The sequence below is a fragment of the Pseudovibrio sp. W64 genome, from assembly GCF_001623145.1.
GTDB lineage: Bacteria > Pseudomonadota > Alphaproteobacteria > Rhizobiales > Stappiaceae > Pseudovibrio.
This window is the reverse complement of record NZ_LMCI01000002.1, coordinates 115,892-231,234: the sequence shown is the minus strand read 5'-3', so window position 1 is coordinate 231,234 and position 115,343 is coordinate 115,892. Positions and strand designations below refer to the sequence as shown.

The 115,343-nt window shown below is 51.0% G+C and carries 101 protein-coding genes and 1 riboswitch (1 of these 102 cut by a window edge); of the genes, 48 read left to right on the top strand and 53 right to left on the bottom strand.

The window, feature by feature from the left end; all coding sequences use genetic code 11:
• Positions 1-77 carry the 3' end of a thiamine pyrophosphate-binding protein gene (locus PsW64_RS01870; protein WP_063302501.1) on the top strand. It extends 1,597 nt beyond the left edge of the window, so the window shows 77 of its 1,674 coding nt (coding positions 1,598-1,674); the start codon falls outside the window, past its left edge; its stop codon occupies positions 75-77.
• A 24-nt stretch (positions 78-101) separates the two neighbouring features.
• Here PsW64_RS01870 and PsW64_RS01865 read toward each other — a convergent pair whose 3' ends face one another.
• Positions 102-2,819, bottom strand: a complete 2,718-nt coding sequence (locus PsW64_RS01865; protein ID WP_063293671.1) for a bifunctional acetate--CoA ligase family protein/GNAT family N-acetyltransferase — start codon at positions 2,817-2,819, stop codon at positions 102-104.
• 197 nt (positions 2,820-3,016) lie between these two features.
• The gene (locus PsW64_RS01860) at positions 3,017-3,847 is read right to left on the bottom strand and encodes a universal stress protein (protein WP_063302500.1); all 831 of its coding nucleotides are present in this window, start codon (positions 3,845-3,847) and stop codon (positions 3,017-3,019) included.
• Positions 3,848-4,297: 450 nt separating this feature from the next.
• Between PsW64_RS01860 and PsW64_RS01855 the strand changes: the two genes are divergently transcribed.
• From PsW64_RS01855 to PsW64_RS01840, 4 genes are all read left to right on the top strand, one after another.
• Positions 4,298-5,317: a C4-dicarboxylate TRAP transporter substrate-binding protein gene (locus tag PsW64_RS01855; RefSeq protein WP_063302499.1), complete on the top strand. Its 1,020-nt coding sequence runs from the start codon at positions 4,298-4,300 to the stop codon at positions 5,315-5,317.
• Positions 5,318-5,458: 141 nt separating this feature from the next.
• The gene (locus PsW64_RS01850) at positions 5,459-6,130 is read left to right on the top strand and encodes a TRAP transporter small permease subunit (protein WP_063302498.1); all 672 of its coding nucleotides are present in this window, start codon (positions 5,459-5,461) and stop codon (positions 6,128-6,130) included.
• Positions 6,127-7,494, top strand: a complete 1,368-nt coding sequence (locus PsW64_RS01845; RefSeq protein WP_057463773.1) for a TRAP transporter large permease — start codon at positions 6,127-6,129, stop codon at positions 7,492-7,494. Before PsW64_RS01850 ends, PsW64_RS01845 begins: the two co-directional genes overlap by 4 nt.
• 95 nt (positions 7,495-7,589) lie before the next feature.
• The gene (locus PsW64_RS01840; RefSeq protein ID WP_063302556.1) at positions 7,590-8,477 is read left to right on the top strand and encodes a GNAT family N-acetyltransferase; all 888 of its coding nucleotides are present in this window, start codon (positions 7,590-7,592) and stop codon (positions 8,475-8,477) included.
• A 367-nt stretch (positions 8,478-8,844) separates the two neighbouring features.
• On the opposite strand, the gene xseA is transcribed toward PsW64_RS01840, so the two are convergent.
• A complete protein-coding gene (gene xseA / locus PsW64_RS01835; RefSeq protein ID WP_063302497.1) occupies positions 8,845-10,380 on the bottom strand; it encodes an exodeoxyribonuclease VII large subunit in 1,536 nt (511 codons plus the stop codon).
• 196 nt (positions 10,381-10,576) lie between these two features.
• Here xseA and PsW64_RS01830 point away from each other — a divergent pair, with 196 nt between their 5' ends.
• The 4 genes from PsW64_RS01830 (at position 10,577) to PsW64_RS01815 (ending at position 15,437) form a co-directional block, all read left to right on the top strand.
• Positions 10,577-11,305 carry a 16S rRNA (uracil(1498)-N(3))-methyltransferase gene (locus PsW64_RS01830; RefSeq protein ID WP_082830985.1) on the top strand — a complete coding sequence of 243 codons (729 nt, stop codon included), beginning with the start codon at positions 10,577-10,579 and terminating at the stop codon, positions 11,303-11,305.
• 23 nt (positions 11,306-11,328) lie between these two features.
• Positions 11,329-13,164, top strand: coding sequence for an adenylate/guanylate cyclase domain-containing protein (locus PsW64_RS01825; RefSeq protein ID WP_063302496.1), 1,836 nt, complete (start codon positions 11,329-11,331; stop codon positions 13,162-13,164).
• Between the two features lie 146 nt (positions 13,165-13,310).
• Entirely contained in the window at positions 13,311-14,129 is an 819-nt protein-coding gene (locus PsW64_RS01820) for a hypothetical protein (protein ID WP_208980509.1), read from the top strand.
• 429 nt (positions 14,130-14,558) lie between these two features.
• Complete coding sequence (locus tag PsW64_RS01815; RefSeq protein WP_063287123.1) at positions 14,559-15,437, top strand: LysR family transcriptional regulator; 879 nt, start codon at positions 14,559-14,561, stop codon at positions 15,435-15,437.
• A gap of 136 nt (positions 15,438-15,573) precedes the next feature.
• Here the strand turns inward: PsW64_RS01815 and PsW64_RS01810 are convergent, their stop codons facing one another.
• On the bottom strand, positions 15,574-15,897 hold the full coding sequence (locus PsW64_RS01810; protein ID WP_057463768.1) for a DUF1127 domain-containing protein: 324 nt from the start codon (positions 15,895-15,897) through the stop codon (positions 15,574-15,576).
• A gap of 194 nt (positions 15,898-16,091) precedes the next feature.
• On the opposite strand from PsW64_RS01810, the gene PsW64_RS01805 reads away from it, so the two are divergent.
• Positions 16,092-16,991, top strand: coding sequence for a LysR substrate-binding domain-containing protein (locus PsW64_RS01805; protein WP_057463767.1), 900 nt, complete (start codon positions 16,092-16,094; stop codon positions 16,989-16,991).
• 50 nt (positions 16,992-17,041) lie between these two features.
• Here the strand turns inward: PsW64_RS01805 and PsW64_RS01800 are convergent, their stop codons facing one another.
• The 3 genes from PsW64_RS01800 to PsW64_RS01790 form a co-directional block, all read right to left on the bottom strand.
• Entirely contained in the window at positions 17,042-17,980 is a 939-nt protein-coding gene (locus PsW64_RS01800) for a DMT family transporter (RefSeq protein WP_063302494.1), read from the bottom strand.
• Positions 17,981-18,105: 125 nt separating this feature from the next.
• Positions 18,106-18,729, bottom strand: a complete 624-nt coding sequence (locus tag PsW64_RS01795) for a hypothetical protein (RefSeq protein ID WP_063302554.1) — start codon at positions 18,727-18,729, stop codon at positions 18,106-18,108.
• An 85-nt stretch (positions 18,730-18,814) separates the two neighbouring features.
• Positions 18,815-19,999: a Na/Pi symporter gene (locus tag PsW64_RS01790; RefSeq protein WP_193757737.1), complete on the bottom strand. Its 1,185-nt coding sequence runs from the start codon at positions 19,997-19,999 to the stop codon at positions 18,815-18,817.
• 258 nt (positions 20,000-20,257) lie between these two features.
• On the opposite strand from PsW64_RS01790, the gene PsW64_RS01785 reads away from it, so the two are divergent.
• The 3 genes from PsW64_RS01785 (at position 20,258) to PsW64_RS01775 (ending at position 22,862) form a co-directional block, all read left to right on the top strand.
• Positions 20,258-21,055: a transporter substrate-binding domain-containing protein gene (locus tag PsW64_RS01785; protein ID WP_208980525.1), complete on the top strand. Its 798-nt coding sequence runs from the start codon at positions 20,258-20,260 to the stop codon at positions 21,053-21,055.
• A 173-nt stretch (positions 21,056-21,228) separates the two neighbouring features.
• A complete protein-coding gene (locus PsW64_RS01780; RefSeq protein ID WP_063302493.1) occupies positions 21,229-22,053 on the top strand; it encodes an amino acid ABC transporter permease in 825 nt (274 codons plus the stop codon).
• Positions 22,054-22,163: 110 nt separating this feature from the next.
• Complete coding sequence (locus PsW64_RS01775) at positions 22,164-22,862, top strand: type 1 glutamine amidotransferase (protein WP_063302492.1); 699 nt, start codon at positions 22,164-22,166, stop codon at positions 22,860-22,862.
• A gap of 101 nt (positions 22,863-22,963) precedes the next feature.
• Here the strand turns inward: PsW64_RS01775 and PsW64_RS01770 are convergent, their stop codons facing one another.
• The gene (locus PsW64_RS01770) at positions 22,964-23,866 is read right to left on the bottom strand and encodes an MBL fold metallo-hydrolase (RefSeq protein ID WP_063302491.1); all 903 of its coding nucleotides are present in this window, start codon (positions 23,864-23,866) and stop codon (positions 22,964-22,966) included.
• Positions 23,867-23,881: 15 nt separating this feature from the next.
• A complete protein-coding gene (locus PsW64_RS01765) occupies positions 23,882-24,547 on the bottom strand; it encodes a DsbA family protein (protein WP_063302490.1) in 666 nt (221 codons plus the stop codon).
• A 95-nt stretch (positions 24,548-24,642) separates the two neighbouring features.
• Here PsW64_RS01765 and PsW64_RS01760 point away from each other — a divergent pair, with 95 nt between their 5' ends.
• Positions 24,643-25,548: a LysR family transcriptional regulator gene (locus tag PsW64_RS01760; RefSeq protein ID WP_063302489.1), complete on the top strand. Its 906-nt coding sequence runs from the start codon at positions 24,643-24,645 to the stop codon at positions 25,546-25,548.
• 14 nt (positions 25,549-25,562) lie between these two features.
• Here the strand turns inward: PsW64_RS01760 and PsW64_RS01755 are convergent, their stop codons facing one another.
• On the bottom strand, positions 25,563-26,456 hold the full coding sequence (locus PsW64_RS01755) for a LysR family transcriptional regulator (protein WP_057463758.1): 894 nt from the start codon (positions 26,454-26,456) through the stop codon (positions 25,563-25,565).
• Positions 26,457-26,557: 101 nt separating this feature from the next.
• Between PsW64_RS01755 and PsW64_RS01750 the strand changes: the two genes are divergently transcribed.
• The 3 genes from PsW64_RS01750 to PsW64_RS01740 all read left to right on the top strand — a co-directional run bounded on the left by PsW64_RS01750 (position 26,558) and on the right by PsW64_RS01740 (position 30,334).
• Positions 26,558-27,487, top strand: coding sequence for a tyrosine-protein phosphatase (locus PsW64_RS01750; RefSeq protein WP_208980507.1), 930 nt, complete (start codon positions 26,558-26,560; stop codon positions 27,485-27,487).
• Between the two features lie 135 nt (positions 27,488-27,622).
• A complete protein-coding gene (locus tag PsW64_RS01745) occupies positions 27,623-28,603 on the top strand; it encodes a DUF2332 domain-containing protein (RefSeq protein WP_063302487.1) in 981 nt (326 codons plus the stop codon).
• A 183-nt stretch (positions 28,604-28,786) separates the two neighbouring features.
• Positions 28,787-30,334 carry a hypothetical protein gene (locus tag PsW64_RS01740; protein WP_063302486.1) on the top strand — a complete coding sequence of 516 codons (1,548 nt, stop codon included), beginning with the start codon at positions 28,787-28,789 and terminating at the stop codon, positions 30,332-30,334.
• Between the two features lie 168 nt (positions 30,335-30,502).
• Here PsW64_RS01740 and fbaA read toward each other — a convergent pair whose 3' ends face one another.
• Together fbaA and PsW64_RS01730 are read right to left on the bottom strand one after the other, a co-directional pair.
• Positions 30,503-31,573, bottom strand: a complete 1,071-nt coding sequence (gene fbaA / locus PsW64_RS01735; protein ID WP_063302485.1) for a class II fructose-bisphosphate aldolase — start codon at positions 31,571-31,573, stop codon at positions 30,503-30,505.
• Between the two features lie 279 nt (positions 31,574-31,852).
• Positions 31,853-32,668, bottom strand: coding sequence for a (Fe-S)-binding protein (locus tag PsW64_RS01730; protein ID WP_063302484.1), 816 nt, complete (start codon positions 32,666-32,668; stop codon positions 31,853-31,855).
• A 214-nt stretch (positions 32,669-32,882) separates the two neighbouring features.
• Between PsW64_RS01730 and PsW64_RS01725 the strand changes: the two genes are divergently transcribed.
• The 3 genes from PsW64_RS01725 (at position 32,883) to PsW64_RS01715 (ending at position 35,135) form a co-directional block, all read left to right on the top strand.
• On the top strand, positions 32,883-33,659 hold the full coding sequence (locus PsW64_RS01725) for a glycoside hydrolase family 16 protein (RefSeq protein ID WP_063302483.1): 777 nt from the start codon (positions 32,883-32,885) through the stop codon (positions 33,657-33,659).
• Between the two features lie 193 nt (positions 33,660-33,852).
• Positions 33,853-34,509 (top strand): oxygen-insensitive NAD(P)H-dependent nitroreductase NfsB, encoded by a 657-nt coding sequence (locus PsW64_RS01720; protein ID WP_057463849.1) that lies wholly within the window; start codon positions 33,853-33,855, stop codon positions 34,507-34,509.
• A 185-nt stretch (positions 34,510-34,694) separates the two neighbouring features.
• Positions 34,695-35,135, top strand: coding sequence for a GNAT family N-acetyltransferase (locus tag PsW64_RS01715; RefSeq protein WP_057463751.1), 441 nt, complete (start codon positions 34,695-34,697; stop codon positions 35,133-35,135).
• A 77-nt stretch (positions 35,136-35,212) separates the two neighbouring features.
• On the opposite strand, the gene PsW64_RS01710 is transcribed toward PsW64_RS01715, so the two are convergent.
• A complete protein-coding gene (locus PsW64_RS01710; RefSeq protein ID WP_057463750.1) occupies positions 35,213-35,611 on the bottom strand; it encodes a c-type cytochrome in 399 nt (132 codons plus the stop codon).
• 340 nt (positions 35,612-35,951) lie between these two features.
• Between PsW64_RS01710 and PsW64_RS01705 the strand changes: the two genes are divergently transcribed.
• The 3 genes from PsW64_RS01705 to glcF are packed head-to-tail and all read left to right on the top strand — an operon-like array spanning position 35,952 to position 39,997.
• Positions 35,952-37,448 carry an FAD-linked oxidase C-terminal domain-containing protein gene (locus PsW64_RS01705; RefSeq protein ID WP_063302482.1) on the top strand — a complete coding sequence of 499 codons (1,497 nt, stop codon included), beginning with the start codon at positions 35,952-35,954 and terminating at the stop codon, positions 37,446-37,448.
• 35 nt (positions 37,449-37,483) lie between these two features.
• Entirely contained in the window at positions 37,484-38,683 is a 1,200-nt protein-coding gene (gene glcE / locus PsW64_RS01700; RefSeq protein WP_063302481.1) for a glycolate oxidase subunit GlcE, read from the top strand.
• Between the two features lie 3 nt (positions 38,684-38,686).
• A complete protein-coding gene (glcF, locus tag PsW64_RS01695; protein ID WP_063302480.1) occupies positions 38,687-39,997 on the top strand; it encodes a glycolate oxidase subunit GlcF in 1,311 nt (436 codons plus the stop codon).
• A 53-nt stretch (positions 39,998-40,050) separates the two neighbouring features.
• Here glcF and PsW64_RS01690 read toward each other — a convergent pair whose 3' ends face one another.
• From PsW64_RS01690 to PsW64_RS01680, 3 genes are all read right to left on the bottom strand, one after another.
• Positions 40,051-40,551 carry a PEGA domain-containing protein gene (locus PsW64_RS01690; RefSeq protein ID WP_057463746.1) on the bottom strand — a complete coding sequence of 167 codons (501 nt, stop codon included), beginning with the start codon at positions 40,549-40,551 and terminating at the stop codon, positions 40,051-40,053.
• 362 nt (positions 40,552-40,913) lie between these two features.
• Positions 40,914-41,684, bottom strand: coding sequence for a hypothetical protein (locus PsW64_RS01685; protein ID WP_063302479.1), 771 nt, complete (start codon positions 41,682-41,684; stop codon positions 40,914-40,916).
• 207 nt (positions 41,685-41,891) lie between these two features.
• Positions 41,892-42,602 (bottom strand): L,D-transpeptidase, encoded by a 711-nt coding sequence (locus PsW64_RS01680; RefSeq protein ID WP_063302478.1) that lies wholly within the window; start codon positions 42,600-42,602, stop codon positions 41,892-41,894.
• Between the two features lie 448 nt (positions 42,603-43,050).
• On the opposite strand from PsW64_RS01680, the gene PsW64_RS01675 reads away from it, so the two are divergent.
• Entirely contained in the window at positions 43,051-43,800 is a 750-nt protein-coding gene (locus PsW64_RS01675; protein WP_063287144.1) for a protein phosphatase CheZ, read from the top strand.
• A 155-nt stretch (positions 43,801-43,955) separates the two neighbouring features.
• A complete protein-coding gene (locus PsW64_RS01670) occupies positions 43,956-44,612 on the top strand; it encodes a DNA-3-methyladenine glycosylase I (RefSeq protein ID WP_082830984.1) in 657 nt (218 codons plus the stop codon).
• Between the two features lie 82 nt (positions 44,613-44,694).
• Here PsW64_RS01670 and PsW64_RS01665 read toward each other — a convergent pair whose 3' ends face one another.
• The 6 genes from PsW64_RS01665 to hisS all read right to left on the bottom strand — a co-directional run bounded on the left by PsW64_RS01665 (position 44,695) and on the right by hisS (position 54,481).
• Positions 44,695-45,528, bottom strand: coding sequence for a GNAT family N-acetyltransferase (locus PsW64_RS01665; protein ID WP_208980506.1), 834 nt, complete (start codon positions 45,526-45,528; stop codon positions 44,695-44,697).
• 210 nt (positions 45,529-45,738) lie between these two features.
• Positions 45,739-47,136, bottom strand: coding sequence for a calcium-binding protein (locus PsW64_RS01660; RefSeq protein ID WP_063302477.1), 1,398 nt, complete (start codon positions 47,134-47,136; stop codon positions 45,739-45,741).
• A 314-nt stretch (positions 47,137-47,450) separates the two neighbouring features.
• Complete coding sequence (locus PsW64_RS01655; RefSeq protein ID WP_063302476.1) at positions 47,451-50,615, bottom strand: calcium-binding protein; 3,165 nt, start codon at positions 50,613-50,615, stop codon at positions 47,451-47,453.
• Between the two features lie 257 nt (positions 50,616-50,872).
• On the bottom strand, positions 50,873-51,838 hold the full coding sequence (gene hisG / locus PsW64_RS01650; RefSeq protein ID WP_063295452.1) for an ATP phosphoribosyltransferase: 966 nt from the start codon (positions 51,836-51,838) through the stop codon (positions 50,873-50,875).
• On the bottom strand, positions 51,838-52,959 hold the full coding sequence (locus tag PsW64_RS01645; protein ID WP_082830979.1) for an ATP phosphoribosyltransferase regulatory subunit: 1,122 nt from the start codon (positions 52,957-52,959) through the stop codon (positions 51,838-51,840). Before PsW64_RS01645 ends, hisG begins: the two co-directional genes overlap by 1 nt.
• 1 nt (position 52,960) lies before the next feature.
• Complete coding sequence (gene hisS, locus PsW64_RS01640; RefSeq protein WP_063302475.1) at positions 52,961-54,481, bottom strand: histidine--tRNA ligase; 1,521 nt, start codon at positions 54,479-54,481, stop codon at positions 52,961-52,963.
• A gap of 260 nt (positions 54,482-54,741) precedes the next feature.
• On the opposite strand from hisS, the gene PsW64_RS01635 reads away from it, so the two are divergent.
• From PsW64_RS01635 to PsW64_RS01605, 7 genes are all read left to right on the top strand, one after another.
• Positions 54,742-55,890 (top strand): glycosyltransferase, encoded by a 1,149-nt coding sequence (locus PsW64_RS01635; RefSeq protein ID WP_063302474.1) that lies wholly within the window; start codon positions 54,742-54,744, stop codon positions 55,888-55,890.
• Positions 55,891-55,975: 85 nt separating this feature from the next.
• Positions 55,976-57,481, top strand: a complete 1,506-nt coding sequence (locus tag PsW64_RS01630; protein ID WP_063302473.1) for an ArnT family glycosyltransferase — start codon at positions 55,976-55,978, stop codon at positions 57,479-57,481.
• 81 nt (positions 57,482-57,562) lie between these two features.
• A complete protein-coding gene (locus PsW64_RS01625) occupies positions 57,563-58,360 on the top strand; it encodes a ChbG/HpnK family deacetylase (protein WP_208980505.1) in 798 nt (265 codons plus the stop codon).
• A 219-nt stretch (positions 58,361-58,579) separates the two neighbouring features.
• Positions 58,580-59,269, top strand: coding sequence for a Crp/Fnr family transcriptional regulator (locus PsW64_RS01620; protein WP_008552228.1), 690 nt, complete (start codon positions 58,580-58,582; stop codon positions 59,267-59,269).
• A gap of 80 nt (positions 59,270-59,349) precedes the next feature.
• Entirely contained in the window at positions 59,350-59,763 is a 414-nt protein-coding gene (locus PsW64_RS01615; protein WP_063293700.1) for a group III truncated hemoglobin, read from the top strand.
• Positions 59,764-59,822: 59 nt separating this feature from the next.
• The gene (locus PsW64_RS01610) at positions 59,823-60,251 is read left to right on the top strand and encodes an acyl-CoA thioesterase (RefSeq protein ID WP_057463735.1); all 429 of its coding nucleotides are present in this window, start codon (positions 59,823-59,825) and stop codon (positions 60,249-60,251) included.
• Between the two features lie 32 nt (positions 60,252-60,283).
• Positions 60,284-60,733 (top strand): group III truncated hemoglobin, encoded by a 450-nt coding sequence (locus tag PsW64_RS01605; protein WP_244272112.1) that lies wholly within the window; start codon positions 60,284-60,286, stop codon positions 60,731-60,733.
• 29 nt (positions 60,734-60,762) lie between these two features.
• On the opposite strand, the gene PsW64_RS01600 is transcribed toward PsW64_RS01605, so the two are convergent.
• Positions 60,763-61,143 (bottom strand): hypothetical protein, encoded by a 381-nt coding sequence (locus PsW64_RS01600; RefSeq protein WP_208980504.1) that lies wholly within the window; start codon positions 61,141-61,143, stop codon positions 60,763-60,765.
• 47 nt (positions 61,144-61,190) lie between these two features.
• Positions 61,191-61,321: riboswitch (SAM-I-IV-variant riboswitch) on the bottom strand.
• 287 nt (positions 61,322-61,608) lie between these two features.
• Between PsW64_RS01600 and PsW64_RS01595 the strand changes: the two genes are divergently transcribed.
• The gene (locus PsW64_RS01595) at positions 61,609-62,850 is read left to right on the top strand and encodes a PQQ-dependent sugar dehydrogenase (protein ID WP_063302472.1); all 1,242 of its coding nucleotides are present in this window, start codon (positions 61,609-61,611) and stop codon (positions 62,848-62,850) included.
• A gap of 85 nt (positions 62,851-62,935) precedes the next feature.
• Here PsW64_RS01595 and msrA read toward each other — a convergent pair whose 3' ends face one another.
• Entirely contained in the window at positions 62,936-63,565 is a 630-nt protein-coding gene (gene msrA / locus PsW64_RS01590; protein WP_057463732.1) for a peptide-methionine (S)-S-oxide reductase MsrA, read from the bottom strand.
• A gap of 118 nt (positions 63,566-63,683) precedes the next feature.
• A complete protein-coding gene (locus tag PsW64_RS01585; protein WP_063302471.1) occupies positions 63,684-64,151 on the bottom strand; it encodes a GNAT family N-acetyltransferase in 468 nt (155 codons plus the stop codon).
• Positions 64,152-64,447: 296 nt separating this feature from the next.
• On the opposite strand from PsW64_RS01585, the gene PsW64_RS01580 reads away from it, so the two are divergent.
• Positions 64,448-65,836, top strand: a complete 1,389-nt coding sequence (locus PsW64_RS01580) for a sugar porter family MFS transporter (protein WP_057463844.1) — start codon at positions 64,448-64,450, stop codon at positions 65,834-65,836.
• A gap of 519 nt (positions 65,837-66,355) precedes the next feature.
• Here the strand turns inward: PsW64_RS01580 and PsW64_RS01575 are convergent.
• The 6 genes from PsW64_RS01575 to PsW64_RS01550 form a co-directional block, all read right to left on the bottom strand.
• The gene (locus PsW64_RS01575) at positions 66,356-67,018 is read right to left on the bottom strand and encodes an NAD(P)H-binding protein (RefSeq protein WP_063287157.1); all 663 of its coding nucleotides are present in this window, start codon (positions 67,016-67,018) and stop codon (positions 66,356-66,358) included.
• A 124-nt stretch (positions 67,019-67,142) separates the two neighbouring features.
• Positions 67,143-67,589, bottom strand: coding sequence for a DUF4268 domain-containing protein (locus tag PsW64_RS01570; RefSeq protein ID WP_063302470.1), 447 nt, complete (start codon positions 67,587-67,589; stop codon positions 67,143-67,145).
• A gap of 94 nt (positions 67,590-67,683) precedes the next feature.
• Positions 67,684-69,336, bottom strand: a complete 1,653-nt coding sequence (gene groL, locus PsW64_RS01565; protein ID WP_063302469.1) for a chaperonin GroEL — start codon at positions 69,334-69,336, stop codon at positions 67,684-67,686.
• 65 nt (positions 69,337-69,401) lie between these two features.
• Positions 69,402-69,689 (bottom strand): co-chaperone GroES, encoded by a 288-nt coding sequence (gene groES, locus PsW64_RS01560; protein WP_057464068.1) that lies wholly within the window; start codon positions 69,687-69,689, stop codon positions 69,402-69,404.
• 481 nt (positions 69,690-70,170) lie between these two features.
• Positions 70,171-70,746 (bottom strand): hypothetical protein, encoded by a 576-nt coding sequence (locus PsW64_RS01555; RefSeq protein ID WP_063302468.1) that lies wholly within the window; start codon positions 70,744-70,746, stop codon positions 70,171-70,173.
• A 174-nt stretch (positions 70,747-70,920) separates the two neighbouring features.
• On the bottom strand, positions 70,921-72,372 hold the full coding sequence (locus PsW64_RS01550) for a sigma-54-dependent transcriptional regulator (RefSeq protein ID WP_063302467.1): 1,452 nt from the start codon (positions 72,370-72,372) through the stop codon (positions 70,921-70,923).
• A 380-nt stretch (positions 72,373-72,752) separates the two neighbouring features.
• Between PsW64_RS01550 and PsW64_RS01545 the strand changes: the two genes are divergently transcribed.
• Positions 72,753-74,195 carry an EAL domain-containing protein gene (locus PsW64_RS01545; protein WP_063293708.1) on the top strand — a complete coding sequence of 481 codons (1,443 nt, stop codon included), beginning with the start codon at positions 72,753-72,755 and terminating at the stop codon, positions 74,193-74,195.
• 43 nt (positions 74,196-74,238) lie between these two features.
• Here the strand turns inward: PsW64_RS01545 and PsW64_RS01540 are convergent, their stop codons facing one another.
• From PsW64_RS01540 to PsW64_RS01500, 9 genes are all read right to left on the bottom strand, one after another.
• Positions 74,239-75,594, bottom strand: a complete 1,356-nt coding sequence (locus PsW64_RS01540) for a M16 family metallopeptidase (RefSeq protein ID WP_063302466.1) — start codon at positions 75,592-75,594, stop codon at positions 74,239-74,241.
• Between the two features lie 13 nt (positions 75,595-75,607).
• Positions 75,608-77,017 carry a M16 family metallopeptidase gene (locus PsW64_RS01535; protein WP_063287163.1) on the bottom strand — a complete coding sequence of 470 codons (1,410 nt, stop codon included), beginning with the start codon at positions 77,015-77,017 and terminating at the stop codon, positions 75,608-75,610.
• A gap of 186 nt (positions 77,018-77,203) precedes the next feature.
• Positions 77,204-77,941: a hypothetical protein gene (locus PsW64_RS01530; protein ID WP_208980502.1), complete on the bottom strand. Its 738-nt coding sequence runs from the start codon at positions 77,939-77,941 to the stop codon at positions 77,204-77,206.
• Between the two features lie 198 nt (positions 77,942-78,139).
• Positions 78,140-78,646: a signal peptidase II gene (lspA, locus tag PsW64_RS01525; RefSeq protein ID WP_063302464.1), complete on the bottom strand. Its 507-nt coding sequence runs from the start codon at positions 78,644-78,646 to the stop codon at positions 78,140-78,142.
• Positions 78,647-78,673: 27 nt separating this feature from the next.
• A complete protein-coding gene (ileS, locus tag PsW64_RS01520; protein ID WP_063302463.1) occupies positions 78,674-81,607 on the bottom strand; it encodes an isoleucine--tRNA ligase in 2,934 nt (977 codons plus the stop codon).
• Positions 81,608-81,946: 339 nt separating this feature from the next.
• On the bottom strand, positions 81,947-82,921 hold the full coding sequence (locus PsW64_RS01515; RefSeq protein WP_063302462.1) for a DMT family transporter: 975 nt from the start codon (positions 82,919-82,921) through the stop codon (positions 81,947-81,949).
• A 162-nt stretch (positions 82,922-83,083) separates the two neighbouring features.
• Positions 83,084-84,022, bottom strand: a complete 939-nt coding sequence (locus PsW64_RS01510) for a DMT family transporter (RefSeq protein WP_063302461.1) — start codon at positions 84,020-84,022, stop codon at positions 83,084-83,086.
• Positions 84,023-84,046: 24 nt separating this feature from the next.
• Entirely contained in the window at positions 84,047-85,048 is a 1,002-nt protein-coding gene (locus PsW64_RS01505; protein WP_063302460.1) for a bifunctional riboflavin kinase/FAD synthetase, read from the bottom strand.
• 234 nt (positions 85,049-85,282) lie between these two features.
• On the bottom strand, positions 85,283-85,729 hold the full coding sequence (locus PsW64_RS01500; protein ID WP_057464057.1) for a MaoC family dehydratase: 447 nt from the start codon (positions 85,727-85,729) through the stop codon (positions 85,283-85,285).
• Positions 85,730-86,009: 280 nt separating this feature from the next.
• On the opposite strand from PsW64_RS01500, the gene PsW64_RS01495 reads away from it, so the two are divergent.
• Together PsW64_RS01495 and PsW64_RS01490 are read left to right on the top strand one after the other, a co-directional pair.
• Positions 86,010-86,393 (top strand): response regulator, encoded by a 384-nt coding sequence (locus PsW64_RS01495; protein WP_057464072.1) that lies wholly within the window; start codon positions 86,010-86,012, stop codon positions 86,391-86,393.
• A gap of 172 nt (positions 86,394-86,565) precedes the next feature.
• Positions 86,566-87,240 (top strand): protein phosphatase CheZ, encoded by a 675-nt coding sequence (locus PsW64_RS01490; RefSeq protein ID WP_063302459.1) that lies wholly within the window; start codon positions 86,566-86,568, stop codon positions 87,238-87,240.
• A 94-nt stretch (positions 87,241-87,334) separates the two neighbouring features.
• Here PsW64_RS01490 and PsW64_RS01485 read toward each other — a convergent pair whose 3' ends face one another.
• Positions 87,335-88,189: a TIGR01459 family HAD-type hydrolase gene (locus tag PsW64_RS01485; protein WP_063302458.1), complete on the bottom strand. Its 855-nt coding sequence runs from the start codon at positions 88,187-88,189 to the stop codon at positions 87,335-87,337.
• 202 nt (positions 88,190-88,391) lie between these two features.
• On the opposite strand from PsW64_RS01485, the gene mutL reads away from it, so the two are divergent.
• Positions 88,392-90,353: a DNA mismatch repair endonuclease MutL gene (mutL, locus tag PsW64_RS01480; protein WP_063302457.1), complete on the top strand. Its 1,962-nt coding sequence runs from the start codon at positions 88,392-88,394 to the stop codon at positions 90,351-90,353.
• Positions 90,354-90,452: 99 nt separating this feature from the next.
• On the opposite strand, the gene PsW64_RS01475 is transcribed toward mutL, so the two are convergent.
• The 3 genes from PsW64_RS01475 to PsW64_RS01465 form a co-directional block, all read right to left on the bottom strand.
• Positions 90,453-91,754: a porin gene (locus PsW64_RS01475; RefSeq protein WP_063287172.1), complete on the bottom strand. Its 1,302-nt coding sequence runs from the start codon at positions 91,752-91,754 to the stop codon at positions 90,453-90,455.
• Between the two features lie 834 nt (positions 91,755-92,588).
• Positions 92,589-93,149: a 16S rRNA (guanine(966)-N(2))-methyltransferase RsmD gene (rsmD, locus tag PsW64_RS01470; protein WP_063287173.1), complete on the bottom strand. Its 561-nt coding sequence runs from the start codon at positions 93,147-93,149 to the stop codon at positions 92,589-92,591.
• Positions 93,146-95,326 (bottom strand): pseudouridine synthase, encoded by a 2,181-nt coding sequence (locus PsW64_RS01465; RefSeq protein WP_063302456.1) that lies wholly within the window; start codon positions 95,324-95,326, stop codon positions 93,146-93,148. The genes rsmD and PsW64_RS01465 overlap by 4 nt, the downstream gene beginning before the upstream one ends.
• A gap of 510 nt (positions 95,327-95,836) precedes the next feature.
• Here PsW64_RS01465 and PsW64_RS01460 point away from each other — a divergent pair.
• Together PsW64_RS01460 and PsW64_RS01455 are read left to right on the top strand one after the other, a co-directional pair.
• Positions 95,837-96,268, top strand: a complete 432-nt coding sequence (locus PsW64_RS01460) for a nucleoside deaminase (RefSeq protein ID WP_063302455.1) — start codon at positions 95,837-95,839, stop codon at positions 96,266-96,268.
• Positions 96,269-96,333: 65 nt separating this feature from the next.
• A complete protein-coding gene (locus PsW64_RS01455; RefSeq protein ID WP_063302454.1) occupies positions 96,334-97,755 on the top strand; it encodes an SEL1-like repeat protein in 1,422 nt (473 codons plus the stop codon).
• A gap of 22 nt (positions 97,756-97,777) precedes the next feature.
• Here PsW64_RS01455 and yddG read toward each other — a convergent pair whose 3' ends face one another.
• Positions 97,778-98,668 carry an aromatic amino acid exporter YddG gene (gene yddG / locus PsW64_RS01450; RefSeq protein ID WP_063302453.1) on the bottom strand — a complete coding sequence of 297 codons (891 nt, stop codon included), beginning with the start codon at positions 98,666-98,668 and terminating at the stop codon, positions 97,778-97,780.
• A gap of 208 nt (positions 98,669-98,876) precedes the next feature.
• On the opposite strand from yddG, the gene PsW64_RS01445 reads away from it, so the two are divergent.
• From PsW64_RS01445 to PsW64_RS01435, 3 genes are all read left to right on the top strand, one after another.
• The gene (locus tag PsW64_RS01445; RefSeq protein ID WP_153042324.1) at positions 98,877-99,626 is read left to right on the top strand and encodes a helix-turn-helix domain-containing protein; all 750 of its coding nucleotides are present in this window, start codon (positions 98,877-98,879) and stop codon (positions 99,624-99,626) included.
• A gap of 128 nt (positions 99,627-99,754) precedes the next feature.
• Positions 99,755-100,384: a MarC family protein gene (locus PsW64_RS01440; protein WP_063293716.1), complete on the top strand. Its 630-nt coding sequence runs from the start codon at positions 99,755-99,757 to the stop codon at positions 100,382-100,384.
• A 211-nt stretch (positions 100,385-100,595) separates the two neighbouring features.
• Entirely contained in the window at positions 100,596-101,705 is a 1,110-nt protein-coding gene (locus PsW64_RS01435) for a PLP-dependent cysteine synthase family protein (protein ID WP_082830977.1), read from the top strand.
• 59 nt (positions 101,706-101,764) lie between these two features.
• On the opposite strand, the gene PsW64_RS01430 is transcribed toward PsW64_RS01435, so the two are convergent.
• The 3 genes from PsW64_RS01430 to PsW64_RS01420 all read right to left on the bottom strand — a co-directional run bounded on the left by PsW64_RS01430 (position 101,765) and on the right by PsW64_RS01420 (position 104,043).
• On the bottom strand, positions 101,765-102,208 hold the full coding sequence (locus PsW64_RS01430) for a VOC family protein (protein WP_063302451.1): 444 nt from the start codon (positions 102,206-102,208) through the stop codon (positions 101,765-101,767).
• Between the two features lie 504 nt (positions 102,209-102,712).
• Complete coding sequence (locus tag PsW64_RS01425; protein ID WP_063302450.1) at positions 102,713-103,366, bottom strand: TetR family transcriptional regulator; 654 nt, start codon at positions 103,364-103,366, stop codon at positions 102,713-102,715.
• Between the two features lie 92 nt (positions 103,367-103,458).
• The gene (locus PsW64_RS01420) at positions 103,459-104,043 is read right to left on the bottom strand and encodes a class I SAM-dependent methyltransferase (RefSeq protein ID WP_063302449.1); all 585 of its coding nucleotides are present in this window, start codon (positions 104,041-104,043) and stop codon (positions 103,459-103,461) included.
• A gap of 144 nt (positions 104,044-104,187) precedes the next feature.
• On the opposite strand from PsW64_RS01420, the gene PsW64_RS01415 reads away from it, so the two are divergent.
• Together PsW64_RS01415 and PsW64_RS01410 are read left to right on the top strand one after the other, a co-directional pair.
• Positions 104,188-105,627: an aldehyde dehydrogenase family protein gene (locus tag PsW64_RS01415; protein WP_063302448.1), complete on the top strand. Its 1,440-nt coding sequence runs from the start codon at positions 104,188-104,190 to the stop codon at positions 105,625-105,627.
• A 137-nt stretch (positions 105,628-105,764) separates the two neighbouring features.
• Positions 105,765-106,157, top strand: coding sequence for a DUF2147 domain-containing protein (locus PsW64_RS01410; protein WP_063302447.1), 393 nt, complete (start codon positions 105,765-105,767; stop codon positions 106,155-106,157).
• A 201-nt stretch (positions 106,158-106,358) separates the two neighbouring features.
• Here the strand turns inward: PsW64_RS01410 and PsW64_RS01405 are convergent, their stop codons facing one another.
• From PsW64_RS01405 to PsW64_RS01395, 3 genes are read right to left on the bottom strand one after another with little or no spacing between them, the layout of a single operon-like run.
• Positions 106,359-108,653, bottom strand: a complete 2,295-nt coding sequence (locus PsW64_RS01405) for an FdhF/YdeP family oxidoreductase (RefSeq protein WP_063302446.1) — start codon at positions 108,651-108,653, stop codon at positions 106,359-106,361.
• Positions 108,654-108,699: 46 nt separating this feature from the next.
• Positions 108,700-109,452: a formate dehydrogenase accessory sulfurtransferase FdhD gene (gene fdhD / locus PsW64_RS01400; protein ID WP_063302550.1), complete on the bottom strand. Its 753-nt coding sequence runs from the start codon at positions 109,450-109,452 to the stop codon at positions 108,700-108,702.
• A gap of 30 nt (positions 109,453-109,482) precedes the next feature.
• Entirely contained in the window at positions 109,483-110,328 is an 846-nt protein-coding gene (locus tag PsW64_RS01395; protein ID WP_063302445.1) for a patatin-like phospholipase family protein, read from the bottom strand.
• Positions 110,329-110,546: 218 nt separating this feature from the next.
• On the opposite strand from PsW64_RS01395, the gene PsW64_RS01390 reads away from it, so the two are divergent.
• Complete coding sequence (locus tag PsW64_RS01390; protein WP_063302549.1) at positions 110,547-111,311, top strand: helix-turn-helix transcriptional regulator; 765 nt, start codon at positions 110,547-110,549, stop codon at positions 111,309-111,311.
• Positions 111,312-111,632: 321 nt separating this feature from the next.
• Here PsW64_RS01390 and purD read toward each other — a convergent pair whose 3' ends face one another.
• Entirely contained in the window at positions 111,633-112,913 is a 1,281-nt protein-coding gene (gene purD / locus PsW64_RS01385) for a phosphoribosylamine--glycine ligase (RefSeq protein WP_063302444.1), read from the bottom strand.
• 120 nt (positions 112,914-113,033) lie between these two features.
• On the opposite strand from purD, the gene PsW64_RS01380 reads away from it, so the two are divergent.
• Positions 113,034-113,522, top strand: coding sequence for a hypothetical protein (locus PsW64_RS01380; protein ID WP_063302443.1), 489 nt, complete (start codon positions 113,034-113,036; stop codon positions 113,520-113,522).
• A gap of 71 nt (positions 113,523-113,593) precedes the next feature.
• Positions 113,594-114,538, top strand: coding sequence for a 4-hydroxybenzoate octaprenyltransferase (gene ubiA, locus PsW64_RS01375; protein ID WP_063293725.1), 945 nt, complete (start codon positions 113,594-113,596; stop codon positions 114,536-114,538).
• 5 nt (positions 114,539-114,543) lie between these two features.
• Here ubiA and PsW64_RS01370 read toward each other — a convergent pair whose 3' ends face one another.
• A complete protein-coding gene (locus tag PsW64_RS01370; protein WP_057462260.1) occupies positions 114,544-115,143 on the bottom strand; it encodes a DUF6101 family protein in 600 nt (199 codons plus the stop codon).
• Between the last annotated feature and the right edge of the window lie 200 nt (positions 115,144-115,343).

The window sequence follows — 115,343 nt, the reverse complement described above, 5'->3', positions numbered from 1 at the left end:
TGCATCTGGACCCAGAAGCGATCACGCCAATCCGTTCGCTGTCACAGATCCGCGAAGCCTCTATGGCGACGAGTTAAGCGAAATATTGCGGAGGCGATGGCTTAGCTCATCGTCTCCCGATCAAGGGTTGTGACGTCCAGAACAACATCAGCAAGCGCATCGTCATCAGGAGAGCGCTTCACGCGGAACCCCAGGCTACGGCACATATCCAGCATGGTGGTGTTCTCGCGTAAAACTTCACCTTTGACGGTCTGGATGCCGTCCACCTTCGCATAACGAATAATCAACTTCATCAGAACCCAACCAAGACCCATGCCTTTAAGGTTGGACTGAACCATCACCGCATACTCACCCTCAGTATGGTCCGGGTTTGCATGCAGTCGAACCACTCCCAGAATATCGCCCGTTTCAGGATCAATAGCTGAAAATGCCATGGCCCGCGCGTAGTCCAGCTGCACGAGCCGAGCTAGAAACGTATGCGAAAACTCTTTGACGGGAGCAAAGAACCTTAGCCGCAAGTCTTCAACCGAAACCTTCTCAAAGAAGTTTTTCAACTTGCCTTGGTCTTCAGGTCGTATTGGCCGGATCAGGATCGTCTTACCGTCCTTCAGCTTATGTGTGTGTTCCCATTCAACAGGGTAGGGCACGATAGACAGGCGAGATGCGCCTTGCCGTCCAGGCCGTTTATCTGGAGCACTGATTGCGACACGCGCATCAAGCACCACGATGCCATTTTCATCCACCACTACCGGATTCAGATCCAGCTCTCGCACTTCCGGGAAATCAACGGCAATCTGGGAGAGCTTCACCAGCAGATGTTCCACCTCTGCAACATTAGCAGATGGTCGATTACGGAACCCCTTCAACAATTTGGCTGTGCTGGTGCGGGAAATCATTGCCTTGGCGAGGTTAAGGTCAATAGGCACCAGATCAATCGCCCGGTCACCAACCACCTCAACGGAGGTGCCGCCTTTGCCAAATACGACCACAGGGCCAAACATCGGATCATCCGCGAGGCCAGCATAGGTCTCTAGCCCAAACCTGCGCGTCACCATTGGCTGGATCTCAACACCGGTAATATCAGCATGTGGGTAGGAGTGTTTCACATTGCCAAGGATCTTCTCAAAAGTTGCTTTCACACCAGCAACGCTGTCAACGCCAAGATGCACGCCGCCAACATCAGACTTGAAGGTCAAATCAGGGCTGCTGACTTTAAGAACAAGCTGATCATGTTTATCGAACAAAACCTCAGCAACCTTGGCAGCTTCCTCAACGGTTTTGACCAGATGCAACTCTACTTGATTGACTGAATAAGCCCGCAAGAGTTCTCGCGTTTGCAAAGGTGTAAGCCACTTCTGGCCGTTCTCCAGCGCAACTCGGATTGTTTCTTTCGCCAGTCGCAGATTGGGCTTGTAATCGCTGGGCAGGCTGTCCGGCACAGCGGAAAGATGATCCTTCGCTTCCTTGTATCGAACCAGATGCATAAAGGAGCGGATTGCACCAGACGGGCTTGGATAGCAAGGCACACGCGCTTCATCCAGAACCTTTCGCGGAATATTGGCCCCGCCAGCCAGTGTGGTCACAAAGGCTTGATGTTTGCCAAGCCGTTTGCGGTCTTCCTTACCGGCCTCAGCAAATGCTTTAGCGACCTCAGAAAAGTCTTCAAAAGCGGTTGGCGCAGCAATGGCCAATACACCGTCGGAATTCGGATCTTTCAAGAGAGCACTGATACCCTCTTTGAACTCCTCAGGGCTAGCGGCTTCAGGCAAGACCATCGGATTGTCCGCCCGCGCGTCAGTCCGGACCAAAGAGCAGAGCTTCTCTTTGGTCTCATCACTGATTGGCGCCAGCTTGCCGCCAACCTTCGCAAGACGGTCAGCAGCCAGCGTTGCCAGACTACGACCATTCGCGATGATAGAAAGGCGACGCCCTGCCGATGGTGCAACGCGAGTGACGGTTTCCGCAGCCTCAAACATCTCATCAAGGTCGTAAACACGAAGCACACCAGCACGTTGCAATGCAGCATCATAAACAGAGTCGCGGGTTGCCAGGCGGCTGGAATGAGCCGTACCGGAAATATGCTGGTCACGACTAGCACCACTGCGGATAACGATCACTGGTTTGGACCGGGCTGCGGCACGGGCTGCTGACATGAACTTGCGCGGGTTTGCAATGGTCTCAAGGTGAACAAGGATCGCTTTGGTCCGATAATCCTGCGCGTACCAGTCCAGCAAGTCGGAGACATCCACATCCAAACGGCGACCAAGAGAAACAACACCAGAGAACCCGATGGAGTTGGCTTTGGCCCAAGACAATGTAGTGTTGAAGATGGTGCCGGAACGGGAAATTAGTGCCAGTTCCCCCTTCAAAGCTTGCTCACTCGTCAGGAGTGTCGAGAGCTTGGAATGCGGGGAAGCGATCCCCAGACTACCCGGGCCGAGAATTCGAATATTGTACGGATGTGCTGCTTTCAAAAGAGCATCAAGGTGCTCATCGCGCCAGCTGTCAAAACCACTCGCGGGAATAACCACTGCGCGCGTGCCTTGCTCTCCAAGAAGCTTGATGTCATCTGCTGCTGTGGTGTGGTCCCCCAGCAAAATGGCAAGATCTGCTTTGCCCTCCACTTCTGGAATAGAAGCGACGCTCCTAAATCCGTCCGCCGAAGTGTTGGGCAAACCAACAAACGCCCTGGGACCAGAAAAACCGCAACCGACAAGGCTGTCTATGAGACGCTGCAGGACCACCTCCTGCTTGCTGTTCGGGCCAACAATGGCAATGGAACGTGGAGAGGTCAAACCTTCTAGATTGCAGATCGTCATAGTGCATTTCCCGTCAAACTCTGTTGAGTTTTAGGCGCTGTTACAGAGGTATTCAATTTAAACCAATGCCCTTCACGATGGAATTGATGGGCGCTTGATCTTCAAAATAGAAGAGAGGTGCGACAGCAAAGCGACACCTCTCTCCCTCTTAAAATGGGCAAGGATCGGGAGACAAAATGGGGCATCTCCCGACTAAGTTAGTGAGCCATCAGAACTGGAATAGTCATGGAATGCAGAATGTCACGGGTCGCTCCACCAATGAGGTACTCACGCATGCGGCTGTGACCGTAACCACCCATAACAAGCAGATCTGTTCCATTTTCTGAGACATAGTTGAGAAGCGCATCACCAACAGCGATTGGTGGGTTGTTGATCACATCAACATTGATCTCCAGATCGTGGCGGGCAAGGTACGTTGCAATGTCGGAACCTGGCTCACCTTCGAGAGGCAGACCTTTATTCACGATCACGATTGTAACATGCTCTGCCATTTCCAGAATTGGAAGCGCTGCGTGCACTGCACGTGCTGCTGTTGCGCTGCCATCCCATGCCAAAACAACTTTCTTCGTCTGGAAGTCACCTTTGGAGATGAATGGAACGATCAGTGTTGGCACTCCAGATTCAAACAGCAGACCTTCGATCAGCATTTCGCGCATTGGCTCTGGTGCTTCAGGATTGTCCTGACCAACCACAACCATGTCGCTCAAGCGGCAATGACCCATGATGGATTCAAGGCTGCCGCCAGTGACGATCTCTTCCACACGGGTTTCAGTAGAGATGCCAGCGAGTTCTGCATAGCCTTTGAACTTCTCGGTAGAAGTCTTTGCAGCATCGATGGCCTGATTTTTAGCAACCTGCAAATAATCGGTTGGCATTGGTGCAGCCAGGAAACCTGGTACGATTGGCTCAAATGCCAGCGCAAGCCCCGTTGCATGTGCGCCTGCCTGACGGGCAAATTCAACAGCAACCTTAGATGCTGTTTGATCGCCATTCAGGTCTGTAATGGTGAGAATGTCCTTGATTGCCATAAGCCTTGTCTCCTTGCCCTCTATTTCTTAGCGGTACGGGAGGTTGTCCCTCACCTGAAATATTAGGTCAGCATTGCAATAGCTGCTTTGATCCTTGTCAACCTTAATCATTGGGATAAGGTTTTGAAAAATAATGCAGTTTCACTATTATTATAAGTAAGGGAGAGTAAGGTAGCCCAGTTTCGCCCCAAATAGGTATACTTAAAGTCTTTATACTTTAGGCAAAGAAGAACTGATTGGCTGAATAAAAGCAGAGTTTTTATACACTTGCACCCTGCAAAGATATTTTGAACGAATGAACCTAGGGGCATGTGAATAGTCATTAAATCTTCGAATTACTAAGGTTTATTACTGAGAAAATTGTGATATTTCTATATCTGACGGAATTCAGGGAGGGGCTGAATTTGCGCCTATTGCAAGGACGGCCATTTTATTTTCGGGAGTTTATAAATGAAAAATCTTAAGGTTGCGACCGCTGCACTCGCAGCAACAATGGGCTCTGCGTTTGTGGGCGAAGCTTTGGCTGCAGATGTGACCTGGAATGTCTCGTTGTGGGGCAAACGCCGTGCATTTACTGAGCACGTTGAAAAGCTGTCTGAAGAAGTGGCTGCACGTACCAACGGCAAATTTGAAATCAAGCTGCATTACGGTGGAGCACTGTCCAAATCTCGCGAAAACCTTGATGGCATCTCCATCGGTGCGTTCGAGATGGCACAGTTCTGTGCATCTTACCATGCAGATAAAAACCCGACTCTGACCACGACCGATCTGCCATTCCTCGGCGTGCCCGATCTGGAAACTCAGGTTAAGGTGGATTTTGCGCTCTACAATCACCCTGCAGTTCAAAAAGATCTGGGCCGTTGGAATGCAAAGCTGCTGATGCCATCACCAATGCCTCAGTATAACTTGTTGGGTAAAGGCGATGCACCTGCAAAGCTAGCTGACTTTGAAGGCATGCGTGTGCGTGCTCTTGGCGGCGTTGGTAATGCGATGAAGACCATCGGCGCTGTTCCAACAACTGTGACAGCTTCTGAAGCGTATCAGGCGATTGATTCTGGGACCGTGCAGGCCGTTGCTTTCGCGCCTCACGCTCATCTGTCATTCAAAACGGTTGAAGCTGGCAGCTGGTGGACCAACAACCTGAACCCAGGCACTGTGAGTTGTCCGGTTGTCGTCAGCACAGACGCCTACGATATGCTGTCACCTGAATTCCAAAAGGCACTGGATGAAAGCGTAGCTCCTGCAGTTCAGCACTACCTGGACACCTACGCAAAGGTCTACGACAAGTTCTATCCAGCTCTGGAAGCAAACGGTGTAAAGCAAATCTCCTTTACCGAAGAAGAGCTTGAAGGTTTCAAGGCTGTTGCCGGCAAGCCTATCTGGGACAAGTGGGTTGAAGACATGTCTGCAAAGGGTCTTCCAGCAGCAGAACTTCTCACGCTCGTACAAAACACAATTGCAGGTAAGTAATTACCTATAAAAAGGCGCACCCTGTTTGGTGCGCCTTTTTTATTCCGATGGCGCTGCACATCGGAGGATTATTTAAGGGCCTGCTCGAATGTACTCGCTCAGAGCAGGGCACAACATTTCTCTTAAAATCGGGCTGATAACATGTCCAAATCAAACGGCCCCGCATATCCCAAGTCGGATATGGCCTATCTCCGCTTTAACGGCGTGTTGGGGAAAATCGAAAACCTGTTCAACCTCATTGCAGCAACATCCATCCTCGTCTTGATGTTGCTGGCTGTCGTGCAGGTCGCTGGACGCAACTTGTTCAACCAGCCCGTACCCGGTTTTATTGATATTACAGAGCAAGCCATGGCTGTGTTTGCGTTCATGGGCATCGCTTATTGTCAGCGTGTTGGCGGCCATATCCGTATGGAGTTGGTAATCGGCGTCTTCAGAGGTCGTACTCAGTGGATTGCAGAGTTCCTCGGTGTGCTGGCAATCCTCCTCGTTGTATCGGTGTTGATGTATGGCTCCTTCCTGCACTTTGATCGTGCATGGACGTTTGGGGACAGCACGATGGATATTTCCATCCCGACCTGGCCGTCCAAGTTTATTGTTCCACTTGCATTGTCTTTGTTGTGGCTTCGCCTCGTTCTTCAGCTGTTTGGCTACTCCCGCCTGATCATCAATCCGTCAGCCTCAGTTCTGGATTTGCCACACGTGATGGATGCTGCTCAGCATGCAAAAGCTGAGATTGAGGAGACATTCCATTCCGCCGAAAACGGAGAAGAGGGGCCTGAAATGAGAACACCTGCCCATGGAGGTGCATCATGACCCCGTTTGATATCGGTCTCATCATGACCGGGATGCTCTTGCTCCTCGTCATCATTGGTGTACGCGTTGCCTTCGCGGCAGCATTCGTTGGCATTATGGGCATGGTTGCAATCTTTTCCATGCGCCTCGGTTTTGAACGCGGGGTGATGACTGCTGCAAAAATGGCTGGCACGATCCCGCATTCCAAATCTGTAACCTATGCACTGTCCGTTTTGCCCACCTTCATCCTGATCGGCTTTCTGGCCTATTACGCTGGCCTTACAAAGCAGCTGTTTGAAGCCTCAAAACGCTGGCTAGGTTGGCTTCCAGGTGGCTTGGCAATCGGCACCGTTTTCGCCACAGCAGGTTTTGCAGCTGTATCAGGTGCATCGACAGCAACCTCTGCCGTGTTCGCCCGTGTCGCTATCCCGGAAATGTTGGAAGCAGGCTACTCCAAACGCCTTTCTGCCGCAGTGGTTGCGGCTGGTGGAACACTGGCCTCGCTTATCCCGCCAAGTGCGATCCTCGTGATCTACGCCATTTTGGTGGAAGAGAGCGTTGGTAAACTCCTCATGGCAGGTTTCTTGCCCGGTGTTGTTTCCGTTCTCATATATGCAGCCATCATTTATGTCATCGCCGCATGGCAGGGCGGAGCACCTGCAATCGGTGGCTACAGCTGGAAAGAGCGCTTTGAATCTGTACCCGGCACGTTCCCTATCATTGGCGTGATCTTGATCATCTTCAGCAGCCTCTATTTCGGCTTTGCAACACCAACAGAAGCGGGTGCATGTGGCGCGTTCGTGGTGCTACTGGCTGCGTTTTACAAAGGCATGCGTACCAAGCAGCTTTTCCTGGCTCTTCACGAAACGGCGAAGCTGACAGTGATGATCTTCACGCTCATCTGGGGCGTACTCGTCTATGTCCGTTTCCTCGGCTTTGCAGGCCTTCCGGATGCATTCCGTGAGTTCATTGTTGCACTCGATTATCCACCAATGATGATCATTGTTTGCATTCTGCTTGGGTATGCTGTGCTTGGCATGTTCATGGATGCAATCGGTATGCTGGTTCTCACTCTTCCAGTGGTCTTCCCAGCGATCATGGCACTGAATGGTGGTCTCGATGTCAGCGCGGCAGAAAGTACACTCGGCATGTCCGGTGCAGCCTGTGCAATCTGGTTTGGCATCATTGTTGTGAAGATGGCCGAGCTCTGCCTGATTACACCGCCCATTGGCTTGAACTGTTTCGTGGTCTCCGGTGTGCGTCCAGACATTCCGGTTCAGGAAGTCTTCCGCGGTGCGACACCGTTCTTTGTAGCGGATGTGGTGACCGTAGCTGTCTTGGTGGCCTTCCCGGCAATCATCACCTTCTTGCCATCCTTGATGTAAAATAGATGATCAATTGAGATAATGAGAAACCCCGGTCGGTGGACCGGGGTTTTTTATTGCGCCATACTCTGTGGTTTCCAACAAAGAGCATTGCCATGAAAATCAAAAAATTATCCAATCAACATCAAGAGGTAGTCTGGTCGTTCTTGATGAAACACGTCTACAGCTCAATGTTCCTGCTCAACAACATCGAACAAACTGGCCTTGAATATACGGGCGAGCTCTATTCGGGAGAGTATTGGGGGGCTTACGATGAAGTTGACGAGTTAAAGGGTGTTTTGGCACAGTTCTGGAACGGTAACTTGATGTCTCAGGCACCTGACTTGAACGCTCTGGAAACTCTCAGTTCGCACTTCCGTGAAGTTGTTAATCGCCCGGTTGCCGGAATGGTTGGTGATGGTGAGCAAGCCAGTTTTGTGTTGAACAAACTGAACTTTCCTGCAAATGCCTACAATACCAACCGCAGTGAAGGCCTCTATCAACTGGCCTTGGAGGACCTGCAACTCTCTGAGGAAGCAATTAGCGATCAGTTCAGTCTGATTGCAACATCAGAAGCCGATGCGTCATTACTGTTCAATTGGCTAAAAGCGTATGAGCTGGAAGCCTTTGACGGTGAAGCCAGCGAAGAGCATGACAAACACATCACAAATCGCGTAATGGAAATGCAAAAAAGCGGCAATGCATGGGTCTTGCTGGATAGAGGGCAACCAGTTGCGCTGAGCGGATTTAATGCAACCCTCGCAGAAATCGTGCAAGTCGGTCCTGTCTGGACACCACCTGAACATCGCAACAATGGATATGCCAGAGCTGCTGTTGCACTCACACTGGATCTTGTGAAGAAACAAGGTGTAAAGAGGTCGGTTCTGTTCACCGATAATCCAGCGGCAGCAAAAGCTTATGAGGCTATCGGTTTCAAGCAAAACGGAAGCTTCCATCTTGCCTTACTTAAAGAGCCTGTTGAATTATCGAGTGTCTCCGCCTGATCTGCTTTTATCTCGCTTGGGCCACACATACCCCTTAGTCTCTCGGATAGTGATTTCTTCCAAGGCTCGATAGCATCCAGAAACCCATCTCCTTTGCAAAGCAGCAGCGTGAGCCAGTCCACGCAATCGGAGAGATTAGGCACTCCGATCGTAGCAATGCCTGGTGAAGGAGGTGGTAGATGGATGAAGCTTGAACTTAAGTTCAAAATAGAAAAAGCACGGAACAGACTGGTCCTCTGGTTCCGTGCAATTCTAAAATAAGCCATCGGGAAAGGGGGCAGTAGCTCCCTTTCTCTTCCTCAATATAGTCCTGATCTCTTAATTACGCAATAATGAGGATATAGAGGGTACTCCTCCGTGATCACTTCTAAAACAAATCGCCTTGTGCGTCTGGATCAACCACACTTTTCTTCTTTCTTGGAGGAGGCTTAGCCTGCTTTGCTTTCGTCTGAGCCACATGCTCTTCCAAGTTCTTTGGAGGAGAAGTCGGCTCCGCAGTAGCCTCAACGACAGGTTTTGACACTGGCCTTACTGCTCGTGGCGGTGTTGGTGTTACACCACCTCCATCGGCCACAGCTCCAACAGTACCACCCTTCATCTCAAGCTTCAGGGCTTGCCCTGCCTGAACATCCTGTGCGCTAGCCAGTGGAACACCAGCCTCATCACGCACCACTGCGTACCCGCGCTCGATCACCCGCACATAACTTAGCGATCCTAAAAGTCCGGCAGAGTTGGTGAGACGTAAACGCTGTCGTTGTACCTGGTTAGAAAACGCTGCAACAGCTCGACCTTTCAGCACCTGAAGGCGTTCTCGTCCTTGCGCAACCTGACGCTCAAGCGTGATTGGGCGCAATCCGGAAGAAACTGCTGTCAGAGAGTTCCGGTGGATTTGCGTGTTCATCTTAAGGCCGTGTTCTAGACGGCCTGCCACCATATCAAAGCGCTGGCGTGGAAGAGCAAGAAGGTCTCGTGGGGCTGGAAGCGCGGCACTTGCTGCCCGTAGTTCTGTCCGGCGTGTTTGGATCAAGCGCAACAGGCCCGTTGAGAGACGACGAGATAAATCGTCCACTTGGGCGGTCATCTCAGCCTTTACCGGAACTGCAAACTCAGCTGCACCAGTTGGTGTTGGTGCACGCACATCGGCGGCCAAATCAATCAGTGTCCAGTCTGTCTCGTGACCAACAGCTGAAATCAGTGGAATTTGGGAGTCTGCTGCCGCACGAACCACAGCTTCGTCATTAAAGCCCCAGAGGTCTTCAATCGAGCCACCACCACGCGCAACGATCAGAACATCAGGGCGTGGGATCGCTCCGTTGGCCTCAAGTGCGTTAAAACCGCGAATACCAGCTGCAACTTCGGAGCCGCAACTCTCACCCTGAACGCGAACTGGCCAAACCAAAACATGCAAAGGAAAGCGGTCGCTGATGCGGTGCAGGATGTCGTGAATAACCGCGCCAGTTGGGGACGTAACAACGCCAATCACACGTGGCATACGTGGTAAGGCAACCTTGCGCTCTTCTGCAAACAAACCTTCTGCCGCCAGTTTGCGCTTGCGCTCTTCCAGCAGTGCCATCAGCGCTCCAGCGCCGGCTGGTTCAAGGCTATCAATCACCATCTGGTACTTGGATTGCCCGGGAAAGGTGGTGATTTTACCCGTCGCAATAACTTCAAGGCCTTGCTCTGGCTGCACCTTGAGCCGTGAAGCATTGCCACGCCAGATAATGCCGGAAAGCACGGACTTATCGTCTTTTACATCCAGATAGATATGCCCTGAAGCTGGTTTGCTCACACGGCCCAACTCGCCCCGTACACGAATATAACCAAACTTGTCCTCAAGCTCGCGTTTGATATCACCGGAGATCTCGGAGACGGTATATTCAGCAATGTTGGAGCGTTCAGACAATGTCAGACTTCTTTCATATGCGGCAAAAAGTAAACCATTCTCTCTTAGTGTAGCCCGCGACAATTGCAAAGGGGAACCGTGAGAAGCGCTTCGACCTGTTGAGACATTGAGTTCTCACCAGCAAATCTTTAAGCGCAAAGTGGTATCTGCCGTGTGCTTGGCATATGGTGCCCCCATGTCCCGCTATGAGTTTCGCATGCAACGCTTATTTGTCGATCAAGATCTCCGCGCAGGCCTTCAATTGGAGGCAGACCGCGCACAGGCCAACTACCTTCTGAATGTCCTTCGCATGAAGGAGGGAGGCGACGTGCTCGTCTTCAACGGCAAGCATGGAGAGTGGCGGGCTCAGATACTGCCGACTGGGCGTAAGTCCTGTCAGTTGATTGTGACTGAGCAGCTGCGTGAGCAGACACCAATGCCAGACTTGGACTATCTGTTTGCACCGCTGAAACTGGCGCGTCTGGATTACATGGTTCAAAAGGCCGTGGAGATGGGAGCAGGGCGCTTACGCCCGGTGCTCACCCAGTTCACCCAAAACCCAAAGGTGAAGATGGAGCGCATGGAATCCAATGCGCTTGAAGCCTGTGAACAGTGCGGCGTGCTTTCAATCCCCTCCGTAATGGAGCCGCAGCAACTTAAGAAACTTCTTTCTACGTGGGAGCAAGAGGAAGGGGATCGTCAGATTATCTTCTGTGACGAAGGCCATGGGATGCACAATCCGTTGGATGTACTGAAAGATGTTCCTAAAGGACCTCTGGCCGTATTAATCGGCCCGGAAGGCGGTTTCTCCGAGGAAGAGCGAGCGCTTTTGCATAGCAAACCATTTGTACATGCTATCCCGCTTGGCCCACGGATTTTAAGAGCAGACACAGCTGCCGTAGCGGCTTTGGCCGTTGTTCAGGCAAAATTGGGAGATTGGTTCTAAGGTACCTCCAAATGGAGGCCTGAATGGACCTGAACAACAAGACTGCTGACGCTGAAAAGCAGCCCCAAAAAGAGAGCTCAAAAAAGAAAGACCGCAAGAGATGGCGCCTGTCCATCTCCGCCGTCTTCAGCATTGGTGCGGCGATGCTGCTGGCCTTAATTGGCGGTTCCATGCTCCTTTATGTATCTGTTGCCACAAACCGTCAGACAACCGTCATTATGCGCGAAACCGGGGCTCTCATTGTCGAACGTGGTCTTGAGGTTGTTGAAGATTTCTTCCGCAACGAAGAACGGATGGGGCTGCTGGCGGCCGAAGTCCTGTCAGATCCACTAATCTACAACGCGCCTGTAGCTTTGCGTGAGCAGTTGATTTCCATCCTATCACGCCAGACCAATATAAAGCGGATTTCCTACACTTTCCCGACGGGGCGACGGATCTCGGTTCAGTTAGATCACGCGAGCCAGCCGGTTCAGCAGATGATGGTCATGCCTCCTAATGAACAGGATATGGAAGTCGGCAATCATCGCTGGGCTCCTCCGTATTACGATGAGGGCATAGGCGAAACGTTTATGCAATTTGCCGTCTACATCAGAAATCCGGTCGACAACACAATCTCTAAACTCACGTTGGATTATCCAATATCTCTACTCGGTCAACTGATGGCTCGCATCAAATGGCGGGCTTCTCAGATTCCGTTTATCCTTTATGGACGAGATCAGGTTCTGGCGAGCTCTGAGCAAGCGTTTCTGAGCTTCAAGCCGAGTAAGGCAAAGCCGATCCCATTAATCTCAGATCTGCAGGACACACCTCTGAGCAATATCTGGTCCGAAAATGCCAACCGCAGGTCTCTCAACACCAATTATAAAGCCCACATCGACACAACCACCCATGGCACCTATCTGTATCTTTATGACGATTTGAGAAACGGAAATCGCTTCCCCATAATCATCGGAAGCTATGTATTAGCGTCTGAGTTCAGTGTTCCCTTCGAGAACCTGCACAAGATCTTTGTTGCAGCCACGGCTTTTCTGGCTGTCGGTGTGCTTCTTATGTTTTTGATTGGCCGAAGACTTGCAGGACCGTTTGTGGCTCTCGGAACCCAAGCAAATGCTATCCGTAAACTTAATATGGAAGGGCTGAGTGCGCTGCCAAGATCGCGGCTTAAAGAGGTAGATCAAGCCAACCAGGCCTTCAACTCAGCAGGCGTGGCTCTGAGTGCATTCTCCAGATATGTGCCTAAGGACCTTGTCAGAGTGTTGCTGGAACGAGAATTTGAAGGTCTCAACAGCACGGAGCTTCGCGAGATGACAATCTTGTTCTCTGATATCGCTGGGTTCACTGGTGTTGCCTCTAAGCTGACAGCAGAAGAGACCACGTCCTTACTCAACACGCACTTCCAGGAGCTTGCCGATTGCATAAGCCACACCCATGGAACCATCGACAAATACATTGGTGATGGTTGTATGGCGTTTTGGGGAGCTCCGGAAACCATGGAAAACCACGCGCAAGCAGCTATTGATGCAGTACATCTCATTGCGCAAAGGCTGGAGACAGAGCTTAAAAACGAGGAGGGCGCGACTGAAAAGCCACGATTGCGTATAGGAGTTCACACAGGAACAGTCGTTGTCGGCAACATCGGTGCTATTGAACGGATGAACTATACTGTGGTTGGAGATGCAGTGAATGTGGCTGCACGTCTACAGGAGCTTGGCAAAACGGTGGATCCTGATGCCAGAGTGATTGCCCTTGCCAGCAACGCGACGGTGGACCATCTCAGGGATAAATCTCATACGAAACATTTGGGAGATTATCAGTTGCGTGGGCGTGAGGAGGCCGTTGATGTCTATCGGATTGTTTAGAGCGGGCATCACTATTGAACTCAATTCAATCAAATTTCGTCTCTTAGACATAATATTTGCAGAATACTACATCCAAAATTAGGGAAATGACGTTACGTCTGATGAGTGATTAAATAGCCGTGAGAAGCTTACGAGGGGAAAACCTCATGTTACGACATCCCAATAACAATATGTTTTCCCTTATGGAAATGCTCAGCCAAAACTATGCAAAAGCCTATAAGGACTACTGTGAGACCAGCCACGGTTTTATGCCCTTCATGCAGAAAGAGGAAACACCCTCTGGAAAGTCGGGTGCAAAATCTGCAGATGTTCCTGAGTTTCCATACATGAATTGGGCTGATCCGTCTAAATGGCAAGGTATGACCGGATTGCCACAGCAGGCTATGCTCTCTCAAGTCATGAGCATGTTCAGTGGTGATAAAAACATCAGTGCAGCCATGCAACGCCACCTCAGTCGCAAAGATGCCATGAATGTTGAAAGCTGGATGGAGCTAATGCCCATTTTACTGATGCTTTCCTATGGCAACATGATGAAGAATTATCTGGCAGGGCCTCAGCGCACTATGATGGAGGCCTACTTGCAAGGCTTTGCAAAAGGATGTCCAGAGTTACATCAGGACACGGATGCTGCGCGTAATCCAATCTTGGATGCGCGGGAAGCTTTCTGGTCGCAGATGATGCCATTAGAAAATCCGATGCTTGAATTCTGGACAAATGCTCTGCAGGGTACAAGCTCAGCTTCTGAAGAGCACAATGAGTCACCAAAAGAATCTACAACGCAAAACACGCGAGCCAAGAAGCCATCGTCTCCGGGGAATGGATCAGGCCGTAAGGCACATCAATCCACTGCGAAGGAATCGGGTGGGCCATCCTTGTCTGGAGGTTTGGCAGCAATGCAACAAGCTCAGGGCGAGGCTTGGCAGCAATATTGCGACGTTTTTTGGCCAACTCGATCTCATAGGTAACAATATTTCACATATACCTGAGGATAACTTTTTGTGATGAAGATCACTAATTGAGGAAGTTGTTTACTGCAATTTCCTCCGTTTCCGTTCAGACCGAGAGTTCAGAACTAGCCTGATCGTCCAAGCTAGTGCAAACCGACATGAATTAATCTAGCATAACTCTCTATCTCAGAGAGAATTACTAGGTGTTTTTTATATCGTAACTCCAAGTCGATTGATCTCTTTCGGATTTTATTTTGACTATTGGATTCTTTCGAGAGTCTAATCCAGAATAAGAGCAAGTTTGATTATATGAAATATTGTGATGAGTCGCCTTAAGCTCCCTAAAAGAGGGAAACGACTGCGATAATAAAGTATTATATTCCAACTCTCGGTTTTCTTTCCACCAGTTTGCTGTATATTCATATCAAATTGTTATGGATTGGGGACATGACAGCACTATTAGACTTAGATTCTCTGCGAACTCTGGTAATGATTGCGGATACTGGGAGCTTCACAAGAGCAGCAGAAGAACTTGATAAAACGCAATCAGCGATTTCCATGCAAATGCGTCGCATGGAAGATAAGCTTGAGCGCACGGTCTTCCGGAGAGAAGGGCGGCACTCAAAACTGACAGAGGATGGTGAGCTACTGTTGCGCCATGCCCGTCAGATGCTGCGTTTGAATGACGAGACATTAGCTATGTTCTCGGAACGCGAAGTGACCGGTAAGGTTCGTCTTGGTCTTGCGGAAGGCATTGACGAAACCAGAACCGCAAAGATTATCTTCGAGTTCTCTAAGAACAATCCAAAAGCTGAAGCATCCATCGTCTGCGCACCGGCAGCAGATCTTCGTAAGGCTTTGGGAGAAGGCAAACTGGATCTTGCCATCATCGGCAGCCTCGCAGATGAAGCCGAAGCTGGTGAGGGGAGTGTTCTTTCCAGCGAGCGTCTCGTTTGGGCAGCTGGCAGCAATTTTAAACTTGCCAGTGAAAGAGAATTGCCATTGGCTGTTGGCCTGGAACAATGTCGCATCCGAAAAGCTGCTGTTGAAGCGCTTGAGGATGATGAACGCGCATTCCGTATCCAATACAGTTCAAGCAATCCAGGTCTTGTTGAAATGACAGCAGCAAGCGGTATGGCAATCACAATTCAGCCGCGCTCATCTCTTGTTGCATCTGATGCTGGGCTGCTGGAACTGGAAGGCCTGCCGCAGCTACCAAACTACGTGGTCAAGCTGGTTCGCGGTAAGGAAAGCCATTTCAAAGCAGCAAACGCTTTGAGTGATTATCTGGCGAAGTCCTTTGAGAAAACCGCAGCCTCTGCCTGAGTGGTTTACAAAGAATAAGTCCGAGTTATCGGAAAAGAAAAAGGGCCTGCGCATTGCAGGCCCTTTTCATATGTGGGTGATGAATTTTTGGCGGTTCAATTATGGGTAGAGCCGCCAATTCAGGCTCCCACAAAAATTATGCGCGCTGGCGACGCTTTTCCATTTCAGCGCAGCGGCGTTCACTGGCGCGAATACGCAAATGCCAGCTTGGGTCTTTACCATCACCAGCAGAAAGCGCGCTGAAAACGTCATCGCGGGTAATGCCGATGTCGTCCAGCATACGGTCTTCCAAGCGTGCAAGTTCAACCATTGCGCGACGATCCTGGTAGTGTTTCCAGAGCTTTAGAGGCAAAGCTGTCAGCAGGTGCAACGTGTGAGCCAGCGTCAGTGGTTCAAAGGTGCCTGCATTAGCGCGATTTGGGTTGCGATATTCAGAAGGGGTAGGGAATGCAAGCGTCATGGTATCACTCTCCCGTTTGGATAGGCTGCTCTGGCCATCCATTGGAACTGGTATAGGGGGTTAAAAAAAGAGGGAACGGTGTCGTTCGATGCGTCAAATATCACCGAAAAGTTGTAGACAAACAAGAGAATGTTTTCGATTGAAATCCATTCAAGATCGTGATTGATTGATCATCGTAAAATGGGAGGGGGCCCATGCCTTATTCGATCGATGTTGATCAATTGAGAACATTTCTGGCCGTCGCAGAATTGGGAAGTTTTACCAAGGCTGGCGATGCCGTACATAAAACTCAGTCCGCTGTTTCCATGCAAATGAAGAAGCTTGAGGAACGTATCGGACAACCAATATTTGTGAAAGACGGACGTAACTCTAGGATAACAGAGCACGGAAGACGTCTTGTCGAATATGCGCGGCGCATGGTTGCTTTAAATGATGAAACGCTCTCTGCGTTTCATGAACCTGAGATCGCCGGACGCATCCGACTCGGGCTGCCAGATGACTACGCAGAACGACTGTTGCCACAAGTACTTGCAGCATTTAATCGGCTGAACCCTTGCATCAATTTGGATGTGGAATGCTCCAGCTCAAATGAAATTGGGCGGCGAATCCAGAAGGGTGATCTGGACGTGGGAATCGTCACCAGTGGTGACTGCACCAGCGTACCGGGACAGATTGTGCGCCGTGAGCCTCTTCAATGGATAGGCTCTCGTGAGCATATCGTTCATGACCAGCGCCCATTACGTCTTGCGGTTGGCCCAACAACGTGTTCATGGAGACAGGCAGGTGTTGCCGCGCTTGATCATTTGAACGTTCAGCATCAGGTGGTGTACACCAGTGCCAGTGCTGCAGCTCTTGCTGGTGCCGTAAATGCCGGACTAGCGATCGCAATCCTGCCAGCCAGTGCGTTGCGTCAAGGGCAACGTATTCTTGGAGAAAAAGAAGGCCTGCCGCCACTGCCACCTTGTGACATCACCATCATCAGATCTCAAATGGCAATTGAGCCGGTTCATGATGCGCTCTGCCATCACATTGTAGCGTCCATTGGCAATGTCACGATGGAATATAACGGAATGGAAACGGAAGCCGCTGAGTAAGCGACTTCTCTATTGAAATGCTTCAAGTCCGGTGGTTCAAAACACCGGGCTTATTTTTTGGCAGAGCGGCTGAGCACGATCCAGTTACCACCCAAAGCAAACATCAAGCCAAGAATGGATGTTGCAGTCCAGGTGTAACCTTCCATCACCGTGGAAACGCCAAGCGCCACGATCGGGAACATCACTGTCGCATAGCCTGCTCGCGCAGAGCCGATCCGGCCCAGCAATGTCAGATAAGCCCCAAAGGCAACGATAGAGCCGATGACCACCATATAAAGGAAGCTCCAGATAAACTCCGGCGTAAACGGAACCTCAAAGCTGGCACCTTGTAGCAGGCCGTTCACACCAAGAAGGCCAGTGCCGTACACCATACCCCATGCACTGGCTGAGATAACCGAGATCTTTTTGGCAGTCGCACGTGCAGAAACGATGTTGCCAAAACAGAAGCTTAAGGTCCCCAAAGCACATAGACCAAGCCCGCCCAACGCTGCGATATTCCAGGTACTGCCTGCAATCTCTTGATAAAACATCAGACAGATACCAGAGAAACCAAGAACAGCACCAACCACAAGCGCACGGCTTACTTTTTGTTTAAATAAAACGAAGCCAAGGACGATGTTGAACACGGATGCAAGCGAAAACACCACCGACAGCAAACCTGATGGCAGCTCTCGTGAGCCATGATAAAACAAAAGGAAGTTGGTTGAAAACAGCAGCAGACCAAGCCCCGCAAAGCTCAGATGAGCCCGCAGCGGAAAGGCCATCTTATGACCGCCAAAAATGGCCCAGCCCCACATTAGGATTGTCGCAAACAGAAACCGCCAGAAAAGTGCAATCTCAGGGGTAATGACCGCCTGCAACTTCAAGGCGTACCAGCTGAAGCCCCACGCAAATACGGTTGTGCCATAAAGGGCGAGATCGAACATACTAAGTGCTTGAGGCTTTTGAGAAATAGCAATGCCTGCATCAACGTCGCTAGCACTTGTCATGAAATATTCCTGCCAATTCAAAGTGTTCCAAGCAACTTCCTGCATGAAATCGCGAGATGAAACAAATGAATAAACGTCATCTATTCATTTGGAAAACGAATGATTTAGAGGTCTATAGGTCAGTATTAGAGATTAAAGATGCCCCATTTGGGGCTGTAGCCATCTCTCAGGATCGCAATGATCTGTGGCGGCGTAATAAGAGTAACATCCTCGGGCAACTCCCGGTCAGCCGCCGTGTATCCCTCAAAACTCCAGCTCCACCATTTACGGTTCCTCAGAGCATAAAACTTGTCGCCACAATGAACCACAGCACCTTCCGGCCAATTCTCGTGCGGATTGATCTGCGGAAGGGAAGCCGGTGATTTCTTGTGGCCGCACCGTTGGGAATGCAAAACCAGATCCATTTCGTCAGAGCTTGGGGGCACCTCTAATCCTTCGCAGCATTTCCAATGCTCAGCAAAACGACGTGCATCCTCCTTGCGGCAGAAGAAACAAGGACGATGGCCCGCGGCCAGCGCGGTCACCTCGTCAAAGAAGAAGAGTTCCGTATAAAACTTGCCCCAGACATCACGGTGCCAGTCTTTATAGGTCGTAGAGCAACACAGCCACCTGCGAGAGGCATGTGTTCGGCCAGTCAGCTTCTGCGTCTCTGGATCATGAATACGGCCACCACGATTGCCCATGAACATGCCACGGGCAGGGACAGCACACAGCTCACCATCGGGAGCAACACGGTTTTGCAAAGGCATAACAACAAGCTCATGTAAATAGAGAACAGCTTTTGGCACACGAAAGAGCACAGCGCTGCAATAGGGAAAGATGACTGGAGTTAGGTTATCTGCTCAGTAGGAAGATGCCAAGAGCGGGGATCAAAAAGAAAATGCCGACCACATAGCTCGCGGCCACCACAAATCGGCGTGCACCCAAGTCACCAACAAACTCAGCAAGGCGTACTGGCAGATAACGCGTGAATGGCAAACTGTAGATCAGCACAACACCCAGTACGTTATAGACCAGATGAACAATCGCGATCTCAAACGCCAACTCACGCTGACCAGTCACAGCAAATGCAGCCAGAATTGCTGTTAAACAAGTGCCAATATTTGCGCCAAGTGTGAACGGATAAACCTGCTTTGTTGTCAGAACACCAGAACCCGCCAGCGGAACAATAAGGCTGGTTGTTGCTGAAGAAGACTGCAGCAGCAAGGTCGCAATCAGTCCTGTAAAAATGCCGGAGGATGGAGCGACAGACGTCATCGTCTCAGCCAGACGACGTGCATGTCCGGCAAGAAGCAACTTGAGCAGCTGGCTCACAAACGTGATGCTGATAACAATCATCACAAAACCAATTGCCGCAATCACGAGGCCGTTCCACGGTTGCGCCAGCCCATAGGCTAACTCACGGATTTCTCCAATGACGGGCTCGGTTAAGTAATTGACGAAGTTGAAGTTTGCGGTGATCAGATTGTCGGCAGGATCGAGCGCCGTAAAGAAATCACCAACAGCCATCGCGATTTTCTGCAAAAAGCCAAAGGCCAGCTCCAGCGGTAGAAAGATCAGCAGGCAAATCAGGTTGAACGCATCGTGAACCGTTGCCGCACTAAAGGCGCGCCGGAAATCTGCACGGTCCCGCGCATAACCAAGGCTCACGAATGTGTTTGTGAGTGTCGTTCCAAAGTTAGCCCCAATCACAATAGGAATAGCAATGGAGATAGGCATTCCTGCCGCAACCAAGCCAACCACAATGGACGTGGTGACAGAAGAACTCTGCACTAAAGATGTGGTTAGAACGCCAACCAGCACGCCTGCAATTGGATTGGTAGCATAGGAAAAAATCTGCTCGGCTGTCTGATGACCAATAGCAACAAAGCCCGCTTCAATGAGGCCAACAGCACAAAGAAGAAAATAGATCAGGAATCCGACAGAGATCCAGTTGAGCAAACTTATACCCAGTGGCATGTGGTGCTCATCCTCAAGATAGGGCTCGTCGTTGTTCAGGGGATCTTTTTGCACCGACATATCCGTCTATAAAAGTTCACCACGACATTTAGCCGTATCTTCTAACACCAGTAGCACAACCTAGGAAATCACCAAGGCTTTCGTTGACCGTCTCTGCATTTGCAGGGTAAATACTCAAGCTAACTACGGTATTTTACAGGTCAATCACCTGCATCCTATTGCTCACTGATCGGCTAACTGTCAACATCTGCCGGGTGTGATTCTGCCAGATTTTTCTACGTGGTGGCCAAATTTTCCTTGGAGGGGACATACCCGATGATGAAGAAATTTAAACTAGCATTAGCAACTCTTGCTCTTTCTGTCGGTTTCGGAGCAGCAGCTTCCGCTACGGATCTGCCAGATCTGAAGGGCCGCACCGTTGTTGCAGTAACCGAAAATGCATACACACCTTTGAACTTTGCAGACCCCAAGACCGGTGAAGGCATCGGTTGGGAATATGACGCGTTCAATGAAATTGCGAAACGCCTCAACATGAAGGTCGACTGGCGCTTGGCCTCATGGGACAGCATGATTGAAGCTGTTCGTCAGGGCCAGTTTGATGTGGGCATGGATGGTATCACCATCAACGAAGAGCGTGAAAAGCAGATCGACTTCACCGATCCTTACATGACCTCCGAGATGTTCATGTTGGTGCGGGCGAATGAAGACCGCTTCGACAACTCTAAAGCTTTTGCTGACGATCCGGGCTTGTTGGTTGGCGCGCAGCCGGGCACCACAAACTTCTACACCGCTGTTTATGCTGTGTTGGATGGCGATGAAAACAACAAGCGCATCCAACTGTTCGAAACCTTTGGTGCTTCTGTTCAGGCATTGCGTGCTGATGATGTCGACATGGTGCTGATGGATGCAACTGCAGCAGCAGGCTATATGGGTGCATCGCCAGACAGCTTTAAAGTTGTTGGCGGTCCAATCGGCTCTGAAGATTTCGGCTTCATTCTGACACCAGGTTCTGATCTGCGTGAGCCGATCAACGCAGCACTTAACTCCATGCGCGAAGACGGCACCATGGATGCTCTGAACCAAAAATGGTTCTTCGACTATAAGTCCAAGAACTAACAATAACCTGGTTGATTTTGGCGGGTACTTGCGACCCGCCATTTTGTGTCTGGGTATTGCAGAAGCGTCGAAACCGATTTTCGCACGCAAATACACCCAACAATCTGCTTCTGGTATGACTACGGATTTCCGAATCTCTTCAGGAAATTCAAACGAGATTTAAAGGAAACGCGATGGGCATGCGTTCTGCCACAAGATCCCGGTTGAACAAGCTTCCATGGTGGTTGCTCGCATCATTTGTTCTCGCAGTTTTCTTTCTCTGGCTCATCGCCGCCAACGGTGATTATCGCCAGATCTTTGAGACCCTTCTCAGAGGTGTCGGCATTACCCTGTTTGTCACCTTTGTCTCTTTCATTATCGCCAGCATTGTAGGACTCGTCATCGCATTAGGGCGAGGGTCTAAACACCGCGCTATCCGCGAGTTGTGTTCGTTCTATACCGAGATCATGCGCGGCGTACCCATGCTGGTGCTGCTCTTCTACATTGCCTTTGTTGGTGCCCCACAAATGGTTGCAGCTTACAACTGGATCATGGGGCCGCTGATTGAATGGGAGATCGTCGACAAGCTGCGGGTGCGCGATCTTTCCATGCTTTGGCGTGCGATCATTGCGCTGTCCATCGGCTACTCTGCCTTCATTGCTGAGATTTTTCGCGCAGGTATTGAGAGCGTGGATGACGGTCAGCTTGAAGCTGGTCGGGCACTTGGCCTTTCCAGATGGCACACGTTCCGCTTCATCATCTGGCCGCAAGCACTCAAGAACATCCTGCCGCCACTTGGAAATGACTTCATCGCACTCATCAAAGAAAGTGCGCTGGTCTCTGTGCTTGGTGTGCAAGACATCACCCAGCTTGGTAAAATCTATTCTGCCTCCACATTTCAGTTCTTCGAAACTTACAATGTGGTTGCGTATCTCTACCTCATCATGACAGTCTCGCTGTCTCTGGTCGTTCGCGGTCTGGAACAACGCATGAAACGAGCCTTTGAAAACGAAGCTTAGAACCTGTCCTTAAAAAGCCCACAGAGGTTTTCGGACGAGTTTCTACCAAACAATGATAAATGCGGCATGCCCAACAAAGAAGGCACAGCTGCTTATGACAGGAAGTTGGAATGACCGTTCTCGTTATTGAAAACTGCGAAAACGTAACCCTTGGCCTGCTGGGTCAGGCGCTGGATGAAGCGAAAATGCCGATCGATCTGCGTATCATGGCAGAAAGTGATCCTCTCCCATCAGACATCTCTAAGTTCAGCGGGCTGGTTGTTCTGGGCGGTTTGCAGCATGCCAGAGCAGATGAGGAGTTCCCATTCCTGAAAGGCGTTTGTGACACGATCCTCGCATTTCACGAAGCTGATAAGCCGGTGATGGGCATCTGCCTCGGGAGCCAGTTGATCGCACGCACATTCGGCGGCGAGAACATTTTGGGCAATCCGGTGGAAGCTGGCTGGCTACCACTGCAAGTCTCAGAGCAAGGTAAACAAGATCCGGTCATCTCCGCCTTCGAGGAGGACGACCACATCTTCATCCTGCACACGGATACTTACACTCTGCCAAAAGACGCCGTACATCTGGCATCCAGCGAGATGACACCCAATCAGGCCTTCAAAATGGGCCGCGCTACATACGCCATCCAGTTCCATTTCGAGTGCTCTGTCGATCAGGTGAACCATTGGAACGGCTGCTTCCATGGTCCAATCAACGAACTGGTACCGCACTGGAACGAAATTCTGGAAGAGCAGGGCCCAAAGTTCGGCCCAAGAGCCGACGCGTTGGGGCTGGAAATCTCCCGCCGCTGGATTGCTCTGCTGTAAGAAAGGCGAGTAGCAAGAAATGTGCTTGTGCCTCAGTAGCTCAATTAGAAGCAACGACAGGGAAGCCCCCGCAGAAAACTGCGAGGGCTTGAAGCCTTCGATTATTCAGCAGGCCATTTCATCTCGCCCATCACCACCTTGGCTCCAAGAGCAAGGTCACTGGTTCTGCGCTCTTCCAGTGCTGGAAACTCTGTCTTCATGAGCGTCACCAGTTCATCAGAGTTTGTTGCAAGAGCGGCATTTTTCTCAACCGCAGCCACATAGGCCTTGGTAAAGGCGATAGAACCCACCGTCTGGCTGTTGGTGTTACCAAGAAAATGCCCAGGGATCACACGTTTCGGGTTCAGAGCAAGAAGATCATCAAGACTCTTCTGCCAATCCTTACGCTTCTCTGAGGTTGGATTATCAGCCTGCCATATATGAGAGTTGTCATAGACCAGCACACCGCCAACCACAGTACGTTCTGAAGGAACCCAAAGACTGGTGTGGGACGGGTCGTGTCCATCAAGACCAACAATCTCAACTGGAGTTCCATCCACCTCAAAGCTGTTGCCATCAATGACCTCAGGAACGATCAACTCCTGTGGTGCATCATCTTTCAGGATCGGTCCCCAATAAGCAAACTTACCCTCAATTGTGGCTTTGATCTTCTCTATCGTCGGCTGCGTGGCAACGATCTTCGCATCAGGAAAGGCCGCATGAAGCGCATCCAGACCGAAATAGTAATCAGGATCACCATGACTGATGTAAATCGATGTCAGCGTCTTGCCACTTTCCTTAATGATTGAAATTAAGTTCCGGGCATCACGGCGCTGAAACTGCGCATCCACCAATACAGCTTCCCTTGGGCCTTCAATCAACACTGAGGTAACTGGGAATAAACCCTCATCACCCGGATTGTAGACCTCAAAGGTGAGGACAGCAGTATCCTGAGCATAGGTTGCAACAGGCGCAAGAGTAGCGGTTGCTGCAAGGCTCGCAGCAAGAGCAAAAGACTTTATCATTTGTTTTCCTTAGGGTTAAAGAGCAGGAGAGCCCTGCTGAATGCTGTGAGAGAAGTTGTTCAAAGCTTCCGTTAGTTGCTCGGAAGAGCCGTAAAGCAAATCAGAAGGCAGCAGCACGCGCTCGCCGAACATGTCTGCAACAAGTGTTGGCACACCACGCGCACCCATCTGGTTTAAAACCACCTGTCCATAAGCAACGCGCTGTGAAGTCTCCGCCTCAACAGACGTCATATGGTCTTGAAGCAGAGTGGCAGCATCTACAAAACCTGCACCGGAAAGCAGATCCAGCAGGATGGAAAGGTCGGTGATGTCTTTGCCTTCCACATACCGGGCATCTTGGATGAGCTTCAGTGCCTCTGGCCCTCTCGCTGGTTCCACGATTGAGCATGCTGTCATGGCAAGTGTCGCAAATGTTGAGTCTAGCGTTTGTCTCTCACCATTTAGAATCTGGCTTTGATAGGCCCGGCTAAATGTCTGCCCTGTCAGCCTCGCAATCTTCTGGTCACTGGCCCACGCATAAGATGCAAAAGAATGGTCCAGAGGGCGAGCTCCAGCACCGCTAAACAAGCCCGCTGGTAACATCTCAACCTCGTAGTCCTTCGCCAAGTCCGCCAGTCTGGGAGTTGTGCCGTAACACCACCCACATAGCGGATCGTAGATGTAGAGGAATGAGTGCGTCATAAGTTTCTCCTTGTTGCAGGGGAACCTAGGACAACTTGACTATCTGTAGAATACAGATAATTTCGACATACTGTCTGTAAAATAGAGACAATTATATGAGCCTCTACAATCTCAACCGCCTCCGCCATTTTGTTGAAGTCGTCGAAAGTGGTTCCTTCACCGCAGCAGCGAAAAAGCTCGGCCTGGGAAAAGCCATCGTCAGTCACCAAGTCGCAAAACTGGAAGACGAGCTCGGCGCAGCCTTACTGGTGCGTACAACACGCTCTCTTCAAGTGACAGAAGCAGGGCAGCGGTTTTATGAAAACGCCGCAGAAATTCTCGATCAGGCAGAACGAGCGGTGCAGGAACTCCAGCATGAACAAGAGGTTCCCAGCGGTTTACTCACAGTGACAGCGCCAGAAGATTATGGCCAGTGCGTTGTCGCCAAAGCGCTCATGCGATTGAGGGTAAAATATCCAAAAATCAGGGTCAATGCGGTCTTCACGGATGAAAAGTTGGACCAGCTTAAAGAGAAAATAGATGTCTCCATCCGCGTTGGTTGGTTGGAAGACAGCTCTGCTATCGCAAGGAAAATAGGCAGTTTCCAGCAGTTTACTGTGGCCTCACCGCAATATGTTGAAGCGATGGGACCGGTCTCAACACCAACCGATCTGCAAGATAAAGACTGGATCTACCACTGCAAGCTGCCTGCGGGAATATCGTGGCAATCAGCTGAAGGGGAGGAGGTGCAATTTGTACTCCAAAATCCGCCGATCACAGTCTGGAACACACTGACTTCGCATGCATGTGCTCTCAGTCACGGCGGTCTGTGTCTCCTCCCGTCCTTTCAGGTCCGCGAAGATCTGGCATCAGGCCGCTTGCAACGGGTTTTGCCGGACTGGCACCATAAGGAAGGCGGAATTTATGCGCTCTTCCCAAACAGCCGCTTTCGCCCAGCCAAGACCAGGGTGTTTGTAGAAGAGCTGATAAAGACGCACAAAGAGGCTCGCGATGTGTTTTGAGAAAGTCGCTGACGCTAAACCCAAGTCTTCTGGTGCAGCTGGCACATCCGGTTGATCAACCATTTACAGGCAGGGGCTTGCGCCTGCTGTTTGCCCCAGACAAGAGAGACCTTGTTAAGAATGGCATTCTGCTGAAAATCATAGGAAAGCTCTTTCAGCGCACCAGCCTTCACCTCATCATCCACCATCTGCGCAGGCAACTCTGCCCAGCCCACACCGCCATGCACCATGGTGTGTGCCACGCGCGGATTATCTGTAATCAGCAGATGCGGCCCTTTCTGACGTGAAAACTCAGGTGAGTTTCGGTCAGTCTCTGTCCCAGAAATAATCTGTCTGTATCCGCGCAAGTCCACCAACCGGACTTCCTTCAGTTCGGCGAGAGGATGGTCCTTGTGGCAAACCGGAATCCGGCGCTCAAATCCAAGCCCACGGAAGTGGTAGCCTTCCTTGTAGGGGTGCCGCTCGATAATAATCCCCAGTTGAGCGCTCTCTTCCGTCAGCCTGGAAAATACATCACCAAAAGAGGTGGTTTGTACATGTAACTCCACCTTCGGAAACTGCTTGTCGAAATCATGAAAAACCTGATTAATCTCAGAAACATAGGTCCCATACTCAAACACCACTTTGAGGCTGCCTTCCGCCCCTTCACAAAGGGCGCCAGCCTTCACAAGCAAGTCCTGCCTGCTCTGCAAAATGGATCTTGCATAATCCAGTAAGGAAACACCCGAGACAGTCAGCTCTGCACGGTAACTGCTGCGATCAAAAAGATCGGAGCCAAGATCAATCTCCAGATTGGAAATCGCAGCGCTTACAGCGGATTGCGCCTTACCCAACCGCCGTGCCGCAGCAGAAAACGATCCTAACTCAGCGGCAGTCACAAACGCTTCCAACTGGTCAACACTGGGCATCCAACCTCAACACGATCTGAAATTCTGATGGAGTTCAACTTTACTGCATAGGTCAAACTGATCTTTATGTCACCCAAATTTGCAAACTGAGAGGAATGACCATGCGAAAAATAATCGGGCTGGCAACCGCAACAATGATTGGCTCACTCATGACGTCAGGGCTCGTCATGGCAGAAACGATGCCGTGCGAAACCAAACTGCCAATTGACATCCCCTCCAATTGCGATGCCATCAAGGTTATGAAACCAATCGAAAAACTGGAGAACTTTCGCCCACTAACCACACCGAAAAATGGTCCGGCTTTAAAGCCGCAAACAGTCTTTCGCTCTGACCAACTGGACAACCTGACAAAAGCTGATCAGGAAAAACTCAGTGCATTGGGCATTGAGACCATTGTGGATTTGCGTGCTCCGGATGAGTTGGAGAAACACCCCAACAAACATATTTCGACAGTAGACTTCAACATCAATCTGCCAATTGGCTCAGACCCGGCAGACGTTGAAAAAATCATGCCTTTAGATGTAGCCTCGCAAATTGGCCCTTTATGGTTCAGCGGAAAGTTTGATGAGATTGACCAACTGCTGAAAGACCATAATGTAAACCTCTACAACACCCGGATTGATCGCTATAAGGACTTCGCCCGTAAGTTTACACCGCAGATCTCCCGCTTCATGCATGTGTTGTTGGAAGAACAGAACTACCCATTGGTGTTCCACTGCGCAGGCGGCAAAGACCGCACCGGTTATGTGGCAGCTGTACTGATGTTGTCTCTGGGCTTTTCTGAGGAAGACGTCATGCGCGACTACCTCACCACCAATCTCTACACTTATGATGAACTGAGCAAGTTAGTCGCGGACGGCCCGCACTCTCTCCGCCCGGCTTTCGGTGCACATAAAGAGCAGATCACGGCTGCGCTGCAAGCGGTGAAAGAAGACTACGGCAGCTTTGACACCTACCGCCGCGAAGCATTGGCCATTTCTGACGAAGAGCTGGCCCTCATCAAAAAGAACCTGCTGGCAGACCCAACCTAAGGCCTCCCAGCACCCCTCGTGCTGCCTTCCCCCAACGTTGGTGGCACGAGGTTCCTCAAGCAAGTTCTACGAGAGGTTCATTTGCGCCAGAAGGCATATCCAGCCTAAACTTCCCTTATGTTTTAGGGGAATTTCATGACTGTATTATCTTCAGCAATTGAACACGGATATCTGGGATTTGCTTCCTACGAAGCCAAAGATAACTCACCTGTTTATGAAGAATGGGCGACTCATGTAGCCAGCTCGCCAATCTTCCATGATTTCCTGATGGCATTGCCAGAAGCCAAACAGCAACCCAACCTCCTCTTCGCAGCCATTAGATGGGTCACAGGACGCGTTCCTGAAGTGACAGAGCTGGATGAGACGCTGAAGCTTCATGGAACAGCAATCAAGCATGAGATGATGAATCGCAGCACGCAGACCAACGAGTCCGGTCGCTGCGCAACGCTCCTCCCACTGCTCGCCCGCCTCCCACAACCTCTTTCATTGATCGAAGTCGGCGCCTCCGCTGGTCTTTGCTTGCTGCCGGACCACTACGCCTACGACTACAATAACGGTGCACACACACTAGCGCCTGGGACGAACACATCCGATACACCAGTGTTGCACTGTCAGGCGACCGGCAATGTTCCTCTGCCAACCAAGCTGCCAGAAGTTGTCTGGCGTGCAGGGCTAGAACTGAACCCGTTGAATCTTCAGGATGAGGACACCGCAGCATGGCTCCAAACGCTCGTCTGGCCGGGGCAGGAGGACCGCTTACACCGCCTGCAAAAAGCAATTGCAGTAGCAAAGCAGCAGAAAGTCCAACTGGTTAAAGGAAACCTTCTCGAAGACCTGCCAGCCTTGCTGGAACAAATTCCAGCGGGCACCACACCTGTGGTCTTCCATAGTGCTGTTCTCGTCTACATCCGCGACATTAGCAAGCGAGAAGCTTTCGTCGATCTGATGCTCAACTCCAACGCCCACTGGATCTCCAACGAAGCACGCAGCGTTATCCCGCAGTTTGCCGAAAAGGTTGCGGGGCCGCACCCAACTGGCAAATTCCTCCTCTGCGAAAACGGCACACCCCGCGTCTGGACTGGGCCACACGGGCAGTCAGTAGAGTGGATTGAGTAGAGGCTTGCTAAAAGCCTCTGCACACCATCACAGCATTTAGCTCCAGTTTGAGGGAAAGTACGTAAATTCCAGAAAGCATTCATTTGAGAGGACGTAGTACTTTACTGAAAGCGTGAAAAATACTGGTGTTCGCCTCATTAAATAGTTGGTGGGAGGCAAACACTCATGCTTAGGAGTTGATGGATGCCCCCGCAAACACTGAGCAAACAAGAGCATAAATGGGCCAACGACATGGCTCGTCACCTGAACCTGACCTTTGCTGAAGAGGGGGGCGAGCAGGTCGGACAACATCACCAAGTCGATGTTGTGAACGCTCCTACAAGTCTACTGGAAAAACTCGCGTCCATGGAGAAAGCGGCAGATGCTCTGAACGCAAACACGGAGTTGATCAAGAACCAAAGCGCTGTTTTCTCACCTTTCAAAAAAGCAGGGCAGTCTGCACGCTCGGGTATTGCAGCTGCACGAAAAGAGCTGAAAGGCCGAAAGCCCCAAAACGCGGAGGCGAGGCTTTCCAAAATTCAAGAGAACGTTTCCTCTATGGAGCAGCTCATTGCTGTTGCTCAGTCCAATCATAAAGGTTTGGAAGCGCAGATCCCTTGGGTGAAGGAAGACCTCGCGCAACTGGCACTTGAGTTACCTGTTGTTGACAGCCTTGCCATTGCTAAGAAAATCCCGAGCAAAAAGCACAAGAAATTCCTCAGTCTTGACCAGGAAGCCAACGGTCTGATCAGTGAAGCTGAGACCCTTTGTGAGAACCTTCAGGTAGATGCTGCGAACAAGGTCTTGAAGAAGCTCAATAAGACACTTCAGGCCTATCAAAAGGAAGTTGATTGGCTGCACGCTCTGCCCGAAGTTACTGGTGTCGGAGCTAGCGAAAGCCCGCGTGTGTCCAAGCTCGACAAACTTGCTGCTGCATTTATGCGAAAAAAGACTCAGGAGCATAAAGTTGAGCTGGTCAAAGCTGAGCCGGATGAGAAGACGAAGGCTTTTCTTAAGACTTGGAACAGAGAGAATTTCTCTGATCCTTCCGAAAGGCTCGACCTCCAAAAAAGAGGCGGCTGCAAAGCACCTTTCAAGTTCATCGTTCGAACAGGTTCAATGGATGATTTTATCAATCAAAAGGGCTGTTTTTCTGCTCAGGGAACCGAGTATCTGGAGAATAAGGATGCCATTTGTACGTCCGTTGTGACTGATGAAAAATGCTTTGTCTACGGAGCCTTTGGCGTCATCTTGGATGTCCCGCCACAAAACGTACTGGTCTCCAGTCCCGATGATCTCATGAGCGAGCTTAATATTGGCCGCAAAGACAAAAAAGACAGAATGGTCAATGTTACACAAGAGCAAAACGAAAAGCTTCTCGATGTGCCAGACCATGTTCGCAACGGTTACTTGAAGAATGAGCTGGACAGATACCAGTACGATAAACGCCAGCAGAATGTCGATGACTTGGTCGACAACACCTACTATGCGCATAACGAGGTAATCGTTTCATCTAAAGATGGTATTCAGCATAAGCAAGGCGTAGACGCAACTGAGCCCATCAAGATCAATGGAATCTTTCTCATAGACGCTGAACCCTCTCCCGACACCATCGCGTTTCAGGAGTTTGAAGGCAAAAAGGCCCTGACCAAGGAAGAAAAATACCAGATCTTCATGGAACACGCCGAAAAGGTAGCCAAAAACCTCGGTGTACCGATCCTGTTTTTAGATGGTGAGAGCACGATGGCTTAATCATCTTAGACCAGGTCAGCTGCTTGATGTTGGCTCTGCCAGCTCCCACAGTGCGGTGTAACCTTCCATGAAACTTAATGAACTGCGTCCCTGCGTAACTGAGCAAACATAACAAAAAAAGCCCGATGCAAACACACCGGGCTCTTCAATCTTATAAAAGCTACTAGCTTACTGGCACAGGCTCTTGCCAACGCAGTTCAGGTCTTCGCAAGCTTCTTTCAGGCGCTCAACAATGCCCAGCTCACCTTCGCGCAGCCATTTGCGTGGGTCGTAAGCCTTCTTCGTTGGGGCGCCAGTTTCCGGATCGATCTGGTATTTGAAAGCATTTGCGTTTGCTTCCACGTACGCACCAACCTTTTCAGAGAAGGCGAACTGTGTATCGGTGTCGATGTTCATCTTGAACACGCCGTAGTTCAGGCTCTCTGTGATCTTAGATTTCTCAGAACCGGACCCACCGTGGAACACAAGCGCCAGCGGGTTTGTACCAAGGCTGTGAGTTTCGCTGACCAGTTTCTGGCTTTCACGCAGAATCTCAGGGCGCAGCTTCACGTTGCCCGGCTTGTAAACGCCGTGCACGTTACCGAAGGATGCAGCAACGGAGAAGTGGCCAAGCGGGTTCAGACGGTCATAAGCCTGCAGAACGTCTTCAGGCTGGGTGTAAAGCTTTGGATTGTCAGCTCCGATATCATCATCAGAACCGATGCCGTCTTCTTCACCACCAGTCACACCCAGCTCAATCTCAAGGCTCATTTCCAGCGGAGCCATCATCTTCAGCAGGCGTTCGCTTTCAGATAGGTTGAACTCGATGTCTTCTGCAGAAAGATCCAGCATGTGAGAGGAGAACAGTGGCTTGCCGTTTGCCTTGTAGAATGCTTCACCGTGTTTGATGAGCTCTTCCAGCCAAGGGATCAGGCTCTTGTCTGCATGGTCGGTGTGCAACACAACGCCAACACCGTAATGCTCTGCCAGAAGGTGCACGTGCTGAGCTGCAGCAACTGCGCCAAGCACTTTTGCCTGGAAGCTGTCCTTGATGCCTTTACCGGCATAGAACTGCGCACCACCGTTGGAGAGCTGAACGATAATATCTGTATTGTTTGCAGCTGCTGCTTCAAGAACTGCGTTGATGGAGTCCGTTCCAACAACGTTGACCGCAGGCAAGGCGAACTTACCTTCGCGGCATGCTTCAATCAGGGTTTTATAGTCTTCACCAAAGATGACGCCCGGCTTGAGCTTTCCCATTTTTATAGGCTCCTGTGTAACAGCAGATAGGGGAGACAAAGTGCCTCACACTGTGAACTGGCAACAAAGCCGGACCATGGCCTTGGCCAGTTGCCGCGCACACTACTCAGCAATACGCAGAACTACAACATTTGTAAGGGCATTCTGAGGAATTTAATGGATTTAAGAGGCAAATCACTGGCCTTAAGCAGTATTTCCCGTCATGCAGAATTTGTGTTTTTCACAAGCAGCACCGGGAACCACAATCCCTGCGCAAGGTTCGGTGACGACCTAGGGGAATCAGAGGATGGACTGACCTGCCATCACACGGGCACTCAAGCCAATCGGCATGGATTGAGTATCACCCGCCAGAACCTCCAAAACAGGTCTGAGTTCAATAGCTGACCCATAGCGGCGCAAATGGGTGGAAAGCTCCATCAGGAGCGCCAGATCTGTCGAGACAAGCGTACCAGCCCCACAGGAGCGCACCGCATGCAGCAAGCCGCTCAAATCACCTGGACCCAGTTCAGGGGAGATCGTTCCCTCTGGAGCGCCTTTGACCTGGGAAGCGCAGATCTGCGGCAGGTCAACAACGCCCACTTGCTCCATCTGACCCAGCAGAGTGCGGGAAGCGACCTGACTGCCAAATAGATTTGGCGCGTCTGACACATCCAGAAACGCGACCTTACCTGCAAAGCCTTGCAAGCTCTGCCCAAACTCCGGCGCAGCCAGCAACAGATCAGAGACTTCAAAACACTTACGCGTAAACTTGGCGGTGATCTTCATGAGTTCTTCAGACTGCTCGGAAAGCAGCGGCGCGTAGGCCCGTTCAAACACCTTGGCACAAAAAGGAGAAAGCACAGCCACATAGTCATAATGACCAAACTGAGAAATCACCTCCTTCGCCATATCTCGCGCATCCTCCAGCTCATTGGAACGCAGCGACACAAGCCCGCAACAACTCTGAATGCTGGGCGCTTCAACCTCATAACCAGCTCTGTCGAGCAAATGAACTGCAGCTTTTATGAGAGACGGGCGAAAGAGATTGGTAGTGCAGGAAACAAACAATCCGACCCGGGCATCCTTCTTGAATTTGGGGCGTCTTGGTCGGGCCATAAGAGGAGAAGTCCTGCAGTTTCTGAGCAATGCATAAATGAAATCGCTACAACCTGCCTGCCACAATTCAAAGGGGACTTCAATGCTTAAAAGGATTGCTTAGGTTTGGGAAACCACCCTAAATTTACTATCAGCCGTATGGCACGTCGGGTAAGCTCTAAGACCACAATTTTGCATCAGCAATTTCAATTATTCATTATGTGAAGGCATCTGAATGGTCCTCCAGTCGAACTCTAAGCTTATCTTTGAAGATAATTTTGATGGTCCTGCTCTCGATATAAACAAATGGTTGCCCAACTACCTCCCTCACTGGAGTTCCTTGGAGTTATCTGCGGCGAGTTATGAGATAAAGGACAAAATGCTTCGTTTGTTCATCTCTGAAAATCAGCAATGCTGGTCGCCAGAATTTGATGGAGAAAACAAGGTATCGGGAATCCAGACTGGGCATTTTGCAGGACCTCTCAATAGCCCTCATGGGCAACACAGGTTCCGTGATGGGCTTTCTGTAAAGTCTGAGGTTCCTGAAATGCAGTTGTTCTTGCCGCAATATTGTAGGTTGGACATACGTGTTCGTGCAAAATTGAAACCATGGAATTTAGCAGCGCTTTGGCTGATCGGTTTTGAAGATCAGCCGGATCATTCCGGAGAAATTACAGTTTTTGAGATTTTTGGCAGGAGTGCGACTGCAAATGAAGCTCAAGTCGGGCGTGGAATAAAACGTATTAACGATCCTCTCCTCAAAGATGAATTTGACGACAGCATTTTACCCTTGGATGTTACTGACTGGCACGTCTATTCGAAGGACTGGTCTCCAAGTCAGATTGATTTCTTCGCTGATGGCGAACTGGTTACAACAACCTCTCAATCTCCAAATTATCCGATGCAGCTCATGTTGAACTTTTATGAGTTCCCTCACCGTGCCCCAAAGACACCAGAACAAGATGCCTGGATGGAAGTAGACTTCATTCGATGCTTTGCGCAATCAGAATAATATCCACGCTTCTGATCTTGATAGGAGGAAGGTAGCGCCTCGGCTAAGTGGAATAACTTTATCGGATGTCGGACACGGAGCTTGCAGTATACATTTTGTGCCTATGTGCATTTTCTGTGCGTACTTGCTAAGAAAAAACTAATGGTTATCTTCCGGTCAGAACATCACTTAAATAAGAAACTGGAAAATGAGCATGAACCTGAAAGACGTCGCGCTGAGCCGCTATTCCACCAAGGAATTTGATCCATCAAAGCAGATTTCCGCAGAGCAGTTTGATCATATTAAATCCCTGCTTCGCTTCAGCCCATCAAGTGTGAACTCACAACCTTGGCACTTTATCATTGCAGACACCCCAGAAGGACGTGAGCGCGTTTCAAAGGGAACGCAGGGCATGTTCTCCTTCAATAACGGCAAGGTGCTCAACTCCTCCCACGTCGTCGTCTTTTGCGTAAGAACGGACATCTCTGATGAATATCTGGACCGCCTGCTGGAAGCCGAAGAACAAGACAAACGCTTCGCTGACCCGGCTGTAAAAGAGACAGTCAAAGCAGGCCGTGCCACCTTTGTGGGTATTCATCGCGACCAGCTCAAAGACGCTGACCATTGGATGGAAAAACAGGTCTACCTCAACATGGGAACCATCCTGCTGGGCGCAGGCGCGCTGGGCATTGATGCTGTGCCGATTGAAGGCGTAGACGTTGACGCGCTTAACGAAGAGTTTGGCCTTCAGAAAAAAGGCTACCGCGCAGTTGCTCTGATTGCCCTCGGCCACCGTCACGAAAGCGACTTCAACGCCGCCCTCCCCAAATCCCGCCTCCCGGAAGGCGAGATTTTCACAGAACTTTCTTAATCAGCTTTACAGTCGACGCCAAAAGGGGATGCCTAGTGCATCCCCTTTTACATGAAATGACTGAGTTTTATTCTGCATTTTGACTGTACTAAACTACGATCAAAAGCGGGCGCACAAAGTCACCTCAATTGCCTGCCATCAAAAGATGAGGGAATCGAAAAACATGTATACTTAGAAAGAGTTGAATGATGATCAGACCGTATCGGGACGCGGACCTTCCAGCTGTGCTAGACATTTACGCAAAGTCCAAACTTGATGAGTTTGCCTATGAAGATAAGCAGTTTGAATTACTCCCGCTTGATCAGGACCCCAAGCGGTATACGAGTCTAATCACGTCGCAAATCTCAGTTTATGAAGAAGAGAAAATGCTGGCTTATGCAGCTCAGGACGGAGCTGATCTCAGGTCATTGTTCGTCCACCCGCAAGGCAGAGGCAAGGGTATCGGTAGAACGCTCATGCAACACATGCTGGATAGGGCTGAGGGGGAGGCCACACTTTACGTCGCCAAATCCAACCTGCCGGCCAAGCGGCTCTATGAGCAATTTGGTTTTGTCATTACCAGCGAGTTCATGACCGACTATAACGGCATCCCGATCCTTGCAAACAAGATGGTGCGTAAGGCTTAAGCCACTCACCAACATACCAGCAATAAAAAAGGGCCGCAGAACTGCGACCCCCGATCTTTAGAATCTCTGGAATCCAATTATTTCTTGGAGCCGTCTTTATTGAACTGAGCGAGGTACGCAATAACGTCCTGACGCTGAGTTTCTTTCTTAAGACCAGCGAAAGCCATCTTACCTTTCGGGATAACTTTCTTCGGTTTTGTAAGGTATGCGTCCAGGGTAGCGGCGTCCCAAGCTTTACCTTCTTCTTTACCTGCCAGAAGAGGCTTGGAATACTTGTAGCCTTCGACTTCACCCCAACCAGCATCGATGATGCCGTTGAGTTTAGGTCCTACCTTGTTCTTGGCTTTTTCACCAACAGCATGACAAGCCTTACATTTTTTGAAAACTTTTGCGCCCTTAGCAACATCGCCTTCAGCGAATGCCGCACCGGAACTCAACAGCAATGCAAGCGCTGCAACGACGCCAAACTGCTTCATATTTTATCCTTCCCACTATATCCTAAGAAATAACCGCGAATAGAGAACAACATAGTCTAACTCATGGGGTAGTTCCCACAGATTCGACGTTACCTTCGTATATATTGTTACGGCATATTGTCGCGGACGGAATTGATCATAAGCATAAACGACTGAAAATAACTTGCTTTGAGTCAAACTCACCAAAAACTGAAGCCGTTGTTTTGTGGGCGACAATAGACTTAATGCGGCTTTTATCTTTGCAAAAATTATGAGAGTCTCAGCTATTGTATTCAGTAAGTACGGTTGGGTTGGTGGCTTGGAAATATAGTTTCAAATCACAACTCAGGAGGGAGGCCTGATGGCAGCGATCGCAATGCCAAAACCGTCACAGGAAACACTAAAAAAGCGCTCCAAAATCGTTGCTGATTTGCAAAAAATCGTGCGTGGAGAAGGTGTTATCTGCGATGAAATCGAGATGCGTCCTTATGAGACGGATGCCTTGACGGCATACCGCCAGCTGCCGCTTGTGGTGGTCTTGCCTGAGACCGTAGATCAGGTCTCGCAAGTGCTCAAGTACTGCTATGACAATGATGTAAAAGTGGTGCCTCGTGGTGCCGGAACTTCCCTATCTGGCGGTGCATTGCCGTTGGAAGACGGCGTTTTGCTGTCCATGATGAAATTTAATCGGATTTTGGAAATAGATCTGGAAAACCGGGCAGTTGTGACCCAGCCGGGTGTAACCAACCTGGGGATTACGACGGCTGTACAGCAGGATGGCTTCTATTATGCTCCTGATCCGTCCTCCCAAATCGCCTGTTCCATTGGCGGTAATATCGCAGAAAACTCCGGCGGCGTGCACTCCCTCAAATACGGTTTGACCACCAACAACCTGTTGGGACTGGAAATTGTCCTTATCACCGGAGAGGTGATCCGCCTCGGCGGCAAACATCTGGATTCTGAGGCCTACGACTTGATGGCCCTGCTCACAGGGTCCGAAGGATTGCTTGCAGTTGTCACTGAAGTCACTGTCCGCGTTCTACAAAAACCGGAAACAGCCCGTGCCGCACTCATCGGCTTCCCAACCTCAGAGGAAGCTGGCAAGTGCGTTGCTGAAATCATCGGAGTAGGTATCATCCCCGGTGGCATGGAGCTCATGGACAAGCTCGCAATTGATGCTGCCGAGGACTTCGTACATGCCGGATATCCGTTGGATGTTGACGCCCTCATGATCGTGGAACTGGACGGCCCTGAAGCTGAAGTCGATGATTTGCTCAAGCGCGTCAGTGCAATCGCAGAAAAGAACGGCTCATCTTACCTGCGCGTCTCTCAGTCAGAAGAAGAACGCAATACATTCTGGGCAGGGCGTAAGGCTGCGTTTCCGGCGGTAGGCCGCATCTCGCCGGACTATTTGTGCATGGATGGCACCATTCCGCGCGCAGCTTTGCCACAAGTCCTGCAGGAAATGCAGGAGCTGAGCGAAAAACACGGGTTACGCGTCGCTAACGTGTTCCACGCAGGTGACGGAAACTTGCATCCACTCATCCTTTATGATGCCAACAAGCCGGGTGAACTGGCCGCAGCTGAAGCCTTTGGAGCAGACATCCTGCGCCTTTGCGTAAAAGTAGGCGGCGTCCTCACAGGGGAACATGGTGTCGGCATTGAGAAACGCGATCTCATGCCGGAAATGTACTCTGAGGATGACCTGAAACAGCAGCAACGCGTGAAGTGTGCGTTTGATGAAAAGCAGCTTCTCAATCCGGGCAAGATGTTCCCGGTCCTGCACCGTTGTGCAGAACTCGGCTTCATGCACGTTCATCAGGGCCAACTGCCATTCCCGGATATTCCACGCTTTTAGAGCGTGATCCTAAGACAAGAGAACAGGACGAAACCATGGGAGAGGGTTTCCACCCAACAACAGCTGATGAGCTGGAGGCGGTCGTCAAATGGGCCGCCGCCGAGCGAACTCCGCTGGAAGTAATCGGCAGCGGCTCCAAGCGTAACTGGGGCAGGGCGGTGCAGTCCGCGCATACTTTGCGCACTGACGGCATCACCGGCGTGATCGACTACGAACCGGCAGAACTTGTGCTCACGGTCAAGGCGGGCACACCACTGCAAGACGTTCAAGCTCTCTTAAAAGAGCACAATCAGGAACTCCCCTTTGAACCAGCAGACCTAAGTGCAGTTCTGGGTGGCCCAAATCAGGCAGGCACCATTGGCGGTGTGCTGGCAACAAACCTGTCTGGTCCGCGTCGTCTCAAAGCGGGTGCAGCACGCGATCATGTACTTGGTCTGGAAGCTGTTTCTGGCCGTGGCGAGATGTTCAAAGCAGGCGGACGCGTGGTGAAGAACGTGACGGGTTATGATCTGTCCCGGGGCTTCTGCTCCTCATGGGGTACTCTTGCTGTTGCCACCAGCTTTTCCATCAAAGTTCTCCCACGAGCAGCCAAAGAATGCACCTTCGTATTGCTGGGCCTGACACCGCAAGAAGCATCCAGTGCCATGTCAGAAGCTATGGGGTCTTCCGCAGAGGTTTCATCCGCAGCTCATCTGCCAAAAGGCTTCTGCCCGCTCTCACAAGAACACTCCATCACTTTGCTCAGATTGGAAGGCATTCCAGTTTCCATCGACTATCGCTTGAACAAACTGCGCAGCATCCTGAAGCGCTTTCCATCGCAAGAGCTTATCGAAGGTCAGGCCTCCCGCAAAACATGGGGTGATCTACGTGACCTCATTCCGTTCGCCGGAAGTGACAAGTCGCTCTGGAAGCTCTCAGTAAGCCCGACTGCTGGTCAACAGATGATTGCTGAGCTGGAAAAGCGCTTTGCAATCCGCTGGATGATGGACTGGGCAGGTGGTCTGGTCTGGGTGGAGATGCAAGGTGAAGAGCCTCACGATGTCCCGCTCCGCCGGCTTATAGCTGAAAACGGTGGTGGTCACGCTACGCTCCTGCGCGCAAGTGCTGAGCTGCGTACGAGCGTGGATGTGTTCCAGCCCTTGCCGGAGACATTAATGGGGCTTTCTAAGCGCTTGAAAGCTCAGTTTGATCCGCACAACATACTCAACCCGGGCCGAATGTACGCGGGGATCTAGGTCATGCAAACCAACTTCACACCAGAGCAACTCAAAGACAGCGCCACAGCAGTTTCCGAACAGATCCTGCGCAAATGCGTGCACTGCGGATTTTGTACCGCAACGTGCCCAACCTTCGCGCTGCTGGGAGATGAGCTGGACAGTCCACGTGGTCGCATCTACCTCATCAAAGAGATGCTGGAAAATGACCGCCCTGCAGATGCCAAAACCGTCAAGCATATCGACCGCTGCCTGTCCTGTTTGTCTTGCATGACCACATGCCCTTCGGGTGTGAATTACATGCATCTTGTAGATCACGCTCGCATTCATATTGAACGCACCTACAAGCGGCCGTTGCAAGACCGGATACTCAGAGCAGTGCTACAGGCCATTCTGCCCAAACCGGGCCGTTTCCGCCTGGCCATCGCAGCCGCCTTCTATGGTCGCCCACTTGCAGGGCTTATGAAGAAATGCGGCGGTACGCTTGCTAAACTGGGTACCCTTCTGGCGCTGGCTCCAACCAAATCTGCAATGCCCTCCCAGTTCGCAGGACAGGAAACCATTGCGCCGAGAGTGCAGAAGAAGGGCCGAGTCGCTATCCTGAAAGGTTGCGCACAAAGTGTCCTTGCCCCGTCCATCAATGATGCAGCGACCCGTTTACTTACCCGCATCGGCTATGAAGTGGTCTTCCCGAAAGGCGAGGGCTGTTGTGGTGCGCTCGTTCATCATATGGGCAAGGAAGAAGCCTCTAACGAACAGGCCAAAGCCAACATTGATGCATGGGTGAGAGAGATGGATGGTGAGGGGCTCGATGCCGTCATCATCACCGCGTCAGGCTGCGGGACCACCATCAAAGATTATGGCTTCATGCTGCGCGATGACCCGCAATATGCGGCGAAAGCTCAACAAATCTCGCAGATGTCCAAGGATATTGTTGAGTTTCTGATTGAACAGGACTTAGGCGAAGCACAGCCGCACGAAAAGCTGACCATCACCTACCACTCTGCCTGCTCCATGCAGCATGGCCAGAAGATCACTTGGCAACCGAAGAAGCTGCTGCAAAATGCTGGCTTTACAGTCAAAGAACCTCTGGAAGGGCACCTCTGCTGTGGCTCGGCTGGTACCTACAACATCATGCAGCCCAAAATTGCCACTGCTCTGCGAGACCGCAAAGTAAGCAATCTGGAAGCAACCCAGCCAGACCTTGTCGCCACCGGCAACATCGGCTGCATCACCCAAATCTCCAGCGGCACCCAAATCCCGGTCATCCATAGCATCGAGCTTCTGGATTGGGCCTATGGCGGTCCAAAGCCGATGCTGCTGGATAAGGCGTAAGTATGCTGCTTTACACAAATCCCTCTCAAATAAGATTGAGAGGGATTCGGAGGTTATACGCCGCCTCCACGACGCATAACATTCTCCTGATGAGCTTTCTCATCATCAGCATATTGCTTCCGAATATGTGAGAGATCGCCGACAGGTGTATTAGGGTTTGCTGGGTTTGTTGGCTTAAGCTCAACGAGAACTGGGTTCGGCTTGTGATTGAGCATCGCACCGGTATACGCGTCCACACCTACGCCAATCACACCTCCGATCAGGGCATTGCCTGCCATAGCTGCTGCACCGCTTCCTGCAACTTCAGTGGTGACATGTACTTTCTGCGTTTTATAACCTTCTTTGGAAACGGTGACGTTGAACTTTTCTTTGCGTGAAACCTTGAGTGTACAAGGCGAGGAACTGCAGGTCATCCCTATGTCCGTCGAGATCTGTGCATCCTCTGGAGAGGTATAGATTTTGACTTTTTCACTCATACCGCGTGTGACACTGGCGCACCCTGAAAGGACAAAACCTGCTGAAATAAATGACGCAAACAAAAATGTAGTCTTCATCTCAAAATTCCCGCCTTAGAAAACTGAACCGATACCCTCGGCATCGTGGGGGACATGCAACGGTGAAAAATTTGATTCCCAATGCATTTATGAGTTTGATTTTGTGCCTTTCGCAGCTTCAGGCAATTCCTGAAAATGAATATGTTAAACTGATGGTTTTAGGGGTAAAAATCTATTGAGTTCAAACCCACCCTCAATCTCGTAGATTAATTGCAGAACGGCTCAAACACTGACAGTCTAAAACCCCAAAGCTGCGCGAGCTTAATTGAGATCGACATCCAAAATGCAGGCGTACTGCAGTTCATCCAAACGCAGACTAATTGGTTGATGTGAGGAGTGAGCTACACGATGCCTTCTGCTATTTACTCAGCGAGAACATGCCCATCGGAGTGAATTTTGCAGCTGACTTTCCCGCCAAGTTCACCTTCTATTTGTCGTAGCTCCGCTGCAATTTCTGGTGGGATCTGATCTTCGTCAATCGTTGGAGGCGGAACAGCGACGACTTGGGTATGCCAATCTCCGGCAAACACCAAGCCAGTCTCATGCGCAAGCAACAACAAGCTCAGCATACTGGCGAAACAGCCAAGCAGGATGGCTGCAAGCGTATACCGGTTGAGTGATGGTCCTTGGTCTTTCAGACAATCCTCCAGAACACCGCGGATCTGGGTGATGTCTTCAGAGTTCAAAGGCTCATCCAGCAGCTCAATGGGTGAGCGTTCCTCGCTCGTGTGTTGTGAGGGAGAGGTGTTGCTCTCTTCATCAGCTCCGTCAATAACGGGTCGTAGACGCTCAAAAACAGGTACATAGCCCATGTCTGGCAACCGGATCTGCATGTGATGCACATCAGGGTGTGCGTCGTTGTAACCACGCAGAAGAGACCGCAAGCGCGAGATGTTGACTCGCACAATCGGGTTTTCACGCGGATTAAACCCTTCAGGCAAATTGAAGACCCTCTGTCCAATAACTTGCTCTTTGAGGTCTTCTTCCTGTTTGGAGAGTTTACGCTCGACGAGAAACGTCAGGAGGGCGGTTAGTTTGGGGCTTCGCCTGAAGTTGGGGCTGGACAAAATACTGGAAAGAGTTGCAACCACTTCGTCCTTGCTGATGACTAGTCCATTCTTCTTGGCACACATACGCGGCACTCCCAAAACACACAGATGTGGCCTGGGGGAAAAGTCCCTCAATCAGATGGTCAGCAACGGCACATTCACACAATAAGCCTGTTTAAAGACAGACCTTTATTTTTTGATGCTTTGCCGTTGTCTGGGGTGCGGCAAGCAACTTGAAGTTGTTGCCTTATCATAGGTTCCTGTACCCAAGATTGCAACAAACGTGCATGCCTAGCGCACATAGACCTTTGCGCCAACCGGAACCATATTATACAGCTCCGCCACATCTTCGTTTCTCATACGAATACAGCCGGAAGAAACCGCTTGGCCAATCGTCCATGGTTCATTGGACCCATGAATACGGTAAAGCGTTGAACCCAGATAAAGTGCACGCGCGCCCAATGGGTTACGCGGTCCGCCCGGCATGTAACGGGGAAGGCTTGGTTGCCGTTTCAGCATCTCAGCAGGTGGCCTCCAGTCTGGCCACTCGCGCTTGCGGGTGACTTTGTGAACGCCAGCCCATTCAAAACCTGGACGGCCAACGCCCACGCCATAACGGCGGGCCTTGCCATTGCTTTGCACCAGGTAAAGATATCGTGAAGTCGTATCGATCACGACAGATCCTGGTGAATAGGAGGTGTTGTAGCTCACAATTGTCGGTAAGAACTGTTTGGGAATACGGCGGTCATACCGCTTTGATGTCGTACGCGGCCGTCTTGCTTGTTTTGCAGATCCACGAAGGTTCTGGACAGCCTTGGCTTGGGATCGCGGGATTTGCACAACCCACGGATTTGCAAGATCAGGGCTAAGGACAAGTGGAGGTGCAGAGGCGCGCGGCTTGTACTCTGCTTGCGCAGCAGTACCAAACGCACAAACTAAGCTACCTACGCCGAACAAAGTAACAAACCAGTTTGCTTTGCTTTTTGCCGTTGCTCCAAACATTCCACACTCCTCTGGACCTTGCCAATGACCCGATGTCCTCGGGAAAACTAGGAGTTGCAGTTCTAATAATCGTTAAAATTATCAATGTAATTAATGCTAGTTCAAACTAAGGTTAACCAATTGTTACTGGGTTATGCGGCCAATCGTCGAATTTATCCTTAAAAATCAATGCTGATAAATCTAAGGTAATAATTAACACTCTAAGAAGTATGTGAGTAGTGACCGGCGTGCAGGAGTGCGAATCGTGCCCATCTTACTTATGGGTGCATGGACGCGTCTTGTGACCGGGATTGCTATTTAAAACCTGTAATTGAGAGCCTGTCTTCGTAAGCCTGTGCCAGTTTGCGAAGAAAGGGCGGAAAACAAAAGAGGGCGCATCGCCGGACAGGAGTAGCGACGGTGTGGTCCTCATTAGGAAGCGTATTGGCTTCATGAGTTCGGGGTTGGGATGTCAGTTGTAAGAAAAACCTTTCGTGCAGAGGCTCAGTTCGGAGTGCGTAGCAAACGCACCGAAGTAAGCACTCCGATTCAGGACAATGGTGAAGAGTTGCGTCACCAGCAGATCATGGAAGAAATTGCCAGCTTGAAAGAGTTGGTGGGATCTCCGGCAACTGACCCACAAGAACTGTCCCGACGCGTCGCAGAAGAACTGCGTGAGGAAATCGGCGAGGCCGCAAAGCTCAAGGGTGAGCTGGATGCGATTTATCAGGCAATCGCTGAAACCAAGAATGAAATTGCTGCTCTTCACAACAAGGCCAGCGTCGACAATGACGAGCGTGGCCGCGTGACATTGGAGCTGGGTGCGATTGTATCCGGCACCGAAGGGGCGACAGAGCAAATCCTGACCGCAGCTGAGGTCATCGACCAGAGCGCAGCAACGGTCATGCCAATGGTCCCAAGTGAGCATGAAGGCCTTGTCACTGATATTCATGAGCAAGTGGTGTCGATCTTTGAAGCCTGTAACTTCCAGGATCTGACTGGCCAGCGCATCAGCAAGGTGGTGAACACCTTGTCATTCGTCGAAGAGCGCATCATTCGCATGATTGAGATATGGGGCGGTATTGAAAGCTTCAAGGAGATCAGTGATCGTATTGCTTCTGATAAAGAGGGCGATGATTCCGCACTGCTTCATGGTCCGGCTTTGGATGTGGAAGCTGGTACCGTGACACAGGATGATATTGACGCTTTGTTCGATTGATCTGTCTGAAAAGTGAATTGCAGATGGCTTGCTATTTTGGCAAGCCAATGCTTTATAAGAGAACATAACATAAACATTTTGAGCGGGTTAGTGAGACTGACTGATGGTCGTCCAACAAGAACCTGCAAAGACAATTGACCAAGAAGGGCAAGGCAATGGACCAGAACTCAACACCGATTGCTGAAGGACTGATCCGCGGAGAAGATGGCAAAGACCGCTGCTGGTGGCATGGGGGAGATCCGTTCTATCAAGCCTATCATGACAATGAGTGGGGGCATCCGGTCACCAACGACATCCGCCTCTTTGAAAAGATCTGCCTCGAAGGTTTCCAGTCCGGCCTGTCCTGGATCACTATCCTGCGCAAACGCGAGAATTTCCGCGCTGGCTTTACAGGTTTTGACTTTGAGAAAGTTGCAAAGTTCACACAAAATGACATCGAACGACTTGTTCAGGATGCCGGCATCATTCGCCACCGCGGCAAGATCAACTCCACCATCAACAACGCCAATCGTGCACTAGAAATGCGTGAAGAGTTCGGTTCACTCGCAGCTTACTTCTGGAAGTGGGAACCAACTCCGGATCAACGCCCTGAGACCTGTGATTACGCCAACCTGAAGACACTCGGCAAAACCGAAATCTCCACGGCCATTTCCAAAGATCTCAAAAAACGCGGCTGGTCCTTCGTAGGTCCAACCACCGTCTATGCCTTCATGCAAGCCATGGGCATGGTCAACGACCACCTGGAAGGCTGCTGTTGCCGGGACATTGTTGAAGCCAAACGTGAGGCTCTCGTGCGTCCTGTGACGGCCTAGCAAGAGTATTGGTGATGAGGTCTATGAGGTGAGGGGACCACTCACCTCAAACTACTGTTGAAGCTATTCCGTTAAGTCTCAATCATGCAGTGTCAGCGGGGCGCTCAAAGGTGCCTTGAGGCGGAAGGATCGCAAGAACGAGAGTTTCGCGATGCTCGAAGCCGCAACGCCGATAGATCCGCCCTGCAGGACCGTCACTGTGAGCTTGTAAAACAGCTATTGTTTCAGGTGCCTGCGCCTTAGCCCAATCTACCCCAACTGTGACGAGTGCCGCGCATATGCCGTGCTTACGATGGCTGGGGCGTGTCTCAACTTCCTGAAAGCGCGAAACAGCTGCGTCGGCATAGATACCCAGATCAGCAACCAAGAGATCCCCATCAAAGGCGCCAAACCAGTTCGCCAGTCCTGCCTTAATCTGTCTGCGACGGCTCTCAAAACGTTTAGACACGTAAACCCCGAAGCTATCGCGGTCATAACCTTGCTCAACAGCAGTATCGATCTGAAGCGCGATGACTTGCTTCCAGTCCTCTTCGGTCTCGATCGGGCGTATGTTGATCCCATCGGGCGTAGGAGCACGGTTGAGAGGTTGGGTCAGGCTCAGGACATCGATCTGTTCCAGCTCGTATCCAAGCTTGGAGAAGGGGGCGTGCTCTGGCCCGATCTTCATGTCAGGCGTATCCCACCCAAACATCGTATGCGCCGCCTCTGGAAGGTCCTTACGAAACTGCGTGATTTGGTGTTCAGGATCGACCTTATCGCCGCGAAAGAACACCATATTGCCAGCCCAGTAATGAGGCTCATCCGGTATGCGCAGAACAATCCGGTCTGGATGCACTACAACTTCGCTAACGCTCCGTTCCACAAGGAGATCACTGCGTACCCCCAGCGTTTGCGCCAAATCCTGTCCGTTTCCCACGTCGCGTTCCTTAAAATAACTTTTCTATCAATCAGCGCATTGCTATTAAAGAAACCCACCGCGCGCAAGGGAATACCTACCTACATTACGGGTGCCCCAACATCTGTCACCAATTCGCCACCCCTCAAAGCAACTCCCGTGATTTGCGCTATAAAAAAAAGCCCCGGTAAGCAATTGCCGGGGCTTCATAACTGTCGAATTTCTATTCACTTAGACAAATGCAAAGTCATCTGCATGAAGGTCAGCTACAGAAACATTCTGAAGGGTGATTGAAGTGTCATCATTTACGTAGATAACAGTATCCGCACCAACATCACTCGCAGCAGCAAGAACATCTGCAACACTATCGAATGTAGCTGCGAACTGGATCACATCCTCAGAACCGGCACCAGCAGTGAAGTCTGTAATGATGTCGTTGCCGAAATCTGATCTGAAGAAGAACGCATCGTCCCCAGCACCACCTTCAATCACATCATCACCATCTCCTGCAATGACGGTATCATCACCAGCTCCAGCGAAGATGGTGTCATCACCGCCGTATCCATGGATCTTGTTGGCATTAGCATCGCCAGTTAAGTGGTCGCTATGCTTGTCAGTGCCCATAATGTTTTCGATAGAGACATAAACATCTCCTGCTGCATCACCGGTGTTATTGGACTGATCTGTTAGATCCACTGTGACAGCAGAGCTGGACCAACGGTAACGGACAGTATCATTGCCTTCACCACCATCGAGATAGTCGGAACCATCGGCATATGCATTCAGCTCATCGTCTCCCGCACCGCCTTCCAGATGGTCGTTACCGGCTTGAGCAAATAAGTAGTTGTCGTTGTCATCGCCAATCAGAACATCGTCATACCAACTACCAATAATGGCATCAATATTGGTGAGCTGGTCACCTTCAGCAAAACCACCAGTCATCACGCCTGTATCGAGGTTCACTGATACACCTTCAGTTGAAAGAAGGTAGTTCACAATATTATGGCCCTCTTTGCCATCAATTGTGTCTGCTCCAGCACTACCATAGACTTCATCTCTGCCAGTACTACCGATGAAATTATCATCTCCAGCAGTGCCATAATGTTTCGCACGTCCATCTTCTTTAAGTGCGATGTTAGAGAGGGTCGTGCCATCAGCAAACTTAAACTGCATTGATGGAGAGGTATCAAGCGCTCCGTTTCGGATTGTTAGAACATCGGTAATCTCATCGAGCGGTTTATCCGGATTTTCTGGATCAATGAGGTAGATTAAGAGGTCCTGATTTTCAGAACCGCCTGCGACAACTCGAATATGATCCAATGTAATATCTGAGCCAAACTGAACGGTATCATCACCCGAAGTGTCAGCAATAACGTCTTTGTCATAGCCTCTGTCGAAGAAGTAAGTATTGCGCCCGGCACCACCAGACAAAATGTCATCCCCAGTGCCACCATTCAGGTAATCATCACCTTCTCCACCACTTAGGCTGTCATTCCCAGCTTCTCCGTAGAGCCGATCATCGCCTGCAGCAGTTATAATAGTGTCGTTGCCTGCACCGGCTAAAACAAGGTGGTCTTCAGAACTAGTAGTAGTATAGTTCTCATCGCCACTTCCGAGTTGGATATTCATGGCCACAATCCTCGAGTTTCATAAATTTTTATAAATGTGCAGATTGCACGTAATATTTATGCAGCTCATGATTGCGTGTGGCTGACCCAAAGTGAGGTAAGAAATACAAATATTCGGTCTTGTTGGTTCGAAGAAATATTAAAATCCACAATAACTTACAGAGAATTTTCTTTTACAAGGTGCATCGCAATTTAGGATGTAAAGTTTATTCAAAACGGCTGGAGAGGTTTTCGTCATAACTTTCAGTATGTGGTTACGAAAAAGCCCCGGCACGGTAGTGCCGAGGCTTTGAAGTTTAGTGCTATACGCAAAAGTTAAGAAACAAAACTAAAATCATCAGCATGAAGACCAGCAACAACAAAGCCCTGAAGAGTAATAGAGTTGTCTTCATCCAATTGAATGATAGTATTACCTTCTTCATAACGAGCAGCAGCCATCACATCCTCGAAGGTCTCAAATACACCATCTGTGAATTGTATAATGTCGATGTGACCTTGGTTTGCATGAAAATCGATGATTGTATCATTGCCAAAGTTCTCGCCAAAAATGATTGTATCAATGCCATTACCGCAGGTAATAGTATCATCTCCAGTACCACCGGAAATCTGATTTTCACCCTTCACCGCGTCAATAATGTCATCTCCGCCAAAGCCGTTGATGATGTCATCACCATTTGTGCCCCAAAGGATCTCGGCATTATCACTTGCAGTTTCCAGAAGCTTTTTGTGGATGTCTTCCCAGGTCCAGACCGTTCCGTCGAAAAACTGAACTTCGTTGAATAACATCTTTTGACTTGAAGAGAAGAAGGCATCATCCAGACGTAACGTACCACCGTCTGCAAAGGTAAACGTCAGCGAACCACTTACGAGAACTTCGTCAGGAGAGATGGCTGCGTTAAAGATGAGTTTATTGAATGGGCCTGCCTTGCCATTTGCGTAAATAATATCATGACCATCCCCAAGACTATAGTGAACTGTGATATCGCCACCATAGTAGTGAAGGGTGTCATCATCCTTTCCACCTTCAATGTGAGATGCGCCATGGAAGACATAGAGGGTGTCGTTTCCACTGCCGCCTAGCAGCTGAATTGCATGCGGCGAACCGGCATGGAGAGTGTCATTGCCATTCCCACCATCAAGGATATCATCGCCTCCATGAGCTGCTTCGAGCAAATCATCACCATCTCCACCTTTGAGGGTATCATTTCCCTTTCCGCCAATCAGGTGGTCATCTCCGGCACCTCCAATGAGCGTATCGTCACCATCACCACCGTCTAGCAGGTCATTGCCGGTTCTACCTATCAATGTGTCATTGCCAGCTTGCCCGTAGAGACTATCGTCACCTGCGCCAGTTGTAATATAATCATCACCTCCACCAGCGTGAATGATATGGTCGTTTAAGGCATTGGTAGAGAAGTTGTCGACGCTGTCTGGAAATGTAAGTCGGGTAGCAGGTTCACCTTCACCAGCACTGTCTGCAAGCTTCTCGTTGATAACTTCCCAGTTCCAAACAGTGCCATCGGCAAACTGAATTTCACCAAAGGAAAAGTGGTTGGTTGTCTGGTCAAAAGCATTTCCAATCCGGAGTGTTCCACCGTCCTTGAAAGTGAGCAGCACCTGTGTTGTAGAGCCATTTGAATGCGAAACTGTGACTTCATCGGGAGAGATATCTTCGCCAAGTATCAGCTTGTGATTGCCGTTAAAATCACTAGCTCTGATCGGTGCAATGACGTCATTGCCGTCACCCAGGTTGTAGCGGACAGTAAGGTCTGTTCCTGAAAAGGAAACTGTGTCGTCACCAGTACCACCAGTTACATCGGCAGTTCCCGAAAGAACTTGTATAGTATCATCACCGCTGCCACCTAGGATTACATTCCCGTCACTGCTCGCACTGTTGATTACGTCGTCCCCATCACCGCCATCAAGAATATCGTTACCTATTTCGCCGAAAAGTACATCATTGCCATCACCGCCTTCAACGTGATCATCACCTTCTCCACCTTGAAGCTTATCGTTGCCTTCACCGCCAATAATATGGTCATCTCCAGCAAGACCATCAATGTCATCATCGCCGCCAAGGCCATTGATGGTATCATCATTCAGAGTACCATCAAGAATATCCTCTCCATCACTTGCATTCTCGAAGCGCATTTTGTTGAAGCTCTCCCAGTTCCAGATAGTGCCGTCTGAAAAGTGGAACTCGCCAAAAGTGAGGGGATTAGGCCCCAAAAAGAATGCATCTTTGATAAGTATGCTGCCGCCATCTTTGAATGTCAGCAGGAGGTCGAGATCATCCCGCAGGTTGCCATACTTATCTGTGCCTTCTCCCTGACGTGTAATTGTGATGTCAGCAGGAGATATCCCAGAACCAAAAATAACCTTTTGATTATAAGAGGCATCCTCATCTTGGTTGGCATGGATGGTGTCGTTGCCATCGCCAAGGTTATAGCGGAAGGTGGTGGTGCCTTCACCGTAGAAGAACTCATCGTCTCCAGCGCCACCTTCAAGGATATCAAGTCCGTTACCGGCTTTGAGGATATCATTGCCCTTGCCGCCAAGCAGTGTGTCATTCCCGTCGCCGCCGTCCAGGGTGTCATCGCCGCCATAACCCCAGAGTTTGTTATTGCCGACATCACCTGTGATGTGATCGCTGTACTTGTCGCTGCCCATGACGTTTTCAATTGAGACAAAAGTGTCGCCAGCAGCATCGCCCTCATTCTTCGTCTGATCAACAAGATTTACCGTGACGGCAGATGTTGACCAGCGATAGCGTACCGTGTCGTTCCCGCTGCCGCCATCTAGGTAGTTGTCTCCGGAACCATAGGCGTTAAGCCAATCATTACCTGCGCCGCCTTCTAGTCTGTCATTGCCGCCCAGTGCATAGAGACCGTTGTTACCGGCATCGCCGATAATCACATCATCATGTTCTGATCCATAAACAGATCGGATGTTAGAAAGCTGATCTCCTTCAGCGTCACCACCGGAACCTTCTCCGGTAATCAGGTTGACTGTTACACCCTCAGAGGAAACGTTGTATCTGATGGTGTTGTGACCGCCGCCACCATTGATGTTATCAGCTCCGGCGCTGCCATAGATATCTTCGTTAGCATCAGTGCCAACAAAAACATCATCAGTATCTGTTCCAGAAAACCTGATTTGGCCGCTGTTCGATACAGTCAGGTCTGAGAAAGCTGTCCCATCAGCAAACTCAAACCGTTCAATACCGTGATCACCAGCAATCCAGTTATCGAAGTAAAAAACATCAGCAATCTCATTAAGCGGCTGATTTGGATTGGCCGGATCGATAAGATAAAAAACCAGATCGCCACCTTCCAGGCGGATCTTAAAATCACTTAGTGTGAGGTCACCATCAAAACGAATTGTGGTGATATCAGGCGCTCCTCCAAAATAGTCTTTGCCTATTCCACGCTTGAAACCGTAGCTGTTGTCACCTTCAAGAGGCATTTTATCTGCAGCCATCTGTTTTCCTCGAATTTCATAAATATTTAAATATGTGCATTGAGCACATATAAGAAATGCACTTCAAGGTTGTGTCTAGGTGACTCAGGGAAAGAGCCAAATTTACATAAATTGGATGGATGAGTATTTTGATATTACTGTAGATGGTCTGCAGATACACAAAAACGCAGATTTACCGGAAGTAACGCAAATCAACGCAATAAAAAACGCACCCCGGTCAGAGGTGCGTTCAAAAATATTTCTCAGTGGTTTAGGTGTTAGCCTGCGACTTTTTGTGCCAGAGGCTCAAACAGCGGGTTTGCTGTGTGGAACACATACTCCAGTGGTGTCACTGTTACCATTTGTGCTCCTTCTTCGCGCAGCATGTCTGCACATTCAGGCACTCTGGCAGCAGGGCAATGCAGGACTAAAGAAGAACCTTCAATGCCAAACGGAGCAACACACCCAAGAGCGGCAACCTTCTCCAGTACACCGGCAGGGTTTGCGACAACAGTACGCATCTCTTTGAAATTGTGAGCGTTATCCTGCGCCGTGATCCGATCCAGCATCAAACGAGCAGCCTGCAAAGCACTCTCATTCCAGTTGGCTGTTCTGGACGCCACCAGGTGTGCCTGAGACCTGGCGATCACACCGTCCTCGGGGATTTTCAGATTGTTGGCTTTCAGCGTGGAGCCAGTCGAGGTGATGTCCACCACCAGCTCAGCAGAACCAGCAGCAGGTGCTCCTTCAGTTGCTCCAGCACTCTCAACAATGCGGTAATCCGCAATGCCTTTTTCCGCAAAGAACTGTCGAGTATGGTTTACATACTTAGTCGCAATGCGCAGGCGGCGACCATGCCGGGCCCGAAAATCAGAAGCAACATCAGCAAGATCGGACATAGTGGACACATCAATCCAAGCCGTTGGCACCGCAATCACAACGTCCGCATGACCAAAGCCAAGTGCGGTGATGATATGCGTCTTTTCCTCGGGGCGATCGATGTTCTCGTTGACCAGATCCGTGCCTGTAATGCCAAAGTGAACCGTACCAGCAGCAATCTCTCGCGCGATCTCAGAGGCCGAAAGGAAAGCGATCTCAACGCCATCCACGCCCTTCAAGGTTCCGCGGTAATTGCGATCACCACCCGGACGCTTCACCTTCAAACCGGCACGCGCAAAAAACGCGTGGGTCATTTCCTGAAGGCGGCCTTTGGACGGTATCGCAAGAATAAGATTAGAGCTCATCAGCTTGCTCCCTCAAAAGCGCGGTCCAGCCAGATTGTAAAGCCAACAGCAGGAACAGTACTTGGCGCACCAAGACGTTCCACCAGCTTGTTGTAGCGACCACCACCGATCACTTGTCCAAGATGCTCACTGGATTCATGATGAATTTCAAAGACAAAGTCGGTGTAGTAATCGAGGCGGCGACCGAAATCACCGGAGTACTCCAGCTTTGAAATGTCAATACCACGCGCTGCCATCAGGTCGGTACGCTTCGCCAGACGCTCAATAGAGGCATCCAGATTAAGCCCGGTCTCTTTGGCGAACCCATGCAAGGTCTCAACCGCTTTCGCAGGTGGCGGACCAGACACGTTGAGATACTCGCTCAATCGCGAGATCACATCCTTGTCCACGCCTGATCCAGCAGAAAGGGCGGCTTGCTCCATGAAGCGCTCAGCAATTTCGTGAGCTGTACGTCCACCAACTGCAGAAATACCCGCAAGTGAAAGCACATCTTCAACAACAGCCACAGCAGCTTCTGGGTCACGTCCTTCAAGTGCTGCAAGAAAGCCCAGCTTCGCATCCGGCTTAGCTTCAACACCACTCATTCGGGTGATAACCTGATCCAGCCGATCACGCTCACCAAACACATCACGCAGACGACGCTGCCAAACTTTTGGAATCTCAAGAGCTTGCAGAACAGCTGTAAACAGGCCTTCATCACCCACTCGAATGCGAGGGGAGGACAGGCCAAGCTTATCAGCAGTCTCTAGAGCAAGCGCCAGCATATCCGCATCAGCTTGTTCTTCATCCTCGCGGCCAATGGATTCAACACCGGCCTGCATGGTTTCACCCAGTTGCCCAGGTCGATGTCGGAAAACTTGCCCAACATAGGAGAATGCCGCAGTACGTCCGGCGATACCTGTTTCCAGATAATGTCGGGCAATCGGAATGGTAAAATCTGGACGCAAGCAAAGCTCTTGTCCATCTTCCCCTGTAGTCAGGAAAAGGCGCCGCCGGAGATCTTCGCCAGCCAGATCTAAAAAGATATCGGCTGGCTGTAAGATTGGCGGGGTTGCCTCTTCATAACCTGCATCCCGAAAAAGCTGGCTCAAAGCCAAGCTGCGGTTATCCCCCAAGGTCATATTAGTTCTCGCTTTGGTTTTTGCGATCGTCTTCCTGTGCGGCCAGAAGCTTTTTCACTTCTGCAACAAGATCATCCCGTTTCACAGCAAACTGTGCAGGACGGCTCTCACGCCAGGTTTTGTTATCTTCAATCTCGGCAGAAAGACGTTTGCCTTCAATGAGATCTTTGATTTGAATTTCGCCTTCTTCACGCTCTTGCGAGCCTTGAATGATGGCACAAGGTGAGTTGCGGCGGTCAGCGTACTGAAGCTGCTTGCCAAACTGCTTTGGGTTGCCCTGATACATTTCTGAGCGGATACCAGCAGTGCGAAGCTCCTGAACCATGGCTTGGTAATGTGCAAGGGAGTCAACGTCCTTGTCCATCACACATACAACCACTGGGCCTGCAACTTCTTCCTGCCCAAGCTTGCCGAGCATAGTGAGTGCTGACATCAGACGGGAAACACCAACAGAGAAGCCGGTAGAAGGCACAGGCTGGCTCATGAAGCGGGAAACAAGACCGTCATAACGGCCACCACCACCAACAGAGCCAAAGCGCACTGGACGGCCTTTTTCGTCTTTTACTTCAAAGGTCAGTTCAGCTTCATAAACAGGCCCGGTGTAGTATTCCAAACCACGCACAACGGATGGATCAATCAGAACACGGCCATCAGTGTAGCCTGCTGCATCAAACAGCTTGCCCATGGTTGCCAGTTCTTCAACGCCTTCCGCACCAGTTTTGCTGTCTGCGATCAAACCGCGAAGGTTCTCGATGGTCTGGTCGGTGGTCTCGCCACCAGCTTCCACAAAGGCAAGAACCTTTTCCGCTTCCGTTTCGCCAAGGCCAGCACCCTTGGTAAAGTCGCCGGAAGCATCTTTACGGCCTTCACCCAAAAGCAGCTTCACGCCTTCAACACCAAGACGATCCAGTTTATCGACAGCACGTAGAACGGTCAGACGGGTATCAGCGTGTTCGTCACCGGAAAGGCCGATCACTTCCATCACACCGTCCAGAACCTTGCGGTTGTTCACGCGGATCACATAGTCACCACGAGCAATGCCGAGGCGCTCCATCGTGTCGGATGCCATCATGCAGATTTCAGCATCAGCAGAAACGGAAGGTGCACCAATCGTATCTGCATCAAACTGCATAAACTGGCGGAAACGACCCGGTCCAGGCTTCTCATTCCGGAACACATAACCCGCGCGGTAGCTGCGGTAAGGCTTTGGCAGGCTTTCGAAATTCTCGGCCACATGACGGGCGAGGGGCGCGGTCAGGTCGTACCGCAGGCTCATCCATTGCTCGTCATCATCTTGTAGCGAAAACACACCAGCGTTCGGACGGTCCTGATCTGGCAAGAACTTGCCAAGAGCATCAGTGTACTCGAACATTGGAGTTTCCACGGGCTCAAAGCCGTAAAGCTCATAAGTCTGCTTGATAACGGAGAGCATCTGCTCCATCGCCTGCAGTTCAGCTGGACCGCGATCTACAAATCCACGCGGTAAACGAGCTTTGAGCTTGGCACTTTTCTTTTTTGCCATGAGGCCGTCTCATCCATGAAATAAAAGGGTTGTTGCAAACGCTTCCCGCAATAAGTCCCCAGAACGCACCAAGGGAAGCATGCTGTTGTCAGTCTCCTAGCCCATTGAGCAGGGGAGGGCAAGGCGCGAAGCGGGTGCAATCCGGCGCAAATTTCCCAATCAATACTTGCAATAGCGTCAAGAGAAGCTAAGGTCGCCCCAAAAAATGGAAGGACCATTCCCTTACGCATGCAAAGGAAGGTCTGCACACTGGAGAAATCATGGTGTCAAACACCAACTACGAACCAACTGAAATCAGCAAATCCGAAGGTCGCGTTACAGGTCCAGCAGAGTTAACTGTTGTATTGCCGACTTATAACGAAAGCAAAAACGTTCCCATCGTGGTTGAGCTGCTGGATAAAGCGCTCGCTGGTGTAGTTTGGGAAGTTATTGTTGTTGATGATAATTCTCCAGATGGAACCTCTAAAGTCACTGCTGACATTGCGCAGCAAGACCCTCGTGTTCGCATTGTTCAGCGTATTGGTCGTCGTGGTTTGTCCGGCGCATGCATTGAAGGCATGCTGGCCTCCAGCTCCAAATTTGTAGCTGTGATGGATGCTGACCTTCAGCACGATGAGAGCCTGTTGCCCAAGATGCTCGAAGCACTTCGTTCTGAAAGCTACGACATCTGCGTTGCCTCCCGCCATGTGGAAGGTGGGGATGTTGGGACGGGTTTGTCCTCAATTCGTGCATGGGGCTCCAATCTTGCCAACAATCTGGCACGTAAGTTTCTTAAAGTGGAACTGTCCGACCCGATGAGCGGCTTCTTCATGCTGCGTCGTGACAGGTTTGTTGAGCTCGCTCCGCGTTTGTCGTCCCAAGGCTTCAAAATCATGCTCGATATTGTCGCCAGCGGAAAAGGCGCTCTGCGTGTGAAAGAACTGCCTTTCGTTTTTCGTGAGCGTCAGCATGGTGAAAGTAAGCTCGATACACTAGTGACCATGGATTACCTCGGCCTGCTGGTTTCCAAAATCTTCGATGACAAGATTTCAGTCCGTTTTCTTATGTACTCCATGGTTGGTGGAACAGGTGTCGTCGTTCACCTCATCGCACTGAAGATCTTCCTTGCTGCCTTCGGCATGCCATTTGGCCTCTCGCAATTGGTTGCAACCTTTGTGGCCATGTCCTCGAACTTTTTCCTCAACAACCGCCTGACCTATCGCGACCGTCGTTTGACAGGGCTTGCGTGGATCAAAGGTCTGCTCACATTCTATGTGATCTGTAGCTTTGGCATTTTGGCAAACGTTGGTGTGGCAGAGTTGATCTATACGAACAAACCAATCTGGTGGTTTGCTGGTGCTGCTGGTGCCGTTATGGGCGCGGTTTGGAACTACGTTGTTTCCAACGCTCTGACATGGCGCAAAGGCTAAAGCGTTTCTTCGAATAGTGAGAGCCGCTTTTCACAGGAAGAAACGCAGGAAACCAAAGTTAAAGCACTTTGAGGAAAGCATTTAAATGCAGGACAATCCCGCAGGAAAGCCGCTGAGCTTTTGGTTGCGCCCGACTAATCTGATCCTGATTATCGCCGTGCTGTCTTTGGCACGGCTGGCAACTGGTATGAATGTCGATCTGGTTGAGGATGAAGCCTACTATCGTTTGTGGGGGCTGTATCCTGCATTGGGTTATTACGACCACCCGCCAATGGTCGCTTATTGGATCTGGCTTGGTCAATCCTTGTTCGGTGACACGGCTCTTGGCGTTCGCTTCATCAGTATCCTGTCTGCTGCAATTGGTTCCCTCGCGCTCTGGCGAACTGCAAAAATTCTATATGACGCTCATATCGCTGGCTGGACAGTCCTGTTTTTCAACGCAAGTTTGCTGATTGGTGTCGGCTCACTGTTAGCTACGCCTGACGCACCCTCTGTTTTCTTCTGGGGACTGGCTTTGTGGGCCATGGCAGAGCTGACGGTATCCAAAAATGCGAACTGGTGGATTCTGGCTGGTATCTTTGCAGGATTAGGCCTTCTTTCAAAATACTCCGTGTTGTTTCTGGGGGTAGGGATTATTCTCTGGCTGGTGTGGGTGCCGGAGAACCGCAGATACTTCCTATCCTGGCAGTTGTGGCTCGGCGGAGCACTGGCAATCGCGATCTTCTCTCCAGTACTTTACTGGAACTCGCAGCATGAGTGGATTTCTTTTGTAAAGCAGTTTGGGCGTTCTGTACCAGAAGGGTACTCCGTCAAGTACATTGGCGAGTTCATAGGCGCTGTTGCAGGCCTGCTGAATCCGCTCGTCTTTATCATTGCGATGGTTGGTGCGTGGCGCGTCATCCGCAAAATGATAAAGCAAGACAACACGGCCAGTCTGCTGGTTCTGACGGTCCTGCCGTTCCTGATTTACCTGCTCTTCCATTCACTCCATTCGCGTGTTCAGGGCAACTGGCCAGCACCAATGTATCCGACACTGGCCCTGTTCGCCGGTATTGCAGCAGCTTATCCGCCAGCCAATGTTGGCCGCTGGTTCAAGGCGCTTGCCCCGACTGCAGTCGGCCTGGGTGTCGTTGTTGCTGGCTTGGTCTATATCCACGCCTACACCCCGCTCAACACATCTCTGGGCCGTAAAGATCCAACGCACCAGATGCGCGGCTGGCAAGACATTGGCGATGAATTGACCGAGTTGGCAGACGCGAATGACATCAATTGGATTGGCACAACCAGCTACGGTTTGACTGGTCAAATGTCGAATGCGCTCAAGAAGACAGACCTCAAAGTCTACGGAATTCCTGAGCGAATGCGCTATGCAATGATTCCCGATAATCTCCAAAATCCTGAAAATAGTGACATGCTGTACGTCACCGAGGAAAGAAGAGACTGCTCTCAAAAGCTGAAAGCCAACTTCAATCAGGTTGAGCTGCTGAAGACCATCACCCGAGAGAATAAGGGATTATTCGGAAAAACAGCTATTGAAAATGTACGGGTCTACCGATTGTCAGACCCGAAACAGCCCCTGAAATCCAACTGAAACAGCTGAGATTCCGTTGCGTTAAATTTGCAGGCTTTGTTAAATGTACTCCTGAACCTTTTGGATTGGGAGATCCGCGCGATGAAGCGCATCCTCTTGACGAGTCTCGAATTTGGGCAAAGCTATGGAGTCGACCGGGCGATCTGCGATCTAATCATCGCAGGCCGGCTCTCTGCCGTAGGCTGTGTTGTCACTGGCAAGATGTGGTCGAGGGAGTTCTATCAGCTGCGTGACGTGGTTGCCTGGGCCGAACATGAAACCATGGTCGGTCTGACAGTCACACTGACAAAGCCCGCCGGGCCACTCACCGATTTTGGCCGGACCGTATTCGGAGAGACGTTCCCCGCCCCGTGGTGGTATGCAATGCGCAGCCCCATGAAGATGCTGCCGGAAGAGGCGATTGCCGCTGAGATCGCCGCACAGGTGGATCTGTTCGAAGAGGTCTATGCCCGTCCGCCAGCATTTGTTGCCATTCAGGGAAACCTCGCAAAGCATCCTGCCGTGCATTCAGCGCTCATCACGGTGCTCAGCATGATGGCAGGACGAGAGCCTGCACTGGTACTGCCTGCTGGTGTTAGCCGATCGAGCAACTCCATTTCAAAGCGCGCTACCAAAGCCGGATTAGAAACTATATTCTCAGGTCCAGATCTGCCTATGGCTGATGAGGACACGGATCTGAGAGACTTCTTCTGGCACGGAATCAATGAGGCGCAGGATTCGGCAATGGTCCTATGTCGGCCATCCTATCCTGAAGAGCAGGCCCAACCCGTCAAAAAGAAAAACGTACGCCAGAGCTCATCCCGTGAGAACCAGCTGAAGTTCCTGATAAGTGAGGAATTTCCGTTTCTTTTGATGGAAAAAGATATCTTCTTGTTCTAAGAACGATCTCTTCCTGCGGTTGAAGAGATCGTTCCTTTTGAATTTGCCATAAACGTTGGGGTATTTATGAACACCCCTAATTTGCCTAAAACTAAAGAACATCTCTGTGACTCCGGTCACAAAATGGCCGCATGATAGACCTAATTAAAATCATCAATTATATTGATGCAGCTTAAACTAAAAAACTGAATCTACGGCGCGTCAGGATCTTGTGGCAAGATGACAAAGTTCAAAGAACTCCTTCAAAACAGCTTTTCACTGTCGGGTTTGGCTGAGGAACACGCACACGGTCTCTCTGAGATAGCTCAGCCTATGTCATTGAAATCCGGCGCAGTTCTCTTCAAGGCCGGAGATCCGGGCAATGGTTGTTACGCAATCATCGAAGGCAGCATGAAAGTCTCCGTCGTCTCGTTGGATGGCAGTGAGCAGCTGCTCGCAGTTCTCGGGCAGGGCTCTCTGGTAGGTGAAATTGCTTTGCTTGACGGCAGTGAGCGTTCCGCTACCGTTACGGCACTCAAGCCGAGCCAGCTTGCATTTATCTCCAAAGCTGCATTTTATCGCTACGCCGATGAAAACCCCGCTGTTTACCGTCACATGCTGCAGATCGTAGCGACTCGCCTGCGTCGTTCAAACGATGCACTCGCTGCACGGTCCTTCTTGCCACTCAATGGCCGGGTTGCGCAGACGCTGCTGCAACTCTCTGAAACATTTGGCAAAAAAGTCGACAGCAACAAAATTCTTGTTCACTATAAGATCTCTCAGGCTGAAATCGCCAATATGGCTGGTGGGGCTCGGGAGAACGTCAGCCGCGTCCTCAATGTCTGGAAGAGAGAAGGTGTTATCAGCCGCCTCTCTGGATATTACTGCCTCGAAAAGCCGGAGGTGCTACGAGCTGCCGCAGAGCTTTAAACTCGGTATTTGAGTAAAAGTGACCCGAAGTAACAAGAAGGGCATGGGCCTTGTTCTTGCAAGGCTCCTGAAACACCGAGATGACCTATCAGCATTTTGACATTCGCCCGCAGGACGAGTGTACACCAATCCATCCTGACCTGACGCATTCTCAAGTGCGTGCTTTGGTTGCCAGTCATTCAGAAAAACTCCGTCACAATGGCGAGCTGGCATCAGTCTACCAAAATAGCATGAAGTGCGACTGGGAGGATTACGAAGCTCAGGCCGTGCGGTTCTGGTGCTCCGCTCTCATGAAAGACAGAAGCTATTCTGGCCGTCCACTTGGCAAGTATCGTGGAGCTGCAAAGCAGGTATGCAGCGATGATATTGCCAGCTGGTTGAAATTATTCGAGAATGCAGTAGATGAATGCGTTGCTGAAACCGCTCGGGCCAACACCAAGAAATGTGCGACCCAGGTTGTTGATTGCTTCCATATGGCGATGATCCCTGCTTGAGTAGTTGAGCTTCGCCATGCATAGCATTTCCTCTGGTGGATCTACGGAGCTTTAGAACTATGAATGATACAAGAGACGCTGTCGAAGAAGAGCAGCCAATTGGTGAACTGACCACGCGCACAATGGCGATGCCGGCAGACACCAATGCTTCTGGCGATATCTTCGGTGGTTGGGTTGTCTCTCAAATGGATATTGCCGCCGGTATTGCAGCAAGCCAGTGCGCCATGGAGCGCGTTGTGACTGTTGCGATCGACAGCATGACCTTTATCCGCCCTGTTAAAGTGGGCGATGTAATGTGTGTCTACTCCAACGTGCTCCGTGTTGGCAGAACCTCTGTAACGCTTGCCATTGAGGCCTGGGCTTTGCGCCACCGCTTTGGCTATCGTGAGAAGGTGACGAATGCTCAGTTCACCTTTGTTGCTGTTGACGATGACGGCAAGCCGATTGTGATCTCTGAAGAGCAACGTGCTAAATACAACAAGGCTTAAGCGGATCGCGGACCAGGAATAGGAAACAAGCAGTGTCATCAAAAATTCCCGTTATGTCAGCGCGTGAACGGACACCGCTTGATCCTTCCATCACACCTGCCCAGATCAATCATCTGGTTGAGAGTTTTTACGGCAAGGTCCGCCAGCACGAAACGCTTGGGCCGATCTTCCTGAGAGAGATGGGTGAGGACTGGGGTCCGCATCTACACAAGATGAAGCACTTTTGGGCATCTGTTCTGCTAAAAACTGGATCGTATAAAGGCAAGCCGGTTCCCGCTCACGCGAGGATTCAAGGGGTCACCACTGAGAATTTCCATGAGTGGATGGATCTGTTTGAAGACGAAGTCTATGCGATTTTCTCAGCAGAAGCCGCACCGCTTCTTCTGGCAACTGCACAGCGCATCGCACAGAGCCTGTGGCTTGCAATGTTCGCAGACCCATTTGCCACGCCTCCTGCAAAATTCGGCAGTCGCGCAGCTTAAAAATCAGTTCTTATTTTAGTGCAGCTTACCTAGCTCGGGAATTTCTTTTTCGAGCGTAGCGCGTTTTGCCTGAAGTACTCACGCAAGGCTTCCAGTTCTTCAGGACGACGGCGTGCAGTATCCGCAAACAAGCGCTCGTCGACAACCGTGTGGCAGCCTTCTGCCCAAAGCCGAAGCAGCACAGCAAACCTGTCGGAGCGCTCGTCGGTGGTCAAAGGCGTATTCGGCTGGCGTGTAGAGTTGGAAAGCAGCCGGCTGCGCAGCCCTTTTTCTAAAATCAGGCAATCCAGCAAATAGGCAGCAGTAAACTCGTCGGCAAGGTGTGCGACGGCTTCCCTCAAAGATTGAGGCACATATTCAGATACATACGATTGCCATGCAGACTGTGGCTGACCAGCAATATCAAACATTAAATCCTCCATCGGTTTCCCGAGGAGGACTGGCGCAAAATCCATTGAAACTACCGCTTGGTTGTTACGAATGATGAAGACAGCGTCCTCACTTCGAAACCACATCCCTTTTGGCGGAGACCACCTTGCCCGGTTAGGCAGGTTGGCGAGGGCGCCAGCCCTTCTCTTGATGATGCGTAGGATTTGGCACGAAAATGAGGCAATTGCAAGTGGGCACCTTTCCTTTGTTCTTTGTCCACACTTTCAAACTTACGTCATGTCGTATTTTAGCACCACAAAACGCAACTTCCGCTAAGTGAATATCTTCAATTTTTGTGGTTCTATAAACCGAATTCCCGTCATATCTGAGTATTCTCCTCAGACTTTGAATGAGCGCATAGTGGCAGCTCAAAAAGGCAGAGCATTCCAAATATTCCGATAAATTTTCTCAGTCAAATTTCTAGGCCCTTCAGGAAGGAAAAAACGATGTGCACCACAAAGCCCGTTCTCTTTGGAGTCCTGACAGGGTGCGCTTACGCCTTGCTGCTAACCACATCTCTGGCAGCAACGACCACCAAGATGGTCGATGGTGTCAAAACGGAGTTTGTGGAGCAGGTCTCTGAAGAGCAGAAAACTCTGGCTCGCAACACTGAAGTTGTGGTCATGCCCAAAGGCTTCCACATCGAACCTTATGCAGCTGTGCCAGATGCCCGTCATATGTCCGTCGCGCCTGATGGCAAAACTGTTTTTGTAGGAACGACCACGGACAGAGTCTGGGTCGTTACCCCGGATGAAGAGGGCAAGAAAGCTGCAGAAGTTCGCCAGTTCGCTCCAGATCAATCCTTCATCATCCCTAATGGTGTGTGCTTCACAAAAGATGGCTCATTGGTCCTTGCAGAGCAAAACCGTGTTCTGAGTTTTCCGAACGCATTGGAAAACAAAGAGCAGGGCAAGCCAGCCGTGAAGGTGCTGGTCGGCAAAGGCATGCTTATCCCTCCCTCTGAGGAAAGTTATAATCACTCCTCCCGTGTGTGCGATCAGGGGCCGGATGACCGCATCTACATCTCTCTTGGCCAGCCTTACAACGTGCCGCCCAAGATGAAGCTGAAACTCTATGACAGCCTCGGCATCGGCGGCATTATCTCCATCACCGCAGATGGTATGGACCGTCAGGTCTATGCGACCGGGATCAGAAATTCCGTAGGCTTGGAGTTCCATCCAAACTCCGGTAATCTCTGGTTTACCGACAATCAGGTGGACGGCATGGGAGATGACATCCCGCCTGAAGAGCTGAACAAAGGCACCGAGCCGGGCAAGAACTACGGTTTCCCATGGTATGGCGGTGGAACGGTCCGTACCCCGCATTACATCGATGAGCCTGTCCCAAGTGGCGTGGTGAACCCGGAAGTCGAACTGGATGCTCATGCCGCAAGTTTGGGCATGACGTTCTATCAGGGCGATATGTTCCCTGAAGAATACAAGGGCGGCGTCTTCATCGCGCAACACGGCTCATGGGACCGCTCAGTGCCAATTGGCGCACGTGTGGTGTTTGTGCCCATCAACGAGAAAGAAGAAGCTGGCGCCCCAAGTATTGTCGCAACAGGCTGGATTGATGCCAGCGGCGATTATCTGGGCCGTCCGGTAGACGTGGTCGAGCTTGGCGACGGATCCTTGTTGATCTCTGATGACTCTGCTGGAGGGATCTATCGCATGTACTACGAAGACTAGGGATCTCCTCTGACCTGCGACAACACACCTAAAAGCAAAAGACCAGAGCAGTGCCTCTGGTCTTCTTGAGTTCTATACTAAGCCCTTAGTGCTCGCCGGGGATACCTTTGTAAGCATTTGGACCCCAGACCTGCTTGACGCGCTGATCACGGCCACAGCGATAGCGGTAGAACTTGTAGCGGATCGGGTTTTTCTCATAGTAGTTCTGATGATAATCTTCTGCATCATAGAACGGAGCTGCAGTGCGGATCGGTGTTACAATCGGGCGGTTCACTTCACCTGACTTTCCAAGCGCTTTCTTGGAAGCCTTTGCAGCCTTCAGCTGCGCAGGAGAGGTCGCAAAGATGGTTGTCTGATAGCTCTCACCACGATCACAAAACTGACCACCAGCATCAGTTGGATCAACAGAATGCCAGAAAGCTGTCAGCAGCTCTTCATAAGACACCTTGGCCGGATCAAACTTCACTTCCAACGCTTCAATATGACCTGTACCACCAGCAGAAACCTGCTTGTAGGTCGGGTTTGCACTGCGGCCACCTGTATAGCCGGATGTGGTCTCAAGAACGCCCTCGATCTTGTCAAAGTCAGACTCGATACACCAGAAGCAACCACCAGCAAAAATTGCGGTTTCGGTCTCAGCAGCCTGTGCAGGCTGGCTCACAGCATAAAGCAAAGGAAGAACGGCAAGGGCTTTTGCAGCTTTGCGTGCAATCATCTCAGATCCTTAAATCAGGTCATGCATTGGAATTTCCAAAACCCTAGCAGCCACCAGCCCTCAACGGAAATGAAGTCCCTTCAACAAAACGTCAATCAGCGAGAGCATGGTTCGCGCTTCAAACCTCGCAGGACATGTTCCATCCGGTCACGTTAAAGCCAGCCTTGTAATAGGTGCGTATGGCGCCGTGATTGTCAGGGGCAACACGCAGTCCAATACGTGTCAGGCCATCTTTCTTGAATGTCGCCTTCAAGGCTTCAAGAGCTTTGGAGGCGTACCCCTTGCCACGATGTTCTGAGTACACCAGAAAATCCATGATGAACGCAGATGCATCATCCTGAAGGGAGTACCAGAGAAACCCAACCTCCACTTCGCCAGCCTTCGTCTTGTTGACGATGCTCAGCAGCTTATTGTGTTTGTTGCTTTTCCCCTCTGGAAAGGCCTTTGACAAGCCTTCCTTGGCTTTCTTCAGTGCAGCCTGTTCTTCCATACTGCGATTATCCATCAGGTCCTGAGCGTATCCAGAGACGGAAATGATCTGAAACTCATCAAAACGAGCTGCGGGGAAATCCTGAAGAACAATCATGTTAAGTCCTGGTTGCCAAAGGTTGAAGCGCTTGGGAAGGTCTTGCGCTGATCATGCGACGGGAAGCTTAATTGAAGGCAAAGGCCGCGAAAAGCTCAATGCTGTAATTCCTAACAGGTGCGGTTTTAAGTCGCTGGATCATCATAGCGACACTGAAATGATCCATGTTGTCTTTCCCGTATATGATCAAACGTTATTGGGGTCTTGCGAAAAACAGCTCAATTCAGGGCTGTGTGTCCTCCGGTTGGTTAGAGACCTCCGCCTATACTTTCCCTTGGTCTTTAAAGGGAATGCGCATGATTATCCTCCTGGCATGTATCGCCGTACTCTGTGGTTTGCTCTATGGCTACAACGAAGGCGTCATCGCTGGCGCTTATGAGCCCATCAAAGCAGAGTTTGAATTCTCTGCGTATTGGGGAGGGCTTCTGGTCGCATCCTTGTCCATCGGTGGTTTGATCGGAGCCTACCTGAGCGCCTATCTCAGCGACAGATTTGGCAGACGGTCAACGGTCATCATCGCAGCTCTGTTCTTTATCACCGGAGCTGTCTTATCCAGTGTGGCGCAAGACCTTTTCATCCTCACATTTGCCCGCTCTCTCATCGGAATGGGAATTGGCTTGTCCTCAATGGCTGGCCCTCAATATGTCTCCGAAATTGCACCGCGCAAGATCAGAGGCCGTATGCTTGGCGCGTTTCAGTTCATGATCTCCTTTGGTGTCTTGATTGGCTACCTCTCCAATCTGATCACGCTTGATCTCGGCTACAGCGCAGAAGCCATCAATCGTTGGCAGTTCATGTTCCTCCTTTCCGCGATCCCTGCAGCGTTTCTGCTCTTTGGAATCTGGAGTGCCCCCGAAAGCCCGCGCTGGCTCGTCATGGCAAAGCGCTCAGCAGAGGCTGAGGCCGTCTTTGAAAAGATCGAACCAACCCGATCTGAGGCATGGGTCAAAGGCAATGTGAAGCGGATTGAACAAGACCTCGCCGAAGTCGCAGACCAAAAGGGAGGCTGGCTGGACCTCATCAATCCACGAAACCGGCCTATCACCAGTTTTTGTGTCTTCACCTTCCTGTTCCAGCAGCTCAGCGGCATCAATGCTGTCATCCTCTACGCACCGGAGCTTTTCGGCGACCTGGGCTTTTCCGAGGAAGCAAGCCGCTTGTCTGCAACAGTCGGGCTTGGCGCTGCACTCGCTCTGGCCGCAGCTGCCAGTTTGCTCCTTATTGACCGCGTTGGCCGCAGGCCTCTGATGGTCTACGGATTGCCAGCCTGCGCACTCTCTCAGTTCCTGATCGTGGGAGGTTTTCTCATGGGGGACGGGATTGGCACGGCTTTGTCCGTCTCAGGTCTTTGCCTCTACGTGATCTCCTATTCCCTCTCCATGGGGCCGCTGCCATGGGTCTACATGTCAGAGGTGTTCCCAAATTATCTGAGGGCCAAAGGAATGGTCGTGGCGGTAACCGTCAACTGGGTCTTCACATTCCTCGTTGTGTTTGGTTTCCCCAAATTGAACCAACTCTTCACGATCACCGAGATCTTCCTGTTCTTCGCCATATGCTGTTGTATCGGAACCGTCTACGCCATCCGCCGCGCACCAGAGACCAAAGGTGTCTCTCTGGAGGATATCTACGAGCTGTTCCACAAAGGGGACAGCAAGACGGCTGAGAGGCCAGTTGCTGGCGAGTAAAACCACAAGCACCAAAAGCACCGCATGACTTCTCATGCAGTGGTGAAGCTAAAATCCCGAGAAACGGGAGGGGCAAGGCGAGCAGGCAATACCTGCGCATTGTATATAAATTAGTTTCTTCGGCATTGGCTGTCGCCTTGCCCGGGCGTTTTTGTATGAAACAAGGTCTCCACCGAAAGGCATTGGGAGCAGGTGCCTACCCATCATTGTAAGGCCTCACAAAACACAAGGCTTTGCTTCGAATCTCACAGTCAGGGCAGTTGCTGTAAAGGACAGTTTGACTTGTCCCTGACAGCTGCAGCTGCCAGTGTAGACGCCCATCGGGTGACCAGCTTCCGCTTGGTCCCTGCACTAAAGACTTTCAAGGGGTGTTTCAACGAACCCGCCGGAGGATGCGTTATGTCTCCCGGTAGCCCCGCCCAGCCCACGCCACACTGACGGTCGCTCCGCCAGCTGCCCGTGTACGTGGACATAGGATCAGTATGGCGGGTGATTTGGGCGAGGGGATAAGATTTTCGCTCAGCCAGCTCTATCGGCAATCTCGTCGCCTTCCAGAATGCTGAAACCACGCTCGCCGTCAAGCGCAGCGGCAACAAGTGCGCGTGCAACTGCGGCGCCTTCAATTGGACGATATTTGCGCAAAGGGCCTTTAAAGAGAAACGAAAGCCGTGGCAGCACCGACGCGGCAAGCCCCTCAGCAAAGCGTTGCTCCTGACGCTCACCCAGCAACAAAGAGGGCCGGAACACTTTTGTTGAAGGGAAAGCGAGCGTGCGAACGGCCTCTTCAAGCTCCCCTTTGACCTTCAGATAGGAGTTGGAACTGCCCGCTGCTGCACCAATCGAAGAAACCATGAGAAACTGCTCAGCACCGGCTTCACGCGCCAACCGCGTAAGGTCGTAGGCAAGCTGGAAGTCAATCGCGTAAAACGCTTCTTTTGAGCCGGCTTTCTTCAGCGTGGTCCCCAGACAGCAGAACACATCCGTCACGTTCATTGGCAGTTGAAGGCTGGAAAGATCGCTGAAATCGGTCAGATGCAACCGAAGCTTATCATCTTCAATCTCTGGATCTTTGCGCACAACTGCATGAACCTCGTCATACGCCTCACTGGCAAGCAGCAGCCGAACCACTTCAGAACCAATCAGCCCAGTTGCACCAAAGACCATCGCCACACGATTTTTCATAGGAAATTCCTCCGATTATCAGCCAAAGCAGATTGGTAGATCGGGGTGAGTGTTTAAGACTCGAACAAGTTGAAGCGTAATTCAAAAAATAAGAGCACCATTTCAGGTGCTTTCATTTCGATTGCTATTTGGGAATGGCAGAGAGCAGAGGGAAGAGTGCCATATGGAAGTTTCCGAGCCAGATTACATACCAGTCTGCAAGCTCTGGCATTGTCGTGTTGGTGCCAAGATCAACATCTCTCTTCCATAACACGATGCTGCAATATCGGGCATGTTCAGCAGGGTCCCAATCAAGTGATGCGCCGATCGCTGTCTCTACATGTTCTTTTTGGCGTAGCAGTTCTTTGAAGTAGGCCTCGCCGGGCTCATTCCGAAAGTTGATCATAACTTTCGCGCAGTTTTCTTCATCCAGATAATGGAGACTTAGATAAGCGTTCGGTATGCCAAACTTGATGTCGTAGTAACTTCCGTCGGGAACATTGTTTCTCAGTTTAATCGGAAGTTTAGTGTCAGACATCTGGTCTTTGACTGCTTGCCAAATTTCATGATGTTTTTGTTTTAGTTCACTCATGAGTTGTTATTTCCTAGCTGAAGCTGATTGTGACAATGCAAAAAAGGGCACCCCGAAGGATGCCCTAATTCGTTTAAGCGTTGGTTGGCTTGGCTTAGAAGCCCATGCCGCCCATGCCGCCCATGCCGCCGTCCATTGGAGGCATTGCTGGGCCGGAGTCTTTCTTAGGCAGTTCAGCAACCATTGCCTCAGTAGTGATCAGCAGACCAGCTACAGATGCAGCATCCTGAAGAGCAGTACGAACAACCTTAGTTGGATCGATGATGCCAGCTTCAATCATGTTGACGTATTCTTCGGTCTGAGCATTGAAGCCGAAGGTCTCATCCGCAATGTTGTCCTGGATTTTGCCAACAACGATGGAACCTTCAACACCAGAGTTTTCAGAGATCTGGCGAAGCGGAGCTTCAAGAGCGCGCAGAACGATCTTGATACCAGCTTCAATGTCAACGTTCTCGGAAGATACTTTCTCAACAGCAGCTTTTGCACGAAGAAGAGCACAACCACCACCTGGTACGATACCTTCTTCAACAGCAGCGCGTGTTGCGTTTAGGGCATCGTCGATGCGGTCTTTTTTCTCTTTAACTTCTACTTCGGTTGCACCACCAACGCGGATAACTGCAACACCGCCAGCAAGCTTAGCAAGACGTTCCTGCAGCTTCTCGCGGTCGTAGTCAGAAGAAGTTTCTTCAATCTGGGCTTTGATCTGGGAAACGCGTGCTTCGATGTCAGCTTTTTCGCCAGCACCATCAACAATGGTAGTGGTTTCCTTGGTGATGTTCACCTTGTCAGCAGTGCCGAGCATGTCGATGGTTACGTTTTCCAGCTTGATGCCCAGATCGTCAGAGATCACGGTACCACCAGTCAGGATAGCGATGTCTTCGAGCATTGCTTTACGACGGTCGCCGAAGCCAGGAGCCTTAACAGCAGCAATCTTCAGGCCACCACGCAGTTTGTTCACTACGAGAGTTGCCAGTGCTTCACCTTCAACATCTTCAGCGATGATGATGAGTGGGCGGGAAGACTGAACAGCGCTTTCAAGGATTGGAAGCATTGGCTGCAGGTTGGAAAGCTTTTTCTCGTGAAGGAGAATGAGTGGCTTTTCCAGGTCAGCAATCATCTTTTCAGCGTTGGTGACGAAGTATGGAGAAAGGTAACCGCGGTCGAACTGCATACCTTCAACAACTTCAAGCTCGGTCTCAAGAGACTTGGCTTCTTCAACGGTGATAACACCTTCGTTGCCAACGCGCTGCATTGCTTCAGCAATGTCTTCACCGATCTGAGTGTCGCCGTTAGCAGAGATTGTGCCAACCTGTGCAACTTCGTCAGTAGAAGAGATAGACTTGGAACGTGCGGTCAGGTCTGCAACAGCAGCAGCAGTTGCCATGTCAACGCCGCGCTTCAGGTCCATTGGGTTCATGCCAGCAGCAACGAACTTTGCACCTTCTTTAACGATAGCCTGCGCCAGAACTGTCGCAGTTGTTGTACCGTCACCAGCAATGTCGTTGGTTTTGGAAGCAACTTCACGCACCATCTGTGCGCCCATGTTTTCGAACTTGTCTTCAAGTTCGATTTCCTTCGCAACAGAAACACCGTCTTTGGTGATGCGTGGTGCGCCGAATGCTTTATCCAGAACAACGTTACGACCTTTAGGGCCGAGGGTAACTTTTACAGCGTTTGCAAGGATGTCGACGCCTTTAAGCATCTTGTCGCGGGCATCGGAGCCGAATTTGACTTCTTTAGCAGCCATGGTTTTGTCTCACTTAAATTCTTGAATAACAGAAGGGATCGTAGGGTCTCAACAATGGCCTGGAATTAAGCCAGGATACCCATGATGTCGGATTCCTTCATGATCAGCAGGTCTTCACCGTCGATCTTAACTTCAGTACCGGACCATTTGCCGAACAGAACGCGGTCACCAGCTTTAACGTCGATAGCGATCAGCTCACCGTTGTCCTTACGTGCGCCAGCGCCAACAGCGATAACTTCGCCTTCCTGTGGCTTTTCTTTTGCAGTGTCAGGAATGATGATGCCACCAGCTGTTTTTTCTTCAGACTCAATGCGGCGAACGACAACACGGTCGTGTAGCGGACGAAACTTCATAATTGGCTCTTCCTCTCATACGCGAGCGCCCCTTTTAGGCAACGCCCGGACGCGAAGGTTAAAAACTTTGAGAGTGGGTGAAACTTTGCAGCCCCACAGTGATTAGCACTCCCAAAGGCAGAGTGCTAACAACCACAAAATGATGTAGTTTCACCACCTCTTATAGTCAAGAAGAGAGCTGTAAAAAAATATTCTGGAGTGCAAAAAATATAGGAATACTGCGAGAAATTGGGGGGCAATTTGGGTACAGTCTCAACTCACCCTAGACGAATGGACTGTCTGTGCTGCCTGCACGGGAATTTCCGGAATCAGCGCAAAAGAAAAGCCGGCTTTAAGATCAAAGCCAGCTTTTGAACTTTAACAGGAAGCTTTCAGGTTTTAGAGCGTGTTCCCGAAAAGTGGTTCCGGTTTTTGGATAAGAATACGCGCAAAATTAAAGAGTTAGAGCTTGGTGCGTGAATGCATATGAACGCAACATGCTCTAATTCTGAAGAGGTGCGTCCTTCATGGAAAACGGAAGCTCAAAGCTGCCGGACTTTTCCGAGTTCTCGTCGTTAAACTGCACCTTCAGCACATAGTCTCCAGCTTGCAGCCCTTTAAGGTTGAAGCTCAAAGATGTCTGATACTCGCGGATTTGGTTGAAGCTTGCCGAGTGCAAGGCGGTAAACCCGTCCTGAGAAGCAAACACCTGACCAGTGGTGTTGCGCAGTTCAAAGTCAACACTCAGATCAATCGCATATGTGCTGCCCATCTCTTTGTAAGAGAAGCCAACAGGCTCAGCATAAACGGTCAATGGATCACCGCTCTGGAACTCTGTCGTCTCCAGAGGCGTGTAAGCCCCATAACTCTCAGCTGGTAGTGCGATGAATTTTGCTGCCGTAAAAGCGAGTGGCTGCTGTTGCCAGGCAATGGTGTAGGCGTCCTGAGCAGCTTTAAAGCCAGCGCTCGGCGCACTCTTGTCTTCAGCAGATGCAGCGCCACCCAACAAAGCAACCGCAAAAATAGAACAGGCTGCAGCTTTTGCGTAAGCTGACATCCCTCTCACTGTAAATGGCATTGTTAGCCCCCTAGAGCCAGCAGAACACAATATCTGCGGCACTCACCTGATTCTTGGCGGTGGTATAGCTCTTAAATCTAAGGGAGACAATACTGCCCCATTTGTTGAGGCAGCTTAGACATGCGTCACGAAGACATTCCTCATGCGATGGTTAAGCAATTACCACGCAGTTGATCAGGCACCGGCCCGTTCAGCCCAGGATTGCTTCTTCCGGTAGATGGTCGAGGGGCTGATTTCCAAGGCGGCAGCTGCAAGGGCAATGTTGCCGTCAAAAGTTTCAAGCGTGGTCTCGATAATCTGCTTTTCCTGGAACCACAACGGTTCGATAGACCGCCCCATAGAAGGCATAGGTTCGCTTGTGCTGAAGGCAATCTCGGAAAGAACAGGAACAGCCTGGTCACGCAACAAAGGAGAGAGCATGAGTTCAGTGACTTCATCACCGTCATTCATGACCACAAGCTGGCGAATGACATTCTCCAGTTCGCGCACATTACCCGGCCAGCTGTGCTGCAACAAAAGAGCTTCTGCATAGGTCGAAAAACGCTGAAATCTGCGATTTTCTTCTGCTGCATACTTCTTCAGGAATGTTTGAGCGAGGGACGGTATGTCCTCGCGGCGCTCCCGAAGAGCGGGCAGGCGGATCGGCAGCACGTGGAGACGATAGAACAGGTCCTCACGGAAGCGACCTGCGGTGATCTCTGTTTTCGGGTCTCTGTTGGTTGCGCAGATAACGCGCAGATCCAGCGAGCGTGGTTTATGCTCTCCAACCCGTTGAATGGAGCCGGTCTGAAGGAAACGCAAAAGTTTGCTCTGCAAGCAGAGTTCCATTTCACCGATCTCATCAAGGAACAAAGTTCCCCCATCGGCAAGCTCTGCTGCACCAGCTCTGGCCTCATCTGCTCCGGTAAAGGCACCGCGTGCATGACCGAAGATCTCGGACTCCATCAAATTGGCCGGAATCGCTCCACAGTTGATTGCGACAAAAGGCCCGCCTTTACGTGCTGATCTGGCATGCAGCGCCTGTGCACACAGTTCCTTGCCTGTACCTGATTCTCCGGTAATGAAGGCTGGTGCGCTGGATGTCGCCATCCGGTTGATCTGCGCATAAACGCTTTGCATGCGATTGGAAGCACCAACAAACCCTTCAAACTGAGCAGCTGTTCCAGACGTGTCGCTGGAGACAATCGCTTCAGAGCCAGTCGCGGCTGAAAGTGAAGGTGAGGGTGCCGCTCTCTTGAAGACACCCAGATGTGCTTCAAGTTTCTCCAAAAGCATTTCGCTTGTGTAAGGTTTGGTCAAAAAGTCATGGGCACCATTGCGCATGGCATTCATGGCACGGCTCACAGACCCCTTGGCACTGACCGCAATCATAACCGCGCGCGGCGCAGCAGCGACAATCTCGGAAAGCTCGGCTTCCCCGCCGATGCATTCAAGATCGACAATAACGATATTGATTGGGGTATGTCGCAAAAAGGCGACAGCATGTTCTTTGCTCGCAAGAACATGCGCAGGTTGTCCGCAGGTAACATGCTTCGACAAAGCACTACTGGTTTTACGAGCCTCTGCACGATTAGTGTCGACGACACAGGCGTTCAAAAACCTATTGGTAGCTTTGGGGGATCCCATTGGCAGGCAACCTCAAAAATCAATACATCAGGTCGAAAATCATTCGACACCCTGAGTTTGTGCAAACAGGGTAAACAAACCCTTTTCGTTTTCGAGGTTGATTGCATTATGCAGTTAATTTCTTTCACGCAGAACGCTTCGAGCAACTTTCTTACCTGATAAATATCATTGTTCGCCAGAATCGCGCGCTGAAGTTCAGCTCGGGATTGTGACGAAAATCGTATGCGCTGATGATATATGTAGCTCTATTGTCATTCTTGCGGGGACAACACGGGTTTTCCCTAGAAATATAATGGGTATAGGGTTCGAACGACCTCAGTAAATGCGGCAAAATTCAGGTATGTATTTTGTGATTCGGACCAACAGGTACTCTTGAGGATATGACGCGCTTGGCGAACATTTCCATTTTGTTTTCTATTTCAGCCATTGCGGCCTCTTGTGGCACTGTGATGGTCTACCTTTTTGCGCGTCCGGTTGGCGAGGCTATCACCGTTGCCTTTACGGCGATGTGCACTATGATCTTCATCCATTTCATGTTGACCCGCTCTCAGGAAAAATCCGCGGTATCTGACGCTGTCAATCGCTTGGAAGAGCGGATTGCAGTCATCGATGATGATGTCGGAAACCTCGAAGGCCGCCTCACTGGCGTCGAGCACAACATTCCGCGTCGCACACGGGAAGAGATCGACCCGCTGTTTGCTGAAGTGGAGGTAATCGGTTCTCTGGTGAAGCAGATGGCCGAAGCCATGGCCGACATGGAAACCCGGATCGAGGATCAGGGCATTGCCATCGAGGACCAACGCACCAAGCAGGCACAGCTTCAGCCTCAACCAGCTCAGCGCCTGGCCGCTCCGCAGGCAGCGGTGAGAGAACCATCTGTTGATCTGGCCAGTCAGGCAGCTGCTGCATTTGCGAGCGCAGCAGGCCAACCAATGGCTGCAAGTCAACCGATGGGTGCGGTGCAGGAACCGTTTGCTGAGACGCGCGCACCAGAGATGAAGCGCCCGGCAGCTCCGCGCATGCATCACCCCAATGCCGCTCTTGCCGAAGAAATTCGTGCAAGCATCGAAGCGGGCAGGGTGGACCTCTACCTCCAGCCAATCGTGACATTGCCACAGCGCCGTGTTCGCTATTACGAAGCCCTGACGCGTCTGCGTAAAGCCAATGGCGACACGCTGGAGCCAATCGAGTTCCTTCAGGAAGCAGATCGCACCGGCCAAATGCCTGCGATCGACAACATTTTGTTGTTCCGTTCCCTTCAGATCCTGAAGCGTCTGGCAACCCGCAACAGAGAAGCGGGTTTGTTCTGTAACCTGTCTCCAAGCACGCTTATGGATGAAAACTTCTTCCCGGGCTTTCTGGAGTTCGTGCGCGCCAACGACACATACTCAGATCTGTTGATCTTCGAATTCTCGCAGGCTGATGTCGCTGTCATGAGCGCGATTGAGTATGAGAGCCTCGCTGCTCTGGCTGAGTTAGGCTTCCGGTTCTCTGTAGACCGCATCACCGATCTGCGCATGGACTTCCGCGCTTTGGCTGATCGCGGCTTCCGCTTTGCAAAGCTGCATGCATCACGCCTGTTGTTGCATGAAGATGATCTGGCCAAGAGCAACATCCATCCGGCTGATTTTGGCAGTTTGCTGCAACGCTATGGCATTGAGCTGATCGTGGATCACGTGGAGAGTGAAGGCGCTGTGCTGGAGCTTCTGGAAATGGACATCCGCTGTGCGCAAGGCTTCCTGTTCTCACCGCCACGTCCAGTCCGTGCAGACGTTCTGCAAGGCGCACCAAACCCGCGGTCACTAAAGAAAGAGGCGAGCTGATTTTCATCAACTCGCCTGCTTGTTTTCATGCTTTGCGTAAGAGTTAGTTCAGTGGTTTGCCAACCGTAACAAAGGTTGGCTCAATGCCATCAAACATGTCCTGAGAAACCTCACGAACACCTTCCAGTGTCACCGCTTCAACCATATCATTACGCTTGTCGATGTAATCAATGCCCAGCTCTTGGGTCTGAATGCCTGTCAGCTGACGGGCAATGCTGCTGGAGCTGTCAAAGTTGAGAGCGTAATTGCCAGTCAGATAGGACTTCGCTTCTTCAAGTTCTGCCGGAGTAGGCCCAGTCTGCGCCATCCGCACCATCTGCTTCTTGATGATATCAATCGCTTCACCAGCTTTGTCCGAGCGTGTACCCGTGGACCCCATCAACAGCGCTGCGTGCTTGTAAGGAACCAGATAGGAACCAACAGAGTAAGCCAGACCACGCTGCTCACGGATTTCGTCATAGAGCCATGAGGAGAATGAGCCACCACCCAGAATGTGGTTCATCACGAAGGCAGACATGAACTTCGGATCATGACGCTCATAACCCGGCAGAGCGAACTGAATGGAGGTCTGTGGGCTCTCAAAGTCAACGTGAACAGCCTTATCTGTCACAGGCTCCACGTTGGGAATCGCAACCAAATCACCGTTCTCAGGCAGATTAGCAAAGACTTTGTCCAGAACGCTGGCCAGCTCATCAGCACTAATGGCTCCCACAACGCCGATCTTCAAAGAGTCTTTTGCAAAGATCTTTGCGCGCTGTGTTTTCAGATCATCAGAAGTCAGCTTGGCAACCGTATCCTCTGTTCCCCGGCTTGGGCGGCCATAAGGGTGATCCGGGAAGATGGTCTTGGACAAATTCAGACCAGCCAGAGCATCTGGGCGCTTCAGGCTGCGACGAATGCCAGAGATCGTCTGTGCTTTCATCCGCTCGAGCGGATCATTGTCAAAACGTGGCTCATTCACAGCCAGACGAAGCATCTCGAAGGTGTGATCTTTATTGGCCTGCAAGCTCTGGAAAGACCCATAGAAGAAGTCGCGGCCAGAACTGAAGGACAGACTCATGGTCAGATCTTCAAGACGTCCCTGAAAGGCTTGGGAATCCAGATCTCCAGCCCCTTCATCAAGCATGGTGCTCAAGAGGTTGGTCACACCCAGCTTGGCATCTGAATCCTGAGAACTACCACCTGCAAACGCGAAGTTCAGCGCGATGATCGGAACTGTGTAGTCTTCCACCAACCATGCTGTGATACCTCCGGGGCTTTTAACCTCTTGGATCTCAATGGCCTGGCTGTTCTGCACAAAGGTAGCGACGAACAGGAATGACAAGGCCAGCAACGCAAACAAACTTGCCGTCATGCGGGAAGCGGAGGCAGAAGCTGCCATAAGAACTTTAGCTTTCATCGAGCGTCCCCTCTCACTCTGCATTTTCAGGTTTTGCAGCAGGCATCAGATAGCTCGCCACACTGGTTTCACTAAGGTACTTCTGTGCAACTGCCTGAACCTGTTCAGGTGTCACCTTGGCAATGCGAGCAGGCCAGGTCTGAACCTTCTCAACAGAACCGCCTGTGGTCAGAGCTGTCCCAAAGATGCGCGCCAGCACGTCTTGCTTGTCTTGCGCGTAAATGGCAGAGGCCAGCATAGAGCGTTTAGAACGTTCCACTTCTTCAGCTGTCACACCATTCTCAAGAACATCATTCACGATTGCCAGAGCACGTTTCTCCAGTTCCTCAAGCTCAACACCATCTTTGGGAGAGGTGTAAAGAATGAAGCGGGTGTCATCCAAAGCGGTAGACTGGTACCAGGCTCCAGCACTGGTTGCGACTTCGCCTTCAATCACCAGCGCTTTGTAAAGCCGGCTGTTAGCGCCGCCACCTAAAATGTCTGAAAGCACTTCAAGAGCTTCAGAATCGCTTGGCTCAGCAGTGGTTGAGCTTGGTACGATCCAGCCGTGTTGCAGGCTTGGCTGGGCAACCTGATCACTCTGCAGGCTGACTTCGCGATTACCTGGCACGATCTGGACATGCGGACGATCTCGTGGTCCCGGGTCTGCACGTTGCTCAACCTTGCCATAGGTCTTCTTGGCAAGGGCCAGAACGTCTTCCGAGGTGACATCACCGGCGACAATCAGGATTGCATTGTTTGGAGTGTAGTACTTGTCGTAAAAGGCGATAGCATCGTCTTTGTTCAGCGCCTGAATTTCGTTTTTCCAGCCAATCACCGGAATACCGTAGGGGCTGTTCGGAAACAGGACCTGATCGAATGTCTCAGATAGTCTGGCAGCAGGGCTGCGGTCCACGCGTTGGGAACGCTCTTCGAGCACCACATCCCGTTCCGGATCAACCTGCTTTTCAGTCAGGATCAGGTTGGACATGCGATCAGCCTCATAGCCCATCACCATTTCCAGATGCTCTTTGGCAACCTGCTGATAATAGGCCGTGTAGTCTTGAGAGGTGAAGGCGTTTTCCTGGCCACCTACCTGAGCAACCTTTTTGGAGAACTCACCCTCTGGTGTATTCTTGGTTCCTTTGAACATGAGATGTTCAAGAAAATGCGCGATGCCGGATTTACCGGGTTTTTCATCTGCTCCGCCAACGCGGTACCACACCATGTGGGTCACAATCGGGGCGCGTCGGTCAGGGATGACAACCACCTGAAGGCCATTGTCGAGAGTGGTTTGGGAAACATCGGTTCCGCCGATGTGTATTTTTGAAAAGTCTTCGATTGAAGCTTTCCCTGTCGTATCCGCAGCCACGGGCAATACTGGGCTTGCGAAAACAACCAGACTCAAAGCGAGGGCTTTAAGCGCGAGAGATCGACCAGTCACGTAGGGGGCTCCCTTTAAAATGAGCAGGACACAGCTGTCCTACCTATACCGTGATTGTGGTTAATCTCCTCGTGAATTATTCGTAATCTATTGCAGCTATAATGAAAAAAGCGCGAACATCGTCGCGCTTGCTTCATAGTTTATTCAGGCTTTCAATAAGACTTGAACTCTCTGTGAGAGAGGTTCTTACTGCTTGCTCATATCGATACGAGCGCCGTCTTCAATTGCTGCTGCTTCACGCTTTTTGCGAACTTCTTCGCTTTCGTCCACTTCCGGGGTCGCAAAAGCAACGCCTGCAACAGGAGTGGAGTAAGCCACTGGAGGCTCGGTCAGGTATTTGCGTGTCGGCGTACAACTTGGATCGCCAGGTGCGCAAATCGGTGCTTCCACATCCTTGCCACCAAGCTGTTTTTTAGCGTCCTGATACTGCCTGCCAAGAGCTGCCAGTTCAGTCGGGCTCAGCTTGTCACCATCAAGAAGCTGCTGCTGACGTTTCTCAGCTGCGAAATCGCGAGGACGAGCTGCTGCTTTTTTCAGCGCAGGGTGACCGCGCATTTGCTCAATGCTCAAAGGCTCACCTGGCTCTACCTTGTAGAACGCGCGGATCTCTTCAAGTTCTTCCTTGGAGCGGTCAACCGGCCAGTTGCTAGCGACTTCAGAAAGCTTGCGGGAATCTGGCTGCGGAAGGTTGCCAGCCTGTGTCGGCATTACAAGCGGAGCACGCTCTTTGTACTTGATGTCAGTGTTTTTCTGAGACTCAAGACCAACGGCGCTCAAGACACCAGTCATCAAACTCAAATCGGTGGTTTCAGTGCCATCATCGAAGTCACCATTACCTGTCATACAGGCGGATAGTGCGAGAGAGAGCCCGCAAACAAAAGTGGCCCGAACAACGAATTTTTTGCTACGGCTTTGCAATTTCATTACCCTTGTTTCCCGATCACCATCAAAACGGCGTTTGACAGGCATCACGGGTCAAATGACAGCCTGCGAAATCTGTAGTCCTCATAATCCAGTGATGCCACCTTAAAACAGGAATCACGAAACCATGAAGGCCCTAAGTGTGTAGTTATGCCCAGAAGCACCCGATATTCCCCACATATAATTGAGAATTAGGCAGTTTTAGGGCCGGCTATCCTTATTTTTGCCAATAAACAAGGTGTCGAGCAGCAAACCAGCAGCGCCAATAACAATCCATGCATCGGCAAGATTGAAGACGTACCAGGAAAATTCCCCAACATGGAAATAGAGGTAATCGACGACTTTGCCATAATAGAGGCGGTCAAAACCATTGCTCAGGGCGCCGGAAAGAACCAGCCCGAGGCAGAAACCTTCCAGCCGATTACTTGCACGCGCACTCCAGAACCAGATGAAAACTGAGGCAACAACCGTAAAGGCTGCCAGTCCCCAACGGCCAAGCTCTGTCGTTTGCTGGAAAAATCCGTAGGAAACGCCTTTGTTCCAGACCAGAACCAGATCCAGAAAAGGGCCAACTGGGATTGTAGGAATACCGCCACCTGAGAAATGAGCGACAGCCCAGAACTTGGCAAACTGATCAACAACCAGACCAGCTATGGCAAGGAGGAGGACGAGGGAACTGTGATGTCCCCAAAACTTCAGTTTCTTCAAAACAAATTCCCTCGTCACATCGTTCGCTTAAACAGTCGCGCCATCCAGCTCGCGCATTGCATCCGCATCGCGCAGTGTCAGCTCAGGATACTCAGCGTCTGCACCAACTTCTGGCAGGATCTTCCAGGAGCGGGCACACTTGTTGCCCTCAGCAAGACCCGGCACAACGCCAACACCAGCAGTGTCTTCCAACGTGAACGCACCTTCAGGAGCGCTGTCAGAGGACAGATTCAGCTGGGATGTGATCGCGATTTCTGCAGCGTCCAGCCCGTCCAGAGCAGCCATCAGGTCTGCATCTGAGATGTAAACGGTTGGATGTGCTTCCAAAGAAGAACCGATCCGCTTTTCACGGCGCTCAATTTCCAATGCACCAGTGATCACACGGCGCACCGTACGAACCTTCTCCCACTTCGCTGCCAGCTCATCGTTTCTCCACGCAGAAGAAACAGCAGGGAACTGCTGCAGGTGCACAGAAGTTGTCGCTTCACCGTAACGGTAGATCCAGCTCTCTTCCATGGTGAATGGCAGAATTGGTGCCAGCCACATGGTCAGATGACGGAACAGCTGCTCAATCACATAAAGAGAGGCTTTGCGCTTCGTGGAAGATGGAGCATCGCAATACAGCGCATCCTTGCGGATATCGAAGTAGAACGCGGACAGTTCAACAGTCATGAAGTTAAACAGAGCAGAGAACACGCGCTTGCTGTCGAACGCCTGATAGGCATCACGAACCAGCACATCCAGCTCGGCCAGACGGTGCAGCATCAACAGCTCAAGCTCATTCATGTCAGCAAGAGCAATCTCTTCGCCGTCATAGTGACCAAGAGACCCAAGCATGAAGCGCAGAGTGTTGCGCATCTTGCGGTAGGCATCAACGTTGGTCTTGATGATCTCAGGGCCGATACGCTGGTCTTCAGCATAATCGACTGAACCAACCCACAAACGCAGAATGTCCGCGCCGTACTGCTTGATGACGTCCTGAGGCGCAACCGTGTTGCCCAAAGACTTGGACATCTTGCGGCCTTGCTCATCCATGGTGAAACCGTGGGTGAGAACAGCGTCATATGGTGCATGACCGCGAGTACCACAGCTTTCCAAGAGGGAAGAGTGGAACCAGCCACGGTGCTGATCGGTACCTTCAAGGTACAGAACGTAGTCGTCACCACCCAAACCTTTACGGTTCGGGTTCAGGTCTTCGCGGCGTTCCATGCAGAAGGCGTGTGTTGAACCGGAATCGAACCACACGTCGAGGATGTCCTCGACTTTTTCGAAGTTCTCAGCATCATATGCATCGCCAAGGAAGCGCTGCGTTGCGCCTTCCTCAAACCATGCATCCGCACCTTCATTCTGGAAGGCTTCAAAGATACGCGCGTTAACCGCTTCGTCCTTCAAAACTTCACCAGTTTCCTTGTTCACAAGCACGGTGATCGGCACGCCCCATGCGCGCTGACGGGAAAGAACCCAGTCAGGGCGGGCTTCGATCATGGCATTCAGACGGTTCTGACCGGTTGCTGGCACAAAACGGGTCTCAGAAATTGCCTTCAGCGCACGGGCACGCAGTGTGTCCCCTTTGGCTTCCTCGGAAAGTTCCTTGTCCATGTAAACAAACCACTGCGGCGTGTTACGGAAGATCAGCGGTGCTTTAGAGCGCCAGGAGTGTGGGTAGGAGTGCTTCACACGCCCACGAGCCATCAGACCGCCAACTTCTGTCAGCTTTTCGATAACAGCTTTGTTGGTGGAGCCTTCCTTGCCTTTACGGTCCAGGATGTACTTGCCTTCAAACAGAGGCACATGCGGATAGTAGGAGCCATCCGGCTGAACGGTCATCGGAACCTGCTCAGTACCAGCTCTTGCAAAGGCTTCCCGGTTGTCCAGGAACATCTGGAAATCTTCCTGACCATGACCAGGAGCGGTGTGCACGAAGCCAGTACCAGCATCATCGGTGACATGCTCACCGGCAAGCATCGGCACGTTGAAGTCGAAGTAGTCGCCAGCGCCTTCAGCAGCACGCAGCGGATGCGCGCAGTATTCGATTGTGCTCACATCAACATCGGAAACACGCTCATAGGCATCAACGCGGGAGGCTTCAAAAACAGATTCAGCAAGCTTGTCTGCAATAATGAACTCTTCGCCAACCTTCGCCCAGTTGTCTTCAGCAGCCTCAGTCACCTTGTAGATGCCATAGCTGATGTCGTTAGAGAACGAGATCGCGCGGTTCGCAGGGATGGTCCATGGAGTGGTTGTCCAGATAACCACTTTCTTGCCGATCAGCGCTTCATTACCGGACACAATCGGGAAGGTTACCCAGATGGTGTGGGAGATATGGTCTTCATACTCCACTTCCGCTTCAGCAAGAGCAGTCTTCTCAACAATGGACCACATCACAGGCTTGGAGCCACGGTACAGCTGGCCGGAAGTCGCGAACTTCATCAGTTCTTTCGCAATCACAGCTTCACTGTCGTAGCGCATGGTCAGATATGGGTTGTCCCAGTCTGCTTCAATACCAAGGCGCTTGAATTCTTCACGCTGAACATCGATCCACTTATCCGCAAATTCACGGCATTCCTTACGGAATTCGTTGATCGGCACAGCGTCTTTGTTTTTGCCTTTTTTGCGATACTGCTCTTCGATCTTCCATTCGATCGGCAGACCATGACAATCCCAGCCAGGCACGTAGTTCGCATCAAAGCCCTGCATCTGCATGGAGCGGTTGATGATGTCCTTCAGGGTCTTGTTCAGCGCATGACCAATATGGATGTTGCCGTTCGCATAAGGAGGGCCATCATGCAGGATGAACTTAGGGCGACCTGCGGATTGATCGCGCATCACCTTGTAAAGGTCCTTGTCCAACCATTTGGCGAGGATCTTAGGTTCATTCTTTGGAAGGCCTGCCCGCATTGGGAAATCAGTTTTAGGCAGGTTGAGCGTGTCCGAATAATCGCGGCTCGGTGTATCGGTCATTTGGCAGTCCGCTTATGTGGGCATTTGTTTGCCCATAGGCATTTGGTAAAGCGCAGGAATTTGCGCAAGTTTGAAAATCCCGCCGTCTCTGTGACGGTTGGAGGTCTCCCGGTACTTCAGGGCGCCAGCGGGCGTCTCAACTGAAGGCCGGGCCAATAATTCGAAATTGGCACACCTTGAGTAAGGTCAAAGGAGTAGTCCTGTTATCTTCAAACTCGGCTAACATAATGAGTGCTTTTAGCAGCGCTTATCCTAGGAATAAAGAGCCTCTAACAACAAAGCTCAATATTCTCAAGACCAAGGGCAATTTTCCTGAAGGCCGGAGCTGCTGCGCTGAAGTCAGTAATGGCGTTTGGGTGAACTGTCGACAAGCTCTTCGCTCTCCGCCTGACGCTTCGCAGCTGTCCGTTCGCGGTGTGCAATGTAAAGCCCGCCACCTGAGATCAAAGCAACACCCAGCCAGACAAACATGTCCGGAATGTCCCCAAACAGCACGAAGCCCACAATTGTTGCACTGATGATCTCTGTATAGCTGAGCGGTGCAAGAACGGAGGCAGGGGCTCGGTCAAACGCAAGCACGATACACCCGTGTGAGGCAAATGAGATAATGCCCATCAACACGAACAGCGGTAGGTGAGTGAGGTCTGGTGTCGTCCACGCGGCAGCTTCAAACCCAAGCAGGCTTGCGATGATAACAAGCGGTGTCAGCGTCAATACACCAGCAACACCCGTCGCGAACTGAATGCCAAGCAAAGAGGCACTCCCTGCAAGTTTGCGCGTCAGAACAAGATAAACTGCAAAGGAGGTCGCGGCAGCAAGCGGCAACAGAGATGGCCAACCCAACGCGCTGGATCCTGGGCGGATAATGATCAGCGCTCCGATCATGCCAACCACAACAGCTGCCCAACGGCGCACACCTACTTTTTCCTTCAAAACAACGGCAGAAAGTACAGTCAGGATCATCGGCTGCACAAAGAAGATCGCAATCGCATCCGCCAAAGGCATGTACTTAAGAGAAGTGAAGAAGAAGATTGAGCAAATCGCGAGACAAGCACCGCGCACCAGCTGAATACGGTTGACCTCTTTCATCAAAGAGCCGAACGAACGGCCCATGAAACCCGCAATCACGAGAACAATAATCGCCTGACACAAGAAGCGGCCAAGCGATACCTCAACCGGCGAAATGAACGCACTGAGATACTTGGCTGTGCCATCCATCAGGGGGGCCAGAGACATTCCGGCGACCATAAACAGAATGCCATGTAGCCCGGCATTGGAGGTATGACTATCTGTCGAGGCGATTGTTGTTGTCATGTTGCTCTCGGATAATGGGGATACGCTGACATATCAAAGCCAGCGCAGAGGGTAAGGGCCTATATTGACGCACCAGCTATTCCTTTGCGCAACCAAAAGAAAGTGCCGGTAGCAGGCTATTCAGTGCAGTTATCTAAAGAGTATCTGTTCCGCCCCTCAATATTATGAGGGAGAGGGTTTTCTCTCTGCATTTGCAAGTATCAGTCCGCTGCAGATGAGCATACCAACGCCAACCCAGACAAACTCGTCTGGGATTTCATTGAAGACCAGGTAACCGATTGTAGTTGCCGAGAAAATTTCAACGTAATTGATTGGAGCCAATACAGATGCCGGTGCTCTCTCAAAGGCTTTGACCAGCAAAACATGCGCGATCAGGCCAGTGGCACCAAGACAGAACAACAGGATTGTTGGCAGAGTAAAGTTGGCCTCCTGATTGATAATTACCAGATCTCCACCAAAACCAGTCAGCCAAGCATAAATGATGATCGGCAAAATAAAGAGACTGCCAGCGAAGCCTGTCGCAAACTGTATGGCGAGCTGAGAGGATTGCCCGGAGAGCTTGCGTGTCAGCATCAGATAGCAGGCAAATGTAAAAGCAGCAGCTAAAACGAGAAGGCTCGCCGGTTGAAAGACGCCAGTACCAGGGCGCATGATCACAAGCACACCAGCAAACCCAATCAATACCGCCAGCCAACGTTTTGGCCCAACTCTCTCCTTCAGAAAGACTGAGGACAGAACAACAAGAATAACCGGCTGCACAAAGAAAATTGCCGTCGCATCTGTCAATGGCAAGTACTTCAACCCAAACACAATGAACACCGAGCCGACCGCAAGCAGCAAGCCACGGCAGAACAAGGGCAGGGTGGTCTCTCTCAAAAGACTGAGCCAGCTCCGTTTTCGAAAAGTAGCAATCGCCAGAATTATGACGAGCTGCACGGCAAAGCGGAAGAACGCGACCGTCAAAGGAGAGAAAAACTCTGAGAGGTATTTCACCACGCCATCGGTGCTCGAAAGAATGAGTAACCCGCACATCATCAGCAGCACGCCATGCAACACATTATCAGAGCTGGCAGTGCCAGCTCTCGTAGCCGCTGATGTCATGAACTATCTTTCTAAAGGGGGTGACTACCCGTCGGCATTGAGCATTTGGTCCAGATGAGAGAGCGGGCGCATGGAGGCAATCATTGCCCGTGCCTCAGCACTATCCTGATCCATTTGGCTAATTAAGGCTTCAATACCGTCAAATTTAAGTTCGGCACGGATAAATCCGACGAAGCAGACTGTGACTTGCTTTTCATATAGGTCACCAGTGAAGTCAAACACATGCACTTCAAGCAGCGGTGCGCCATCATCAAATGTTGGACGACGACCAAAACTGGCCACACCATCATGCATCACGCCGTCAATTTTGATCTGAACGGCATAAACGCCTTCTTTCAGCTCACAATTATCGGCAAGCTTCAGGTTCGCAGTTGGGTATCCCAACTCGCGGCCACGCTTCTCACCGTGTTGAACGGTCGCTTCAACAAAATAACGATACCCAAGCAAACCGTTCGCCACTGCCAGTTCGCCTTCAGCAAGAGCGGCACGAATACGGCTGGAAGAGATGATCTCTCCCCCCTCATCACCTTCTGCGCCAACGATGGTCACGGCAAATCCATGGGCTTCACCAGCTTGCTCAAGAAATTCAGGAGTTCCTTGACGCCCCTTCCCAAAGTGGAAGTCATAGCCAGTGATGCTCTGGGAAATGCCAAGGCGCCCAACCAGAATATCCTTCACAAAATCTTCAGCGGCCATACCGCCAAACTCTTTTGTAAAGGGCAGTTCGATCACGCCATCCAGATGTTCCGCTTCAAAGATCTCTGCTTTGACATGTGCAGGCGTCAAACGAAACACAGGCTGATCAGGCCGGAAGAAGGTGCGTGGGTGTGGTTCAAACGTCATGGCGAGGGCCGGAACACCGCGCTTTGCAGCTTCATCACGCGCTAAATCAAGGACAGCCCGATGTCCGCGATGAACACCATCAAAATTCCCAATAGCAACAACGCCGCCGCGCAGTTTGTCGGGAAACTGCGCAAGGTCGGTAATATGCTGAAAAGAATGCGCCTGTTTGATCGGCTCACCCATGAACTGTACTTCCCGCTTGAGCGTATTACCGAAAAGTGGCTCCGGTTTTCGGATTAAAATACGCATGAATAGAGAGATTCAGAGTCTGACGCGCGAATGCGTAGAGCGCAGCATACTCCAAACATCTAGAATTTTGCGAGACGGTGCCGTGAGAAGTCCGCCCCGTCAAGCTCTTGAGATGGAGTTTGCCGGGCCGGACACAAGAAACTTCAAGTCCTGTGCAGGAATTTCAGCTTAAAGCGGAATATCCATGTCGGCGCGGGCAGGGACTTTGACCATCGCTTCCCCTTCCAAAACCACCTTGCCCTCGACCAGGCATTGGCAATCCAACCGGGCGCGATTGCCTTTGTCGATCAGCTCTGCAACGCTCACGCGCACCTCAATATCGTCGCCGATATACACAGGCGCGCGAAAATTTAAAGATTGAGACAAATAAATTGCACCTGGACCCGGTAATCGCGTTCCAAGTACGGCTGAGATAAGGCTCGCAGTGTAAAGACCGTGCGCAATACGAGTTTTGAAAGGGGTCTTTGCTGCAAAATGCTCCGACAAATGGATTGGGTTTCTGTCACCGGAAACCTCTGCGAATCCTACGATGTCTTGAGAGCTGACGTGCTTTACGAAAACTTCGGTCATGCCGACTGAAAGGTCTTCATAAGCGAGTGGACGAAGGCTGAGCATAGTGTTTCCTCGAATTAACCACAGGCAATATTGCCGGTAAAACGCGCGGAAACGCTAGTAAGCGGACCTCTAAAAAACAATTAGGCTTTTAGCATTATTGAAATCGTATTGGAGAAATTAACCTAACTATAACGTAGGGCGGGTAATTTCGCGAAGTTGAATTGGTGGGGACCCCTTTTATTTGGAAGGACACCTGCGTCCAGTGTGACCGAACAATGTCGTGGTCGCCGTGAGTATAGCAGAGAGGCAACGACAGCCTCTTGAGAATATGGAGTTGTACATGGCCCTTGATCTTCAGATGCCAATTCTGGTTGTCGATGATTATAAGACCATGATTCGAATCATTCGGAACTTGTTGAAGCAACTTGGCTTTGCGGACATCGATGATGCGGCTGATGGCACTGAGGCCTACGAGAAAATGAAGCAGCGCCGTTACGGCCTGGTGATCTCGGATTGGAACATGGAACCTATGACTGGCTATGAACTGCTCAAGCAGGTCAGGCAGGATGCTGCTCTTAGTAAGACGCCATTCATTATGGTGACGGCTGAGTCTAAAACGGAAAACGTGATCGCTGCTAAAAAGGCAGGGGTTAACAACTACATCGTTAAGCCGTTTAATGCGCAAACTCTTAAAGGCAAAATCGAAGCGGTTTTCGCTGAGTAAATTGTTTGCGCACAACTGAAGAATAGGGGCTGGGGTGAGGACGCGATAACGGTAGCGCCCCTACCCTTCTGTGCACCCAACTGACCGGTTACAAGGTCGGGTAGAGCTCTAACCCGGCAGGCGATTTTGCCTGCTGGAGGAGACGTTCCCTACACAGGCAAAGGGAAGTGTTTTGACCAAAATTGATATTCAGCAACTCATCGATTTTCTGGAAGAAAGCCGTGAGAAATCTAGCGAAGTCACACTAACTGATGTGATGGGCCTTGCAGAGGTTATGACAGGTTCAATGGGGGACATCATTGAGCACATCCAACCTGCAGTGACCGTGGAACTGGCAGAAATCGGCGCGGAAATTGCACGGATGAAAGCCGAAATCAGTAAGCTTCGTGTCGCAGATATGAGAGATAATCATATCCCTGACGCTGGTCGGGAGCTGGATGCTATTGTTTCTTCAACAGAGGAAGCAACACATTCAATCATGGAAGCAGCTGAAGCCATCATGGCAGCTGATCCTGAGGACATTCAAGCCTATCAGGACACCGTCAACAATCAGGTTATGGAGATTTTTCAGGCCTGCGCGTTTCAGGATATTACTGGACAACGCATTTCTAAAGTTGTCAGCACCCTGAATACGATTGATGAGCGTGTTTCCAACTTCGTCGAACGTTTACGCCTTGAGCAAGAAGCTCATAACGAACAGGGCGGGGAAGAAACGGATGAAGAGCGCCGCAAGCGTGAGCTGATCCTCCATGGCCCGCAGCACAAGGGTGAAGGCGTCTCTCAGGATGAGATTGATGCTATGCTCGGTGATGTGCAGCAGGACGATATCGACAAGCTGTTCGCCTGATTTTACTTGCGATCAATTTGTCAGTGGGCACTGCCCACCAACAAGAAATCTAAAAGCAGTTTGTTGACCTGAAATGGTGCAAACTGCTTTAGTCTTACCAGTTCAGGCGCCCCATAAAACTGTGCACATGCAGGCCTTCTGCCTTAAGCATGCTTTCAACGGCTTCGGCATCCCCTGTCAGATCCGCCGCATGAATACCGTCCGTCAAAAACAATGCGTGGATGCCCTGGGCATTTGCACCTTTGATATCAGTCGGTAAACCGTCACCAATTGCCAGAATTTCAGTTTTTTCAAGCGCTCTACCTGCGTGCACATTCAGTTCTGCCCGCGCCATATCGTAGATCGGATGAAAAGGCTTGCCCGTAATGATGACGCGGCCACCCATCTCCTCATAAAGCTTTGCGAGTGCACCTCCACACCAGACCAACTTGTCGCCTTGTTCAGCAACAATGTCTGGATTAGCGCAAATGAGTGGCAGGTTCAGCTTCAATAACTCTTCAAAATGAGAACGATAGTCTTCAGGCTCTTCGACGCGCCTGTCGTTCAAACCTGAACAGACGATAATGTCCGCAGCATTCGGCTCCACAAAGTCAAAACTTGCACCATGAAACAGGCTATGATTCTTTTTGGGTCCAATATGATAGACTTTTGCGTGATCTATGGCTCGAAGATCAGCCTGAACAACATCGCCTGACGAGACAATTGAGTCATAGCAGGTCTGCGGAACACCCAAACTGCGAAGATGCTGTTCAATCTCATGGGATGGACGCGGTGCGTTGGTAATCAAAACAACAGGCTTGCCACAACGCGTCTTATAGGTCTCAAGAGCGTCAATTGCTGCCGGAAAAGCACTCACGCCATTATGTAAAACACCCCAGACATCACATAGAATGCCGTTGAACTGATCTGCAATCTGGCTGAGGCCAGTGATGGGGGATTGCTGCTTCATATGATGTTCTCTTGGAGGAAACTTGGATACGCTCTTGAAAAAAGAGTAGAGTTGAGCCAAATCCTCATAGCCTGAGCAGGTGGCGACGACAAGTAGATATAATCACTGCTCATCTTGCATTGATACTGAGCGCAAATCTCTGTCACAAATATGATTTGGATGCGCCATGTATATGCAGAACAATCTTTGAGACGGAGCGGTTATGGCGGTAAGACAACTTAGCGATACGACAATTAACAGAATTGCCGCTGGTGAAGTGATCGAGCGGCCTGCAAGTGTCGTCAAAGAGCTGGTTGAAAACGCAGTTGATGCTGGTGCTACACGCATCGAGATCGTCACCGCGACCGGTGGTAAAAGCCTGCTGCGCATCACAGACAATGGTGCAGGTATGACGAAGGAAGACCTTCAACTCGCTGTTCGCCGCCATTGCACATCCAAACTGCCCGAAGATGATCTTATGGACATCCGGACCATGGGCTTCCGTGGAGAAGCGCTGCCATCCATTGGCGCGATCTCACGCCTAGAAATAACCACACGCCACGCCTCAGAGCCACACGCCTGGAAAATTGAGGTTGAAGGTGGCCAGAACAATGATATCGAACCCGCTGCACTGAACTCTGGAACGCGCGTAGAAGTAAAAGATATCTTCTTCTCCGTGCCCGCACGTCTTAAGTTCTTAAAGTCCGACCGTGCTGAAGCAACAGCGATCACAGAAATCATCAAGCGCATCGCACTTGCAAACCCAACTGTCAGGTTCACCCTCTCTGGATTAGACCGCCGTCAGCTGGAACTGCCAGCTTGCACCGGAGATGATGCGGATCTCGCCCGGATCGGGCAAATACTCGGTGCAGAGTTTACAAAAAATGCCATGGAGATTGAGGCGCTGAGAGAAGGGGTGCATCTGTATGGATATGCAGGCCTGCCAACCTTCCACCGCGCCAACTCACAGCACCAGTTCTTTTTTGTAAATGGCCGTCCAGTAAGAGATAAGTTGCTCTTAGGCTCCCTAAAAGCAGCATATTCAGATGTGCTATCGCGTGATCGTCATCCGATTGTAGTGCTCAACATCGACCTTGATCCACACCAGGTGGATGTAAACGTACACCCAGCAAAGGCGGATGTGCGCTTTCGAGATGGACAGCTGGTTCGTGGATTGATGATTGGTGCGCTGAAAAATGCCTTCGTCCAGTCTGGCTTCAGAGCATCCACTGCAAATACCCAATCTGCAATCAACGCCATCCGCCCAATGGGACAAAGCGCAGGTTTTAATGTTCATTCAGGGGCATCCGTGCATTCACCTCAAGGCCATAGAGAGGCCCCTCAAAACTATTCGTGGCAACAATCATCCTATCGACCAGAAGAAGACGCTGCCGGCGTGTGGAGCGCTGCAGATATCCCTGAAGTCGGATCCAGTGAAACGCAGTTAGGCTTGATGGAAGCGAATGCGCCTTATTCTGGGCCACTGGATCAATCGCAGCCACAGCTGCAGGCGAACGAGCAGGGAACGCAGGCCTATCATTTGGTCGATGCGCCATCCGCAGACTCGCGAGCTCACGGACACCAGTTACCGGAAGATCGCGAAAACTTCCCGCTAGGGGCCGCCAGAGCGCAAATCCACGAAACCTATATCGTGTCGCAAACCAAAGATGGCTTGGTCATTGTAGATCAGCACGCAGCTCACGAACGTCTTGTCTATGAACAATTAAAAGAAGACCTGTCGAAGTGCGATGTATCTCGGCAGATGCTCCTCATCCCGGAAATTGTCGACCTTCCTGAAGAGGATGTTGCACGATTGGAAGAACGCTCGACGGAACTGGAAGAAGTTGGCCTTGTTATGGAGCGCTTCGGGCCGGGGGCAATTGCAGTGCGAGAAACACCATCCATGCTCAAACGCCTTAACATCAAAGCGCTTGTGCAGGATCTTGCTGACGATTTTGCGGAGTTCGACAGCTCAACCCGCATCAGAGAGAAGCTGGATCTGGTGGCTGCAACAATGGCATGTCATGGATCAATCAGAGCAGGGCGAAGAATGCGACCTGAAGAGATGGACAATCTACTTCGCGATATGGAAGCAACGCCAAAGTCAGGACAATGCAATCACGGCAGACCAACATGGATTGAGCTGAAGCTCTCCGATATCGAACGCTTGTTTGGTCGCCACTAATTAATACGACAAAAACCAGAAGAGGCGGATCAATGATCCGCCTCTTCCAGTTCGTATTCTCGATTACACTAAGTAATCGATGGGTTCTGACATGTGGCCTCAGAAGTCCCGTTGAACACGGAGCAGGACTGAGATGATATCCTGTTGGCCGAGTGGGCGAGTTGGGTTACCGCCGTTAGTAGAGTTATCGGGGTAAAGGTTCCCATTCGCTACGTTTCGATAGGCAACTTCAGTACCGATTTCGAAGCCGCTAACTGGTGTCCAGCCAACCTTACCGACAACATCCCACTGGTTTTGGTTCCAAAGGAACTTGGAGCGAGCGTTAGCAAAAGAAGCCTGAATTGCTGCGTTCCACTCAGGAGAGAAGTCAGCTTGGAAACCCCATGCAATGGACCAACCGGTTGCAATTCCGTCTTCACCATCTGTAAGTGAGGTCGCATCCCAGACTACGTTCTGCCAGTCACTGTTTACGTAACCAAGCGCACCCTGTGAGAAGGTTGCCTGAACAACACCCTGGAAACCGGAGAGCGTGCTAGTGAAGAATGGTAGGTCAAATTCAAAACCACCACCAACGGCCCAGCCGAGCAAACCAGAAGGGTAAGATTCAAGATAACGGATCTCAGTTAGAGCACCCATGATCTGTGCGGAACCCCAACCCTGATCAAGTCGGATGTTAGCAACAAGGTCAGGGAAGCGCATGCCGCCGTAGCCTTGGTTAAATCCGGTTGAGTCAAGATATTCACCAGTAAAGAGGTTCTGCTGGCGAGCTGTTCTGTCTTCCACAGACCAGCTGGTGGACAAGCCGTTACCCAAATCGAAGGTATAACCAGCAAGCCAGAGATTTTGGTCAGAGTACGCAACGGTGGTGATCGCACCGTAGGCATAACCGGTCCAGAAGTCATAGAAGGACTGTGCACGACCGATGGTCATACCGCCAAACTGTACGAACGCATAATCAAGCGTCATAACAGTGTTGTCCTGTTCAACCCCAAAAGAGCCGACTGGGTTGTTCACGTTAGGAACAGAGCTGTCATCCTGAATAAAGCCAGGTGTGTCGACTGTTCCGAACAAATCAATGTAAGCACGAAGCAAGCCGTATTCTGTTTGAGTTCGGGCGTCCATGCGGAGGTAGCCACGTGCACGAGTGGATGTTGAATTTCTTGTCCGCTCAGACCAGTCGCTTGGGGCCGCCCCAAAGTTGTTGAAACGGTATTCTGCACGAACACGACCGCGAATTCTCAAACAGGTATCAGTGCCTGGAATATAAAAATATCCAGTACCGTAGGCGTCACAAATCTGGACATATTCTACGGGCTCCGGTGCAACGGGAAGATCGGCTGCAAGGACCGGAGTGGCACTCATCATAAGCGCTGCTGCGGCGCTAGTTGTAAAGTGGCGCATAATTCGACTCCTAAATCGGGTAGAAACCCACTCCTCAAACAAGGTTTATTGACAAAACTACTTAAGGCGGCCCAAATGCTGCCTAAGCAAAACTAATTTTATTGTTGTGTACGCGAATTCCCTGCAGCAATTGATGCCAGCACATGCTTATTTATGCAATAATAACTCTAAAAATAACCTAGAGTTATCAAGCTAATCGAAACCGCTGTTTCATTCCTGCAACGCTTTTATCCCAAACTAGGTAGATGTAACAAACGCAATTCAAGGGAGCTTCTCTTTGAATTAAGCTATTGTTATTGTTAGTTAAAAAATAATTACGCAGATTTGCGAGCCCTTTTCCTATGCAAGCTGCGTCATTCGAATCATAGACACAAATGAAGTTCATATCAGGGAGGTGTGATACTCCATGATAAGTATAGTGATAGTATTTACAAGTATTCGAATTTTGCGTTGTTTTGGGGAAGTTTGCGTTCTTTTGAGGACTGACGCGCTGCTATGCGAACTGTGAACCTCAATCCCGCAAATCTCTGTTTTTCAGGAGGCAGAGGGCCAATGCATCCTCCAGCCCACCCACACCGGACCAGATCCTTAGCCACAACACGGTGCCATCACCTCAGAACGCCGGATAGCAACGACCCGTTTCAATCAGTTTGGCTGAAGACCCCAAGCTCGCCTCTGCCCACAGTCCTTGCTCACCTGCGCCATCATCGAGCGCACACACACATCACAGCGGCCCTCTATCCAGCACACAGAGGGGAGGGCAACAAAAAAGGCCTTCCCGAAACCACATCGGAAAGGCCTTCTTCTACTCTTTATATATAGGGTCGCTCTGGGCTACACGCCGAGATACCTGAGAATGAGGATCTGACTGTCGCCCGCATGGCGTACATCCAGCCCTTCAAACCCGTCAGGGATCACTGGAGAAACGCTCGCATCTTCTTCCCAGATGCAAAGAGCGCCTTTATTGAGCCAGCCACCAGCTACGGCACTGGACAAAGCCTTCTCGCCGAGCTCGTTGCGGTAAGGTGGATCCAGAAACACGAGGTCGAACGGAGCAATGGTTCCCGCTTCCCCTAAAGATGTCGCATCACGTCGTAAGATCTTTGTGGCGCCCATCAGTCCTGTGGTCTCCACATTCCGGCGGATCAATCCACGTGGCTCTACGGCCTCTTCAACAAAGACGCAGTACTTGCCGCCACGGCTCATCGCTTCCAGACCAAGAGCGCCGGTCCCTGCAAACAGGTCCAGAACGCGTGCGTCCTGAACCGGATTGTCATAGGAATGAGCGAGCACATTAAAAATGGTCTCTCTCATCCGGTCACTGGTAGGCCGTGTGTTTTGTGTCTTGGGCGTAGCGAGAGCAGTTCCCCGAAAGCGTCCAGCAACAATTCTCACGATTTTCTGCCGCCTTTGTTTCCACGAGGCGCGCCAGAGCGATCACCACCTGGGCGACCACCACGCGCTTTATCACCGCCAAAGCTCTTGCCGCCACCACGAGGACCCTTGCTAAAGCTTGGCTTGCCGCCATCACGGCCACCTTCACGAGGGCCTTTGCTGAAGCTTGGCTTGCCACCATCACGGCCACCTTCGCGAGGACCTTTGCTGAAGCTAGGCTTACCGCCATCACGGCCACCTTCACGAGGACCTTTGCTGAAGCTAGGCTTACCGCCATCACGGCCACCTTCACGAGGGCCTTTGCTGAAGCCAGGCTTGCCACCATCACGGCCACCTTCGCGAGGACCCTTGCTGAAGCTTGGCTTACCGCCATCACGGCCACCTTCGCGAGGGCCTTTGCTAAAGCCACGCTTTTCGCCATCACGGCCACCTTCACGAGGGCCTTTGCTAAAGCCACGCTTGTCGCCGTCACGACCACTGTCACGACCGCCTTCGCGCTTATCGCCACGTGGTCCCTTATTGAAACCACCACGCTTTTCATCAGAAGGCGCATCATCGCGGGAGCGACGGTTGGAGAAGCGGCGCTCACCCGGTGTTGGACCGGTATCGCCAGAATAACGCGCATTGTCTGCAGGGTTAAAGTCACCACCGCGACCACCGTCACGTTTTGGAGCGTCGGCCTCAGCTGAACGTTTTGTGCCGCCATGAGCCAAATCGAAGTCACCACGCTTGGTGCGGGTGCCAAAACGACGCTCTTCCGGCTTACGCTTCGCAGCGGTTCTGCCTTCGTCCTCATCAAAACTTGGAGTGTATGTATCTACGCTGCCGTCTGCGCTGAACACGCGGCGCGGCTTGATGTAACCACCACGCTCGTTGCTGCCAAAGCGGGAAGGTCCAGCCTGACGGTCACGATCGCCGAATGATTTGCGGTCGCCGCGGTCACGATCACCAAATGGCTTGCGATCGCCACGGTCACGATCACCAAATGACTTGCGTTCACCACGATCACGATCGCCGAATGGCTTACGATCACCGCGATCACGGTCGCCAAAGGATTTACGCTCACCACGGTCTTCAGAAGGCTTGCGGTCACCAAAGGTTGGTTTCACACCAACGCGCTTACGGTCACCAAACGGGTTCTGTTCAGAGCGTTCACCACCACTATCTTTCTGGTCGCTGCCATGGCGCAGTGGCTTGCTCTTGTTCTTAGCAAGAACAGCAGCAGCATCTTTTGCGCTGATCCAGCCACCACCGGCACCACCAGAAGATTTCTTTCTCTTCTTCAGTTCGGCTTGTTTGCTGGTCCGGGTATCCATCTGGTTGACGATAGGAGCGTCAAAGTCCAGGTCAGCTTCAGTAACAAGGCGTTCGCCCAGCTGGTCTTGAAGCACACGGCCACGGATTTCCTGCAGTTCACTGTCACCAAGGTCGCCCAGCTGGAACGGACCAAAGGAAATGCGGATCAGGCGGTTCACGGAAAGGTCAAGATGCTCAAGAATCCGCTTAACTTCGCGGTTCTTGCCTTCACGCAGGCCAATGGTCAGCCAAACGTTGTCGCCTTTTTCAGTGTCCAGTGTCGCTTCAATAGCGCCATAAAGAACACCGTCAATGGCAACACCGTCTTTCAGGGCATCCAGCTGCTCTTGAGTCACCTTGCCGTAGGCGCGCACGCGGTAGCGGCGCAGCCAGCCAGTTGCAGGCAATTCAATCACGCGGGAAAGGCCACCATCATTGGTCAGCAGCAGCAGACCTTCGGTGTTGATGTCCAGGCGGCCAACAGTCACAACGCGTGGCATGTCAGCAGGCAGGATGTCAAAAACAGTTTTACGACCCTCAGGGTCTTTATTCGTGGTTACCGTGCCACGTGGTTTGTGGAAGAGCCAGAGGCGCGTCCGCTCACGGGTTGGCAGAGGTTTGCCATCAACGACAACCTTGTCTTTTTGGGTAACGGTAAAAGCTGGTGTTTCCAGCACGGTGCCGTTGACGCTGACACGGCCAGCTTCAATCCATGTTTCTGCATCACGGCGAGAGCACAGACCAGCACGTGCCATTGCCTTGGCAATACGTTCGCCTGCAACGGTGACTGTCTGATTTGGTTTTTTGTCGCCGGAGGATTTTTTGGTCTGCTCGCCAGATTTGCGGGGGGAGCTAGATGGTTTTTTACCGCTGTTTTTCATTGGCTCTTGCCCGGCGAACCGGGGCCTTTAACTTTCTACACTCTGATCAGATACACTGGATGAGCTCGCATAGGCGTCACCGCCTTGGCTGCCCAGCAGTCTGCCAGATGCCACACAATATTCGAATGTCGTTAGAGTGCATTCCGTTTGATTGCAGAGAACCAGACGATAAGAATTCACTCATAATAAGAAAACGGAGCGCGACGCGTGGATGCATTCAAAACGCGGGCGTGCTCTATCCCGGTCATAACCTAAGAGGCGCCAGTTGGCAAAGGGGCAAAAGCAGACTCTCGAATTTTTTTCTGATTTTGTTGGCTCAGACTCACCTGACACTTTCATAAATGATGACAGCTTGAGTGATCTGAACATTTGCGCTTTGCATAGATCTGGCGCTTGTTAAACCGTTTTATCTCTTGTTTTTGCGTGTCTTTATCCAAAACCTGCTTCCACTTTTTAGCAATACGCACTAGCTTGGCCCTCATGAAGACGCCCACATTGAACTCTACTTTTATGGATCTGGCATTGGAGGAAGCGCGCGCAGCAGAAATGCGCGGCGAAGTCCCCATTGGCTGTGTTGTTGTAAAAGATGGAAGTGTCTTATCCTCTGCGGGCAACCGCACACTGGAGCTGAATGACCCCACCGCCCACGCAGAAGTGCTTGCCATTCGCGAAGCCGGAAAGCAGCTCAGCTCTCAGCGGTTGGAAGGCTGTGACCTCTACGTCACGCTGGAACCATGCCCAATGTGTGCCGTGGCCATCTCCTTCGCCCGCATCCGCAGGCTCTATTATGGGGCAGGGGATGCCAAAGGCGGCGGCGTTGACCACGGCGTCCGCTTCTACTCCTCCCCAACCTGCCACCACACCCCCGACGTCTACTCCGGCCTGGCCGAAACAGATTCAGCCGCCATGCTCAAAACGTTCTTCCAGGGGAAGCGGGGTTGAGTGAAGACCACCCATGAACTGAGATATGTTCTGAACCATTACTTGAAGCGTAGAGAATTTGAATTATGCATTTCCGTTACCTAAAAATCACAATGCAGGCGTGGCTCTTTTCCCTTGTATGCCTCCATTCTTCTTTCGTTTTTGCGCACGATTTTGAAGCTACGCTGGCATTGGCAAGGGGGGGGGATGTTGGTGCCCAAGTAGAGCTTGCCGGGATGTATGTACATGGGCGCGAAGTGCAGAAGGACTATGCTAAGGCGCTGAAATGGTTTCGTCTGGCAGAAGAACAGGGAAATGCAGAAGCACAATTTGGTTTAGGGGTAATGTATGAATATGGCTATGGAGTTTCACAAAATTTCGTGAGAGCTATTGAATGGTATCGTTTAGCAGCGATCTCCGGGAACTCTTATGCGCAATACAACTTGGGACTTTTGTACTACCAAGGGCAAGGTGCTTTGAAGGATTTGAAGGCTGCAAGAGAGTGGTGGCTCAAGGCAGCGGAGCAGGGCAATTCCCGTGCACAGTACGATCTTGGATTGCTGTTCGATTACGGTAGGGGCGTCCGTGAAGATAAGGTAGAAGCAGCAAAATGGTACCGCCGAGCGGCTGATAACGGACATCCAGACGCTCAAGCACGGCTTGGCTGGATGTATGTAGATGGCCGAGCAATGCAGAAGGACTATGCTAAGGCGCTGAAGTGGCTTCATCTAGCTGCAGATCAGGGAAATGCAGATGCTCAACTACGGCTAGGCATTATGTACTACAAGGGGAAAGGTGTACCGCAAAGTTCTGTCGAAGCAGCAAAGTGGCACCGCAGAGCCGCCGATAACGGACATCCAGAAGCCCAATTTTTACTTGGTAGTATGTACCACAGAGGCAAGGGGGTACAACAAAGTTTTACTGAAGCACTAAAATGGTTGCGCCTTGCTGTTGCACAGGGCAACGCAAATGCTCAGTTTGTTCTGGGACTAAACTATCTATCTGGCGACGGTGTACCAACAGACTATTCTGAAGCAATGAACTTGTTTCGTCTCTCAGCAGATCAGGGATATGTAGATGCACAGTATTACCTTGGACTACTGTATGATGCAGGCGACGGTGTGCCTAAGGACCACTTTAAAGCAGTTGGATGGTACCTTCTTGCCGCTAATCAGGGTCACGACCAAGCACTATTCAATTTGGGAAGCTTATTTTCAAAAGGAGATGGAGTCCCTCAAAGTGAGGCAGTCGCAAAAATACTATTGTCTCTTGCGGCGAAGTGGGGCAACGAAAAGGCACAAAATAATCTGGGCACGATGTACGCTAGAGGTGAGGGCGGTCGACAGGACTTCATGCGGGCATACGTTTGGCTCTCAATTGCGGCATCTGGTGGAGACGATGTGGCTGTGCAAAATATGAACAAAATTGAGCAACACCTTTCATTGCAGGAACGTAACGAAGCGAAGCAGGAAGCTTCGGAGTTCCTCGCCAAGATGAAAAATCAGTGAGGCTTCTGCCTCACGATAACTCCTAAGTCGGCCTCTTCGCTGCAATCAAGGACCCGCCTGCAATTGCTAGTGCTGCGATCACGATATTAGCGGCAAGAGTGCCTTCTCCAAACACGATCAGCAGAAGCGTTGAGATCAAAGGCGCACCATAGGCGAGGACGCCGAGCAGCTGCACGTTGCCGTGCTTCACGCCAAAGTCCCACGTGTAAAAGGCGATGCCCACGGGCCCCAGACCCAAACCAATCACGGCGATGATTTGTGTAAGATCCTGAGGGACAGCGGTGGTCTCCCAGAGGAAATGAGCGAGCCAGCCAAACACGGCAGTTAAAGCACAATAGCCGATCACCGCATCGGAAGAGGTGGTCTTGATCAGTCGGCTCAAAACAGAATAGCTGGACCAGATCAACGCACAGCCAGCCGCCGCCACATAGCCAACAACGTACTCCCACTGCAGATTGCCTGCAGAATTGTCCCAGCCCAGCAATACCCAATAGCCTGCAAGCGCAACAAGAGCCCCGCCAACATGCCATCTTGTAATGGTCTCTCCCGGCAACAGGGCAGAGAACAACACAATGAGCAGCGGCCAGATGTAGGCAATCAGTCCCGCTTCAACAGCAGGCGCATTCTGCAAAGCAACAAAGTACAGCGCATGGAACCCAAACAAGCCTCCAACACCGAGCAACCAGCCGGACAGAGGCAGCTTGAAGGCGGAACGCACATCAGCTTTTCCTGTCAACAGCTTGCCGGAGAGTGTGAGTGTCGCCACCGTAAATGTCATGGCCAGCAGCTGAAACGGCGGAAACTGATCACCGGTCAGCTTGGTCAGCACAGCAAGCGTGCCCCATAAAACAATGGAGATACTCCCGATCGAGGTCGCAGCGCTGACCTTGCCAGCTGATTGGTTCTGTAACATTTAATATTCCGCTTGAAGACTGAGGCCATCACATCGCTGGAGGTTCCAATGAAACCGACCAGATCCTGCCTCATTTCCTGCATATTAGAATTAGGCAAAACAGGAAATAGATTTTATTTTTGAGATTTTCGAAAGACCGCGGTATCCCTGAGCAAGCAGTCCTCTTAAACAAGCTTTTGGACCAAGAGTGGAGATCTGGAACGAAGTCATGCCCTATCAAGCTGTCATCCGTGAATATGACCGGCTGGAACTCGGACACCACCACGCATTCGCGCAGGCTGTTGTTCCGTTACAGGGCGAAATGCAGATTGAAATTGGCGGCCACTTCAAGCAACTGACAGTCGGTTCCGTCGGCCTCATAGCGCCAGAAACCCTGCACGACAGCGAAACCACATCCGGCAGCCGCTTCCTGATCATAGACGTCAGCGACAGAGCGGCCATTTCTCAGTTCTTCCGCCACGCAAGCGACAGCCATCAGGAACTCTCACCACTCGCACTGAAGTACCTCAACTTCGTCGCCTCGCTCACGGACACGTTTGAAGTGGACGCAAACGGCGCTGCCTCCATCCTGAACACAGCCCTTGAACTGGCAACAGGTCGGACCACAGATTTCATCGACCAAAACGCAATCACACAGCGACTACAAAGCGTAAAAGAGCAGCTGCCCACACACAACAAGATTTCGGATATCGCGAAAGAGGGCGGGTATTCAGTCAGCAGTCTGCAAAAGAAACTCAAAGCCTCCTACGGTAAATCCCCAAAACAACTCCAGCTGGAGATGCGTCTGGACAAAGCTCTGACCCTGCTCAGATCAACAGACCAATCCATCGCAACCATCGCCTTCCAGATTGGCTATGAGAACGCCTCATCCTTCACCAACATCTTCAAAAAACACTTCGGCCTGACACCCTCGCAATACAGAGCCCAATACTGGCCCTCCAAAGCCAGCCACAGCTAACCCTCCCTCGATTACAAGATCCAGCGACTATTAAAATCCTTTAAGTTGTATGCTTTTACAGCGATCAGTATGTTGCATGCTTTGCTCAATATCCCCCTACGTGCAAAGCAAACAACAGAAAGCATATAATGACTGAAACGGCTCTGATCACCTACATTGCTGCGCTTTTCTCCATGATGAACCCCATCGGAAACACGGGCGTTTTCGCGGGTATGACCGCCGACAGAGATGCCGCCACCGCACGGCGCATCGCGTGGACATGCGCAGGTGCAATCGCCCTGACGCTCCTCACCGTCACCTGGACGGGTGGCATTCTTCTCAAGTTCTTCGGCATAACCGTCCATGAACTACGCGCTGCTGGCGGCGTGATTGTCCTGCTGATCGCCCTCTCCATGTTGCGCAGTGACAACAGCCACCGCCAAACCCCGCAGGAAGCAGCCTCCGCAGCAGAGCAGAACCACATCGCCGTCGTCCCACTTGCCATTCCAATCGTTGCCGGACCAGGCGCCATTGCAACAGCCATTGTTGCTGCTGAGCGTCATTCTGGGATCTGGGCCAAGATTGATCTATCCATCGCAGCGGTTGGGCTTGCGCTGTTCACCGGTCTCTTGTTCTCAGTTTCAAAACCCATTGCAAACAAGCTCGGCGAGTCAGGTATGGGCGTCGTAACCCGCCTCATGGGCATGGTGCTCGCCGCAATCGCCATGGGCATGCTCGCTGAAGGCGTTATAGGCATGATCCCGGCACTGGCAAGCTGAGGAAATATCGCTTCGCTATGAGCAAAGCATGCAAGGCCCGCTCCGGTGGGCCTTGCTCGTTCAAAACCCTCTCATTTTCACCAGCGGCTTTACTCTCTGTTTTATACAGCAGCGATCCGCGCATCCTGGGATCCAAGCGCCAGCTATACTTGTCTCAAAGAAGCACGCTGCGAGCAGGGCGCGCTGAAGCAATGGCAAGTCAGGTGTTTTCATGCTGGAGTTCAACAGCCATACCAACCACAGAAACCCCTCTAGCAGAGCATGGGCGCTGCAGGCGATCCAGAATATTGAGGCGGATTACAACCGCTCGGCTGACACACACCTCATCAAGCTGAGCATTCCCAAGCTCACCAAGGCGGGGATTGATCTTTACCTGAAAGACGAAAGCACCCACCCAAGCGGAAGCCTCAAGCACAGGCTGGCACGCTCGCTCTTCTTATACGGCATCTGTAATGGCTGGATCAGGGAAGGGACACCAATCGTAGAATCCTCCTCAGGTTCAACCGCGATCTCAGAAGCGTATTTTGCACGGCTGATCGGAAACCCCTTCGTCGCAATCGCTCCCAAAGCCACGGCGACGGGAAAGATAAGGGAAATCGAAGCGCTGGGCGGTGAGGTGCATCTGGTGGAACCCTATCAGATCTATAAGGAAGCGGCGCGATTGGCAAAAGGACTGGGCGGCCATTACGTGGACCAGTTCACCTATGCAGAGCGGGCAACCGATTGGCGCGGCAACAACAACATAGCCCAGAGTCTGTTCTCCCAAATGGAGCTGGAACGCTTCCCCGCACCCAAATGGATTGTTATGAGTGCCGGAACAGGCGGGACAACAGCCACCATTGGCCGATACATCCGGCTGCACACACAGGATTACCCCAAAACACAACTCTGTGTCGTAGATCCCGAGAACTCCGTGTTTCATGAATATTACAGAAACAGAGACAAAAGCATTGTCAGGAACAAACCCTCACTGATTGAGGGGATCGGCAGACCACGAGTAGAACCCTCCTTCATGCCGGATGTCATTGACAGAATGATCGACATCCCGGATGCAGCGAGTATCGCGACAATCAGATGGCTGGAAGGGGTTATTCTGCGCAAATGCGGCGGCTCAACAGGCACAAACCTTTATGGTGCGCTCGCATTGGCCAAGGAGATGATGGAAAACGATCAGGAAGGCTCCATCGTCACCCTCATCTGCGACAGCGGAGAGCGTTATCTGGACACTCTTTACGACGACAACTGGGTGGCCAGCAAAAATCTGGACCTCTTACCCTACATGCACAAACTCATAGACTTTGCTGAAATCGACGGAATCTAAAGTGGTTTAACTCTGGAAAGTACGCCGGTACCAACGTCACCAGCGTACTTGCTGCACCATCAAGGCAGATCATAGAACCCTAAAGCGTTGCCAGAAGGATCGGCAAACTCCGAATATGTAACGACCTCTGGTATTTCGACTGCTTCACCAGTGTCGATGTTCACTTCAGATCGTGCTTGTTGCGAAGTTGCCATATCGTCCACCAGAAAACGGACGATGGCGCCAGTTGATTGCGCGTCATCTGCCTCGAAGACCTGAAGCCAAACACCCGGTGCAACCTTGAACTCCACGATACCGGGGACTGGTCTGATCACTTCGGTATCAGGACCAAGAAACTTGGCATACCACACCTCTGCTTCTTCCAGAGAAGGCACCGGGACACCAATAGTCACCTCTTGGAACGGTTCTGCCGAGACAATACTCGTGAATGCCAAAGAGACAACAAAGGCCAGTGCGAGCCTGCGCATGATCGTGACTGTATTCTGCGGCGAATTAAACGACATAGTTTCTCCTTTATGATTTAAATATAGTAACTATACTTTATGTACATAACGGCAATTGTCAACATCACCTCTTTTGACCCGAGAACTTTGATAGTGCCACGGTCCCAAGTATTTTCCCCTTGGGAAGGAAGAGGGGATGCGGCTTTGGCACGGAGTTCAATTTGCATCTAATCTGCGAGCAGAGAGGTTGGCTCACCCCTGATAAGTCCTTTTTAATTCTTGCCAATGTGATTTTAAGGAAAGGTCAGCCCAAGCCTTCTGCGAAGCTTGGCCGAAGTACGGAGCTTCTCGGGTACATCATTGCTGCTCATGACATTCGCTTGTGCACGAGAAAGGTCCTGCGTACATCTGAGATGAAAGCAGTGGAGCTATCCAACACATAAGATTTTGGATAGTTGAGCCAACTCGTGGGTATCTTAGCCTGGATGCAATATTGGTTGCGTTTGTAGGTGCGCAAAAGTGTGGCCGCTTTCTGCGACTTCCTCGCGCTTTTGGGTGTTTTTCCTACAGTCTGCTTTTCTTTGCTTGTAGTCCGATGATGTATGTGTAGATCGCGTCAAATAGCTCATCTCGAAATGAGAGGTTGAGCCATTCAAGGCCTTCAAACTGAGAAAGCTCTCTTATTGGATTTGATGGACTGGCCATTGGCCACAGACCTGAAACCAGCAGGGCGGATGTGAAAGCAATTTTCTGGCCGTCTTCCTTGCTACTACCATTCATTGCCTCTGCAATATTGGTCGCAACTCTTTCGTAAAGTACTAAGCCTTGCAGCTTGATCTTTTTGATGGCTTCCAAATGGGTGTTGTGTTCCAAAAATGATGCGGAAATACAAAGCAGCTCGCACAAAAAAGGCTGCTCACAATATTGATCAGTTATAATTTTGCTAAGGTCCTCAATCGAGACGGTTCGTTGAGAAACATTGTTTTGAAAATTATCTACAAACAAGCACATTTCCTCATGCATCAAGGTCATAAGGATTTCTTCGCGGCTCCCAAAATAGCGATAAAGATTAGATTTGTTTACCGCTGCGTGTTTGCCGAGTTCGTTGAGCGACCAATTCATCACGCCCTTTTGAGAGCATAGTTCCTTCGCCATTTTGAGGATGTTTTCGCGTCGAGCAGCTTTCTGCTCATCCTTGCGTGCTCGCTTGAAGTCCATGGTTTCTCCGAATAGCTCGCCTTTATCGCCAAATCTAACCTAAGCCTTGATGGGATGTAGCTCTTACCCCATCAATCACTCAAAAAAGTAGCTTAGGGTGCAGCGTAAGTGGGTTGATAGGCCCATACGACTGCAGGAGGGATATTTTTCCAGACACGTCGTGACCTGATGGCCTGAACACCTTTTCGCTTTGGAATAGGTGAGATTGTTGAATAGGTAAACTGCACTAATCGTCCACCTGGTTTGAGAACCTCAAGGCAATGATCACGAAACTGTTCGCGTTTTTCTTTCGGGTAAACAAATTGAGGCAGGCTTGAAACAACGGCGTCAAATTGCTTCTTCCCATGAGAAAGATTTTTGAGTGTCTGGTAAGCATCCTGTTGCAACAAAATAGCTGCTGGGAAGTCCCTGGATAACCCTTCAGTAAATGATTTCGACAACTCAATCAGCGTTAAATCTTTTTCTTCAACACCTGCATTCAACAGCGCACGCGTGACGCAGCCTGTGCCGGGACCAATTTCAAGTACCCGGGCACCAGGTTTGATGGCAGAGGCAAAGACCATAGCTCTGGCTAACTCCGAAGAGCTTGGCAATACCGCTCCTGTGCGCAGGGGGGCTTCCAACCAGTTTTCCGAAAACAACACACAATCAGACTTCTGTTTGAATGTTTGAGACATACCTTCATTCCTCAATCTAGGCATTTCAGGAGAAAATAATTGACTTGAAAAGAACCGCTGGTCTTTTATATAAGAGACTATCAGTCTTTTACTAATCAATAAAGAACGACTTCCGGCGGAATTAAAGAGGGTCAGGTGCAACCGATGAATAAAATTGAGCAGGTTCAGCAGGTCTTTGACTTGCAAAAAAGAAACTATGCCTCATCGAAGTCAGTTTCATTTGAAACGCGAATGGACCGGTTGGGGCGTATCGAGTCTCTGTTCCGCGAAAATTATCCGGCAATGGTGCAGGCGTTGCAGGCCGATTTCGGTACTCGTGATCCTGATGTGGCGTTCATGGGGGACGTCTATTCACCGCTTGAAAATGTCAAAGTCGTTCGCAAAAGCTTGAAAGCTTGGATGAAACCGGAACGCCAATCAGACGGGTTCATGCGCCTCTTGGGTCAACGCTCCTACATCCTCCATGAGCCTTTGGGCGTGGTTGGGGTCATATCTCCCTTCAATGCACCAATTACACTGGCCTTTGACCCGGCTATCGACGCCATTGCTGCTGGCAACACGGTCATGATGCGTTTCCCGGAAGTCATGCCTGAAACCGGAGCTTTGATGACAAGGCTCATGGCAAAATACTTTGATCCTTCTGAAATTGCTGTCGTTACCGGTGATGTTGACTTGGCAAAGTTCTTCTCATCATTACCGTGGGATAAGCTGGTCTTCACCGGCGGGGCAACAACAGCTCGTCACATCATGGCAGCGGCAGCCAAGAACCTGACACCAGTCCTTTTGGAACTTGGTGGCAAATCTCCAGTGCTGGTTATGGAAGATGCTGATTTGCGTTCTGTCGCGCGCAAAACAGTAAAAACGCGCCTTATGAACGGTGGGCAAGTTTGCATAGCTGGAGACTATGCACTGGTGCCCGAAGCTCAGTTCGAAACATTTCTGAACTTGTTGGAAGAAGAGGCCCACTCTATCTATCCGACAATACTGGAAAATCCGCAGTATACCGCTGTCGTCGGAGAGGCATCTTTTAAGCGGTTGAACTCTTACATTGACGAGGCGCGGGAAAGCGGTGTTCGTATTCGTGAGATTATCCCTGAAGGAGAAGCTCTGCCTGATCTCACGAGTCGAAAATTTCCTCTAACGCTTGTGGCCAACCCCAAGCCTGATCTGATGCTATCAAAGGAAGAGATCTTCGGCCCTATTTTACCAGTTCTTAGCTACAGGACACTGGGGGATGCCCTTGCGATTATCAATAGTAAAGAGAAACCTCTGGCCCTCTACATTCATGGCAATGATCGTGCGAGCATTGATCGGATCTTATCTGAAACAAGCGCTGGCGGCGTGACGGTCAATGACTTCCTCATCCATGCCGGTTCGCACACCATGGGCTTTGGCGGCGTCGGGACCAGTGGCATGGGTCGGTACAAGGGAGGGAAGGTTGGTTTCAAGGCTTTCTCCAATCCCAAAAGCGTGCTCGAGCAAGGGTTAGTCAGACGGTTCTCGACCAACTTCTTGCCGCCACTCTCAGGAAGTCGAGCCCGAAAAATGCTGCTCTCCAGAGTTGGCCTGACTGAGACCTCTTGAAACTCTCAAAGCTTAAATTTTCAAGCCAAAAATAGTTACCTCGAAGATTGGGCAGGCCACTCGGGTTGTCCCTTGCCTAAGCGCAGGTTCGCGATCAGCAGCACTTTAAAACCTAAAATTTGAAAGGGAATACACACATGAAAACTCTCATGCTCTCTAGTGTAATAGCGCTCACCATGTCGTCAAGCATAGCTTTAGCGGCAGATCCGGCAGTTGGCGTTTGGGAAACTGGGCTGGATGAAGGCCGATACAGCCATGTCAAAATCGAGCAATGTGGCGACAAGATATGTGGAACGCTTTTGCGGCTTTTCGAAGAAGATGGGACACCAGTAAATGACGGCAATATCGGCAAGACAATTCTTTGGGATATGACCCCTAAGCCGGGTGGTAAATATCGTGATGGAAAATTCTGGCGTGTTTTTGATGGCAAGACCTATAACGGGAAAATGGACATGCTTGGCAGCCAGCTAAAAGTGTCGGGCTGCGTGATGTTCATTTGCGCAGGTCAAAAATGGAACCGAACTGAGTAGTTTGGAGATTGCATCTCCACCTCAAAACTTGCGACTGCCTATCTTATTCAAGCAATAGCAAGCTTGTAGGGGGAATGGTGTGAAGAGCACATTGCGCTCATTCCTCCTGCAAAACGCCATTACAAAGACGCATGCGCAGATTGTCAAAGCCATCATCTACGATAGGCAGTTCAACAAACTCTGACAGTCAAAACAGAAAAATCACCCCCGACGACGTGATTTCGACAGTGACACCGGAATAGCCTTGCTCGTTGGGGTGCCGGACTGGTCGCCTACGGAGTAAACAGGTATAAGGACATTCACCTCCGGGAAGTAAGAGGCAATGCAGCCCTGTGGCATGTCGTAGGGCACCACCTGAAAATCGAGGACACGCCGATTGCGTCCGTCTTCGCTCACCGTTCCGATATCAACCTTTTCACCCTTGGAAACACCCGCCCGTCGCATGTCGATTGGGTTCATGAACACCACCTTGCGTCCGCCAGAGATACCTCTGTAACGGTCATTGAGTGTGTAAACGGTGGTGTTGAACTGATCGTTGGAGCGAAGGCTCTGCAGGGTGAACGTAAGCTTGGGCGCTCTGGCGGTTTGCTGTGCCGATGTCGCAAGCGGAAGGGAGTAGCCGGAAAACTCAGCTTTGCCGGACTTTGTTGCCCATCTTCGGTCGGCAATCGGATTACTCAGATAAAATCCGCCCGGGGTGCGCACCTGGCCGTTAAACCCGGCAAACTCGGGCAGCACTTCCTCAATCTTTTCCCGAATGCGATCATAGTTCTCTATGTAATGCGTCCAGTTGACCACCTTGTTGCCAAGGGTCGCTCTGGCCAGTCCGGCAATAATCGCAGGTTCTGACATCAAAAGATCAGAAGCTGGCGGGTTTACACCAGCAGATCCGTGGATTCTGGAGAGTGAATCTTCCACGGTGACCATCTGCTCACCTGAACGCTGGTCATCATACTCGGTGCGGCCCAGACTAGGCAGAATGTAAGAGAGGGCGCCTGTCATCAGATGACTTCGGTTCAGCTTGGTTGCAATGCTCACCGTCAGGCGACATTTGCGTATGGCTTCCTCTGTCAGGTTTGTGTCCGGCGCAGAGCGGGTAAAATTGCCTCCAAGGCTCATGAAGACCCGCAGCTTACCCTCATCCATCATCTTGATGGACTCAACAGCATCAACACCGGCATCCATCGGCGGTTCAAACTCAAAGGCTTGCTGCAAAGAGGTCAGAAACTCCTCTGAAGGGTCAGAGGTAATGCCCATACGGCGAATACCCTGCGTGTTCGCATGGCCCGGCATCGGGCAAGCACCAGCCCCCGGCTTGCCAACGTTTCCGCGAATGAAAAGCAGGTTCATCATCTCGCGGATTGTTGCAACAGAGTGTTTGTGCTGGCTGATCCCTGTACCCCACGTAATGATCGGGCGATCTGCCTGCACATAAATCGCAGCTGCTCTTTCAATTTCGTCGCGGGAGAGGCCGGACTGGTCTTCAATCTCTTTCCAAGGCGTCAGTTCAAGCGCTTTTTCATAGCTCTCAAACCCGTTGCAGTTCTCTTCAATAAACACCCGGTCAACATGGCTATGGGTGAGTATCCGCTCATAGTCCCATGCCAGGATGGTCTTCACCATGCCGCGCACCGCCGCCATGTCACCACCCAGCTTCGGGGTGAAGAAATGGCTCGCAACAGGTGCAGAACCAAACCGCATCATCTCCAGTTGGTTCTTGGGGTCCGCGTAGCGTTCCAGTCCGCGCTCTTTAAGCGGGTTAAAGGACACCACATGCGCGCCGCGTTGCGTGGCTGCGCGTAGCACCGGCAACATCCGCGGGTCAGTCGAGCCTGGATTGTGACCAAAAACAAAGATGGCATCAGCTTTGGAGAAGTCTTCCAGACGAACCGTGGCCAGCCCGCTGCCGATAGCTTCTTCAAGCGCAATACCACTGGCTTCATGGCACATGTTGGAGCTGGACGGGAAGTTGGTGGAGCCATAAACACGCCCGAACAGCTGATAGAGAAAGGCAGCTTCGTTACTTGCGTGTCCGGAGGTGTAAAACACGACCTCTTTGGGGTCTTTGATGCCCCGCAGTTCTGCACCAATTTCCTTGAAGGCCTCAGCCCAACTGATTTCGTTATAGCGGTCAGTTATTCTGTTGTAGCGCAGCGGAGATGTCAGACGGCCTTGATCCTCAAGGTCAATGTCGGAGAAGGTCTGCAATTCAGAAACCGTGTATTCCTGAAAAAAGGAGTCTGTGATCCTCTTATCCGTCATCTCGGCAGCAACAGATTTGACGCCGTTTTCACAAAATTCGATGGACGAGGTCTTTTCAGGGTCAACCCATGCACAGCCAGGGCCAATAAAACCGTCAGGCTGGTTTGTTTTTAAAACTGTCTGGATTCCTGAAGTAAGCGACGTGTTTTGCAACAGAGCCTGACCACAGCTCCACACGGCACCCCAGCCACCAGCGGGAGCTGTTGATTTCTTTGCAATAATAGTGTCGGACACGCCGGACTCCTCAGGCTCTTAGAACGCCCACGAACTTGATGAGTCGCTAGCTGTAGCGTGTGAAGCTGTATCCACGGTTGCAACTAAATAGATTTAAACAATTCTCTTGTGCTAACTTGACAGCCAAATCGCTGGGCGTTGCCATGACTGCAAGTGTTCCAACGCGGGCGCTAACGGCTTTTTGCACCAGATCAGAGCTGCACCGGCTCGTTGTGATGACCAGATCAACAGGTTCACCGCTGCGCACGCCAGCCCCAAGAGCTTTGTCCATGGCGTTGTGCCGGCCAATATCTTCGCGCACTGCCAGTATGTTATCACCACAACACACCGCAGCTGCATGCAAGCCGCCACCATAAATGCCATTGAGCGTTTGCTTGGATTGCATCGCTTCAAACATGGCCCCAATACTCTCGGTTTTGGGAGCAGGCTGCTGGGCAAGCGGGGTGAGGGCACGTAAGGCCGCACGAATGCTATCAAGCCCGCACAGGCCACAGCCAGACGTTCCTGTCAGCAGACGCTTGCGCTTCAAAGCGGTGAAGAACAGCTCATCGTCAATATCCAGATTGACGCTGATGCCTTCCTCACCGTGCTCATTGAGGTTGATCGAGTGCACATCATTGATGGAGGAGACGATCGACTCGCTGATAGCAAAGCCAACGGCAAAGTCTTCGAGATCTCTGGGCGTGGCCATAAACACAGCAAAGCCTTCTCCATTCAACGTCACCGCAATGGGGACTTCTGGAGGAAGTTTTCTGCTTTCAGCAATCGGTATTTGCCACTCAGGGTCCAGAATAGACAACCCAGACTCCACTTCTTTCTATTCTTCTTATCAAGAGATTAGGTAGTTCTCGATCTTTTGGTCAAGCTCAACCTTTACCTCATCACGAAGCCCGGCGCTATCCTCCAATATTTCTCGCGCCTTTAAAAAATCAAGCACTTGATATTGCTTAATGTTTGGGAAGATCGAAAGATCAGGTGCCCGTATTTTCAATTTTTCCTGAGAAATGGTCCGCATGAGGATCTGGGTCGCACCAAACACGCTTTCCGTTGCACTGGGAAACTCGCGTTTTTCATCTCGTTTGGGTGTGCCCACAACATCCACTGCAATCACGATGTCACAATCGCTGGGCAGCACATCAAAAGGCAGCGGGTTAACAACGCCGCCATCAATGAGCACCGTGTCGTTTAGGTGCACAGGCCTGAAGACAAACGGAATGGCGATACTGGCTGAGACAGCATCCACCAGATTACCCTCGGAAAAACGCACTTCCTCTGCCTTGTAGTAATCCGCAGCAATGGCTTGAAATGGAATGGAAAGCTCAGAGAAGTCGGTTTTGAGCACATCCCCCACAAAGACTTCCAGCACACGTTTGGAATCAAACTGACCAATGCTGGACTTACCACCAAGCAGGTCTGCAAAGCGTTTTGGCATGCTCACCTCAACCAGCTTGCTGAGCACCTTCTTCCACTCGCCAAGTGTTTCAAGAGTATATGCCTCAAGCGCGTCTCCACTCACGCCACCTGCATATCCTGCACCAATCAAAGCGCCGATGGATGTACCAGTAATAGCATGAGGTGTGATGCCCATGTCATCAAGAGCTTGCAAAACCGGGATATGGGAGAGACCACGGGCGCCTCCGCCACCAAGGGCAAGGCCAATCTTGGGAGTACTCATTGAAAGCCTGATCCTTTAATAACTCTCATTAAAAATATAGGTGCTCTCGCTTGCTTTCCAATTGAAAACCGAGAGAAATAACGTGATAATCATGAATGACGAACATAGATAAACAATAGATGGGCACTGGGGCAAACATATCAATTGATTTGGTGGCAGTTAAGCGCACAACTTGGCTGGTTGATATGAAGCAAGGCTCCAATCTTGCGGTGTAAATGATGAACTATTCCATGGGTTATCCGGCAGGCTATGATCGAAATCTACTGCAGTTTTCTCAAGATCTATGGAACTGTTCGTCCCTGCAAAGCCGCTGGGAAGAGCTTACCAGTTTTGCTGAAAGACTGGGCTTTGAAAAAGGCGCCTACATCATCGTGCCCAAAATCGAAGGCCGTGTAGAAGACCGGCAACCGATTTGCCTGTCCAATCACGCAGATGATTGGGTCGATCATTACAACAGCCATCATTACTACTTCAAAGACCCTGGTATGGATCATCTGCTCAGCGGCAAGAAAGCCGATCAGCTTTGGACCGATTATACCGTCAGACCAACCGGAAAGATTGATGAAGGCTTCTTCCATGATGTCCGTTCAGCAGGTCTGAAGTTCGGTGTGACCATCCCGGTGGATTGCTCCAACAAGCATTTAGTCGGCGGTGCGAGCTTTGCCTCCTGTGAACGGACACAGCTCGGTTTTGATGCACAGATGACGGCAAAGTACCCGATCCTGAAAGGGGCGGTGCAACTTTTCCATACCTACGCGCAAGAACCTGAAACCCTGAGTGAGTTCTTCGGGTTCACGCCGAGAGAGCATGAATGTCTGCTGTGGTTGACGGCAGGGAGGGCAAATAAAGAGATCGCCCACATCCTGAATCTCTCAGAGAAAACCGTAGAACATCACATCAAACGGGCCTGCAAAAAGCTGCGAGTAACGAACCGGACGCATGCCGTTGCTCGTGCTATGACCTTTCAGTTGCTTTCGCCCTAGACCTTTGCAACTTTAAGGCATCAGGGAAAATCCCCCATTGTTATGAGTTGTGCATTTATGCATAATCAAAATTGCTAGAGGTTGCACTTTAGCTCCTGCATGGCAACTTTTCGCCTCGTGCAGTTGTTTGTGGTAGTTTATCAATTTGATCTGTTGGTTGGGCACAGGCTGTCGTTGTCCGACTGAAAGTGTAGATAAATATAACTCCTCCGAAGTTCGCTTCGGAGGATTTTTTTTGGCAATTGTATTCAGTCGGCACAAAAAAAGAGCGGCTCGAAAAGCCGCCCTTTGTAAATATGTCTAGTCCTGCAAAAGAGCAGATCAGTCCTGCTGCTCACGCTCAACTGCGCGCCAGCCGATATCTTTGCGGTAGAACCCGCCCGGCCAGTCGATCTTCTCAACAGCCGCATATGCTTTTTCACGCGCTTGAGAAACAGTCGCCGCCCGCGCTGTGATGTTCAGAACACGGCCACCATTGGACAGCAGTTTCTCATCAGCAACCACGGTGCCGGCATGGAAAATCTCTACGTCTGGATCAGCTGCAGCTTCTACCAGACCTTTAATCTCGCTCAACTTCTCATAGGAACCCGGATAGCCATTGGTCGCCATCACAACAGTGATCGCAGGATCTGTGTGCCATTCCGCATCCACCAGATCCAATGTCCCTTCAGCGCAGCCAAGCAGAATCGGCAGCAGATCGGTCTTCAGGCGCATCATCAGAACCTGACATTCCGGATCGCCAAAGCGCACGTTATACTCAATCAGCTTCGGACCGTCCTTGGTGATCATCAAACCCGCATAAAGCACGCCTTTGAACGGGCAACCCTGCGCTTTCATGTCTGCAATGGTTGGGTGGATGATCTCTCTCATCACCCGGTCCATCATCTCCTCGGTCATCACTGGTGCAGGGGAGTAGGCACCCATACCGCCAGTATTCGGGCCTTCATCACCATCGAATGCTCGTTTGTGATCCTGTGCTGTCGCCAGCGGGAGAGCATTCTTACCGTCTGAGAGAACAAAGAAGCTGGCTTCTTCGCCTTCAAGGAATTCTTCAACAACCACTTCCGCGCCAGCAGCACCGAAGGCACCGTCAAAGCAGCTGTCGATTGCATCGAGTGCTTCCTGCTCGTTCATGGCCATGATGACGCCCTTACCTGCAGCAAGGCCATCTGCTTTCACCACGATCGGAGCGCCTTGCTCACGAATGTAGGACTTGGCAGCCTCGGCATTGTCAAACCGGCCATACGCAGCGGTTGGCACATTTGCGCGGGAGCACATGTCCTTGGTGAAGCCTTTGGACCCTTCCAGCTGCGCAGCAGCAGAAGATGGACCAAATACACGAAGGCCAGCATGGGTAAGACTGTCAGACAGGCCATCAACCAGTGGAGCTTCCGGGCCAATTACAACAAAATTGATGTCGTGGAGGCGGCAGAACTCGATAACACTGCGATGATCAGTCGGGTCCAGTGCAATACACTTGGCAAATTGCTCGATGCCTGCATTGCCCGGGGCAACAAACAGCTCGTTTAGCACCGGAGATTTCGCCAGAGACCATGCCAGCGCATGTTCACGCCCGCCAGAACCGATCAGCAGAATATTCATTGAAGTAGACCCTGAAAATAAGAAGGGAACAGGTTCCCCAGTTGTGCGTCTAGGATGTGATGCAGCCTGTAGCATGAGTATGGCTCACAGTAAACGAACAACAGCTCTGGAGAGACCAAAATGCCCCGTCCATCAGTCGAACTGTTGCTGGTTACACCACTGTTTATGAATGAATTCTTCGAGCTGCTGGCAAAATGGGGAGAGCAAGACACCCTTTCAGAGCCGGTTCGTTCACTGGAAGAAACTGCCCGCAGGTTGTTGGTTGACCCAAGTGCAGGGCAGGCATGGTTGATCAGAAGCTCGGGAAAAAGCCTTGGGTTTGTGCTTGTAAGCTACCGGTACAGTATCCGGGCTGGTGGCAAAGTCGGGTTCATAGAGCAGGTGGCACTCGCTCCAATGGAAGGGATTGAGCGGCTGTTACCGCCTGTGCTGCAGGCACTGGAGGATGATCTGGCACAAAAGTCGGTCGTTAAGATGGAAGTTTCGCTGAAGAGACCGGAGCGAAAGACCAGAAAACAGTTCTTCGAGGAATTTGGCTTCTTGACGCAAAGTGTTGATCTGTTGGAAAAGACAATTCACTACGAAGAGGAATTTCCTCTCAGCTTTTAAAGCGAACTTGGAACTTGCTGCGTGAAGGGAAACAAGCGCAGATAAGCTCCAGACATGACGGTGAGGTGGCAATGTTCAATACCAAAGACACTGGTCCAGTTGCAGATGCAGTAAAGCGTCATTGGGTTGATACGCGCTTGCCGCCAGGCCTTCGCCCCTTTGCTCGCCTTGCCAGGTGGGAGCGGCCAATCGGCTGGTACCTGCTTATGTGGCCGTGTTTGTGGTCATTAGCCCTCGCATCCAATGCGGCAGGAGCTGCCATTCCAAACATCTGGTACGCAGTGCTGATGTTTATCGGTGCAGTGGCAATGCGTGGGGCAGGATGCACCTACAACGACATTGTCGATAAAGATATTGACGATAAAGTCGAGCGCACACGCTCTCGTCCAATCCCCTCAGGTCAGGTCTCCAGCAAACAAGCCAAAATCTTTATGGCGTTGCAGGCGCTCGCCGGGTTGGTCGTATTGCTGCAGTTCAACACCTTCACCATAGTCCTGGGCATATCCTCTCTGGCAATTGTTGCCGCCTACCCATTCATGAAACGTATCACCGACTGGCCACAGTTCGTGCTTGGTCTGGCGTTCTCCTGGGGCGCATTGATGGGGTGGGCCGCTGTCTTTGGCAGCCTGTCACTGGCACCGGTACTGCTGTATTGCGGGGGTATCCTCTGGACAATCGGTTACGACACCATTTACGCCCATCAGGATAAAGAGGATGACGCTTTGGTCGGCGTGCGCTCAACAGCGCGATTGTTTGGCGAAAAAACCCGTCAGGCTCTGGTCATTCTTTATGGCGCAACAGTTGTTCTGTTTGCAGGAGCCTTCATTGCAGCAGGCAGTGGCCCGCTTGCATTTGCCGGTTTGGCGCTCGGTGCATTTCACTTGCTGAACCAGATCCGCGTGTTGGACATAGATGATGGCGACCAGTGCCTTCAGCTCTTCAAGTCCAACTCAACCTTCGGCTTGATCTTGTTTATCGGATTGGTGCTGGACGGCCTTGCTGCCTATTACCTTTAAGAGTTTCAGCGCCGCAGAGATGTGAAACGGCGGGAGCTGGCGAATATCTTCTGCAACCGTGTTGGCTTGCCTGTTTCGCGGCCAACAAGAAAACGCGGACGTCGTCCAGTCAACGCTCGAAGCTTTCTGCGTGGCAGTGCCTCACCTTTGGAGCATGTGTTAAGCCCAAGACGCGCCAGCTTGGAGGTGCCATCGCTGTCGATCATGAGCAGCGGCAGTGCCAAAACATCTGACCAGGCTTCCCAATAATCCGCTGTCAGCTCCATATCTGTGCTGGTATAAAGTGGAATGCTCAAAGCATGATCGCGATGCAGCAAAATGACCTGATACTCCAGCTCATCGCTGATCTCGCTGACTGTCGCTCTCGCTCCAACACCAGAGTAAGACCCAAGCGGAACCGTTAAGGTGAGCGGAAGCCCACCCATCTCACGGCGAATAAGCACCTTGTCCGGATCAATGCGAATATCGGATCTGTTAACGCCCGGCGTTTCAAGAAGATCATCAGGAAGGTCCGCCTGCATGCGAAATGGCAGCGATACACTCACACGATTAATGTGGTTGTCGTTGCTCGCAAGGCCCAAAAACTGCGATTTGTAGTTGATCACGGAACTGCCCCTCCCTCCACAGGTGTGGAGGTTTCAATTCATCTTCTTTTCAAACTAGAGGAAAATTACAGGGTAGAATCTGCGTAAGCCCTTAACTCGAATGGTTAAAAAACTCTGATTTTAAAGAGGCTTAGCGAACCTCTTCCGAACTTGCTAAAATTCTAACTATCTTTAAGTGGGCTCACTTATGTGCAAAGCCA

What these genes read in the sequence shown, in the direction of transcription:
- PsW64_RS01865 (WP_063293671.1), bottom strand. Translation starts at nt 2,819, where the DNA reads ATGACGATCTGCAATCTAGAAGGTTTGACCTCTCCACGTTCCATTGCC.
- PsW64_RS01860 (WP_063302500.1), bottom strand. Translation starts at nt 3,847, where the DNA reads ATGGCAATCAAGGACATTCTCACCATTACAGACCTGAATGGCGATCAA.
- PsW64_RS01855 (WP_063302499.1), top strand. Translation starts at nt 4,298, where the DNA reads ATGAAAAATCTTAAGGTTGCGACCGCTGCACTCGCAGCAACAATGGGC.
- PsW64_RS01850 (WP_063302498.1), top strand. Translation starts at nt 5,459, where the DNA reads ATGTCCAAATCAAACGGCCCCGCATATCCCAAGTCGGATATGGCCTAT.
- PsW64_RS01845 (WP_057463773.1), top strand. Translation starts at nt 6,127, where the DNA reads ATGACCCCGTTTGATATCGGTCTCATCATGACCGGGATGCTCTTGCTC.
- PsW64_RS01840 (WP_063302556.1), top strand. Translation starts at nt 7,590, where the DNA reads ATGAAAATCAAAAAATTATCCAATCAACATCAAGAGGTAGTCTGGTCG.
- PsW64_RS01830 (WP_082830985.1), top strand. Translation starts at nt 10,577, where the DNA reads ATGCAACGCTTATTTGTCGATCAAGATCTCCGCGCAGGCCTTCAATTG.
- PsW64_RS01825 (WP_063302496.1), top strand. Translation starts at nt 11,329, where the DNA reads ATGGACCTGAACAACAAGACTGCTGACGCTGAAAAGCAGCCCCAAAAA.
- PsW64_RS01820 (WP_208980509.1), top strand. Translation starts at nt 13,311, where the DNA reads ATGTTACGACATCCCAATAACAATATGTTTTCCCTTATGGAAATGCTC.
- PsW64_RS01815 (WP_063287123.1), top strand. Translation starts at nt 14,559, where the DNA reads ATGACAGCACTATTAGACTTAGATTCTCTGCGAACTCTGGTAATGATT.
- PsW64_RS01810 (WP_057463768.1), bottom strand. Translation starts at nt 15,897, where the DNA reads ATGACGCTTGCATTCCCTACCCCTTCTGAATATCGCAACCCAAATCGC.
- PsW64_RS01805 (WP_057463767.1), top strand. Translation starts at nt 16,092, where the DNA reads ATGCCTTATTCGATCGATGTTGATCAATTGAGAACATTTCTGGCCGTC.
- PsW64_RS01800 (WP_063302494.1), bottom strand. Translation starts at nt 17,980, where the DNA reads ATGACAAGTGCTAGCGACGTTGATGCAGGCATTGCTATTTCTCAAAAG.
- PsW64_RS01795 (WP_063302554.1), bottom strand. Translation starts at nt 18,729, where the DNA reads ATGCCTTTGCAAAACCGTGTTGCTCCCGATGGTGAGCTGTGTGCTGTC.
- PsW64_RS01790 (WP_193757737.1), bottom strand. Translation starts at nt 19,999, where the DNA reads ATGTCGGTGCAAAAAGATCCCCTGAACAACGACGAGCCCTATCTTGAG.
- PsW64_RS01785 (WP_208980525.1), top strand. Translation starts at nt 20,258, where the DNA reads ATGAAGAAATTTAAACTAGCATTAGCAACTCTTGCTCTTTCTGTCGGT.
- PsW64_RS01780 (WP_063302493.1), top strand. Translation starts at nt 21,229, where the DNA reads ATGGGCATGCGTTCTGCCACAAGATCCCGGTTGAACAAGCTTCCATGG.
- PsW64_RS01775 (WP_063302492.1), top strand. Translation starts at nt 22,164, where the DNA reads ATGACCGTTCTCGTTATTGAAAACTGCGAAAACGTAACCCTTGGCCTG.
- PsW64_RS01770 (WP_063302491.1), bottom strand. Translation starts at nt 23,866, where the DNA reads ATGATAAAGTCTTTTGCTCTTGCTGCGAGCCTTGCAGCAACCGCTACT.
- PsW64_RS01765 (WP_063302490.1), bottom strand. Translation starts at nt 24,547, where the DNA reads ATGACGCACTCATTCCTCTACATCTACGATCCGCTATGTGGGTGGTGT.
- PsW64_RS01760 (WP_063302489.1), top strand. Translation starts at nt 24,643, where the DNA reads ATGAGCCTCTACAATCTCAACCGCCTCCGCCATTTTGTTGAAGTCGTC.
- PsW64_RS01755 (WP_057463758.1), bottom strand. Translation starts at nt 26,456, where the DNA reads ATGCCCAGTGTTGACCAGTTGGAAGCGTTTGTGACTGCCGCTGAGTTA.
- PsW64_RS01750 (WP_208980507.1), top strand. Translation starts at nt 26,558, where the DNA reads ATGCGAAAAATAATCGGGCTGGCAACCGCAACAATGATTGGCTCACTC.
- PsW64_RS01745 (WP_063302487.1), top strand. Translation starts at nt 27,623, where the DNA reads ATGACTGTATTATCTTCAGCAATTGAACACGGATATCTGGGATTTGCT.
- PsW64_RS01740 (WP_063302486.1), top strand. Translation starts at nt 28,787, where the DNA reads ATGCCCCCGCAAACACTGAGCAAACAAGAGCATAAATGGGCCAACGAC.
- fbaA (WP_063302485.1), bottom strand. Translation starts at nt 31,573, where the DNA reads ATGGGAAAGCTCAAGCCGGGCGTCATCTTTGGTGAAGACTATAAAACC.
- PsW64_RS01730 (WP_063302484.1), bottom strand. Translation starts at nt 32,668, where the DNA reads ATGGCCCGACCAAGACGCCCCAAATTCAAGAAGGATGCCCGGGTCGGA.
- PsW64_RS01725 (WP_063302483.1), top strand. Translation starts at nt 32,883, where the DNA reads ATGGTCCTCCAGTCGAACTCTAAGCTTATCTTTGAAGATAATTTTGAT.
- PsW64_RS01720 (WP_057463849.1), top strand. Translation starts at nt 33,853, where the DNA reads ATGAACCTGAAAGACGTCGCGCTGAGCCGCTATTCCACCAAGGAATTT.
- PsW64_RS01715 (WP_057463751.1), top strand. Translation starts at nt 34,695, where the DNA reads ATGATGATCAGACCGTATCGGGACGCGGACCTTCCAGCTGTGCTAGAC.
- PsW64_RS01710 (WP_057463750.1), bottom strand. Translation starts at nt 35,611, where the DNA reads ATGAAGCAGTTTGGCGTCGTTGCAGCGCTTGCATTGCTGTTGAGTTCC.
- PsW64_RS01705 (WP_063302482.1), top strand. Translation starts at nt 35,952, where the DNA reads ATGGCAGCGATCGCAATGCCAAAACCGTCACAGGAAACACTAAAAAAG.
- glcE (WP_063302481.1), top strand. Translation starts at nt 37,484, where the DNA reads ATGGGAGAGGGTTTCCACCCAACAACAGCTGATGAGCTGGAGGCGGTC.
- glcF (WP_063302480.1), top strand. Translation starts at nt 38,687, where the DNA reads ATGCAAACCAACTTCACACCAGAGCAACTCAAAGACAGCGCCACAGCA.
- PsW64_RS01690 (WP_057463746.1), bottom strand. Translation starts at nt 40,551, where the DNA reads ATGAAGACTACATTTTTGTTTGCGTCATTTATTTCAGCAGGTTTTGTC.
- PsW64_RS01685 (WP_063302479.1), bottom strand. Translation starts at nt 41,684, where the DNA reads ATGTGTGCCAAGAAGAATGGACTAGTCATCAGCAAGGACGAAGTGGTT.
- PsW64_RS01680 (WP_063302478.1), bottom strand. Translation starts at nt 42,602, where the DNA reads ATGTTTGGAGCAACGGCAAAAAGCAAAGCAAACTGGTTTGTTACTTTG.
- PsW64_RS01675 (WP_063287144.1), top strand. Translation starts at nt 43,051, where the DNA reads ATGTCAGTTGTAAGAAAAACCTTTCGTGCAGAGGCTCAGTTCGGAGTG.
- PsW64_RS01670 (WP_082830984.1), top strand. Translation starts at nt 43,956, where the DNA reads ATGGACCAGAACTCAACACCGATTGCTGAAGGACTGATCCGCGGAGAA.
- PsW64_RS01660 (WP_063302477.1), bottom strand. Translation starts at nt 47,136, where the DNA reads ATGAATATCCAACTCGGAAGTGGCGATGAGAACTATACTACTACTAGT.
- PsW64_RS01655 (WP_063302476.1), bottom strand. Translation starts at nt 50,615, where the DNA reads ATGGCTGCAGATAAAATGCCTCTTGAAGGTGACAACAGCTACGGTTTC.
- hisG (WP_063295452.1), bottom strand. Translation starts at nt 51,838, where the DNA reads ATGAGCTCTAATCTTATTCTTGCGATACCGTCCAAAGGCCGCCTTCAG.
- PsW64_RS01645 (WP_082830979.1), bottom strand. Translation starts at nt 52,959, where the DNA reads ATGACCTTGGGGGATAACCGCAGCTTGGCTTTGAGCCAGCTTTTTCGG.
- hisS (WP_063302475.1), bottom strand. Translation starts at nt 54,481, where the DNA reads ATGGCAAAAAAGAAAAGTGCCAAGCTCAAAGCTCGTTTACCGCGTGGA.
- PsW64_RS01635 (WP_063302474.1), top strand. Translation starts at nt 54,742, where the DNA reads ATGGTGTCAAACACCAACTACGAACCAACTGAAATCAGCAAATCCGAA.
- PsW64_RS01630 (WP_063302473.1), top strand. Translation starts at nt 55,976, where the DNA reads ATGCAGGACAATCCCGCAGGAAAGCCGCTGAGCTTTTGGTTGCGCCCG.
- PsW64_RS01625 (WP_208980505.1), top strand. Translation starts at nt 57,563, where the DNA reads ATGAAGCGCATCCTCTTGACGAGTCTCGAATTTGGGCAAAGCTATGGA.
- PsW64_RS01620 (WP_008552228.1), top strand. Translation starts at nt 58,580, where the DNA reads ATGACAAAGTTCAAAGAACTCCTTCAAAACAGCTTTTCACTGTCGGGT.
- PsW64_RS01615 (WP_063293700.1), top strand. Translation starts at nt 59,350, where the DNA reads ATGACCTATCAGCATTTTGACATTCGCCCGCAGGACGAGTGTACACCA.
- PsW64_RS01610 (WP_057463735.1), top strand. Translation starts at nt 59,823, where the DNA reads ATGAATGATACAAGAGACGCTGTCGAAGAAGAGCAGCCAATTGGTGAA.
- PsW64_RS01600 (WP_208980504.1), bottom strand. Translation starts at nt 61,143, where the DNA reads ATGTTTGATATTGCTGGTCAGCCACAGTCTGCATGGCAATCGTATGTA.
- PsW64_RS01595 (WP_063302472.1), top strand. Translation starts at nt 61,609, where the DNA reads ATGTGCACCACAAAGCCCGTTCTCTTTGGAGTCCTGACAGGGTGCGCT.
- msrA (WP_057463732.1), bottom strand. Translation starts at nt 63,565, where the DNA reads ATGATTGCACGCAAAGCTGCAAAAGCCCTTGCCGTTCTTCCTTTGCTT.
- PsW64_RS01585 (WP_063302471.1), bottom strand. Translation starts at nt 64,151, where the DNA reads ATGATTGTTCTTCAGGATTTCCCCGCAGCTCGTTTTGATGAGTTTCAG.
- PsW64_RS01580 (WP_057463844.1), top strand. Translation starts at nt 64,448, where the DNA reads ATGATTATCCTCCTGGCATGTATCGCCGTACTCTGTGGTTTGCTCTAT.
- PsW64_RS01575 (WP_063287157.1), bottom strand. Translation starts at nt 67,018, where the DNA reads ATGAAAAATCGTGTGGCGATGGTCTTTGGTGCAACTGGGCTGATTGGT.
- PsW64_RS01570 (WP_063302470.1), bottom strand. Translation starts at nt 67,589, where the DNA reads ATGAGTGAACTAAAACAAAAACATCATGAAATTTGGCAAGCAGTCAAA.
- groL (WP_063302469.1), bottom strand. Translation starts at nt 69,336, where the DNA reads ATGGCTGCTAAAGAAGTCAAATTCGGCTCCGATGCCCGCGACAAGATG.
- groES (WP_057464068.1), bottom strand. Translation starts at nt 69,689, where the DNA reads ATGAAGTTTCGTCCGCTACACGACCGTGTTGTCGTTCGCCGCATTGAG.
- PsW64_RS01555 (WP_063302468.1), bottom strand. Translation starts at nt 70,746, where the DNA reads ATGCCATTTACAGTGAGAGGGATGTCAGCTTACGCAAAAGCTGCAGCC.
- PsW64_RS01550 (WP_063302467.1), bottom strand. Translation starts at nt 72,372, where the DNA reads ATGGGATCCCCCAAAGCTACCAATAGGTTTTTGAACGCCTGTGTCGTC.
- PsW64_RS01545 (WP_063293708.1), top strand. Translation starts at nt 72,753, where the DNA reads ATGACGCGCTTGGCGAACATTTCCATTTTGTTTTCTATTTCAGCCATT.
- PsW64_RS01540 (WP_063302466.1), bottom strand. Translation starts at nt 75,594, where the DNA reads ATGAAAGCTAAAGTTCTTATGGCAGCTTCTGCCTCCGCTTCCCGCATG.
- PsW64_RS01530 (WP_208980502.1), bottom strand. Translation starts at nt 77,941, where the DNA reads ATGAAATTGCAAAGCCGTAGCAAAAAATTCGTTGTTCGGGCCACTTTT.
- ileS (WP_063302463.1), bottom strand. Translation starts at nt 81,607, where the DNA reads ATGACCGATACACCGAGCCGCGATTATTCGGACACGCTCAACCTGCCT.
- PsW64_RS01515 (WP_063302462.1), bottom strand. Translation starts at nt 82,921, where the DNA reads ATGACAACAACAATCGCCTCGACAGATAGTCATACCTCCAATGCCGGG.
- PsW64_RS01510 (WP_063302461.1), bottom strand. Translation starts at nt 84,022, where the DNA reads ATGACATCAGCGGCTACGAGAGCTGGCACTGCCAGCTCTGATAATGTG.
- PsW64_RS01505 (WP_063302460.1), bottom strand. Translation starts at nt 85,048, where the DNA reads ATGGGTGAGCCGATCAAACAGGCGCATTCTTTTCAGCATATTACCGAC.
- PsW64_RS01500 (WP_057464057.1), bottom strand. Translation starts at nt 85,729, where the DNA reads ATGCTCAGCCTTCGTCCACTCGCTTATGAAGACCTTTCAGTCGGCATG.
- PsW64_RS01495 (WP_057464072.1), top strand. Translation starts at nt 86,010, where the DNA reads ATGGCCCTTGATCTTCAGATGCCAATTCTGGTTGTCGATGATTATAAG.
- PsW64_RS01485 (WP_063302458.1), bottom strand. Translation starts at nt 88,189, where the DNA reads ATGAAGCAGCAATCCCCCATCACTGGCCTCAGCCAGATTGCAGATCAG.
- mutL (WP_063302457.1), top strand. Translation starts at nt 88,392, where the DNA reads ATGGCGGTAAGACAACTTAGCGATACGACAATTAACAGAATTGCCGCT.
- PsW64_RS01475 (WP_063287172.1), bottom strand. Translation starts at nt 91,754, where the DNA reads ATGCGCCACTTTACAACTAGCGCCGCAGCAGCGCTTATGATGAGTGCC.
- PsW64_RS01465 (WP_063302456.1), bottom strand. Translation starts at nt 95,326, where the DNA reads ATGAAAAACAGCGGTAAAAAACCATCTAGCTCCCCCCGCAAATCTGGC.
- PsW64_RS01460 (WP_063302455.1), top strand. Translation starts at nt 95,837, where the DNA reads ATGGATCTGGCATTGGAGGAAGCGCGCGCAGCAGAAATGCGCGGCGAA.
- PsW64_RS01455 (WP_063302454.1), top strand. Translation starts at nt 96,334, where the DNA reads ATGCATTTCCGTTACCTAAAAATCACAATGCAGGCGTGGCTCTTTTCC.
- yddG (WP_063302453.1), bottom strand. Translation starts at nt 98,668, where the DNA reads ATGTTACAGAACCAATCAGCTGGCAAGGTCAGCGCTGCGACCTCGATC.
- PsW64_RS01445 (WP_153042324.1), top strand. Translation starts at nt 98,877, where the DNA reads ATGCCCTATCAAGCTGTCATCCGTGAATATGACCGGCTGGAACTCGGA.
- PsW64_RS01440 (WP_063293716.1), top strand. Translation starts at nt 99,755, where the DNA reads ATGACTGAAACGGCTCTGATCACCTACATTGCTGCGCTTTTCTCCATG.
- PsW64_RS01435 (WP_082830977.1), top strand. Translation starts at nt 100,596, where the DNA reads ATGCTGGAGTTCAACAGCCATACCAACCACAGAAACCCCTCTAGCAGA.
- PsW64_RS01430 (WP_063302451.1), bottom strand. Translation starts at nt 102,208, where the DNA reads ATGTCGTTTAATTCGCCGCAGAATACAGTCACGATCATGCGCAGGCTC.
- PsW64_RS01425 (WP_063302450.1), bottom strand. Translation starts at nt 103,366, where the DNA reads ATGGACTTCAAGCGAGCACGCAAGGATGAGCAGAAAGCTGCTCGACGC.
- PsW64_RS01420 (WP_063302449.1), bottom strand. Translation starts at nt 104,043, where the DNA reads ATGTCTCAAACATTCAAACAGAAGTCTGATTGTGTGTTGTTTTCGGAA.
- PsW64_RS01415 (WP_063302448.1), top strand. Translation starts at nt 104,188, where the DNA reads ATGAATAAAATTGAGCAGGTTCAGCAGGTCTTTGACTTGCAAAAAAGA.
- PsW64_RS01410 (WP_063302447.1), top strand. Translation starts at nt 105,765, where the DNA reads ATGAAAACTCTCATGCTCTCTAGTGTAATAGCGCTCACCATGTCGTCA.
- PsW64_RS01395 (WP_063302445.1), bottom strand. Translation starts at nt 110,328, where the DNA reads ATGAGTACTCCCAAGATTGGCCTTGCCCTTGGTGGCGGAGGCGCCCGT.
- PsW64_RS01390 (WP_063302549.1), top strand. Translation starts at nt 110,547, where the DNA reads ATGAACTATTCCATGGGTTATCCGGCAGGCTATGATCGAAATCTACTG.
- purD (WP_063302444.1), bottom strand. Translation starts at nt 112,913, where the DNA reads ATGAATATTCTGCTGATCGGTTCTGGCGGGCGTGAACATGCGCTGGCA.
- PsW64_RS01380 (WP_063302443.1), top strand. Translation starts at nt 113,034, where the DNA reads ATGCCCCGTCCATCAGTCGAACTGTTGCTGGTTACACCACTGTTTATG.
- ubiA (WP_063293725.1), top strand. Translation starts at nt 113,594, where the DNA reads ATGTTCAATACCAAAGACACTGGTCCAGTTGCAGATGCAGTAAAGCGT.